Source organism: Staphylococcus sp. FSL W8-0056, assembly GCF_037963075.1.
Lineage (GTDB): Bacteria > Bacillota > Bacilli > Staphylococcales > Staphylococcaceae > Staphylococcus > Staphylococcus aureus.
In genome coordinates, this window is the sequence record NZ_CP150142.1 from 1,499,455 (window position 1) to 1,614,797 (window position 115,343).

General features: G+C 31.5%; 107 protein-coding genes, 8 tRNA genes, 8 pseudogenes and 2 riboswitches (1 of these 125 running past the window's edge). Of the genes and pseudogenes, 37 read left to right on the top strand and 86 right to left on the bottom strand.

The features are described from left to right. Positions 1 to 134 carry the 5' end (the start) of a M42 family metallopeptidase gene (locus NSS86_RS07380; RefSeq protein WP_001024576.1) on the bottom strand. Its footprint begins 943 nt before the window's first position, so only the first 134 of its 1,077 coding nucleotides appear in the window; its start codon is at positions 132 to 134; the stop codon falls past the left edge of the window. Between the two features lie 86 nt (positions 135 to 220). On the opposite strand from NSS86_RS07380, the gene NSS86_RS07385 reads away from it, so the two are divergent. Beyond that, a complete protein-coding gene (locus tag NSS86_RS07385; RefSeq protein ID WP_000163826.1) occupies positions 221 to 532 on the top strand; it encodes a PepSY domain-containing protein in 312 nt (103 codons plus the stop codon). Between the two features lie 124 nt (positions 533 to 656). Here the strand turns inward: NSS86_RS07385 and NSS86_RS07390 are convergent, their stop codons facing one another. From NSS86_RS07390 to NSS86_RS07425, 8 genes are all read right to left on the bottom strand, one after another. Continuing rightward, complete coding sequence (locus tag NSS86_RS07390) at positions 657 to 1,499, bottom strand: MBL fold metallo-hydrolase (protein WP_000689582.1); 843 nt, start codon at positions 1,497 to 1,499, stop codon at positions 657 to 659. 470 nt (positions 1,500 to 1,969) lie between these two features. After that, complete coding sequence (trmB, locus tag NSS86_RS07395) at positions 1,970 to 2,614, bottom strand: tRNA (guanosine(46)-N7)-methyltransferase TrmB (protein ID WP_001266162.1); 645 nt, start codon at positions 2,612 to 2,614, stop codon at positions 1,970 to 1,972. Positions 2,615 to 2,628: 14 nt separating this feature from the next. Then, positions 2,629 to 3,420 carry a phosphotransferase family protein gene (locus tag NSS86_RS07400; RefSeq protein WP_000434765.1) on the bottom strand — a complete coding sequence of 264 codons (792 nt, stop codon included), beginning with the start codon at positions 3,418 to 3,420 and terminating at the stop codon, positions 2,629 to 2,631. Between the two features lie 449 nt (positions 3,421 to 3,869). Further along, the gene (gene dat / locus NSS86_RS07405; protein ID WP_000411084.1) at positions 3,870 to 4,718 is read right to left on the bottom strand and encodes a D-amino-acid transaminase; all 849 of its coding nucleotides are present in this window, start codon (positions 4,716 to 4,718) and stop codon (positions 3,870 to 3,872) included. A gap of 3 nt (positions 4,719 to 4,721) precedes the next feature. Beyond that, positions 4,722 to 6,131 carry an Mn(2+)-dependent dipeptidase Sapep gene (gene sapep, locus NSS86_RS07410; RefSeq protein WP_000265417.1) on the bottom strand — a complete coding sequence of 470 codons (1,410 nt, stop codon included), beginning with the start codon at positions 6,129 to 6,131 and terminating at the stop codon, positions 4,722 to 4,724. A 557-nt stretch (positions 6,132 to 6,688) separates the two neighbouring features. Then, positions 6,689 to 7,111 (bottom strand): YtxH domain-containing protein, encoded by a 423-nt coding sequence (locus tag NSS86_RS07415; RefSeq protein ID WP_001051856.1) that lies wholly within the window; start codon positions 7,109 to 7,111, stop codon positions 6,689 to 6,691. Between the two features lie 16 nt (positions 7,112 to 7,127). Continuing rightward, a complete protein-coding gene (locus tag NSS86_RS07420; RefSeq protein ID WP_001217125.1) occupies positions 7,128 to 7,823 on the bottom strand; it encodes a pseudouridine synthase in 696 nt (231 codons plus the stop codon). Further along, a complete protein-coding gene (locus tag NSS86_RS07425; RefSeq protein WP_000004336.1) occupies positions 7,820 to 9,481 on the bottom strand; it encodes a polysaccharide biosynthesis protein in 1,662 nt (553 codons plus the stop codon). Before NSS86_RS07425 ends, NSS86_RS07420 begins: the two co-directional genes overlap by 4 nt. Before the next feature lie 406 nt (positions 9,482 to 9,887). Here NSS86_RS07425 and NSS86_RS07430 point away from each other — a divergent pair, with 406 nt between their 5' ends. Next, complete coding sequence (locus tag NSS86_RS07430) at positions 9,888 to 11,156, top strand: NAD(P)/FAD-dependent oxidoreductase (protein ID WP_000285020.1); 1,269 nt, start codon at positions 9,888 to 9,890, stop codon at positions 11,154 to 11,156. Between the two features lie 116 nt (positions 11,157 to 11,272). Here the strand turns inward: NSS86_RS07430 and sasC are convergent. From sasC to NSS86_RS07450, 4 genes and pseudogenes are all read right to left on the bottom strand, one after another. Continuing rightward, positions 11,273 to 17,834 (bottom strand): annotated as a pseudogene (gene sasC / locus NSS86_RS07435) (LPXTG-anchored aggregation protein SasC). A gap of 325 nt (positions 17,835 to 18,159) precedes the next feature. Then, positions 18,160 to 18,471: a rhodanese-like domain-containing protein gene (locus tag NSS86_RS07440; protein ID WP_000836461.1), complete on the bottom strand. Its 312-nt coding sequence runs from the start codon at positions 18,469 to 18,471 to the stop codon at positions 18,160 to 18,162. A 21-nt stretch (positions 18,472 to 18,492) separates the two neighbouring features. After that, entirely contained in the window at positions 18,493 to 20,910 is a 2,418-nt protein-coding gene (leuS, locus tag NSS86_RS07445; RefSeq protein ID WP_001557386.1) for a leucine--tRNA ligase, read from the bottom strand. 287 nt (positions 20,911 to 21,197) lie between these two features. After that, the gene (locus NSS86_RS07450) at positions 21,198 to 22,379 is read right to left on the bottom strand and encodes an MFS transporter (protein WP_001025067.1); all 1,182 of its coding nucleotides are present in this window, start codon (positions 22,377 to 22,379) and stop codon (positions 21,198 to 21,200) included. A gap of 109 nt (positions 22,380 to 22,488) precedes the next feature. On the opposite strand from NSS86_RS07450, the gene NSS86_RS07455 reads away from it, so the two are divergent. Together NSS86_RS07455 and NSS86_RS07460 are read left to right on the top strand one after the other, a co-directional pair. Beyond that, positions 22,489 to 23,442 (top strand): TIGR01212 family radical SAM protein, encoded by a 954-nt coding sequence (locus tag NSS86_RS07455; protein WP_000526539.1) that lies wholly within the window; start codon positions 22,489 to 22,491, stop codon positions 23,440 to 23,442. After that, complete coding sequence (locus tag NSS86_RS07460) at positions 23,439 to 24,002, top strand: class I SAM-dependent methyltransferase (RefSeq protein ID WP_000764419.1); 564 nt, start codon at positions 23,439 to 23,441, stop codon at positions 24,000 to 24,002. Before NSS86_RS07455 ends, NSS86_RS07460 begins: the two co-directional genes overlap by 4 nt. A gap of 122 nt (positions 24,003 to 24,124) precedes the next feature. On the opposite strand, the gene NSS86_RS07465 is transcribed toward NSS86_RS07460, so the two are convergent. The 3 genes from NSS86_RS07465 to NSS86_RS07475 all read right to left on the bottom strand — a co-directional run bounded on the left by NSS86_RS07465 (position 24,125) and on the right by NSS86_RS07475 (position 26,047). Next, positions 24,125 to 24,526: a MarR family transcriptional regulator gene (locus NSS86_RS07465; protein WP_000757543.1), complete on the bottom strand. Its 402-nt coding sequence runs from the start codon at positions 24,524 to 24,526 to the stop codon at positions 24,125 to 24,127. A gap of 571 nt (positions 24,527 to 25,097) precedes the next feature. Continuing rightward, positions 25,098 to 25,925, bottom strand: a complete 828-nt coding sequence (locus tag NSS86_RS07470; RefSeq protein ID WP_000266096.1) for an alpha/beta hydrolase — start codon at positions 25,923 to 25,925, stop codon at positions 25,098 to 25,100. A gap of 2 nt (positions 25,926 to 25,927) precedes the next feature. Beyond that, positions 25,928 to 26,047 carry a hypothetical protein gene (locus NSS86_RS07475; RefSeq protein ID WP_001790712.1) on the bottom strand — a complete coding sequence of 40 codons (120 nt, stop codon included), beginning with the start codon at positions 26,045 to 26,047 and terminating at the stop codon, positions 25,928 to 25,930. Positions 26,048 to 26,158: 111 nt separating this feature from the next. Here NSS86_RS07475 and NSS86_RS07480 point away from each other — a divergent pair, with 111 nt between their 5' ends. Next, positions 26,159 to 27,160: a proline dehydrogenase gene (locus NSS86_RS07480; RefSeq protein WP_001196362.1), complete on the top strand. Its 1,002-nt coding sequence runs from the start codon at positions 26,159 to 26,161 to the stop codon at positions 27,158 to 27,160. Positions 27,161 to 27,281: 121 nt separating this feature from the next. On the opposite strand, the gene ribE is transcribed toward NSS86_RS07480, so the two are convergent. The 5 genes from ribE to NSS86_RS07505 form a co-directional block, all read right to left on the bottom strand. After that, positions 27,282 to 27,746 carry a 6,7-dimethyl-8-ribityllumazine synthase gene (gene ribE / locus NSS86_RS07485; protein ID WP_001008549.1) on the bottom strand — a complete coding sequence of 155 codons (465 nt, stop codon included), beginning with the start codon at positions 27,744 to 27,746 and terminating at the stop codon, positions 27,282 to 27,284. Between the two features lie 12 nt (positions 27,747 to 27,758). Next, a complete protein-coding gene (gene ribB, locus NSS86_RS07490) occupies positions 27,759 to 28,940 on the bottom strand; it encodes a 3,4-dihydroxy-2-butanone-4-phosphate synthase (protein ID WP_001159037.1) in 1,182 nt (393 codons plus the stop codon). Between the two features lie 10 nt (positions 28,941 to 28,950). Beyond that, the gene (locus NSS86_RS07495) at positions 28,951 to 29,583 is read right to left on the bottom strand and encodes a riboflavin synthase (RefSeq protein WP_000493887.1); all 633 of its coding nucleotides are present in this window, start codon (positions 29,581 to 29,583) and stop codon (positions 28,951 to 28,953) included. 6 nt (positions 29,584 to 29,589) lie between these two features. After that, on the bottom strand, positions 29,590 to 30,633 hold the full coding sequence (ribD, locus tag NSS86_RS07500; RefSeq protein WP_000077358.1) for a bifunctional diaminohydroxyphosphoribosylaminopyrimidine deaminase/5-amino-6-(5-phosphoribosylamino)uracil reductase RibD: 1,044 nt from the start codon (positions 30,631 to 30,633) through the stop codon (positions 29,590 to 29,592). A gap of 126 nt (positions 30,634 to 30,759) precedes the next feature. Next, positions 30,760 to 30,895, bottom strand: a riboswitch (FMN riboswitch). Positions 30,896 to 31,113: 218 nt separating this feature from the next. Further along, complete coding sequence (locus tag NSS86_RS07505; protein ID WP_001261668.1) at positions 31,114 to 32,616, bottom strand: FAD/NAD(P)-binding protein; 1,503 nt, start codon at positions 32,614 to 32,616, stop codon at positions 31,114 to 31,116. A gap of 522 nt (positions 32,617 to 33,138) precedes the next feature. Between NSS86_RS07505 and NSS86_RS07510 the strand changes: the two genes are divergently transcribed. Continuing rightward, entirely contained in the window at positions 33,139 to 33,453 is a 315-nt protein-coding gene (locus NSS86_RS07510; protein ID WP_000221177.1) for a metalloregulator ArsR/SmtB family transcription factor, read from the top strand. Further along, positions 33,453 to 34,745, top strand: a complete 1,293-nt coding sequence (gene arsB, locus NSS86_RS07515; protein WP_000989121.1) for an arsenite efflux transporter membrane subunit ArsB — start codon at positions 33,453 to 33,455, stop codon at positions 34,743 to 34,745. Before NSS86_RS07510 ends, arsB begins: the two co-directional genes overlap by 1 nt. Before the next feature lie 86 nt (positions 34,746 to 34,831). Here arsB and NSS86_RS07520 read toward each other — a convergent pair whose 3' ends face one another. Further along, positions 34,832 to 35,686: an N-acetylglucosaminidase gene (locus NSS86_RS07520; RefSeq protein WP_001032833.1), complete on the bottom strand. Its 855-nt coding sequence runs from the start codon at positions 35,684 to 35,686 to the stop codon at positions 34,832 to 34,834. A 275-nt stretch (positions 35,687 to 35,961) separates the two neighbouring features. Then, entirely contained in the window at positions 35,962 to 36,186 is a 225-nt protein-coding gene (locus NSS86_RS07525; RefSeq protein ID WP_000384171.1) for a hypothetical protein, read from the bottom strand. A 198-nt stretch (positions 36,187 to 36,384) separates the two neighbouring features. On the opposite strand from NSS86_RS07525, the gene sigS reads away from it, so the two are divergent. Then, entirely contained in the window at positions 36,385 to 36,855 is a 471-nt protein-coding gene (gene sigS, locus NSS86_RS07530; protein WP_000671057.1) for an RNA polymerase sigma factor SigS, read from the top strand. Positions 36,856 to 36,967: 112 nt separating this feature from the next. Further along, positions 36,968 to 37,411 carry a competence protein ComK gene (locus tag NSS86_RS07535; protein WP_001153742.1) on the top strand — a complete coding sequence of 148 codons (444 nt, stop codon included), beginning with the start codon at positions 36,968 to 36,970 and terminating at the stop codon, positions 37,409 to 37,411. Here NSS86_RS07535 and NSS86_RS07540 read toward each other — a convergent pair. Continuing rightward, positions 37,398 to 37,841: a hypothetical protein gene (locus NSS86_RS07540; protein ID WP_001030469.1), complete on the bottom strand. Its 444-nt coding sequence runs from the start codon at positions 37,839 to 37,841 to the stop codon at positions 37,398 to 37,400. The genes NSS86_RS07535 and NSS86_RS07540 overlap by 14 nt on opposite strands. 295 nt (positions 37,842 to 38,136) lie before the next feature. Here NSS86_RS07540 and sdpA point away from each other — a divergent pair, with 295 nt between their 5' ends. After that, positions 38,137 to 38,772, top strand: coding sequence for a CPBP family intramembrane glutamic endopeptidase SdpA (sdpA, locus tag NSS86_RS07545; protein WP_001168903.1), 636 nt, complete (start codon positions 38,137 to 38,139; stop codon positions 38,770 to 38,772). Positions 38,773 to 39,211: 439 nt separating this feature from the next. Here the strand turns inward: sdpA and NSS86_RS07550 are convergent, their stop codons facing one another. Next, positions 39,212 to 39,925, bottom strand: a complete 714-nt coding sequence (locus NSS86_RS07550) for a transaldolase (protein WP_001096494.1) — start codon at positions 39,923 to 39,925, stop codon at positions 39,212 to 39,214. Between the two features lie 259 nt (positions 39,926 to 40,184). On the opposite strand from NSS86_RS07550, the gene NSS86_RS07555 reads away from it, so the two are divergent. From NSS86_RS07555 to NSS86_RS07570, 4 genes and pseudogenes are all read left to right on the top strand, one after another. Beyond that, positions 40,185 to 40,487, top strand: coding sequence for a hypothetical protein (locus tag NSS86_RS07555; RefSeq protein ID WP_000091442.1), 303 nt, complete (start codon positions 40,185 to 40,187; stop codon positions 40,485 to 40,487). A 255-nt stretch (positions 40,488 to 40,742) separates the two neighbouring features. Further along, complete coding sequence (gene crcB, locus NSS86_RS07560; protein WP_001200542.1) at positions 40,743 to 41,108, top strand: fluoride efflux transporter CrcB; 366 nt, start codon at positions 40,743 to 40,745, stop codon at positions 41,106 to 41,108. Next, on the top strand, positions 41,105 to 41,458 hold the full coding sequence (locus NSS86_RS07565; RefSeq protein WP_000623470.1) for a CrcB family protein: 354 nt from the start codon (positions 41,105 to 41,107) through the stop codon (positions 41,456 to 41,458). Before crcB ends, NSS86_RS07565 begins: the two co-directional genes overlap by 4 nt. Before the next feature lie 398 nt (positions 41,459 to 41,856). After that, positions 41,857 to 43,392: pseudogene (locus tag NSS86_RS07570) on the top strand (IS1182 family transposase). A 62-nt stretch (positions 43,393 to 43,454) separates the two neighbouring features. Here the strand turns inward: NSS86_RS07570 and NSS86_RS07575 are convergent. The 3 genes from NSS86_RS07575 to metK all read right to left on the bottom strand — a co-directional run bounded on the left by NSS86_RS07575 (position 43,455) and on the right by metK (position 46,726). After that, positions 43,455 to 44,288: an aldo/keto reductase gene (locus tag NSS86_RS07575; protein WP_000453306.1), complete on the bottom strand. Its 834-nt coding sequence runs from the start codon at positions 44,286 to 44,288 to the stop codon at positions 43,455 to 43,457. Positions 44,289 to 44,499: 211 nt separating this feature from the next. Then, entirely contained in the window at positions 44,500 to 45,408 is a 909-nt protein-coding gene (locus NSS86_RS07580; protein ID WP_000366163.1) for a nuclease-related domain-containing protein, read from the bottom strand. Between the two features lie 121 nt (positions 45,409 to 45,529). Then, positions 45,530 to 46,726, bottom strand: a complete 1,197-nt coding sequence (gene metK, locus NSS86_RS07585) for a methionine adenosyltransferase (protein WP_000933820.1) — start codon at positions 46,724 to 46,726, stop codon at positions 45,530 to 45,532. Between the two features lie 105 nt (positions 46,727 to 46,831). After that, positions 46,832 to 46,943, bottom strand: a riboswitch (SAM riboswitch). A gap of 154 nt (positions 46,944 to 47,097) precedes the next feature. On the opposite strand from metK, the gene pckA reads away from it, so the two are divergent. Then, a complete protein-coding gene (gene pckA / locus NSS86_RS07590; protein ID WP_000109906.1) occupies positions 47,098 to 48,690 on the top strand; it encodes a phosphoenolpyruvate carboxykinase (ATP) in 1,593 nt (530 codons plus the stop codon). 377 nt (positions 48,691 to 49,067) lie between these two features. Here the strand turns inward: pckA and NSS86_RS07595 are convergent, their stop codons facing one another. Together NSS86_RS07595 and ytkD are read right to left on the bottom strand one after the other, a co-directional pair. After that, positions 49,068 to 49,814 carry a prolyl oligopeptidase family serine peptidase gene (locus NSS86_RS07595; protein WP_001822900.1) on the bottom strand — a complete coding sequence of 249 codons (747 nt, stop codon included), beginning with the start codon at positions 49,812 to 49,814 and terminating at the stop codon, positions 49,068 to 49,070. Between the two features lie 4 nt (positions 49,815 to 49,818). After that, the gene (gene ytkD, locus NSS86_RS07600; RefSeq protein WP_000672013.1) at positions 49,819 to 50,292 is read right to left on the bottom strand and encodes an RNA deprotection pyrophosphohydrolase; all 474 of its coding nucleotides are present in this window, start codon (positions 50,290 to 50,292) and stop codon (positions 49,819 to 49,821) included. Between the two features lie 65 nt (positions 50,293 to 50,357). Between ytkD and yidD the strand changes: the two genes are divergently transcribed. Continuing rightward, positions 50,358 to 50,615, top strand: a complete 258-nt coding sequence (gene yidD / locus NSS86_RS07605) for a membrane protein insertion efficiency factor YidD (protein ID WP_000718107.1) — start codon at positions 50,358 to 50,360, stop codon at positions 50,613 to 50,615. On the opposite strand, the gene menC is transcribed toward yidD, so the two are convergent. The 3 genes from menC to NSS86_RS07620 form a co-directional block, all read right to left on the bottom strand. Further along, positions 50,612 to 51,613 carry an o-succinylbenzoate synthase gene (menC, locus tag NSS86_RS07610; protein WP_000778528.1) on the bottom strand — a complete coding sequence of 334 codons (1,002 nt, stop codon included), beginning with the start codon at positions 51,611 to 51,613 and terminating at the stop codon, positions 50,612 to 50,614. The two genes, yidD and menC, sit on opposite strands and share 4 nt — an antisense overlap. Before the next feature lie 4 nt (positions 51,614 to 51,617). Next, entirely contained in the window at positions 51,618 to 53,096 is a 1,479-nt protein-coding gene (gene menE / locus NSS86_RS07615) for an o-succinylbenzoate--CoA ligase (protein WP_000348364.1), read from the bottom strand. A 158-nt stretch (positions 53,097 to 53,254) separates the two neighbouring features. Further along, positions 53,255 to 53,710 carry a DUF4909 domain-containing protein gene (locus NSS86_RS07620; RefSeq protein WP_012840523.1) on the bottom strand — a complete coding sequence of 152 codons (456 nt, stop codon included), beginning with the start codon at positions 53,708 to 53,710 and terminating at the stop codon, positions 53,255 to 53,257. A 302-nt stretch (positions 53,711 to 54,012) separates the two neighbouring features. Here NSS86_RS07620 and NSS86_RS07625 point away from each other — a divergent pair, with 302 nt between their 5' ends. The 5 genes and pseudogenes from NSS86_RS07625 (at position 54,013) to NSS86_RS07645 (ending at position 57,494) form a co-directional block, all read left to right on the top strand. Then, complete coding sequence (locus tag NSS86_RS07625; protein ID WP_001795210.1) at positions 54,013 to 54,663, top strand: excalibur calcium-binding domain-containing protein; 651 nt, start codon at positions 54,013 to 54,015, stop codon at positions 54,661 to 54,663. A gap of 80 nt (positions 54,664 to 54,743) precedes the next feature. Continuing rightward, positions 54,744 to 55,739, top strand: a complete 996-nt coding sequence (locus NSS86_RS07630; protein ID WP_000070642.1) for a DUF4352 domain-containing protein — start codon at positions 54,744 to 54,746, stop codon at positions 55,737 to 55,739. Between the two features lie 74 nt (positions 55,740 to 55,813). Beyond that, positions 55,814 to 56,440 (top strand): hypothetical protein, encoded by a 627-nt coding sequence (locus NSS86_RS07635; protein WP_000669024.1) that lies wholly within the window; start codon positions 55,814 to 55,816, stop codon positions 56,438 to 56,440. Between the two features lie 40 nt (positions 56,441 to 56,480). After that, positions 56,481 to 56,821, top strand: a pseudogene (locus tag NSS86_RS07640) (DUF3969 family protein). A 100-nt stretch (positions 56,822 to 56,921) separates the two neighbouring features. After that, positions 56,922 to 57,494: a hypothetical protein gene (locus NSS86_RS07645; RefSeq protein WP_000414216.1), complete on the top strand. Its 573-nt coding sequence runs from the start codon at positions 56,922 to 56,924 to the stop codon at positions 57,492 to 57,494. Positions 57,495 to 57,691: 197 nt separating this feature from the next. Here NSS86_RS07645 and NSS86_RS07650 read toward each other — a convergent pair. Beyond that, positions 57,692 to 58,704, bottom strand: a pseudogene (locus NSS86_RS07650) (IS3 family transposase). Between the two features lie 144 nt (positions 58,705 to 58,848). Between NSS86_RS07650 and pepA1 the strand changes: the two are divergent. Both pepA1 and NSS86_RS07660 read left to right on the top strand, forming a co-directional pair. Further along, positions 58,849 to 58,944 carry a type I toxin-antitoxin system Fst family toxin PepA1 gene (gene pepA1 / locus NSS86_RS07655; RefSeq protein ID WP_001801861.1) on the top strand — a complete coding sequence of 32 codons (96 nt, stop codon included), beginning with the start codon at positions 58,849 to 58,851 and terminating at the stop codon, positions 58,942 to 58,944. Between the two features lie 122 nt (positions 58,945 to 59,066). Then, entirely contained in the window at positions 59,067 to 59,168 is a 102-nt protein-coding gene (locus tag NSS86_RS07660; protein ID WP_001792025.1) for a hypothetical protein, read from the top strand. Here NSS86_RS07660 and NSS86_RS07665 read toward each other — a convergent pair. From NSS86_RS07665 to splA, 11 genes and pseudogenes are all read right to left on the bottom strand, one after another. Further along, positions 59,146 to 59,307: pseudogene (locus NSS86_RS07665) on the bottom strand (transposase); the annotation flags it as partial. The gene NSS86_RS07660 and the pseudogene NSS86_RS07665 sit on opposite strands and share 23 nt — an antisense overlap. Beyond that, a complete protein-coding gene (locus tag NSS86_RS07670) occupies positions 59,292 to 59,702 on the bottom strand; it encodes an IS21 family transposase (protein WP_001808705.1) in 411 nt (136 codons plus the stop codon). The pseudogene NSS86_RS07665 and the gene NSS86_RS07670, both read right to left, overlap by 16 nt. A 232-nt stretch (positions 59,703 to 59,934) precedes the next feature. Further along, a complete protein-coding gene (locus NSS86_RS07675; protein WP_305956627.1) occupies positions 59,935 to 60,024 on the bottom strand; it encodes a hypothetical protein in 90 nt (29 codons plus the stop codon). A gap of 219 nt (positions 60,025 to 60,243) precedes the next feature. After that, the gene (locus NSS86_RS07680; RefSeq protein ID WP_000072627.1) at positions 60,244 to 61,473 is read right to left on the bottom strand and encodes a restriction endonuclease subunit S; all 1,230 of its coding nucleotides are present in this window, start codon (positions 61,471 to 61,473) and stop codon (positions 60,244 to 60,246) included. After that, positions 61,466 to 63,022 (bottom strand): type I restriction-modification system subunit M, encoded by a 1,557-nt coding sequence (locus NSS86_RS07685; RefSeq protein ID WP_000028669.1) that lies wholly within the window; start codon positions 63,020 to 63,022, stop codon positions 61,466 to 61,468. The genes NSS86_RS07680 and NSS86_RS07685 overlap by 8 nt, the downstream gene beginning before the upstream one ends. A gap of 163 nt (positions 63,023 to 63,185) precedes the next feature. Beyond that, positions 63,186 to 63,320, bottom strand: coding sequence for a hypothetical protein (locus NSS86_RS07690; protein WP_001791797.1), 135 nt, complete (start codon positions 63,318 to 63,320; stop codon positions 63,186 to 63,188). 62 nt (positions 63,321 to 63,382) lie between these two features. Further along, a complete protein-coding gene (splF, locus tag NSS86_RS07695; protein WP_001038752.1) occupies positions 63,383 to 64,102 on the bottom strand; it encodes a serine protease SplF in 720 nt (239 codons plus the stop codon). Between the two features lie 157 nt (positions 64,103 to 64,259). After that, positions 64,260 to 64,979: a serine protease SplD gene (gene splD, locus NSS86_RS07700; protein ID WP_001038704.1), complete on the bottom strand. Its 720-nt coding sequence runs from the start codon at positions 64,977 to 64,979 to the stop codon at positions 64,260 to 64,262. A 120-nt stretch (positions 64,980 to 65,099) separates the two neighbouring features. Continuing rightward, a complete protein-coding gene (gene splC, locus NSS86_RS07705) occupies positions 65,100 to 65,819 on the bottom strand; it encodes a serine protease SplC (RefSeq protein WP_001038872.1) in 720 nt (239 codons plus the stop codon). A 57-nt stretch (positions 65,820 to 65,876) separates the two neighbouring features. Next, on the bottom strand, positions 65,877 to 66,599 hold the full coding sequence (gene splB / locus NSS86_RS07710) for a serine protease SplB (RefSeq protein WP_001039454.1): 723 nt from the start codon (positions 66,597 to 66,599) through the stop codon (positions 65,877 to 65,879). Positions 66,600 to 66,723: 124 nt separating this feature from the next. Beyond that, positions 66,724 to 67,431: a serine protease SplA gene (gene splA, locus NSS86_RS07715; protein ID WP_001039427.1), complete on the bottom strand. Its 708-nt coding sequence runs from the start codon at positions 67,429 to 67,431 to the stop codon at positions 66,724 to 66,726. A gap of 963 nt (positions 67,432 to 68,394) precedes the next feature. Between splA and NSS86_RS07720 the strand changes: the two genes are divergently transcribed. Then, positions 68,395 to 68,976 (top strand): DUF4888 domain-containing protein, encoded by a 582-nt coding sequence (locus NSS86_RS07720; RefSeq protein ID WP_001092781.1) that lies wholly within the window; start codon positions 68,395 to 68,397, stop codon positions 68,974 to 68,976. Between the two features lie 472 nt (positions 68,977 to 69,448). Here NSS86_RS07720 and NSS86_RS07725 read toward each other — a convergent pair. Beyond that, positions 69,449 to 69,737 (bottom strand): annotated as a pseudogene (locus NSS86_RS07725) (BsaG protein); the annotation flags it as partial. A 185-nt stretch (positions 69,738 to 69,922) separates the two neighbouring features. Between NSS86_RS07725 and NSS86_RS07730 the strand changes: the two are divergent. Beyond that, entirely contained in the window at positions 69,923 to 70,396 is a 474-nt protein-coding gene (locus NSS86_RS07730) for a hypothetical protein (RefSeq protein ID WP_000550252.1), read from the top strand. Positions 70,397 to 70,400: 4 nt separating this feature from the next. Next, complete coding sequence (locus tag NSS86_RS07735) at positions 70,401 to 71,213, top strand: DUF1828 domain-containing protein (RefSeq protein WP_339302205.1); 813 nt, start codon at positions 70,401 to 70,403, stop codon at positions 71,211 to 71,213. A 369-nt stretch (positions 71,214 to 71,582) separates the two neighbouring features. Here the strand turns inward: NSS86_RS07735 and lukD are convergent, their stop codons facing one another. Then, positions 71,583 to 72,566, bottom strand: coding sequence for a bi-component leukocidin LukED subunit D (gene lukD, locus NSS86_RS07740; RefSeq protein WP_000782463.1), 984 nt, complete (start codon positions 72,564 to 72,566; stop codon positions 71,583 to 71,585). A gap of 1 nt (position 72,567) precedes the next feature. After that, positions 72,568 to 73,503, bottom strand: a complete 936-nt coding sequence (gene lukE, locus NSS86_RS07745; RefSeq protein WP_000473596.1) for a bi-component leukocidin LukED subunit E — start codon at positions 73,501 to 73,503, stop codon at positions 72,568 to 72,570. A gap of 799 nt (positions 73,504 to 74,302) precedes the next feature. Here lukE and NSS86_RS07750 point away from each other — a divergent pair. From NSS86_RS07750 to NSS86_RS07770, 5 genes and pseudogenes are all read left to right on the top strand, one after another. Beyond that, positions 74,303 to 74,830: pseudogene (locus tag NSS86_RS07750) on the top strand (hypothetical protein). A 36-nt stretch (positions 74,831 to 74,866) separates the two neighbouring features. Continuing rightward, positions 74,867 to 75,655 carry a DUF1829 domain-containing protein gene (locus NSS86_RS07755; protein ID WP_000206344.1) on the top strand — a complete coding sequence of 263 codons (789 nt, stop codon included), beginning with the start codon at positions 74,867 to 74,869 and terminating at the stop codon, positions 75,653 to 75,655. An 833-nt stretch (positions 75,656 to 76,488) separates the two neighbouring features. Next, on the top strand, positions 76,489 to 76,983 hold the full coding sequence (locus tag NSS86_RS07760) for a hypothetical protein (protein ID WP_001253432.1): 495 nt from the start codon (positions 76,489 to 76,491) through the stop codon (positions 76,981 to 76,983). A 77-nt stretch (positions 76,984 to 77,060) separates the two neighbouring features. After that, on the top strand, positions 77,061 to 77,297 hold the full coding sequence (locus NSS86_RS07765) for a hypothetical protein (protein ID WP_000617704.1): 237 nt from the start codon (positions 77,061 to 77,063) through the stop codon (positions 77,295 to 77,297). A gap of 20 nt (positions 77,298 to 77,317) precedes the next feature. Further along, entirely contained in the window at positions 77,318 to 78,094 is a 777-nt protein-coding gene (locus tag NSS86_RS07770; protein ID WP_000848318.1) for a DUF1828 domain-containing protein, read from the top strand. Positions 78,095 to 78,645: 551 nt separating this feature from the next. Here NSS86_RS07770 and seg read toward each other — a convergent pair. The 19 genes and pseudogenes from seg to NSS86_RS07865 form a co-directional block, all read right to left on the bottom strand. Further along, positions 78,646 to 79,422 (bottom strand): staphylococcal enterotoxin type G, encoded by a 777-nt coding sequence (gene seg, locus NSS86_RS07775; RefSeq protein WP_000736712.1) that lies wholly within the window; start codon positions 79,420 to 79,422, stop codon positions 78,646 to 78,648. 282 nt (positions 79,423 to 79,704) lie between these two features. Continuing rightward, on the bottom strand, positions 79,705 to 80,460 hold the full coding sequence (gene sen, locus NSS86_RS07780; protein WP_001236362.1) for a staphylococcal enterotoxin type N: 756 nt from the start codon (positions 80,458 to 80,460) through the stop codon (positions 79,705 to 79,707). Positions 80,461 to 80,498: 38 nt separating this feature from the next. Further along, positions 80,499 to 81,270: pseudogene (seu, locus tag NSS86_RS07785) on the bottom strand (staphylococcal enterotoxin type U). 153 nt (positions 81,271 to 81,423) lie between these two features. Beyond that, positions 81,424 to 82,152 (bottom strand): staphylococcal enterotoxin type I, encoded by a 729-nt coding sequence (sei, locus tag NSS86_RS07790; RefSeq protein ID WP_000713847.1) that lies wholly within the window; start codon positions 82,150 to 82,152, stop codon positions 81,424 to 81,426. Between the two features lie 34 nt (positions 82,153 to 82,186). Then, positions 82,187 to 82,906, bottom strand: coding sequence for a staphylococcal enterotoxin type M (gene sem / locus NSS86_RS07795; RefSeq protein WP_000821660.1), 720 nt, complete (start codon positions 82,904 to 82,906; stop codon positions 82,187 to 82,189). Between the two features lie 280 nt (positions 82,907 to 83,186). Beyond that, positions 83,187 to 83,969 carry a staphylococcal enterotoxin type O gene (seo, locus tag NSS86_RS07800; RefSeq protein ID WP_010922839.1) on the bottom strand — a complete coding sequence of 261 codons (783 nt, stop codon included), beginning with the start codon at positions 83,967 to 83,969 and terminating at the stop codon, positions 83,187 to 83,189. Between the two features lie 213 nt (positions 83,970 to 84,182). Continuing rightward, a tRNA-Ser gene (locus NSS86_RS07805) sits at positions 84,183 to 84,271 on the bottom strand. Positions 84,272 to 84,325: 54 nt separating this feature from the next. Next, a tRNA-Glu gene (locus tag NSS86_RS07810) sits at positions 84,326 to 84,397 on the bottom strand. Position 84,398: 1 nt separating this feature from the next. Then, positions 84,399 to 84,473: transfer RNA gene (locus NSS86_RS07815), tRNA-Asn, on the bottom strand. A gap of 17 nt (positions 84,474 to 84,490) precedes the next feature. After that, a tRNA-Gly gene (locus NSS86_RS07820) sits at positions 84,491 to 84,564 on the bottom strand. A gap of 15 nt (positions 84,565 to 84,579) precedes the next feature. Continuing rightward, a tRNA-His gene (locus tag NSS86_RS07825) sits at positions 84,580 to 84,655 on the bottom strand. A 13-nt stretch (positions 84,656 to 84,668) separates the two neighbouring features. Next, positions 84,669 to 84,741 (bottom strand) — tRNA-Phe (locus NSS86_RS07830). A gap of 16 nt (positions 84,742 to 84,757) precedes the next feature. Further along, positions 84,758 to 84,833, bottom strand: a tRNA-Asp gene (locus NSS86_RS07835). A gap of 21 nt (positions 84,834 to 84,854) precedes the next feature. Beyond that, a tRNA-Met gene (locus tag NSS86_RS07840) sits at positions 84,855 to 84,928 on the bottom strand. A 400-nt stretch (positions 84,929 to 85,328) separates the two neighbouring features. Beyond that, positions 85,329 to 85,883 (bottom strand): alpha/beta hydrolase, encoded by a 555-nt coding sequence (locus NSS86_RS07845; protein ID WP_000132890.1) that lies wholly within the window; start codon positions 85,881 to 85,883, stop codon positions 85,329 to 85,331. Positions 85,884 to 86,205: 322 nt separating this feature from the next. Next, positions 86,206 to 87,606, bottom strand: coding sequence for a protoporphyrinogen oxidase (gene hemY / locus NSS86_RS07850; RefSeq protein WP_000167542.1), 1,401 nt, complete (start codon positions 87,604 to 87,606; stop codon positions 86,206 to 86,208). A gap of 23 nt (positions 87,607 to 87,629) precedes the next feature. Further along, positions 87,630 to 88,553 carry a ferrochelatase gene (gene hemH / locus NSS86_RS07855; protein WP_000162881.1) on the bottom strand — a complete coding sequence of 308 codons (924 nt, stop codon included), beginning with the start codon at positions 88,551 to 88,553 and terminating at the stop codon, positions 87,630 to 87,632. Between the two features lie 57 nt (positions 88,554 to 88,610). After that, the gene (gene hemE, locus NSS86_RS07860) at positions 88,611 to 89,648 is read right to left on the bottom strand and encodes a uroporphyrinogen decarboxylase (protein WP_000233526.1); all 1,038 of its coding nucleotides are present in this window, start codon (positions 89,646 to 89,648) and stop codon (positions 88,611 to 88,613) included. Continuing rightward, positions 89,638 to 89,748, bottom strand: coding sequence for a hypothetical protein (locus NSS86_RS07865; protein ID WP_001790154.1), 111 nt, complete (start codon positions 89,746 to 89,748; stop codon positions 89,638 to 89,640). Before NSS86_RS07865 ends, hemE begins: the two co-directional genes overlap by 11 nt. A gap of 162 nt (positions 89,749 to 89,910) precedes the next feature. Here NSS86_RS07865 and traP point away from each other — a divergent pair, with 162 nt between their 5' ends. After that, a complete protein-coding gene (traP, locus tag NSS86_RS07870) occupies positions 89,911 to 90,414 on the top strand; it encodes a signal transduction protein TRAP (protein WP_000737976.1) in 504 nt (167 codons plus the stop codon). A 123-nt stretch (positions 90,415 to 90,537) separates the two neighbouring features. Here the strand turns inward: traP and NSS86_RS07875 are convergent, their stop codons facing one another. Next, entirely contained in the window at positions 90,538 to 91,761 is a 1,224-nt protein-coding gene (locus NSS86_RS07875; protein ID WP_000551836.1) for an ABC transporter permease, read from the bottom strand. Next, entirely contained in the window at positions 91,754 to 92,494 is a 741-nt protein-coding gene (locus NSS86_RS07880) for an ABC transporter ATP-binding protein (protein ID WP_000216874.1), read from the bottom strand. The genes NSS86_RS07875 and NSS86_RS07880 overlap by 8 nt, the downstream gene beginning before the upstream one ends. Positions 92,495 to 92,627: 133 nt before the next feature. On the opposite strand from NSS86_RS07880, the gene NSS86_RS07885 reads away from it, so the two are divergent. The 4 genes from NSS86_RS07885 (at position 92,628) to NSS86_RS07900 (ending at position 96,016) form a co-directional block, all read left to right on the top strand. Continuing rightward, entirely contained in the window at positions 92,628 to 93,050 is a 423-nt protein-coding gene (locus NSS86_RS07885) for an HIT family protein (RefSeq protein ID WP_000004981.1), read from the top strand. Between the two features lie 141 nt (positions 93,051 to 93,191). Next, complete coding sequence (locus NSS86_RS07890) at positions 93,192 to 93,557, top strand: YtxH domain-containing protein (protein ID WP_000648118.1); 366 nt, start codon at positions 93,192 to 93,194, stop codon at positions 93,555 to 93,557. A 734-nt stretch (positions 93,558 to 94,291) separates the two neighbouring features. Beyond that, positions 94,292 to 94,849, top strand: coding sequence for a DUF3267 domain-containing protein (locus NSS86_RS07895; RefSeq protein WP_000477959.1), 558 nt, complete (start codon positions 94,292 to 94,294; stop codon positions 94,847 to 94,849). Positions 94,850 to 95,053: 204 nt separating this feature from the next. Further along, positions 95,054 to 96,016 carry a foldase protein PrsA gene (locus tag NSS86_RS07900; protein ID WP_000782121.1) on the top strand — a complete coding sequence of 321 codons (963 nt, stop codon included), beginning with the start codon at positions 95,054 to 95,056 and terminating at the stop codon, positions 96,014 to 96,016. 120 nt (positions 96,017 to 96,136) lie between these two features. Here the strand turns inward: NSS86_RS07900 and yhaM are convergent, their stop codons facing one another. The 9 genes from yhaM to NSS86_RS07945 form a co-directional block, all read right to left on the bottom strand. Next, the gene (gene yhaM, locus NSS86_RS07905) at positions 96,137 to 97,078 is read right to left on the bottom strand and encodes a 3'-5' exoribonuclease YhaM (protein WP_001244175.1); all 942 of its coding nucleotides are present in this window, start codon (positions 97,076 to 97,078) and stop codon (positions 96,137 to 96,139) included. After that, positions 97,075 to 100,011, bottom strand: coding sequence for an ATP-binding protein (locus tag NSS86_RS07910; protein ID WP_000584633.1), 2,937 nt, complete (start codon positions 100,009 to 100,011; stop codon positions 97,075 to 97,077). Before NSS86_RS07910 ends, yhaM begins: the two co-directional genes overlap by 4 nt. Further along, entirely contained in the window at positions 100,001 to 101,197 is a 1,197-nt protein-coding gene (locus NSS86_RS07915) for an exonuclease SbcCD subunit D (RefSeq protein ID WP_000238227.1), read from the bottom strand. The genes NSS86_RS07910 and NSS86_RS07915 overlap by 11 nt, the downstream gene beginning before the upstream one ends. A 290-nt stretch (positions 101,198 to 101,487) precedes the next feature. Then, complete coding sequence (locus NSS86_RS07920) at positions 101,488 to 101,586, bottom strand: hypothetical protein (protein ID WP_001802255.1); 99 nt, start codon at positions 101,584 to 101,586, stop codon at positions 101,488 to 101,490. A 538-nt stretch (positions 101,587 to 102,124) separates the two neighbouring features. Beyond that, positions 102,125 to 102,469, bottom strand: coding sequence for a YlbF/YmcA family competence regulator (locus tag NSS86_RS07925; RefSeq protein WP_000290301.1), 345 nt, complete (start codon positions 102,467 to 102,469; stop codon positions 102,125 to 102,127). A gap of 68 nt (positions 102,470 to 102,537) precedes the next feature. Next, positions 102,538 to 103,662, bottom strand: coding sequence for a DUF445 domain-containing protein (locus NSS86_RS07930; protein WP_000992518.1), 1,125 nt, complete (start codon positions 103,660 to 103,662; stop codon positions 102,538 to 102,540). Positions 103,663 to 103,840: 178 nt separating this feature from the next. Further along, positions 103,841 to 104,305: a helix-turn-helix transcriptional regulator gene (locus tag NSS86_RS07935; RefSeq protein ID WP_000375864.1), complete on the bottom strand. Its 465-nt coding sequence runs from the start codon at positions 104,303 to 104,305 to the stop codon at positions 103,841 to 103,843. A gap of 355 nt (positions 104,306 to 104,660) precedes the next feature. Beyond that, positions 104,661 to 105,284 (bottom strand): response regulator transcription factor, encoded by a 624-nt coding sequence (locus NSS86_RS07940; protein WP_001045135.1) that lies wholly within the window; start codon positions 105,282 to 105,284, stop codon positions 104,661 to 104,663. A gap of 21 nt (positions 105,285 to 105,305) precedes the next feature. Then, positions 105,306 to 106,418 carry a GAF domain-containing sensor histidine kinase gene (locus NSS86_RS07945; protein WP_000437969.1) on the bottom strand — a complete coding sequence of 371 codons (1,113 nt, stop codon included), beginning with the start codon at positions 106,416 to 106,418 and terminating at the stop codon, positions 105,306 to 105,308. Between the two features lie 162 nt (positions 106,419 to 106,580). Between NSS86_RS07945 and NSS86_RS07950 the strand changes: the two genes are divergently transcribed. Beyond that, on the top strand, positions 106,581 to 107,402 hold the full coding sequence (locus NSS86_RS07950) for an RluA family pseudouridine synthase (protein ID WP_000669376.1): 822 nt from the start codon (positions 106,581 to 106,583) through the stop codon (positions 107,400 to 107,402). A 452-nt stretch (positions 107,403 to 107,854) separates the two neighbouring features. Here the strand turns inward: NSS86_RS07950 and fumC are convergent, their stop codons facing one another. From fumC to NSS86_RS07990, 8 genes are all read right to left on the bottom strand, one after another. After that, positions 107,855 to 109,240: a class II fumarate hydratase gene (gene fumC, locus NSS86_RS07955; RefSeq protein WP_000116228.1), complete on the bottom strand. Its 1,386-nt coding sequence runs from the start codon at positions 109,238 to 109,240 to the stop codon at positions 107,855 to 107,857. A gap of 195 nt (positions 109,241 to 109,435) precedes the next feature. Further along, the gene (locus tag NSS86_RS07960) at positions 109,436 to 109,831 is read right to left on the bottom strand and encodes a hypothetical protein (protein WP_000901023.1); all 396 of its coding nucleotides are present in this window, start codon (positions 109,829 to 109,831) and stop codon (positions 109,436 to 109,438) included. A 547-nt stretch (positions 109,832 to 110,378) separates the two neighbouring features. Continuing rightward, positions 110,379 to 110,531 carry an SAS053 family protein gene (locus NSS86_RS07965; protein WP_000031106.1) on the bottom strand — a complete coding sequence of 51 codons (153 nt, stop codon included), beginning with the start codon at positions 110,529 to 110,531 and terminating at the stop codon, positions 110,379 to 110,381. A gap of 24 nt (positions 110,532 to 110,555) precedes the next feature. Beyond that, positions 110,556 to 111,155: a glucosamine-6-phosphate isomerase gene (locus tag NSS86_RS07970; RefSeq protein ID WP_001251224.1), complete on the bottom strand. Its 600-nt coding sequence runs from the start codon at positions 111,153 to 111,155 to the stop codon at positions 110,556 to 110,558. A gap of 158 nt (positions 111,156 to 111,313) precedes the next feature. Next, complete coding sequence (trmL, locus tag NSS86_RS07975) at positions 111,314 to 111,784, bottom strand: tRNA (uridine(34)/cytosine(34)/5-carboxymethylaminomethyluridine(34)-2'-O)-methyltransferase TrmL (RefSeq protein ID WP_000181394.1); 471 nt, start codon at positions 111,782 to 111,784, stop codon at positions 111,314 to 111,316. Between the two features lie 4 nt (positions 111,785 to 111,788). Beyond that, complete coding sequence (gene queG, locus NSS86_RS07980) at positions 111,789 to 112,916, bottom strand: tRNA epoxyqueuosine(34) reductase QueG (protein ID WP_000379980.1); 1,128 nt, start codon at positions 112,914 to 112,916, stop codon at positions 111,789 to 111,791. Positions 112,917 to 113,066: 150 nt separating this feature from the next. Beyond that, the gene (locus NSS86_RS07985) at positions 113,067 to 113,789 is read right to left on the bottom strand and encodes an amino acid ABC transporter ATP-binding protein (RefSeq protein WP_000590809.1); all 723 of its coding nucleotides are present in this window, start codon (positions 113,787 to 113,789) and stop codon (positions 113,067 to 113,069) included. After that, positions 113,782 to 115,239, bottom strand: a complete 1,458-nt coding sequence (locus NSS86_RS07990) for an ABC transporter permease subunit (RefSeq protein WP_000649908.1) — start codon at positions 115,237 to 115,239, stop codon at positions 113,782 to 113,784. Before NSS86_RS07990 ends, NSS86_RS07985 begins: the two co-directional genes overlap by 8 nt. Positions 115,240 to 115,343 lie beyond the last annotated feature (104 nt).

A 115,343-nucleotide genomic window follows, 5' to 3' on the forward strand; every position in this document is an offset into this window, starting at 1 on the left:
TCAATAAATTCATCTACATACGGCGCCATTTGCTGAGTCATATAATTTTTTACTTCTTCTTCAAAACCTGGTGCCCCATGAAGCTCAGTTAAAGTTTGAATTCGTTGTAATGTTACTTTTTTATTTATGTTCATAAAAGTTCTCACTCCTTATAAGTTATTATATCATCTTCAATATGGTAAACTAATGATATGAATTTGAAATCAAGGGAGCATAAATGATGACTAAACTGAAATATATAATTCCAACAATAATTGCAGTAGCCATTGTAATTATTTCTACCATTTCAATCATCCAATTTATTAATCGTAAACGCTATAATCCCGTTAAAGTACTTAATGAAGTAAAATCATATTTTATGAATGTCAAAGGCTCATATATCGTTTATGAACCATTCGTTCATCCTGAAACTGATAAATACCGTTTAGTTTATCAAGGTGGAATTACAACTATTAAAAATGGTCAAAATATTCATTATGATTTTTATGCAGATGCATATACTGGTGAAGTCATTAACATTGTAGAGCGTTAATACGAATTTTATCCATATTTGATTTGGATCGTAAAACTTAAAAATGAGCCACACCCTAATTAGTAAGATTGGATGTGGCTCATTTTTTTATTTTTGAAAATTTGTTTAGTAATACATCTTTATTTTAGTTATTATCAACTAATGTTTCACGTAAAATATATGCATCTATGTTTTCACCATCATCGCTGTATTTTACAGCAAAGTAGTTTTCATCATGATAAAACAAGAACCAATATTGTTGCTGAATAAAATATGGTATCATGCGTTCTTTTTCACGAATCGATTGCATAGGATAATCATCATATGCCGTTACCCATAGAGGATTTTTATGTGCAGTAGTTGGGAATATATCACCCATATGAACTGCTTTATCTCCTTGACTTTCAATCGTAATAATCGTGTGGCCAAAGCTATGACCTCCACTATGTTGCATCTTGATACCCGGAACCGGTTCAAAATGTTTTTCGAATAAAATCAACTTGTTACTATAATCGCCTTTATTCTTATCCCAGTAAGTTGATTTACTTCTTATATTAGGTGCAATAAACTCATGCCACTCATCTTGTTGCACAACATGAATCGCATTTTCAAAAATTGCATGTCCCGCTTGATCAGTCAAACCGGCAGCATGATCAAAATGCATATGTGTCATTAGCACATAATCAATATCCTTTGGCGTTAAATTATAATTTGCCAAATCAGCAATTATATGACTTTCTTCATCTACTCCAAAATTACGTAATTGCTTTTCAGATAATTTACCATTACCAATACCCGCATCTATAATCAAATTATATTGAGCCGTTTGAATCAAAATTGGATGTGTCGGTAAATTGATTTGATTTCGTTCATTTGCATTGTATTGCTTTGACCACAACGGCTTCGGAACAACACCAAACATTGCACCGCCATCCATTTTTGTATTGCCACCATTTAGATAATGAATAGATATATCCCCGATCTTCATAACATCACCTATTCTTTCTGTATTCGTTATTACAATTAGCATGTATTTATTACATCATATCACTATTCATAAATGCGAACAAAAACGAAACGCCCCACACTAATACACTTCTAACTACTTATAAAGATTAATGCAATCATATTATATGTAAATGCATCATAACCATCGGCCTGTAATTTTAAATTAATAATTAAAATTTACAAGTAAAATGCAAGCTTTATTCTTTTAAATCAAAGGTATTTAGTATAACATTGTTTATAGGCGCATTATCTCCTTTAGTTATTTGTTTAGTCACTTTTAATTATAGAGATAATTGCGCTTTTTTTATATTCAAAATCAAAAAATCGGACAGATGAAAAGTAAAATACTTTTTTCCATCAGTCCGATTTATTATAGAACCTTTATCTATAGAACCATTATAGTACGAAAAAACACTTATGATTGTATGTGTACATACCCTCATAAGTGTTTTATTTTTGTGAATGGAATTTCGCTTCCATACGATAAATACGTGACCCTTTATCCGAAAATTTCTTTTCATATTCTGTTAAAATATTACTGCCATCGTCTTCTTGATGTAAATTTAGATTTATTTTTGTAAAATACATTCCAAATTGAGACATACTTTCTAAACTGTAGGCAAATAGTCCTCTGTTATCAGTTTTAAAATGTAAATCTCCTTCATCATTTAAGATTTGTTGATACAACGCTAAAAACGTATGATACGTTAAACGTCGTTTTGCATGACGATTTTTTGGCCATGGATCTGAAAAGTTCAAATAAATACGCGAAACTTCGCCGTCTTTAAAATATTCATTTAATTCAATGGCGTCATTACAAATAATCTTTAAATTTGTTAAACCCATCTCTTTAACTTTATCCAATACTTTATAAACGATACTTTTCTCACGTTCCATTGAAATATAGTTAATATGAGGATTTTGAGCAGCTAATGTTGTAATAAACTGCCCCATACCCGAACCAATTTCAATGTGTATCGGTTGCGTTTTATCAAACCATTCAGTCATTTTCCCTGCATGTTGACCTTCCATGTCAACCAATTCAGGATGATCTTTTAAATAATCTTCAGCCCATGGTTTGTATCGAACTCTCATATTTTATTCTCCTCTTAAATAAACATGTTACTATTCATAACTTCATTTAGGAATTTAAGCCAAGTGTTCATATCCTTATATCTTTTTTGCTCTTCATACCATTGAACAAGACCTATAGATTGAATTACCGTATACCATTTCATACGTTTATTTAAATTCAAGCTCTCTTGAACACCATATGTTTCAAGCCATTCAGACCATTGTTGTTGTGGAACATAGTTGTAAAGCAGCATTCCGATATCAATTGCCGGGTCTGCAATCATTGCACCTTCCCAATCAACTAAAAATAGTTCATCTCGATCGGATAATAACCAATTATTATGATTCACATCACCATGTACAACAGTGAAAAAACGCGAATCTAAACTCGGTATATGCTCTTCTAAATAGGTTAATGATTTTCTCACAATATGATGTGTTAAAACTTCTCTTGATAAAGAGGCATTAATTTTATTAAGCATAATCTCAGGAGTAATAGGTTCCATTTCCATACGCTTTAACATACTTAATAAAGGTCTAGAATTGTGTATCTTCTTTAATAAATGTGCAACTCTTGTTTGCTTCATTTCGTTTGAAGATAGTTCACGCCCATTTTTCCAATGTTGTGCTGTAACAACCTCGCCTGTTTCTATGCGTTTCGTCCATACTAATTTGGGCACAATACCTTCTGCTGATAATGCCGCAATAAATGGATTTGAATTTCGTTTTAAAAACAACTTTTGTCCATCTTGTTCAGCCATATATGCTTCACCAGATGCACCACCTGCTGAATCAAGTGTCCACCCTAATTGATAAAACTGCTCCAACTCGTCCACCTCACTTTCAATTAGAAAATGGCTCTAGAAATAGGTTTTTCAAGAGCCATATATTCTAATTTATAACACCATACATTCTATAGTCACTTACTTGACATATAATGTTACCGTGCCTAAAACTACATGTTTTTGAATCTCTGTAGGCGATAAACTCTAGTTTTCAAAATAATTGCTATCCCATTTTCATGGTTAGCATAAATTTATGAACTGTAACATTTACGTACTTAGTAAAATATGATGCACATCATATTTGTAACTCATAGAAAATTTTATAATTTTTATCATTATATTTCAACTGAAAATGAGAAACAAAATGGCACTTTTTACTAATATGTGTTTTCTAAACAACACTTTTAAGCTTCGTTTTAAATTATAACATAATTCACTTACGAAAGTTGATAAATTTAAGTAATTTAATCTAAAAATATGATGAAAGAATTTTAAATACTGTGTGACTCTATATACTTTTCAAATCCTTCTTGTAGTTGACGTGTAATTGGGCCAACTTTACCATCATTAATTGGTTCACCATCTAATTTAATAACAGGTGTAACCTCAGCTGAAGTACTTGAAACAATAACTTCATCTGCGTTTTTCAAGAAATCTACAGTAAACGTTTCTTCTTTAAATGGGATGTTATAGTCTTCGGCAATTTTTTTAATTACAATTCGTGTAATACCATTAAGAATATAGTTGTTAATCGGATGTGTATAAATCACACCGTCTTTAATTGCATAAGCATTACTTGAAGATCCTTCAGTTACAGTTTCACCTCGATGTTGAATTGCTTCAACTGCATTATATTTCACAGCATATTCTTTTGCTAATACATTTCCTAATAAGTTCAAGCTTTTAATGTCGCAACGTAACCATCGGATATCTTCAACGGTAACACCATTCACACCATTTTCTAAATGATCATAAGGACGATCATAACTCTTTGTATAAGCAACAATTGCTGGTTCTACTTCAGGTGTCGGGAAGCTATGATTCCTTTCAGCTACACCACGCGTTGCTTGAATATAAATTGCCCCAGTTTCAATTTGATTCATATCAACTAATTTACGAGATAGTTCAATTAATTCTTCTACAGAATAATTTAAATCTAAACCAATCTCATTGGCACTACGTAAAAATCTTTCATAATGTTCTGTTACTGTAAATAACTTACCATTATATACTCGAATGTATTCATAAATACCATCGCCAAATACGTATCCTCTGTCGTTGTATGAAACCTTTGCTTCACTTGGACTTACAAACTCACCATTTAAAAAAATTTTTTCCATATATTATTCCTCCACGCATAATGAATAAATTGCTTCTAAGTAAATACTAGTTGCGTTAAATAACTGTTTTTTAGTGATATATTCATTTTTCTGATGCATTAAATCTTCAGAATCACTAAACATTGCGCCAAATGCTACACCCTTGTCTAAGTTTCTCGCATAAGTACCGCCACCTATAGTATAAGGTTCAGTCATATCATTTGTTTGATTTCTATATGCAGTAACTAACTTTTGTACAAAAGGATCATTTTTATCAACATAATGTGGTGGTTGGACTTTACCTAATTTCACTTCAAAGCCATATTGTTGAATCTCATTTGCAAAACGATCCATAGCTTTTTCAAATTCAAATCCTTCTGGGTAGCGTAAGTTGATACCGAAAAGACCTGCGTTTTCATTATCATATGTAATAACACCAATGTTAGTTGTCACGTCACCCATGACATCTGTATGGAATTTCATTCCCATCTTTTCACCAAAATCTGAATTAAATAAGTAGCGATTACTAAATGCTACAAACGCTTGTGCATTATTATCAAGATTTAATGATGCTAAGAATTTTAGTAAGTAAAGACCCGCATTCACACCGATAGATGGATCCATACCATGAACCGCTTTACCTTCAACTGTTAAAACTAGAATGCCACTATCAACAGTACTATCACCTTGTAAATGATTTTGTTCTAAAAAGTACTCAAAGTCTTGAATAACATCTGTCATATTTTCTTTAACAAGCACTCTTGCTTCTGCATGATCAGGTACCATGTTGTAACGTTCACCAGATTTAAAAGTTATTAATTCATAATCAGGTTCATCTTGATCTTCAGTAAGTTTATTTTGAACTAAATCAAATGTTGTAATGCCTTTTTCACCATGAATACATGGAAATTCTGCATCTGGTGCAAAACCTAATGTTGGCATTTCTTCTGTTTTAAAATAGCGATCCGTACATTTCCAATCAGATTCTTCATCCGTACCAATAATCATATGAATACGTTTCTTCCAATCCACATTCATATCTTCTAATATCTTAATTGCATAATAAGCAGCAATTGTTGGACCTTTGTCATCAAGTGTACCTCTAGCTATGATAGCATCTTCTGTTACAACCGGCTCGAACGGATTACTATCCCATCCATCACCAGCAGGAACAACGTCAACATGACATAAGATACCTAATACGTCATTTCCTTTACCTGCCTCAATTCTTCCTGCAATATGATCCACATCATGTGTTGTAAATCCATCTCTATGTGCAATTTCATACATGTAGTCTAATGCCTTACGAGGACCTGGACCAACTGGTGCGTCTTCTGATGCTTTTGCATCATCTCTCACACTTTCAATTGCTAATAATCCTTTTAAGTCATTAATGATTTGATCTTCGTATTGTTGAACTTTTTCTTTCCACATTCGAAATCGACTTCCTTTTTTCTATAAGTTAAATTCTATTTTACATGAAAAGATATAAAAACTACAATAAGATGTCAGAAAATAATAAAAAGGAACAAAACGATGCTATTGATATGACACAAATCATAAATAGCTGCTTTGTTCCTTTTTTAATTTATATATTTAAAATACACATATTCAAGAGCTCGAGATATAAGTCAATGTACTAGGCACACAATTTAATATTGACAGTAATTAACCGAACGAAAATGCGCCCCGGGGCCCCAACACAGAGAATTTCGAAAAGAAATTCTACAGACAATGCAAGTTGGCGGGGCCCCAACACAGAAGCTGGCCAATAGTCAGCTTTCAATAATGTGCAGGTTGGGGTAAGGGCCCCAACACAGAGAATTTCGAAAAGATAAAGAAATACGTTTTCTTTAGATATTAGTATTTCTTATGAATGAGTTTCACGCATGTATTCTTCTTTCTATATGCATATTAGCTATGACTAACGATAAAGAACCACTATATAATAAATCATAGTGGTTCTTTATCATTTCTGTCCTACTCACATCTTATTCTTTATCAGATAATGCATTTTTATTCTTTTTTAAATCTTCTTCAGTGACGATACGTAAATTATTATTTGGTGCTGCGCCACCTTCATCATCAAATTTACCTTTTTCAATACTTTCGTCAGTCTTATTGTCATATTCGGTAAATTTTGATTTTTCTTCTTCGAAAAATGCTTTTGGATTATTTTTTAATCTATTAGCATATTCTTTCGGATTTGTTTTTACTTCTTTAATTGTTTCATTAGCAATTGTTCCTAATTGCGTCGCTTTATCCTTAGCATTATCTTTATAGCTTTGAGGATCTTGTTTATATTTATTATATTCTGCTTTCAGCTTGTCACGACTATCTTTACGTGTAACAAGTACAGCTGCTACAGCGCCACCTATACCTAAAATCGCTTTAAATAAATTACCTTTTGCCATATCAATCGTCTCCCTTTTATTTATAATTTAATTTGTCAAAATCATTTTCAGTTAATAAACGATATTCTCCTGAATCTAAATTGCTGTCCAATTCTAAATCAGCAATTTTGATACGTCTTAAATGTAATACCTCATTTTGAATGCTATGAAACATTCGTTTAACTTGATGATATTTTCCTTCATAAATTGTTACGTGTGACGTTTGATTATCAATATAAGTTAATATTGCAGGCTTAACCTTGCCATCAGTCAGTGTTACACCCTCTTTAAAAGCTTGAATGTCGTCTTCAGTGATAGGATTTGCTGAAATAACTTCATATTTTTTAGAAACATGTTTGTTTGGACTCATTAATTCATGATTAAAATCACCATCATTCGTTATCAATAAAAGCCCTTCTGTATCTTTATCAAGACGACCAACCGGAAAAATATTTAGATGTTGGTATTCAGGTATTAAATCAATAACGGTTTTTGAATGATGATCTTCAGTTGCTGATATATAACCTTTTGGCTTATTTAACATAATATAGACATTTTCAATGTATTCTATTAATTCTCCACGAACTGTTATCTTATCGTTTTCTGGTTCTATATGTGTTTTTGGTGATTTAATTACTTGTTCGTTGACATTTACAAGGCCTTTTTTAAGTAACTGTTTGACCTCATTGCGTGTACCGACGCCCATATTTGCTAAAAATTTATCTATTCTCATCGTAAAAACCTAACTCTACGTCTTAATTTTTCAGGAATTTCACCTAAGAATTCGTCCGCAAGACGCGTTTTAATTGTGATTGTACCGTAAATTAGAATACCTACTGTAACACCTAAAATAATAATGATTAAGTAACCAAGTTTAGTAGGTTCTAAGAATAGATTTGTAAGGAAAAATACTAATTCTACACCTAGCATCATAATAAATGAATACAAGAATATTTTTGCAAAATGAATCCAACTATAGCTGAATTTAAACTTCGCATATTTTTTAAGAATATAGAAATTACATCCAATTGCAAATAATAATGCGATACTAGTACTTAAAATTGCACCAGGTGTATGGAATAACATAATTAATGGATAGTTTAACGCTAACTTGATAACTACAGAAGCTAAAATAACATAAACTGTTAATTTCTGTTTATCTATACCTTGTAACATTGATGCCGTTACACTTAATAGTGAAATTAGTATTGCTACAGGCGCATAATAGAATAATAAGCGACTACCATCATGGTTAGGGTCATGACCTAAAACAATTGGATCGTAACCATAGAAAACTGTGAATAATGGTTGTGCCAAGGCCATAATTCCAATACTAGCTGGAACAGTTATAAACATTAATACACCAATAGATGTTCTAATTTGATGATGCATTTCATGTAAGCGACCTTCTGCAAATGTTTTTGTAATATAAGGAATTAAACTCACTGCAAAACCAGCACTTAATGATGTCGGAATCATTACAATTTTATTAGTTGACATATTTAGCATATTAAAGAATATATCTTGTAATTGTGAAGGTATACCAACTAAAGATAAAGCACCGTTATGTGTAAATTGATCTACTAAGTTAAATAATGGATAATTCAAACTTACAATAACGAACGGTATACTATAAGCAATAATTTCTTTATACATCTTGCCATATGACACATCTATATCTGTGTAATCAGATTCGACCATACGATCAATATTATGCTTACGCTTTCTCCAGTAATACCAGAGTGTGAATATACCAATAATCGCACCAACTGCTGCTGCAAAAGTAGCAATACCATTGGCTAATAAAATAGAGCCATCAAAGACATTTAGTACTAAATAACTTCCGATTAATATGAAAATCACGCGTGCAATTTGCTCAGTTACTTCTGACACTGCTGTTGGCCCCATAGATTTATAACCTTGGAATATCCCTCTCCATGTCGCTAATACAGGAATAAAGATAACAACCATACTAATGATTCTTATAATCCAAGTAATATCATCGACTGACCAACCGTTTTTATCATGAATGTTTCTAGCTAATGTTAATTCAGAAATATAAGGTGCTAAGAAATACAGTACCAAGAAACCTAAAACACCGGTAATACTCATTACAATAAAACTCGATTTATAAAATTTCTGACTTACTTTATATGCCCCAATAGCATTATATTTCGCAACATATTTCGAAGCTGCTAATGGTACACCTGCTGTCGCAACTGCAATTGCAATATTATATGGTGCATAAGCGTATGTGAACGGCGCCATATTTTCTTGTCCACCAATTAAATAGTTGAATGGAATGATAAAAAGTACGCCCAATACCTTGGTAATTAATATACTAATGGTAATTAAAAAGGTTCCACGCACCATTTCTTTACTTTCACTCATTACGAATCTCCCTATCTCATGTTTATTAAAGTTTTGTAAACTAAAAGCTATTTCTCTGTAAAATCATTTTTCATTATTATGAATATATCACAAAACTTTATTTCATTGTCGTATATTCAATGAATTATCATAACAAAATTATCAACGCATTGTCATTGAATACTCGATTTTGATTAGAATATTACGAAATTTCATATAAACATTATACTACTATTTGAGATGAACATCGCATAACAGTAGAAAAATCATTCTTATCATACACATACATCTTCATTTTTTATGAAGTTCACATTATAAATATATTCAACATAATTGTCATCTCATAACACAAGAGATATAGCAAAGTTTAAAAAAGTACTATAAAATAGCAATTGAATGTCCAGTAACAAATTTGGAGGAAGCGTATATGTATCAAACAATTATTATCGGAGGCGGACCTAGCGGCTTAATGGCGGCAGTAGCTGCAAGCGAACAAAGTAGCAGTGTGTTACTCATTGAAAAAAAGAAAGGTCTAGGTCGTAAACTCAAAATATCTGGTGGCGGTAGATGTAACGTAACTAATCGATTACCATATGCTGAAATTATTAAGAACATTCCTGGAAATGGGAAATTTTTATATAGTCCCTTTTCAATTTTTGATAATGAATCCATCATAGATTTTTTTGAGTCTAGGGGTGTTAAATTAAAAGAAGAAGATCACGGGCGTATGTTTCCAGTTTCCAACAAAGCACAAGACGTGGTTGATACATTAGTGACAACTATCGAACGCCAACATGTAACGATTAAAGAAGAAGAAGCTGTTAGTAGAATCGAAGTTAATACAGACCAAACTTTCACTGTACATACTCAAAATAATAGTTATGAAAGCCATTCGCTAGTGATTGCTACAGGTGGTACAAGTGTCCCTCAAACTGGTTCAACTGGTGATGGTTATAAGTTCGCACAAGATTTAGGTCATACCATTACTGAGTTATTCCCGACCGAAGTTCCAATTACATCAGCTGAACCTTTCATCAAATCCAATCGTCTAAAAGGTTTAAGTTTAAAAGATGTTGAATTGTCAGTACTTAAGAAAAATGGTAAAAAACGCATCAGTCATCAAATGGATATGTTATTTACTCATTTTGGTATCAGTGGTCCAGCTGCATTAAGATGTAGTCAGTTTGTTTATAAAGAACAAAAAAATCAAAAGACACAGCACATTTCTATGGCAATCGATGCATTTCCTGAATTAAACCATGAACAATTAAAACAACACATCACATCATTATTATCGGACACACCAGATAAAATCATTAAAAACAGTTTGCATGGTCTAATTGAAGAGCGCTACTTACTGTTCATGCTGGAACAAGCTGGAATCGATGAAAATACCACATCACATCACTTATCAAATCAACAATTGAACGACTTAGTAAATATGTTTAAAGGGTTTGTATTTAAGGTAAACGGGACATTACCTATAGATAAGGCATTTGTCACAGGTGGTGGTGTGTCACTTAAAGAAATTCAACCTAAAACAATGATGTCTAAATTAGTTCCGGGATTATTTTTATGTGGTGAAGTATTAGATATACATGGTTATACTGGTGGTTATAATATTACAAGTGCACTCGTAACAGGACATGTCGCTGGATTATATGCCGGTCATTACTCACATACATCAATGGAATAATAGTATAAAATTTGGTTCGATTCTCTTTAGTAGATCAACTTTTTCATTCAATTAAAAATGACCTTAATATAACTGAGTCACTAAAAAGTGTCGTTATATTAAGGTCATTTCGTTAATTATGATTCTTTTTCGTTTTTAGTACGTCTTCTAGCTAACAAAGCCGCACCTGTAATCAGTGCAAATTCTTTCAATGGTAAATCCATTCCTTCAGAACCTGTATTTGGAAGTTCTTTTTCAACTTTGCGCGATTCATGTGTCTCTTCTTTTTTAATAGGCGTACAAACTTTTGGAGCTGGCTGAATTTCTTTTGGTGATACTTTCGTCGCTTCAGCTGGTAATTTAATTGCTAAAATTTCATCAACAATGAATTGCGTGTGTTGTTTGATGTCATTTAATGTCGCATCTTCATCAATCATTCTATTGCCATCTGCAACATATTGATCAATTAATACTTTTACTTTAGCTAATTGTTCTGGTGTTGCGATCGCTTTGAATTTCGCATATGTTTGTTGAGCAATGTTATCAATTCGCAGTAAGCTATTTTCTTTTTCAGTAATTACTGCTTCTATATCGCTTAATGCAACATTAAATCGTTTTAAAACTGCATCAACATCAGCATTAGTGCGTGCTGTTTTTAATTCTTCATCCATTTGTAATTTTAAAGCAGTTATAGCTTTTAATGCATCAGCCTTATTACGATTACTTACTTTTCGATAATTTTGCACTAAAGCAGTGACGCGTGCAAGATCATCATTAATCGTTTTTTCAGCATCTGGCTTTTTAATAGGATGTACATCTAAATCATGTATTGTTTGTAGATTTAATGATGCTGTTTTATCAACTTGTGCATTGCTACGATCTTGATCAATTTGTCCAATAGCAGTGTCATAAATATTTTGTAACTGTGCTAATATACTATTTCTTTCTTCTACCGTTGCTTGAATATTCGCTTCAATTGCTTGTTTTTTTATCGTTGAATAATGTTGTCAATTGTTCTCGAGCAGACGCCTTTCTGTTAATAACAGGTTCGATTTCACGAATTTCGTTTTTCTCATCATGCAATAAATATGCCACATCAGCATTAGTCACTGCACTAGCAATTTGTTGTTTAGCTTTAATTAACTCTTTTTCAACTTGTGCTATTGCAATATTTTGTTCTTCATCTGTCGCTTCGTTATTTGCTTTAATTAAATTAATTTTATTTGTAGCGATATTTTGAATTTGTTGTAATGCTGTTGCTTTAACTGTTGTCGCTGGTTTAATTTTTGAAATAATATTTTGAGCATCTATACTATCTTGATTAACTTGGGCAGTCTTATCTGCATGATTGATCTGATCAATAGCCTGATTAAGTGCTTGTTCTACTAAATGTTTAGCAGCTAGTCTTTCTTCTTCAGTTGATAAATCGCTTTGATCGATTAGTGCATTTTGAGCTTCGGCTTTTACACCAACAGATTGACGCGCTGCTGGTTTAACTTGAACTTTAGGTAAAATCACTTTGATGTTGTCGTTGCCATCAGTCTCAGTTCGATCCACTTCTGCATTCGTTTTGTTTTGTGCAATGTCATTTTTAATTGTATTTACAATTTTATTTAAAGTATCAATAGCAACATCTCTTTCATCTTGAGTAGTATCCAACGTATTTCGGATTGCATCGAGTTGATTTTTATTATTTTCTTCAATGCTATCAAGCGCAGCTCGTTTACGTCTTACTTTAGGTTTTATTTGCTCAATTGCCTTGATTGTTTGATTTCTAACATCAGTAACAGCAGCATCTTGATTTGTATTTTCTATTTCTTGTTGCGCTTGTTTGAGTGTGTCGCTAATTAATTGATTCGCTTCATCTAATTCATCAACTGTTGCATGTGGTGTATCTTTTATTGATTCTACTTGATTTTCTGCAGTTGCTTTTATTGCTTGTTGTGCTTCAGGCTTAATTACAATATGAGGTTGTACACCTTTTAGTGTAGCAATGCCATTTGTTTCAACACGTTTCACATCATTATTCGTTACTGCTTGATTGATGTTTTGTAATGCAAGTTTTTCATTATTCGCTAATTGATTTAAAGCAACTTGTTTTTCTTCATCAGTCGCATGTTCAGCTTGCTCTATTTCTTGCTTTTTAGCCTCATATTGTTGCTTTACTGCATCTCTAGCAGCTGCTCTAACAATATGTTCAGGCGCTACTAAAGCAATGCTATCAAGCGCTTGACTTGTTGTATCATCAACTTGTTGATTTGTTCTATTATTCGTAATATCTGTCATGGCTTGATTTACAAATTCATTGATTTTATCTAGTGCTACTTGTCTTTCTTCTGCTGTTGCTTCTTTATCCTGATTAATCTTAGCACGTAATTCATTCGCTTTTTGATTGATTTTTTCACGTGCAGCTGGTTTAACTTTTGTTTCAGGTTGAATAATTTTAATCGCTGATACACCATTTGTTGCTGCTTGATTCACCTGACTATTCGTTTGAGCTTGGTCAATAGCTGCAAGTGCTTTTTCTTTTTCTTTAGCTAATGCTTGTGAAGCAACTTCTTTCTCATTATCTGTTGAATCAAGACTATTATCAATTTGCTGTTGCTTTTCTTTAACAGCTTTTTCAATATCTGCAATTGCCTTTGGTTTAATTACTACTTCAGCTTCAACATTATCTATAGCATTTACCGCTTGATTTGTAGTTGTGTCTACCTGATCATTTGTTTGGTTTTGATTAATTTGATTAATTGCTTGATCTTTAAGTTGATTGATTTGATTAACAGCAGCCTGCTTTTCTTCGTCAGTTGCATTAGGTGTTTGTTTAACCGCTTCAATACGCTTCGCCACTTCAGCAGTGATTTTATCTCGCGCTGCTTGTTTTTTTACTACATCAACTTGAACAGCATCGATATTATTCTCTGCTACTGTCGCAGCTTGGTCTACTTCTGCATTTGTGTTAGCTTGTTTAATACTTTCAATAGCTTGTTGTCTGTCTTGATTTAAAGTATTGATCGCAGCATTTTTCTCATCATTCGTTGCATCTGGTGTAGCATTGATTTCAGCTAATTTAGCATTATAATGCTGATTGATTTGTGCTAATGCTGCAGGTTTTTTAACAATATTTGGCTGAATCGCATTAATTGCTTTTGTACCTAATTGTTGCGCTTGATCTACTTCCGCATTTGTATCAGCTTGATTTATATTATTAATTGCCGTTGCTAACTCTTGATCCACTTGATTTAAAGCCACTTGCTTTTCTTCAGTTGTTGCATTTGTGTTTTGATTAATTTCTTGCTTTTTAGCAGTTGCTAAATCATTTAATACACCTGTAGCAGTTTGTTTCTTCGTTACATGCGGTTGAACTGCGCCGATTTGATTGACTGCATCGTCTCTAATACTATTGACCATCGCAGTAGTAGACGTCACACCAATATCAGTTAATGCTCTATTTTTAAGTGTATTGACACGATTTATCGCTTCTTGTTTCTCTTCTCGAGTCGCGCCAGGTGTAGCATTGATATTTGTTATCGCCTCTCGAGCTTTATCATTTACAGCATTGCGAGCATCCGTTTTAACTTGTGTTGCCGGTTGAATCACAACTATATTTTGTGTGCCCTGATCTTTTGCTTGTGCAACTTCTTGATTCGTATCTGCTGCATTAATATTTTGCTTCGCTGTGGCTACAGCTTGATCAAGTAATTGTTGTGCTGCTTGTTGTTCTTCGAGCGTCGCATCATTATTATTAAATATCGTATTATGTTGCGTTTCCGCACTTTTATCGATGGCATTTTTTGCATCTGTTTTTACTTTTGTAGCTGGTGTAATTGCTTGTATTCCTTGAATCGCATTTGTCTTTACTTGTTCAACATCAGCATTGGTATTAGCGTTTAAAATGTTTGTGTTTGCTGCAGTTACAGCAGCATTCACTTTGTCAATTGCTGCTTGTCTTTCTTCTTGAGTCGCATCAGGATTAGCATTGATTTCTGCGATATGTTGTTGTGCATCATGTGATACAGCATCCCTTGCAGCTTGCTTAACAACAGTTACAGGAGCAATTGGATTAATGGCATTTAGACCATCTCCTTTGGCGTTATCAACATCAGCATTTGTTGTTGCTTGATTGATTTGTTCTAAAGCATGGTTGGTTGCTTGAGTTAATTCGTTCAATGCTGCATTTTTCTCTTCCTGAGTTGCTTCTCTATTACTATTTATTTGTTGTCTTTTCGTTGCTGTTGCTTGGTTAATTGCATCTCTTGCAGCTTGTTTATGTGTCACTTGAGGAACAACTGCTCCAATAGTATTGATGCCATTATTTTTAGCTATTTCAACGTCAGCATTTGTAGTAGCATTCGTAACATTATCAATAGCATCTGTTTCATCCGTAGCTAATTGATTTAGTGCATCTTGAATCTCGTCTTCAGTAGCATCTGGTGTTGCATTGATAATTTCCCTTTGTTTCGTTGCTTTATCACGTATTGCTTTTTTAGCATTTGGTTTAACAACCGGTGTTGCAGTATCCCCACTTAAGGTCTGTATACCTTGATCTTTGATTCTAGTAACGCCATCATCAGTCGTTTGGTCACCAATATTACCAATTATTTCATTTTTATGTTCCTCGATAACTTGTATTGCTGCTTGTTTTTCTTCATCTGTCAATTCATCATTTTGATTAACTAAATCTTCCATTTGGTCAACTTTTTTATTAACTGCATTTTCAGCATCAACACTTCGAATTAACGTATGTTGCATTTGATTAGTTAATGAATCAATATCTGCTTGAGAAACTCTTTTATTTAATGGTACATTGTTACGATTTTCATCTAAAATCGTTTGTGCACGTCTTTTAAGATCATTAAAGATATCTAATGATGCAAATGTATAATCAGCTTGTTGAATGCGTCTATCAACCTCGGCTTGTAATGCATCTTTATTCATGATGATATCGATTGTATATGGATTTGTACTTACAGTATGACTTTCAGCAGGTGAATTAATAAAATCTTGTGTATATGTTTTATATGTTAATGTATCATTAAATGTTACTGTTCTTGGTGTCGGTACATTATTAACACGCAACTTATACTTTAAATCCAATATTTTATCAGGCATTAATCGTGCCGGCGAGTTACCTGAACCTCCACCAGTACTTTTAATTGTTATCACTCGATTCGCCGCATCATACGTCACATTAAAATCATTCATATCAACACCTGAATTACTGCTTGGAAAATCTTTAGTCAATGAGTTATTAACATATTCTACCCCTTCAGGTAATTGAACTTTATATACAAAATCATCTGTATTAAATGAAGCACCGAAGTTACCATTATTCTTTAATGAAGTTGTGACTGTAAATTCTTTATTATTAGTAGCTGTGGGTTCCATTGTTCGTCTTTCAACATAGACATGCGAACCAGAATGTAGACCAATTGAGTCAACAAAGTCATAGTATTTATAACCGTCTCTTAGTTGATAAATGCCACGCGCATCTGTTATTGCATCATTTTTAGGTACAAATTGAATTTTTAAGTGACTAACATTTTCAGGCACTTTAAACAAACGCCAAATCGGACCATAAGCTACTGATTTTTCTGCAATAACAGTATCATTATCAGCATTTTTAATTATTAAATTTGTCACACCTTGATAGTTTTTTGTAGTCATCGTATTAAATTCGAAAATTAATTCAGAATTTGGATTTACTGTTAAAGATTTTTCAATTCCATTAAAATCACCATGATCATTTGTATCATTTCCCTTAATACGACCTAATGCAATTACATTTCCTTGTGCTTGATAGTTCTTAGCATCTCCTGAATCAAACATACTTGTTCTAACCATCGCATGACTAAACACACCTACTTTACCACCATTGATAAGTGTAAAGCCTGGTAAATTATCAACAACTGTTACTGATGGTACAGAACGGTTGGTACTTGGTCTAATACCATTGTCATCAAAAGACAGCACTTCGTTAGGTGCATTTTGTCCTGCATTATTGGCATTAGGATCAGTTGTCGGCGTGTATGGCGCTGTAATTGCTACTGGTGCACCACCGTTTCCTGCCGCTGCAGCCGCTGGATCTGCTGGAGTTGCATTAGGATCTGCCGGTGCCGCACGTCTACTTCTCTTTTTCGGTCTATTAGATGCTTGTTCAGCAATTGCAACTAGCTCTGGTTTATCTGAAGAATGACGAACATCTTCTTGAATTTCCTTTAAAGTTAGATGTCCTCCTGAACCATTTTCATTTGTTTTATTAGGTACATTTAATGTGGTATTATTCGACACTACATCCTTATTATTAGCGTTTGACACTGTCTCAGTTGCTGTTGTATTGCCATCTGTATGATTATTGTTTTGTGCTGAAGGCGTACTTGATTGCACTGATGTTGGCGTAGCTTGATTTGCTATACTACCATTATTATGATTAACCAATGCTTGATTCGTTGATTGATTAGTTGTTGCAGATTGATTAGGTGTATTCTGAGCACTATTTGCTAAACCTCTATTATTAGCAACATTTGTATCTTGTGAATTTACAGGTGTGGCTTGATTAGTATCGCTTTGTACATTATTATCCGTAGTTAAGGCTTGTGCACCATTTGGGTTTGAAAGTAATAAAACTGTTCCGATTAAAGTAGAGAATATGCCTACTTTATACTTCCTAATACTATATTTATTTTTCTTTAACAAATTCATTTCATTTTCCTCCTGGTTGTCTGTTCTCTGCTGTGTTGTTTAGAATTATGCTAAAAATATACGCTCTCTCATATTATGTTTATAGCTATATTATTTTGTACAATATTTTAAGTTCACTCAATTTTATCATCATCATTTTATAAAATAAAGTTTTATTTTATTACAATTTAGTTTCCGTTTTGTAATTAAAATCTTAATAAAACATAACAAGAACGCTTTAGATTGTTTTGTAACAGAAAGTAATTCATACCAAAAAACACCAAGCAACCGAAACGTTACTTGGTGTCATTACAAATGTAATATTATTTTAAATTATGTCACTACTTTAAATACTTTTTATTTCCAAACCTTCATCGCCCCATGCGTGCATGCCGCCTTCGACATTTACGGCATCAATGCCATTTGCCTCTAAATATTCTACAACTTTAGCGCTTCGAACTCCACCAGCACATACAATATAATATATTTCATTTTTATTAAATGAATTTAAATTATCCGGAATGGTATCCATTGGAATCAACTTTGCATTAGGAATATATCCCATTGCTGTTTCTTCGTCAGTACGAACATCAACAATTTGAACTGGTTTAGATTCAAAAAGTTTGTTTTTTAATTCATCTGTAGTAATTGACTTCATTTCAAAGTCCTCCTTAAAACATTATTTAGCTACAATATTGACTAATTTTTGAGGAACAGCGATGACTTTCATGATGTCTTTACCTTCAATACTCGCTTTAACATTGTCATTAGATAAGGCAATTTCTTGCATTTCTTCTTTTGATGTATCTTTAGCAATTTTAATTTTAGCTCTCAATTTACCATTTACTTGAACAACGATTTCTACTTCATCATCTACAAGTAGTGCTTCGTCATAAGTTGGCCAAGGTTGGTACGTAATAGACTCTTCATGTCCTAATTTTGACCATAATTCTTCACCGATATGTGGTGCAATAGGTGCTAACATTTTAACGAAGCCTTCAATGTAAGGTTTATAAACTTCATCAACTTTATAACACTCATTAATAAATACCATTAATTGACTAATAGCAGTATTAAATCCTAATGTTTCAAAGTCTTCTGTTACCTTTTTAACAGTTTGGTTATAAACTTTATCTAAAGATTTATTATTTGTAGTTACAATTTTTGAACTCAATGTTCCATCTTCATTTACCATTAAACGCCATACGCGATCTAAGAATCGACGAGACCCATCTAATCCTTTTTCACTCCATGCAATTGCAGCATCTAAAGGTCCCATAAACATTTCGTAAAGACGTAAAGTATCTGCACCATGAGACTGTACTATATCATCAGGATTGATTACATTTCCTTTAGATTTACTCATCTTCTCATTACCTTCTCCTAAAATCATACCTTGGTTAAATAATTTTTGGAAAGGTTCTTTAGTAGGTACGATACCCAAATCATAAAGGACTTTATGCCAAAATCTTGCATATAATAAGTGAAGAACCGCATGTTCTACTCCACCGATATATAAATCAACAGGTAACCAATGTTTTAATTTTTCAGGATCTGCTAACATATTTTCATTTTTAGGATCGATGTAACGTAAATAATACCAACAACTACCTGCCCATTGTGGCATTGTATTTGTTTCACGACGTCCTTTCATACCTGTTTTTTCATCTACAACATTTACAAATGAATCAATATTAGCTAGTGGAGACTCACCAGTCCCTGATGGCTTGATTTCATCTGTTTCAGGTAACAACAATGGTAGCTCTTCTTCAGGAACAGTTGTCATTGTTCCATCTTCCCAATGAATGACAGGAATTGGTTCGCCCCAATAACGCTGACGACTGAATAACCAATCTCTTAATTTGTAATTAACTTTCTTTTCGCCAGCACCTTTTTGCTCTAATAATTGAATAGCTTTAGTAATTGCCGCTTCATTTTCTAAACCATCAAGTTCACCAGAATTAATATGTTTACCTTCACCAGTGTATGCTGCTTCTTCAACATTTCCACCTTCGATGACTTCAATGATTGGCAAATCAAACTTTTTAGCAAATTCATAATCTCTGTCATCATGCGCTGGTACTGCCATAATTGCTCCAGTACCATATGTTGATAATACATAATCAGCAATCCAAATTTGTACTTTTTCACCAGATAAAGGATTAATTGCATATGCACCAGTAAACACACCTGATTTATCTTTTGCTAAATCTGTACGTTCTAAATCTGACTTTTTAGAAGCTTCTGTTTGATAAGCTTTTACTTTTTCTTTATATTCATCAGTTGTAATTGAATTAACTAATGCATGTTCAGGACTTAAGACTAAGAATGATGCACCATAGATAGTGTCTGGTCTAGTCGTAAATACTTCTACTTTTCCTTCCGTATTATCTACATCAAATGAAACTTTGGCCCCTTCAGAACGTCCAATCCAATTGCGCTGCATATCTTTTAAAGACTCAGGCCAATCTAAATCATCTAAATCTGCTAATAATTGATCTGCATATTCTGTGATTTTAAGTACCCATTGTTTCATCGGCTTACGATAAACTGGATGTCCACCACGTTCAGAGACACCATCAATCACTTCTTCGTTAGATAAAACAGTGCCTAATGCTGGACACCAGTTAACTGCAACTTCATCAACGTATGCTAAACCTTTGTTATATAACTGTATGAAAATCCACTGTGTCCATTTATAGTATTCTGGATCTGTTGTATTAACTTCACGATCCCAATCATAACTGAACCCTAATTCTTTAATTTGTCGTTTAAAAGTTTGGATATTTTTCTTTGTAAATTCACGTGGGTCGTTGCCAGTGTCTAAAGCATATTGCTCTGCTGGTAATCCGAATGCATCCCACCCCATCGGATGTAATACATTATAACCTTGCATCCTTTTATATCTTGAAATGATATCTGTTGCTGTATAGCCCTCAGGATGTCCAACATGTAAACCAGCACCTGATGGATATGGAAACATGTCTAAAGCATAAAATTTCTTTTGACCTAAGTTATCATTTGTTTTAAATGTTTTATTTTCGTCCCAATAGTCTTGCCATTTCTTTTCAATTTGATTGTGGTTGTAATTCAACACATTTCCTCCTATTCAATAAAAAAGACACCTCTAACTATTCTATTTACATAGGGACGACATTTGCCGCGTTACCACCCTATTTCACAAAAATTGTGCACTCATTTTAATAGTAAGAGATGTCATTCATTCAATTTAAAATTAATACGATTTACATTTAGTCCTTAACACTAGCTCTCAGCATCACTAGCTTTCTGTAGAAAAGCTCCAAACGAAATTAAATTATACAAATTAATATTATGTTATAACGACATTTATTTCAAGTCTATAACGTTAATTCTATTTACTCATTATGCATCTATTTTTTTAGGTTGCGTATTATTCTCCTTGAAAACCATTAATAATATTAATGCAAATACAAGTAGTAGCATCATACCGATAAACATCATGCGCATATTAAACGCATCAACTAATACACCACCAAGAAATGGACCAAATGCTTTTCCTACTGTAGCAGCTGAATTCACAAAACCTTGGTACTGTCCTTGCTTACCATCTGGCGCTAACTGATTGGCTATAGTTGGAACTGCTGGCCATACAAACATTTCTCCAAAAGTTAAAATAATCATACCGACAACAAATATTGTAAAGTTTTCGGCAAAACTCGTGACAAAGAACGACAACATAAAAATGATGATGCCGACAAACATTTGCTTCTTTAAGTTTCCTTTTAACAGATAGAGAACCGGTTTAATTAATGGTTGTGCTACTAAAATCATTATTCCGTTAATTGTCCATAAAACACTATATTGTGCCATTGAAATATTAATAGATTGTGTAAATGATGCGATTGTAGACTCCCATTGAATATACGCAACCCAACAAATTGCAAACATTGCACAAATTAGTACTAATGAAATAAATCTTGCTTTATTCTTTTTACCAGTAATATCTAAATGAGTTGGATATTTAACTTTCGCATTAATTTCAATATTAAATTGCGTTACCGCGACAAGCGCAAACACAACATACATAATAAGATTGGCTAAAAAGATATAGTTAAAGCTAAATTCTGCGACAAAGCCGCCCATTGCAGCACCGACAGCCACACCAATATTTTGCGCTAAGTATATCGCATTAAACGTTTGTCTTCCGCCATTCGGCCACACTGCTCCAGCCATAGCGTATATCGCAGGAATAATCATTCCGCCACCAAAGCCTAACATTACAAGCCATACAGCATACCAAGGCCACCCGTGAAAGAAATTAAGTAGCGTTGTACTACAAAGACAAGTGAAAGTTCCAATTAAAATCGTCTTGTATCCACCTAATTTATCAAATAGTGAACCACCTAATAAGTTTCCAATAACCATGCCAAATGAATTTATCATTAGCACTAAACCAGCAACAGTTAAACTTTTTCCAAGTTCTTGTTTCATATAAATTGTATTTAAAGGCCACAAAAAACTGGAACCAGTAATATTTAACGCCATGCCAATTACTAGCCACCAGACTGATTTAGGTATATTCATATTTCATAGTTCCTCTCTCTTTTTTGTCAAACTATAATAAACACTATAACATTAAAATATGTTAAAATCTGTACTTAGAACTCTTTTTTTATAGAAAGGAAAATGACATATGGGCAATCATTTCCAATACGCTTTTGAAAACAAACGTTATCACACATGGAATTACCATTTAAAAAATAAATTTGGACAAAAAATATTTAAAGTTGCATTGGATGGCGGGTTTGACTGTCCTAACCGCGATGGCACTGTAGCACATGGTGGATGTACATTTTGTTCTGCTGCAGGTAGCGGGGACTTTGCAGGTAATCGTGCAGATTCAATCGCAGTACAATTTAAAGAAATTAAGGAAAAGATGCATGAGAAATGGCACGAAGGAAAATATATTGCTTATTTTCAGGCATTTACAAATACACATGCACCAGTTGAAGTATTAAAAGAAAAATTCGAACCTGTACTTAAAGAACCGGGTGTTGTAGGATTATCTATTGGTACGCGTCCTGACTGTCTACCAGACGATGTTGTCGAATATTTAGCAGATTTGAATCAACGAACATACTTATGGGTTGAATTAGGACTACAAACAATCCATCAGTCAACATCTGATTTAATCAATCGTGCCCATGATATGAAAACTTATTATGATGGTGTGGCAAAATTACGTAAGCATAATATCAATGTATGTACACACATCATTAATGGCTTACCTGGCGAAGACTATGACATGATGATGGCTACTGCCAAAGAAGTTGCACAAATGGATGTACAAGGTATTAAAATTCATTTACTTCATTTGTTAAAAGGTACACCGATGGTAAAACAATACGATAAAGGTTTATTAACTTTTATGACTCAAGAAGAGTACACAAACCTAGTTGTGGACCAATTAGAAGTGATTCCCCCTGAAATGATCGTTCACCGAATTACCGGTGATGGTCCAATAGATATCATGGTAGGTCCAATGTGGAGTGTTAATAAATGGGAAGTATTAAATGGCATCGATGCTGAATTAGCACGTAGAAATTCTTATCAAGGCTTGCGTTACAAGTCTAAGGTGAAGCAATGAAATTAGAACGTATACTCCCTTTTTCAAAAACACTTATTAAACAACATATAACACCAGAAAGTATTGTTGTGGACGCAACTTGCGGTAACGGCAATGACACTTTATTTTTAGCCGAACAAGTACCAGAAGGACATGTTTATGGTTTCGACATTCAAGATTTAGCTTTGGAAAATACACGTGATAAAGTTAAGGATTTCAATCATGTTTCTTTAATAAAAGATGGACATGAAAATATTGAACATCATATAAATGATGCACATAAAGGTCATATTGATGCAGCCATCTTTAACCTAGGTTATTTGCCTAAAGGTGATAAATCTATCGTGACAAAGCCTGACACGACAATCCAAGCTATTAATTCATTGCTATCATTAATGTCAATTGAAGGTATTATTGTACTTGTTATATATCATGGTCATAGCGAAGGACAAATTGAGAAGCATGCATTGCTTGATTACTTGAGTACTTTGGATCAAAAGCATGCGCAAGTTTTGCAATATCAATTTTTAAACCAACGTAATCATGCTCCATTCATTTGTGCCATAGAAAAAATTTCTTAAGCATTTGCTGCGCTATACTATTTATAATTTAGGATTGAGTAGTCAACATTTGAAAAATTAATACCAACAACAACAAAAAGAGGTTTTCAACTTAATGAAAACCTCTTTTTATGCTATTAAACTTACACAGCAATAATTGCGTTTAAACTATTTTGCATTGCTGTTGCTCTACTTGCAATGGCATCACTGATGAAATTCAACAACTCTACTTTCTCTTGTTGTAACTTTTCATTGAAATGAATAATAACTGTTCTTTCATCGTCAACAGGACGCTCTTTGTAAATCCATTCTAATTCAACTAAATTATTATACGTTCTCGTACGCTTATACGGTTTAACTTCAACAAATCTGTCCATTTCTTTAAGCGTCATAGAACCTTTTTGCCATAAAGTTAGTAAAATTAAAATTTCTTCTCTAGACATTTTGTATTCGCTTTCAATCTCGCTGAAAATTGAGTTAATGTCACCCAAAAGTGTTTCTAATTGCAAAATCCCAAATACAGTGTCGTTATTTACTTTTTTCATGCTAAACATCTCCCAATTAATAATCACATATTTAGCTACCATACAAGTATTAACAAACATCCCAACAATCCCAAAACTTGTATGTGCTAACTTATGCATAAAACTACAAGTGTAAATAAACTTGCTTTCTATTCAATTGTCAAAGTTGAATAAAATTAAATAAGTATAAAAACCAATAATCAATAGAGTTAATATTTAGAAATAAGATAATAGTACATAAAACAAATCACTCTATTACATATTAATTTTATAATTTATATACAAAGAAAATATATCAATATTACCATTAAATTGCAACAATTCTACATATATTTCTTCAAAAAAGATACGCATTGAATTTTTATTACATATAACTCTCATGAAAATTGATTAAACTAAATTAATTAGTTAGCCTTAAATTTAACAAATTAAATCAAACCGAATGAGGCTAAATTGGTTATTTTTCAAGATATGATTTGTATAAATCAAAACATTTCTTACAAATCAAATGTGTATAAAATGTGATATACATTCTCAACCTTAAAAAAGTAAAAAAAAAGATGAGCATCTACTGTCTCATCTTTTTAGAATATTAAATTTCTACAATTTCGTCATCTTCAACAATAAAGCCCATTGTATTGACGCTGTTATTTAAGAAAGTCAGAATATAACGCATTACTTCATCACGTTCTGGCTCATTGTGAACCTCGTGGTAAAAACCTTGCCAAGCTTTAAAATATAATTCAGGTGTTTGATATTTTTCTTTAAACTCATCAATTGCCCTAGTATCAACAATTAAATCCTTCGTTCCATACATTAATAGCGTTGGCATTGGTTGAATGTCATGAATATGAGCCATCGTATCTTTCATCGTCTCATTAATTGTATTATACCAATGATACGTTGCTTTTTTTAACATTAAACCATCGTTAACTGTTTCTTCAACAATTTCTAAATTACGTGTTAAATCTTTTGGTTCTACACCAACATTAAAACGTGTGTCTTTTGAAATTTTACCTATATTTGAAACAAGTTTATCTTTACGATTTTTTCCATTCTTTTGAAGTTCTAGCATAGGAGAAATTAACATCATCCCCTCGATTGGCAATTCTACTTTTTCAAGTAAATTTAATAAAATCAAACCGCCAAGTCCTACCCCTAATACATAAGTAGGAATTTTATATTCATTAGCTATCTTTAACCAATCTAGCAAACTTTCGTGATACGTTTGAAAGTTTTCAATTTGTCCTTTATTAGCTCTTGAAGTTTGACCTTGACCAGGCAAATCTCCCATAATCACATGATAGCCATTTCTTCTTAACATCGTAATAACATATGCATATCTTCCCGTATGTTCTAATATATTATGAGCAATAACAACGACGCCTTTCGCATCATTTTCAGCTTCCCACTTCCACATTATTATACTGCCCCTTTTTCATTAATCTTCAATAACATAATTATAGCAAATTCACTATGTAGATTTCTATTTATAGTATTATTGTTGTCCATATTATTATATATAAATGAAATCAACATCAATAATAGTGTAATTATACATAATTATTTTTGATTGTTTTTTATGAAAACGCTTTCTCGAATATTTTTTTCATGCTAAACTTATTGTAAACACAAGGGTTTGGAGGAGTAGCAATGGCACTATTAAAGAATTTTTTTATCGGATTATCTAATAATAGTTTTTTAAACAACGCAGCAAAAAAAGTGGGCCCACGTTTGGGCGCCAATAAAGTCGTTGCCGGAAATACAATTCCAGAGTTAATTAATACAATCGAATACTTAAATGACAAGAATATCGCTGTTACGGTAGACAATTTAGGGGAATTTGTCGGTACAGTTGAAGAAAGTAATCATGCTAAAGAACAAATTTTAACAATTATGGACGCGCTTCATCAACATGGCGTAAAGGCACATATGTCTGTTAAATTGAGTCAGTTAGGTGCAGAATTCGACTTAGAATTAGCTTACCAAAATTTAAGAGAAATTTTACTTAAAGCAAATACTTACAACAATATGCATATAAATATTGATACTGAAAAATATGCTAGCCTGCAACAAATTGTTCAAGTTTTAGATCGCTTAAAAGGCGAATTTAGAAATGTTGGTACTGTAATTCAAGCATATTTATACGATAGCCACAAATTAGTTGATAAGTACCAAGATTTACGATTACGTTTGGTTAAAGGTGCATATAAAGAAAACGAATCAATTGCATTTCAATCTAAGGAAGACGTAGATGCAAATTACATCAAAATAATTGAACAACGTTTGTTAAACGCACGCAATTTCACTTCAATTGCAACACATGACCATCGCATCATTAATCATGTAAAACAATTTATGAAAGAAAATCACATTGAAAAAGATCGTATGGAATTCCAAATGCTCTATGGTTTTAGATCAGAGTTAGCAGAAGAAATCGCAAATGAAGGCTATAATTTCACTATTTATGTACCTTATGGCGATGATTGGTTTGCGTATTTTATGAGAAGATTAGCAGAACGCCCACAAAACCTATCTCTTGCTGTAAAAGAATTTGTGAAACCTGCTGGCTTAAAACGTGTTGGCATAATTGCAGCTTTAGGAGCTACAGTTATGTTAGGTTTAAGTACAATTAAAAAATTATGCCGTAAATAGAGCATGGCATAAACAATAATTTAGGAGTCTGGAACAATAATCAATGTTCTAGGCTCCTAAATGTTATATTGGCAGTTCTGAAACATTTATAAATCTTTGATTATGAACTCACAACAGCGCTCTATGCTTTTATAGATTTTAATAAATTAGCCATTTCAATTGCACTTACTGCTGCTTCGGCACCTTTATTACCAGCTTTCGTACCTGCTCTTTCCACAGCTTGTTCAATACTTTCAGTCGTTAAAATACCAAATATGACTGGTACATTAGTTTGATCATTTACTTTAGAAACACCTTTCGCGACTTCATTACAAACATAATCATAATGAGACGTAGCACCGCGAATTACGCATCCTAATGTAATTATTGCATCATAATTTCCTGATGAGGCTAATTTTTTAGCTACTAAAGGAATTTCAAACGCACCAGGAACAAATGCTACATCAATATTGTCTTCATTAACATCATGTCGAATCAAAGTATCTTTTGCACCTTCAAGTAATCTTCCAGTGATAAAATCATTAAATCGACTAACTACGATTGCAACTTTCAAATCTTTTCCAATTAATTTACCTTCAAAATTCATGTTAAAGTCCTCCTATATTAAATGACCCATTTTTATTTTTTTCGTTACCATATAATCATGATTATGTACCGTTTCTGGTACGATAACTTCAATTCTTTCTGCAATATCAATGCCATATTGTTTTAATCCCTCAAATTTACTTGGATTATTACTTAATAAATTGATATGTTCGATGTTAAAATATTTTAAAATCTGTGCAGCAATATGATAATCTCGTAAATCTTCATCAAAACCTAATGCTAAATTTGCAGTTACTGTATCATATCCTTGCTCAATTAATTCATATGCGCGTAATTTGTTTAACAATCCTATGCCACGACCTTCTTGAGGTAGATAAATAATCATGCCACCATGTTCATTGATATACTTCATAGACGATTCAAGTTGAGCACCACAATCACAACGTTGACTATGGAAAATATCGCCTGTAAGGCACGCAGAATGTAAGCGTACATTTTCATGTTGTCGAATTGCACCTTTTGTCAGTACAACTATCTCTTCATCTGTGTATGTCGCTTTAAAACCATACATATCAAATGTTCCGAAATCTGTAGGCATTTTCACTTTTGCCTTAAATTCAATTTCTGGTTCTAATTTTTTACGATATTCAATTAAATCATCAATCGTAATCATCTTTAATTGATGTTTTTCTTTAAAATTTTGTAAATCTTGTCCTTTCGCCATCGTGCCGTCATCATTCATAATCTCACAAATGACACCAGCGGGCTTGGCACCAGTAAGTTTAGCTAAATCAACAGCCGCTTCTGTGTGTCCATTTCTAGCTAATACGCCTTTATCTTGTGCTACTAATGGAAATAAATGACCAGGACGATTAAAATCTTTAGCTTCACTACTAGGATCAATGAGCTTTTTGGCAGTCAATGTACGTTCATAAGCACTAATTCCTGTTGTTGTATCTACATGATCAATACTCACTGTAAATTGCGTACCAAAGATGTCGGAGTTATCATCAACCATTTGTACCAAATCCAAACGTTGTGCAATATCTTTAGACACTGGTGCGCATATTAATCCCCTTGCTTCTTTCGCCATAAAATTAATGGTATTATCGTTCATCCATTCAGTAACCGCTACTAAATCACCTTCATTTTCACGATTCTCATCATCTACTACAATAATTGTTTCTCCATTTTTTAAAGCCATTAAAGCACTGTCAATATTATCGAATTGCATGCTACCCCTCCTAAAAACCAAATGCTCTTAATTTATCTACAGATAATTGGTCTTTATCTTTATTTAAAATATTTTCAACATATTTAAACAAAACGTCTGTTTCTAAATGTACTTTATCTCCTAATTTTTTGGATGATAAAATCGTTGAACGCCTCGTTTCTGGAATAAGATGAATGTCAAAACTGTTATCATGCTTATCAAATACCGTTAGACTTACACCATCCACAGTAATAGACCCTTGCTTAACTAACTGATTATTAATATGTTGGCTACATTGAATCGTAATAATTTTGGCATTGGCTGTTTCATTTATTTTTGAAACTGTTCCTAGTTCATCTACATGACCGAGGACAAAATGTCCACCAAACCTACCGTTACCACTCATGGCACGCTCTAAATTTACTTCTGATTGTCGCTTAACATCTGCTAAATAGGTTTTATTTTCAGTGCTTTTAATTACTTGAACAGTAAAAGATGTCTGATCAAAATCAATCACTGTTAAACATGCACCATTAACACTGATGGAATCACCAATATGCATATCTGCCGTAATCTTATGTGCTTCGATTTCAATCGTCCTGACTGATTGACGAATTTGAACACTTTTAACGACACCTATTTCTTCAACGATGCCAGTAAACATGCATCATCACTTCTTTCGTAAAGTTAATTTAACATTTTGATTTAATAACTCGGAATGAACAATTTCAAATTGGTTCGCATCTGGTATCTCAATCACATCATTTGTTTGATAAAATTGATAATTTCCAGATCCGCCAATTAATTTCGGGGCATAATAGAGAATAAATTCATCTATATAATTAGATTGGAGAAATTCTGAAGTAGTGGTTGGACCTGCCTCGACTAGCAAAGTTCCAACTCCTCTTTTATATAAATTGTGAAGAATTGTTGTTAAATCACAAGACTTCAAGTAAATAATTTCAATATGTGTTTGATTGCTTGTTAAATTTGGATTTTCAGTATATATCCAAATTGGTGTTGATTCATCTTGATAAATTTGCTGATTAAAATGAATATTCCCAGACTTAGACAATATTACTTTTATAGGGTTTTTTCCATCTTGAATACGTGTAGTATATTGTGGATCATCTAATTCAACTGTACGTCTTCCAGTTAACACTGCGTCGTGTCGATGTCTTAACTTATAGACATCTTGTTTAACCTCTTTGTTAGTAATCCATTGACTTTGTCCATTATCATTCGCTTGTTTACCATCTAAACTTGCAGATACTTTCACTGTAATTTGTGGCAGTTGCTTTGCTTTTGCTTTAAAAAAGTCTTGGTATAATTGTGATGCCCGTTCATCATCAACGCATTCAACCTCAATACCGTGAGCCCGTAACGTCTCATCACCATGTGTGTCTAACGAATTGTCTTTTGTTGCGTATACTACTTTTGCTATCTTACAATCAATAATTTTGTTAACACAGGGTGGTGTTGAACCAAAATGACTACATGGCTCTAACGTAATATAAATCGTCGCACCTTCAGCATTTTGTTGTGCCATATCAAGTGCTTGAACCTCCGCATGCTTGTCACCTTTTCTCAAGTGTGCACCAATACCAACAATCCTACCTTCATTAACTACAACAGCGCCAACGGGTGGATTAACACCTGTTTGACCTTGTACCATATTTGCAAGTTGAATCGCATAATCCATAAATTGACTCAAATGATCACCTCTATAAACAAAAATCCTCACATCATGAATTAAGATGCAAGGAGAAAAATTTATCGTTAAATAAGCCTATTTGTACACATTTTTACAAATACGCTACATTATCTTTGTCGATAATTAACATTCTTTCTCCCATCCAGACTTTAACTGTCGGCTCTAGAATCTCACTAGATCAGCCACTAATATGAAACATATTAGCAGGTCGCAGGCTTTATTTACTGCCGGTTGGGAATTTCACCCTGCCCCGAAAGAATTATATATGAAATTGTTATAGATTATTTGAGTACGTAGTATGTCAACTACATTTAAAATGATACTATATGTTTTCTGAAAAAACAATTAATGACGGTTTTAATTTAATATAATCTGAGTACTATAGGCATCTCATTGATATGATTCTTACTAACAGACATTAAAATCAAACCTTCAATTCGTCTCTATAGAGCGTTCTCTTTATTATCTTCTAGTTACAAATTATTGATTGTAACTGCGCTGTTGTTGCTCATTCGATTCTAAAGCATCATATAATTGAGATACTGTATGCGCAACTTGTTCTACTATCATTTTCACACCATTTCGTAGTTTATTAACACCGTTTGTCATTTGACCTATCGCAATCATATTTGTTAATGTTCCAAACCTTGGACTAATAACTTGATTGGTTTCCGGTATGATTTGTATGCCTCCCATTGGATGTGCTTGTACAATTTGTCTATTTTCAAGATTTTTAATTAATTGATCATCTTGATCCAATTCATTTAAATGACTTTTTGCACCTGTCGCGTTAATGACAACATTATACATGTCTACTGATTCTTGGTTTTTGTATGAAAAATAATACAACTTGCCATCATGTTTCACATCTTCTAAATCTTTTTTCAAAATTAAAGACTTATTTTCTATTAATTCAATAATTAGTTCAGCAGTTCTTGGAGGCATTGGATTTGAATTTAATTGAATCATCTTTGAGTATTTTTGATTAAATTGATGTTGATCTTCAATACTTAAGCTATTCCATATCCAATTTAAATTCTCTTTCAAATGTTCAATCATACTTTGGAAAATGCCCATTTCTGTTGGACGCGCTAAATCATACTTCAAATCTGCAATATGATTTCCTGTACGTCTATGTACTAATTTTTTAAAATCAATGTCATATTCAGCACATTCTTTTAAAAATAAAGAAACTATAGTATCAAGCGGTGCATTGCCGAAATGATGTTTTTTAATGTCATTTAATTTGTCTTTAGTTAAGTACTTGAATGTCACGTCTATCATTGTACCTCTTACACTTGGTAAATGAGCAGAACGACTCGTCATAGTAATTGGTAATTTCGGATGATGAGCAGCAACATAACGGACAACATCTAAACTGGCAAGGCCTGTACCAATAATCGCAATATCGTCCAGTTCATTTACTTCGTCTAACGTATTATATGTTGGATAAGGCGTAGCGATATATCCTTTTTTACCCTTTAAGTTATATGGATCATGGTAGGCAAATGTACCACATGTTAAAAATACATAATCGTACGCTTGCCATGATTGTTCTGAATTTGTAGTACATATGTAATAAGTTAAATTCGTTTCATCGATATTAGAATTTGTATAAATCTCTTGAACTTTATTATAATTAGTTGATATATTTGGATATTTTTTCGTGAACATAGATAAATAAGATTTCATATAATGTCCGAATACAAATCTCGGTAAATATGCAGGTTCATCAAAATTAAAATCAGTTTGTTGTTTATACCACTTCCAAAATTCAGTCTCATCATCTAAATTTAAACTCATCTTTTTCGAAGGCATATTAATTAGCAGCTCAGAACTATCATTTTGAAATGGTACGCCCTGTCCCATATTTACTTTATCATCGTATAAATCTATATCTAATTGATTAAACTTCGGGTGCTTAACTAACTCTCTCAATACACTTACACCAGCAGTTCCCATGCCTATTATTGCTACACGCATATATCATCCATCCTTTTGTAATTCAAAATATTATATTTAAACTATTACCTATAATTATAGCAATTTGGTATTTCCAATAAAATTTATTAAGGTAAGCTATTATTTCACTTTCACAACCATTAAACCATTTAAAACTTTTCATTTAATATCAACCTTAGTGTTTGTGTTAAAATATTTTTAACGAGGTGAATTAAATTGAAATTTATAGCAAAGATATTAATCTCATTAGTAATTCTATTTATGATTTTTAGTCGTAAAAACAAAGCTTCTTAATCAATACCCTTGATTACAAAATAAATTCAACTAAGGTGATTGGCCATACACTCAAGATATGGCTAATCACCTTTTTCAATGCAAAACAAAGAGTATATTTTGCAAAATCAATATCTATAATTTATCTTTAATACCCTTTTAATACTAAAACCAAATTCAAATTACATAGTCATATCGTGTAATATACCAAAGGAACATAGACATTCATCTATATAGATGATAATCTATTTAACGTCTAGGAGGTATGTTATGACGTATAAAGAACTAGCAACATTTTTAAAAGTTTTATCAGATTCAAGCAGATTAGAAATACTAGATTTACTTTCTTGTGGAGAGTTATGCGCTTGTGATTTGTTAGCACATTTTCAATTCTCTCAACCCACACTTAGCTATCATTTGAAAGCATTAGTAAAAACCAACTTAGTTACGACACGAAAAATCGGAAATAAACATTTATACCAGCTTAATCATAATATTTTTGAGTCCGTAATTAATAACTTGTCTAAGGTTCATACCTCTAACCAACGATGTTTTTGTCATAACCTTAAGACTGGTGAATGCTAATGATGACAACTTTAGCGACACTCATTTTTCTAGTAACTTTATTATTTGTATTATGGCAACCTAAAGGCCTAGATATTGGCATTACCGCATTAACTGGTGCCTTTATTGCTGTTATTACTGGTGTTGTAAGTTTTTCCGATGTTTTCGAAGTAACAGGTATTGTTTGGAATGCTACTTTGACTTTTGTCTCAGTCATTCTTATTTCATTAATATTAGATAAAGTTGGATTATTCGAATGGTCAGCTATTCACATGCTTCATGCTTCAAAAGGAAATGGTTTAAAAATGTTCGTTTATATCATATTATTGGGTGCCATTGTTGCTGCATTTTTCGCAAATGATGGCGCAGCGTTAATCTTAACGCCTATTGTATTAGCGATGGTTAAAAATATAGGTTTTAGTAAGCGGGCCATATTCCCTTTTATTATTGCGAGTGGTTTTATAGCTGACACAACTTCTTTACCTTTGATCGTGAGCAATCTAGTGAATATTATATCTGCTGATTATTTTCATGTAGGATTCGTTCGATATTTTAGTAGAATGATTATACCTAATTTATTCTCGCTTTTAGCAAGTATTATAGTATTGTGGTTATATTTTAGAAAGGCGATACCTAAAACGTTTGATGATAATAATATAAAGCATCCTAAAGATGCCATTAATGATTTAAAGCTATTTAAAATTTCATGGATTGTTCTAGTTATATTACTTTTCGGCTATCTAATCAGTGAATTTACTAAAATTCCGGTATCAATTTTCACTGGAATCATTGCTTTTATTTTTCTAATGTTGGCTCGTAAATCAAATGCTGTAAATATTAAGCAAGTCATTAAGGGCGCACCTTGGAATATAGTATTATTTTCAATTGGTATGTATATCGTCGTATTCGGCTTAAGAAATGCTGGCATTACTTTAATATTGGCTAAAATATTAGAATATATTTCCAATTACGGTCTATTTAGCACCATTTTGGGAATGGGCTTCATTTCAGCGTTTTTATCATCAATAATGAATAATATGCCTACAGTTTTAATAGATGCGATTGCTATTGGTCAATCAAATGTCCATGGCATGTTAAAAGAAGGCCTAATTTATGCGAATGTTATCGGTTCTGATTTAGGTCCAAAAATTACACCGATAGGCTCTTTAGCTACATTACTGTGGTTACACGTCTTAACACAAAAAGATGTTAAGATTTCTTGGGGCACATACTTTAAAACTGGTATCATCATTACAATTCCAGTACTATTTATAACCCTCATAGGGTTGTATCTAACACTTATCATATTTTAAGAAATAAAAAGACGCTTTCTATTTATTGCGATAGAAAGCGTCTTTTTATACTTGAGCAAGTTATATCATAACTTAACTCTATCAAATTACTTATTCAAATGTTTACTGTCATCTTTATACACAAAGTATTTGAAGTATTTTCCTTCAGTCTTCATATTCTTATAAAAGTCAGCGATAATTGTTGCATTACTTTCTGCCCACTTAATATCAGTAGCATATTGATGTTCTCCTGGATTTTTTGGATTCCATCTCATACTATACAATGTATTTTGATCTGTGCTTGATAAGAAGTGCTTATGAATGAAATCAGCACCGCCTGAAATAGCTTTTTCAGGTGTATCCCAACCATGCTTTTTAGCATATTCTGCACCTGTTTTAATTGGGTCTTTATCAAGGGCTCCTACTCCATAGAAATTGTAGTATTTTTTGCCATCAATTTCGACTCCATTAGCTAATTCACTTTTAACTGCGCCAGTTTCTAATAATGCATGTGAAATTAAATAAACTTCGTTAACGTGCTTATCTTTAGCAGCTTTTAAGAAATCATCCGTATGTTTCAATAACGTTGGTCTATCTACTAACATACGTTTAATTCTATTTTTATCAATCCCTTGATACTTTGATAAATCTAAAAATTGATATTTTTGCTTTTCATTATCGATAAAAGTACCGCTATCCATTGCACTTTTAATTTCAGTTGCAGATGCATCTCTCCATGCATCATTCTTTTTATTTGATACCTGTTGACTCGTATAATTATTTATTTGTTTCTTTGCTGCATCGTTTAATGTAACATTTAACTTTTCAATCTTAATGTCGGATTTAACATGTTTGAAAAATATCTGATCGGATATCATTGAGAAAAATAAAAATGAGACAACAGCAAATATGACAACAAGTCCTATTATTCCAAAAATAGAACCTTTCTTGTGTTTATTCATATCCACACCTCTTAGGTCATTGTTGTTATACATTCAGTTTGACTACGATAATAAAGTTTAACATTATTAAAACCGTTTAACAATTTTATCTATGCATTGTTACATATTCATAAATAAACAGTAATGTAAATGAAACGTTTTAAACCATTTATCAACATTACTTTACGTTGATCTACGAATCATAAATGTTTTATCTTTTTGTATAACCTTTGAAAACCTTTATATCAATAATCTTATTATTCACGTATTAAAAAACAAAAAATTCTTTTGTTCGTTTACTTAGTTTCTTTTTTATAATCCATCATAATAAAACTTGCTGCATTTGATCTATTTTTATAATAGTACTGATTTAAATCAATCGTGCCTTCAATTTGACCATCACGATACATCATTTCATTAGTGAAGTTATTTATCATCACGAAATCAGCGCGATCTCTTATAACATCTAAATCGTCGTTTCGTGCAAAAAAATGTTCTAAATTTAAATGTGCGTAATCCATTGTTACCTCCCGATTACAAATTTTGTTCTATCTACTATTTAGCAAAGTAATAATACATCATATCACATTAAATTAATTACTTATGTCTTATATTTAACACTTAATTTAGCGATTACGCAAATGAATGATTTTTCTAAATATTTTATTCTAACTTTATCCGGAAATATTTGTTATACGTATAACTTGGAGAATGACTACTTGAAATTTAATGACGTATACAACAAACACCACAAAATCATACACCATCTTTTAAAAAAATATAATATTAGCTATAATTATGATGAGTATTATCAACTACTCTTGATAAAAATGTGGCAATTGAGTCAGATATATAAACCCTCAAGCAAGCAATCTTTATCCTCTTTTTTATTCACTCGATTAAATTATTACCTTATCGATTTATTCAGACAACAAAATCAATTAAAAGATGTCATTTTATGTGAGAATAATTCACCAACATTAACTGAACAACCAACATACTTTAATGAACATGACCTTCGTTTACAAGATATCTTCAAGCTTTTAAATCATAGAGAAAGACTATGGCTCAAACTATACCTTGAAGGATACAAGCAATTTGAAATTGCTGAAATCATGTCATTATCGCTTTCAACGATTAAATTAATTAAGATGTCCGTTAAGCGTAAATGCCAACATAATTTTAATTAGTTTATTGTGAAATTTCGGTCGATGTGTTAGTGATGTTGAAACACCCTAACATCTTCATATAAATTTATTTTAACCATTAAATTAACAACTTATTATACGAGGAGTACTATATTTGCAAGACAATTCTACTAAATATCTACTTTATATCCAAACTGCTACTTCAAACCATCTCGAAACAAATTGTGTCTTTTTACATTGCGATTACATTCTTAAAGTTCCAATTAACAAACTCGTTTCATATTATGCGAAATTGCATTTATCATCACAAAGTGTGCTAATTGAGACTGCAAAAAACATACTAAATATTAATAAACTGGTTCCTATTTACATCAACCCAAAAACTATACTTTTTCCGTTAAAACATAAACGTGCACCGATACAAATTTATATCAATGCACATTATATTGTTGGTATGACTGCCATAGAGAATTCAACATTAATACATTTTCAAGAAGGCATTCAGCTAGAAGTTGATGAGCCATTTTCTCTAGTTTCAAAAAAATGTCATGAAAGTTTAGCTTTGAAGCACTTCATTGAAAATACTATTTCGAATTAAATTTAATTTCTAAAAGTTTCTTAGTAAAGTATGATGTCACAATTTTTATAAAATATATGCTAACAATCATTAATAAAATCGCTCCAATAATTGTTAAAATAACAACAGTTGTTGATAAATCTACCTTAGGACTAACGAAAAATTGTACGCCAGATAGACTTGTAATTAGCCCAAATAAAAACAAGCCTAATAAAGCAACATAAGCAAACATCATCACTACTAATGTAACAAACATACTATAACTTTTTGTTTCTTTATTTCGAAATACATTTTGTCTTAAGTAAGCATTAGCAAAGGTAACAGGCTTATTTAAGTTAACGCTGTCATCATCAGATATAGAAGATAATCGTTGATCTAATGCTTGTTTCTCCTTCTTGTTCAAAAACCATAATTGCTTTTTAACTTTTTTATCAAATGATGCTTTATTCATAATTAAGGATTTCTCTCCTTTATAATATTGACGTAATTTTAAACATTAGCGTCAATTGAAAGTGTATTTTATATATTTTACAGAAATATATGTATCAAATCTACAAAAATCCATATTACAATTTCATTTATGGTGATTTGACGCTAAAATACAGTCTGCTAATTTTTCAAACTAATGCTTTTTAGGTAGGTACAATGATAAATTTTAATCGTATATATGTTTCATATATAATGAATCTAGCCTTAACCATATTGCATTCAAAATAATTTTAAAAAATGAAAAGAAAGGATTTAGCATGCAAAAATTCAAAGACTTTTTTTACGATGATTTATCGGTTACACGAGGAAATTATTTTTTAACTTTAATGGCAGCATTTTTTATTACTATCATTTTATTTATCGGCATAGTTGTCAGTGAAGTACATTTACTTTATAGCATGCTAATTGTATTAGTAGGTTTAATTCTATTGAGGCTATTCAAAATCAATTTATTCTCTTTTAAAAAATTAACATTGTCTCAAGTTATTTATATTATAGGCGGTGCACTATTAATTTATGGGTTAGATAATCTTTATTTATATTTTCATGACGTACCGGCAAATGAACTACAATTAGAGCAAGAAATACGAAATACACCATTCTATATTTCTATTTTCACTGTTACCATCATCCCCGCTATTGTGGAAGAAATTGTTTTTCGCGGTATGATAATAAGGGTTATATTCAGAAAACACTTATTTTTAGGGTTACTTGTGTCTAGTTTAGTTTTTGCATCATTACACGAATCTGACACTTGGATTGGTTATTTACCTTACTTATATTCTGGTTTGATTTTTGGTCTAATTTATATAAAAACAAAACGATTAGAAGTGGTAATATTCATGCACTTCTTAAATAACTTGTTAGCTCTGCTCTTTATAATATGGGGATAATTTTGAGATAACCTTTCATATTATTTTCAAATTATCTATCTGATATTTATTTTATTGAACTTGAGTCACCACTTAAACTCAAAAATACGTGTCATCAAGTGCAAAATAATTTAGAACTAATACAAACATAAAAACTTTTGCTTTACGCTTAAAATCAAAAGTCACATACCTAGATATAAGTACAACTTGTATATTTTGTACTCTAATAAGTATGTGGCTTAAATAATATTTAATTCTTGAGTTGCATATAGTAATTGTTTTTATTCATTTTCTAAAATATGCGAGACTAATTTCCTTTTCTACTCCTGTTGAATCAATTTAGACTTTTTTATAACTCGGGCTTTTACTTAGCTGAATTTTGACTTCTTCTTCATTAATAACTATGATGGAAAAACCCCCATAAGCACAATGCCTATGAGGGTTTAAATATGTTTATAAATTATAGAATAGAAAGACCTGAAGATTGAATATCTTTCGCAAAGCCTTTAACTGTATCTACTGATAATTCGTTAATATCGCGACCTAAGTTTGTATTCACTTTTTTCACAACATCTGCAGGGCATGTAATAATATCTGCACCAATTTCATCAGCTTGAATCACATTGAATAATTCGCGGCAACTTGCCCATAATAATTTAACGCCGTCTTTACTATGCGTAACTTTTACAGCCTCTTTCATTAATGGTAATGGATCTACGCCTGTATCTGCAATACGTCCTGCAAATACTGAAACATATGTTGGCACACCTTCAGTTACTGCTTCAGTTATTTCTTTAACTTGTTCAATTGTGTAAACAGCCGTAACGTTTAATCTCACATTGTCAGCTGAAAGTTTTTTAATTAAAGGAATCGTTGATTCACCTTTTGTATTTACAATAGGAATTTTAACAAATACATTTTCGCCATATTGTTTTAAAATTGCTGCTTCTTTTTCCATAGTTTCTAAATCGTCTGCAAATACTTCAAATGAAATTGAAGCATCTGGAATTTCTTTCACAGCTTCTTCAGCAAAAGCTTTGTAATCTGTTACGCCCGCTTTCGCCATTAAACTAGGATTTGTTGTAAAACCATCCACTTGTTTGTTTTTATAAGCTGCTTTCATTTCTTCAATATCTGCACCGTCCGCAAATACTTCTACATTTAGTTTAGCCATATAATATAGCCTCCTTGATTCTTATTAAAATTTTAACAACATCTGCATGTCTTTTTCTTACAACCATTTGTAAAAAATGATTTTTATTTCTTTGTTATATAAAACATTTATATCACGCTTTTATAATATATAGCTAATTTTTTGCCTATATTTTTTAAAAATGACTTTAGCAAACATTGTGTCTACAAGTTAATAAAACTATTGTTTTATGATTGTTTATGATACGATATGTAAATGATAATCATCCAGGAGGTCTAGCATGTCTCGTTCAAAAAAATACTTTTACTTATCTAGCTTAATGATTATTTTAAGCTTTTTCTTTAATACAAATAACGTTTTCCTAAGTGGATTTTTTAATTCTTTTATTAAATTAATACTTTTCTGCAGTGTTATTAACTCAATTGTACTAATTTTGTCTATAATTTTTGCAGATCGTTCAATTAAATCACTAAAGCCTGATGCAGATTGGATTAGAATTGCGAGTAAAAGTTTGCCTTGGATTATTCTAATTGTTATTTTAGTACATATCTTTTCAATTGTTCGTACATTCGGTTTTATTTAAAAAAGATAAAATGTCAATGTAGCGTTAATACAAAACAATACAATGTATCATGCTATAATGAGTAAAACAATTTGATGACGTTGTTGCGTATAAAAAATATTAGATTTTCGAAATCATAACTATGCATCTAATCGCTATAGTTATACAACAAGATATAACATATAATGAGGTTTGATAATGCATCGACAATTTTTGTCGTCGTGTTGCCAAAACCTCTTTTTTAAATTCAAACTACTTCTTTTCGAGGTGAACCAAATGCAATATGTATATATTTTTATCGGTGGTGCTTTAGGCGCTTTATTACGTTACCTCATTTCTTTTCTGAATACTGACGGAGGTTTTCCAATCGGAACACTGATAGCCAATTTGACTGGTGCCTTTGTAATGGGATTGCTAACAGCCTTAACAATTGCATTTTTTTCAAACCATCCGACCCTAAAAAAAGCTATTACGACTGGTTTTCTTGGTGCTTTAACGACTTTTTCAACATTTCAATTAGAATTAATACATATGTTTGATCATCAACAATTTATAACTTTACTACTATATGCTGTAACAAGTTATGTCTTTGGTATTTTGTTATGTTACGTCGGTATAAAACTAGGTGGTGGTTTATCATGATATCAATCATTTTAGTCATGATTGGCGGCGGTTTTGGCGCAATTGCTAGAAGTGCCATTACTGATTATTTTAATCATAAATTTACTTCAAAGTTACCTATCGCAACATTGATAGTAAATCTAGTTGGTAGTTTTTTAATTGGATTAACTATAGGCCTATCAATTTCAATCTCATGGTTCCCTGCGTTCTTTGTCACCGGTTTTTTAGGTGGCTTAACAACTTTCTCAACGTTAGCCAAGGAACTTACATTAATGATGACACCAAAATTTGATATTAACCTTTTTCTCAATTATTCACTTTTACAATTCATCATTGGATTTATAGCTTGTTATATTGGCTATCATATTTAAAAATAAAATGCTTCATTCAGCAAATAGGTAAATTACGACACCTTCCTGAACGAAGCATTTTTTAATTTTCATGCAAATTTTTTAACACCATATAATGCCTATCAAAATAAAACAATCTTTGTTGCCGTTTAAATAATGTGAATGTCAATAAATTCTCCAAACTAGTCGAAAATAAAACAGGCTGGGACATAAATCCCTAAAAAAACAGCAGTAAGATAATTTTCAATTAGAAAATATCTTACTGCTGTTCTCTATTTATACAATACTTCGTATTGAATGGCTTCGCTTTCCTAGGGTGCCGTCTCAGCCTCGGTCTTCGACTGGCACTGCTCCCTCAGGAGTCTCGCCATTAATACTACGTATTAACATGTAATTTTACTTTTACATACTTTAAAAAAATAAGACACTTTGCCCAACTTACACTACCAATAGAAACTTCTGTTAGAATTCCTTAAAATGATATTTCGCGATATGTAAATGAAATTGTTGAAACGATACCTGATAGCGAATTCGATGAATTCAGACATCATCGTGGCGCAACATCCTATCATCCAAAAATGATGTTAAAAATCATCTTATATGCATATACTCAATCTGTATTTTCTGGTCGTAGAATAGAGAAATTACTTCATGACAGTATTCGAATGATGTGGTTAGCTCAAGATCAAACACCTTCTTATAAAACTATTAATCGTTTTAGAGTGAATCCTAATACTGATGCGTTAATTGAATCTTTATTTATTCAGTTCCATAGTCAATGTTTAAAGCAAAATCTTATTGATAATAATTCAATTTTTATTGATGGTACATAAGTAGAAGCTAATGCCAATAGATATACATTTGTGTGGAAGAAAAGTATTCAAAATCACGAGAAGAAATAGATTTAATTGGTAGTCATTTAGATAAAGAAATCGAAGATTTAAATCATTCTATTTAGAACGAAGATTGTGCTCAAATTAGAAAACAGACCCGTAAAAAAGAACTGAGATTAAGAAGTTCAAAAAGAAATTTGATGATTATTCCGAAAGAAAAAATAAATATGAAGAACAAAAATCGATTCTTAAAGATAGAAATAGCTTTTCTAAAACTGATCATGATGCAACTTTTATGAGAATGAAGGAAGACCATATGAAAAATGGCCAACTTAAGCCAGGATACAATTTACAAATAGCGACAAATTCTCAATTTTTTTATCCTATGACCTATTTCAAACCCCAACAGATACTAGAACTTTAATTCCATTTTTAACAATGATTCAAAATACCTTCGGTTATTTACCAGAGTATATTGTAGCTGATGCAGGTTATGATAGTGAGCAAAACTATATGGCTATTATAGATGATTTTAATAAAACGCCACTTATTACGTATGGCATGTTTATTAAAGATAAAACTAGAAAGTTTAAAAGTGACATTTTTAACACTCAAAATTGGAAATATGACGAACTTAATGATGAATTTATATGTCCTAATAACAAAAGAATAGGTTTTAAAAGATATGCATACCGTAATGATAGATATGGTTTTAAACGTGACTTCAAGCTATATGAATGCGATGACTGTTCAGCATGTTCTTTGAGGCAACAATGCATGAAACCAAATTCGAAATCCAATAAGAAAATCATGAAGAATTATAATTGGGAATACTTTAAAGCCCAAATTAATCAAAAGCTTTCTGAACCAGAAACGAAAAAAATCTATAGTCAAAGAAAAATTGATGTAGAGCTTGTTTTTGGATTTATGAAGGCTATTTTGGGTTTCACTCGAATGTCAGTTCGAGGAATAAATAATGTTAAACGAGAGCTAGGTTTTGTATTAATGGCACTTAATATAAGGAAAATAGCAGCTCAACGAGCTGTACATTATAAAATACATATCAAAAAAGCTGATTTCTATCAAATAATTAATAGAAATCAACTTTTTTACATTGCCTAAGAACTTAATGTCCCAAGCCCTGACAATTCATCTAACCTTTTCATCAGTTGAGTGATTTTAATCTATCCTTCAAAAGTTTTTGGATCAGGTCCAATTCTCTTATCTTGATTTAAACCATCAATTCGCGTCATTTGTTCATCTGATAATTCGAAATCAAATATTTGGAAGTTTTCAGAGATTCTGTTTGGTGTTACCGATTTAGGGATTATAACCACACCATGCTGCACATTCCATCTTAAAACAACTTGGGCAGGTGACTTTCCTAATTCTTGAGCAATGTCTTTAATTGTCTCATCATTTAAAATTTGTGCATTCATCAATGGTGACCAAGATTCCATCACGATATGTTGTGCTGCCAAATATAATTTCAATTTATGTTGCGTTAAATATGGATGATATTCAACTTGATTAATTACAGGTTTAATTGACACTTGTGCCAACAAAGCTTCCAAATGTTCAGGTTCAAAATTGCTGACACCTATATTTTTAGCTTTATTATTTTTATATAAATCTTCCATACCTTTCCATGTATCAACCATTACGGCTTCGTTCGTGCCTGGCCAATGTACTAGATACAAATCTAAGTATTTTAAACCTAATCTAGATAAACTAGCTTCGTAAGCAGCTGCTACATTTTCACGACCGAAATCCTCAAAATATAATTTTGAAGTAATAAATAAGTCTTCTCTAGCAATACCAGTTGACTCCAATCCGGCACGAATGCCAGCACCTACTTGTTCTTCATTCCCATAAACTTTTGCGGTATCAATACTACGATATCCTTGTTCAATGGCATACTTAACACTTTCCATGCAATTTTCATCATTTTCCACACGAAATGTCCCTAAACCAATTTGTGGCATCGTGTTTCCATTATAAAATGTTTTAACCTCCATAAATATCGCCTCACCTTTTTGATGTATTATACCCTGTTATCATAACAAATCTGAGTTGAATACATGAGAAAAAACACTTAGAGCAATCAACCACTAAAATTCTAGTAATATCTCTCAAACATTAATCAAATTGTAAAAGCAATTATGTTTAATTTATGACAAACTAAAAAAGCCGAAGTCACAACATATAGTCATCACTTCAGCCTAACATTTAATTGAATGATTCAATTTTATCCATCATTTGTTGTAAGTCTTCCACGTTGTATTGAATACGACCATGGAATACAAATTTGTTAAAGAACTCGTCTAATTGTTCAGCACCGACAAGCACTTTGACAGCACTATTTTGATTATAATTTGAAATCGTTACATCGCCTTCATTTTTAGGATTAAAGTATAAAATTGAAGTTGGCGTATATTTGGCACCTAATTCTTTTTGTAAGTCTTCAGCCAATTGTTTAATCGCCTCAATTTGATCTGAATAATTTACAAAAGATAATGAACGTTTGTCATCATTTTGATCCATCACAATAGTTTGTGGTCTAGATTTATCTAAATCCAATGTATCAAATACTTGTTCCATTGGTGGTAAATCTTTAAATTGACCGCCACTAATACCATTATAAACATGACCTTTTAACAATTGAGAATCAATAATATAAAGACCAGTTCTTGTTAATACTAAATGACTAATTCGTTCAATATTATTAAAGCCATCCTTTGGTAAAAAGATATTTGCCATAATGTGCATATCTTCTGGTCGAATTCGTTTTTCTTTAACTAATCTTTCACGAATACCAATTAATCTCATGTCCGTTACATATTCACTATGATTTTTCGAGAACAATTTTAATGCGTCAATCTCACGATCTTTTGTACTAACCATGTGATTATAATCTTCTTGTTGTTTTGTAATTGTCTTTTTATTTTGAATACGCTCTTTCTCTAAAGCTTCTTCATGAGACTTTTTAATGTTTTGTTCTTGTTGTTCATACTTTTCTTCTGTTTGTCGCTTAACTTTTTTCTTACTACCTAAGGCAACTAAGAAAAGGACAAAAAAGATTAATGCAATGACTACTGCAATAATGAGTCCAATGACTACCGGTGAAGATAAATCCATCACAACAACGCTCCTTTTTAATATATGAATAACTTTAATTATAATAGAAAAGCTAAAGATTTTCGATACATATTATCATTTATATACCGAAAATCTTTTATTTAGCTATATTAAATTCATCTTAATATTTTACTGCGTCTTTTAATTCTTCCACTTTGTCTAATTTTTCCCATGGGAATAATACATCTGTACGTCCAAAATGACCATAAGCAGCAGTTTGTTTGTAAATCGGTTGTTTCAAATCAAGCATTTTAATAATGCCTGCAGGTCTTAGGTCAAAGTGTTTTCTAACTGCTTCGACAAGTTGTCCTTCAGAAACTTTACCTGTTCCAAATGTATCAATTGCAATTGACACTGGTTCTGCAACACCAATCGCATATGCCAATTGTACTTCACATTGATCTGCTAAACCTGCTGCAACAATATTTTTAGCCACATAACGTGCAGCATATGCAGCTGAGCGGTCTACTTTTGTAGGATCCTTACCACTGAAGCATCCGCCACCATGACGTGCATAGCCACCATACGTATCAACAATGATTTTACGTCCTGTTAATCCTGCATCACCTTGAGGTCCACCGATTACAAAGCGTCCTGTAGGATTGATGTAGAATTTAGTTTGTTCATTAATCAAGTTTTCTGGAACAGTTGGATAAATGACATGCGCTTTGATGTCTTCTTGAATTTGTTCAAGTGTCACATCATCAGCATGTTGTGTTGATACGACAATCGTATCAATACGTACTGGGTTATCATTTTCATCATATTCAACAGTGACCTGAACTTTACCGTCTGGTCGTAAATAATTTAACGTACCATCTTTACGCACATCAGATAAACGTTTTGCCAATTGATGTGATAAATAAATTGCTAGAGGCATGTACGTTTCTGTTTCATTCGTTGCGTAACCAAACATTAAACCTTGGTCACCTGCACCTGTTGCTTCAATTTCTTCTTCGCTATCTTTATCACGATACTCTAATGCTTTATCCACGCCTTGTGCAATGTCAGGTGATTGTTCATCAATCGCAGTTAAAATTGCCATTGTTTCATAATCATAACCATATTTTGCTCTTGTGTATCCAATTTCTTTAATTGTTTCTCTAACAACTTTCGGAATATCAACATATGTTGTTGTAGAAATTTCGCCGGCGATCAATGCCATACCTGTTGTAACAGTTGTTTCACAAGCTACACGTGCATTTGGGTCGTCTTTTAAAATAGCATCTAATATTGCATCTGACACTTGGTCAGCGATTTTATCTGGGTGTCCTTCTGTAACAGACTCTGAAGTAAATAATCGTTTGTTATTTAACATAGTTTGCTCCTTTAAATTTATATTACGAAAATTCTCTCTCTGTGAGCTAAATAAAAAAGACCTTCTAACTATTAATATAGAGAGAAGGCCTAATACGTCCATTCGCTCTTATCGTTCAGACCTATTTGTCTGCAAACGGTTTGGCACCTTTCTTTTATAAAAAAAGAGGTTGCTGGGTTTCATTGGGTCCATGTCCCTCCACCACTCAGGATAAGAGAATCCGTTAAAAATAATAGTACCTAATTAATGAATTAATGTCAATTTTTCACAAATAAATTTACAGTAAAATATTGTAGATTAATTATGTTAATGTGTTATACTAATTAAATGTAAAGGCTTACATTTAAATTATCGCTTTGGAGGGATTTAGGATGTCAGTAGACACATACACTGAAACAACTAAAATTGACAAATTACTGAAAAAACCAACGTCACATTTTCAACTTTCGACGACACAACTTTATAATAAAATCTTAGACAATAACGAAGGGGTATTAACAGAACTTGGTGCTGTTAATGCAAGTACTGGAAAATATACTGGTCGTTCGCCTAAAGACAAATTTTTTGTCTCTGAACCTTCATATAGAGATAACATTGATTGGGGAGAAATTAATCAACCTATCGATGAAGAAACTTTCTTGAAGTTATACCATAAAGTACTAGACTATTTAGATAAAAAAGATGAACTATACGTATTTAAAGGCTACGCTGGTAGCGATAAAGATACAATGTTAAAACTTACAGTCATCAATGAATTAGCATGGCATAATTTATTTGCTAAAAATATGTTTATTAGACCTGAATCAAAAGAAGAAGCTACAAAGATTAAACCTAACTTCACTATCGTTTCTGCACCACATTTTAAAGCAGATCCAGAAGTTGATGGTACTAAATCTGAAACCTTTGTCATTATTTCATTTAAACACAAAGTCATTTTAATCGGCGGTACTGAATACGCTGGTGAAATGAAAAAAGGTATCTTCTCTGTAATGAATTATCTCTTACCGATGCAAGATATTATGAGCATGCATTGCTCAGCAAACGTTGGTGAAAAAGGCGATGTTGCATTATTCTTTGGTCTATCTGGCACTGGTAAAACAACCTTATCGGCTGACCCACACCGTAAACTAATCGGTGATGATGAACACGGATGGAATAAAAACGGGGTCTTTAATATCGAAGGTGGCTGCTATGCAAAAGCAATTAATCTTTCCAAAGAAAAAGAACCACAGATTTTTGACGCAATCAAATATGGTGCAATTTTAGAGAACACTGTAGTTGCAGAAGATGGTTCAGTGGACTTTGAAGACAATCGTTATACAGAAAACACGCGTGCCGCTTATCCAATTAATCACATTGACAATATTGTAGTACCATCAAAAGCAGCACATCCAAATACAATTATTTTCTTAACTGCGGATGCATTTGGTGTTATTCCACCGATTTCAAAGTTAAATAAAGACCAAGCAATGTATCATTTCTTGAGTGGTTTCACTTCTAAATTAGCTGGTACAGAGCGTGGTGTGACAGAACCTGAACCATCATTCTCAACATGTTTCGGAGCACCGTTCTTCCCGTTACACCCTACTGTTTACGCTGATTTATTAGGTGAACTTATCGATTTACATGATGTTGATGTTTATCTTGTTAATACTGGATGGACTGGCGGAAAATATGGTGTAGGACGTAGAATCAGCTTACATTACACACGTCAAATGGTAAACCAAGCGATTTCTGGCAAATTGAAAAATGCAGAATATACAAAAGATAGTACGTTTGGTTTAAGCATTCCTGTAGAAATTGAAGATGTACCGAAAACAATTTTAAATCCAATTAATGCTTGGAGCGACAAAGAGAAATATAAAGCACAAGCAGAAGATTTAATTCAACGTTTTGAAAAGAACTTCGAAAAATTTGGTGAAAAAGTTGAACATATTGCTGAAAAAGGTAGCTTCAACAAATAAATTTGAATACTAATTAAAGAGCCAACCGTTGTTATAGTCTAACAATGGTTGGCTCCTCTTATTTTATGTGCTAAAAATTTATAGGCAATTTTATTACAACAATGCACATTTAAGGTGACCTTCATGCCAAACTCGCATCACTCATTTAATGGAAGCAGCACGTCTTCACATAAAGTACCGGTTCCTTACGCTATGCATGTTGCCCCACTTTGCATAAAGTACTTATCGTTAACTCAACGCAAGTTGTTCCTATTCACAAAAAGCACATACAGTTATCTGCATGGAGCACATTTTCATTGAAAGCGCATACCCCTCATTCAACGTATATCACACATCTTCAAAGCTTGATAGTTCCCATGCGCACACCACGTTTCATACTAGCTATGCAACTCAACTTGTTTCATAAACTCTTTAATATAAGTCAATGTTTCAACCATCGCTGGTGGTCTTGGCACATGTCCTTCTGCCATTTGATAAAATGTTTCATGCGTGGCACCTTTTAACTCTAGTTGGTCCGCTAAATAATACGCATGATGAATACCAACTTGCTGGTCTTTCCCTCCATGTACAATTAATATTGGCGGACTGTTTTCATTAATGTTTGGAATCGCTTGGCGTGCCTCATATGCCGCTCGATCTTTTTTCGGATGACCAATCATTCTTCGTAGCATGCCTCTTAAATCGACACGTTCTTCATACATTAAATCAATATCTGAGACACCACCCCAGATTGTATAACTTGTTACTGGTAAGTCTTGAAATGTCAACAATCCTTGTAAACCACCTCGCGAAAAACCAACCATGTGGATAAATGCATGTGGATATTTATCATGTAGCAACCTTAATAATTGCGTCACATCATTTAAATCGCCACGGTAAAATTCGTCTTTACCTTCACTCCCATTGTTACCTCGGTAGTATGGCCCAATCACTAAAGTTTGACTATCTGAAAATTGCATTAATCTACCTGCGCGCACACGTCCTACTTGACCTTTGCCACCTCGCAAATAAACTACAATGCGATTTACTTCATGATGTGGTGTCATCATTAAAGCTTTTACTTGTAAGTCATCTGACAAATATGTAATTTCTTCGAATTGATGCGTAAAAGATTCAATTGGCATTCGTTTACGTTTGATAAAATCCAAGTGATTGCACCCTCTCTACGCATTTTAAAATGGTACTATCTTGCAGTAAGAAACTCCGTTGTGCGAGTTCAATATCATTGATACAGTTAAACAACACTGGCCCTGCTGTTTCTAAATAATCGTTCTTGCTTACCAATGATTCAACTTCGATAAAATATACATCTTTTACAAAATCAGTTTGATCATGTGTTTCAATGGTATATTGTGCTATGTAATGAATATTTTTAACTTTGGCGCCTGTTTCTTCATATAATTCACGGGTAACTGCTTCAGCACTACTTTCCCCGCGTTCCCTTTTACCACCAGGAAATTCAATCCCCCGTAAATTATGTTTGGTAAAAAGCAATTGATTTTTAAACGTTGGAATAGCTAGCACATGATTGCCATCTGCTATCTCATTATCCTTTTTAAATGTCAAATTAACTTGACGATTATCTTTATCCCTAAACTTCACGCGCATCACATCCCTACATTGTATGTTAATATAATAGTTAATTACTATCGTTGGAGGCATTAATTATGAAAAAGATATTCTTGGCGATGATTCATTTTTATCAACGTTTCATTTCGCCACTCACTCCACCAACTTGTCGTTTTTATCCAACATGTTCAGAGTACACTAGAGAAGCGATTCAATACCACGGTGCTTTCAAAGGCCTTTATTTAGGCATCCGTCGTATTTTAAAATGTCATCCGCTTCATAAAGGTGGCTTTGACCCTGTTCCGTTAAAAAAAGACAAGTCAGCAAGCAAGCATTCACATAAACATAACCATTAATATGGTTGTAATTGAGTTATATCCACTAAAGGGGGGCGAAATTCGAGTCGCCCCTCTTTTAATATGCCTGATTTAGTAACCACATCTTGATCAAAATAATAACCTGCTGGTGTAACATCTCCTGGATAATCACCTTTACGAGCAAGCATCGCTGTAAAATAACGGCTTAAACCATATTCGTACATGCCGCCAATAACCACTTTTACACCATGACTTTTCAAAGTATCAATTGCCGTTTGCACTTTATCAATGCCACCTAGACGAAATGGTTTTAATACAACAACTTTCACATTGTATAATTCTATCAAATTAATTATGTCCAACAACGATGTTGCCTTTTCATCAAGGGCTATTGGAGGTATTGTTCCATCCACTACTTCATCAAGCATGGAGATATCTTTAAATGGCTCTTCGATATAAAGAACCTGTTCACGCGCTAATAGCTGTAACTGTGTGAAATCTTGACGATCCAATGACTCATTTGCATCTATAACCAATTGAAAGTGAAAGTCTAATTCCCGTAACACTCTAATTTGATGCATGATTTGAGGCGTCCATTTTAATTTAATTCTGGTCGGCTTTGTTGCTTTCAATGACTCTAGTTGTTTATTTGATAAGCCGCTCGCTGTCGCTCCATATGCTACTGAAAATGAAGGCAGTACATGAAACATTTGATACAATGCCATGACAATAGTTGCCCTTGCAGCAGGCGTATTTTCCAATGAATCTACTAATTTTAGTGCTGCTTCATACGTTTCAAATGATTTATTTCTATTATCTTCGAACCATTGCTCAATTACATGTTTCACTGAAGCAATTGTTTCATGATCATACCAATCTGTTTGAAAAGCGTTACATTCCCCGAAATATGCATTTCCTTTGTCATCAATCAATTCGATAAACAAACAATCACGATGCGTTAAAGTGACTTTCGGTGTTACAATTTGTGACTTAAATGGCTCACTATATTTATAAAAATGCAAAGCTGTCAACTTCATCAAATCATCCTCTATACAACTTATTTCTCTGTAATTTACCCGTTGATGTATAAGGTAAAGTATCAACCTTTTCAAAGTGTTTCGGTACTTTATATTTCGCTAAATGTTTTGATAAATATGCAATCAATTGTGCCTTTGAAATGTCACTTTCACTGACAAAATATAATTTAGGCACTTGGCCCCAAGTATCATCAGGATGCCCTACACATACTGCGTCACTGATACCTGGAAATTGCTTCGCTACCGTTTCAATTTGATATGGATAAATATTTTCACCGCCACTAATAATTAAATCTTTACGTCGGTCATAAATCATAACATAACCTTCATGATCTATTTCAGCAATGTCACCTGTATTAAAATAACCATTTTCAAACGTACCCGTTAAATCTGTTGGATACAAATATCCATTCATCACATTGGCACCTTTAATCATTAATTCTCCATGACCTTCTTTATTAGGATTTTTAATTTTAACGTCAACATTGGCACTTGGCATCCCTACAGTGTCAGGACGTGCATGCAACATTTCCGGTGTTGCTGTTAAAAATTGCGAACATGTCTCAGTCATACCAAATGAATTATAAATTGGCAGGTTATATTGTAATGCCGTCTCTATCATAGTGGCAGATAATTTAGCACCGCCGAGTAATATTTTTTGTAAATTATAAGGTTCATGTAAACCTTGTTGCATAAGCCAATTTAAAGTTTGTGGCACAAGCGAAATGTGCGTGATTCGTTCATTTTTAATCATCGTTAAAATTTGTTCGGCATTGAATTTATCAACAATGCGCACAGTAAAACCTTCAATAACAGCTCTTAAAAGTACACTGAGACCCGAAATATGATAAATCGGCAAGACAGATAGCCAATTAGTGTCACGATCAAATCCCAAGCTCTCTTTACATCCGATTGCACTGGCATAATGATTACGAAACGTTTGTGGCACCGCTTTTTGAGGGCCCGTTGTCCCTGATGTAAACATAATTGATGCAATGTCATCTAAATTAAATGATGTATTTAATATGTTGGACGGCGACTCTTTCGGCACCACAGTTTCATTCGATGTATCATATTGGATACCCATTGTGTTGTCCAACAAACCGTTCGTTGTAATATCCCTTCCAGCGAATTCAATATCATCCAGCGATACAATTTGAAACCCTCGCAATTCCAGTGGCAAGGTACAAAAAATCAATTGTACATCGATTGACCTCATCTGATTCGTCATCTCATTAGGTGTCAACCTTGTATTAATCATCGCAATTTCAATATTTGCCAACCAACATGCATGTATTAAAATGATCGATTGAATCGAATTATCTATGTATAGCCCGACACGAGATTGTTGATAAGCCTTGAGTCTTTTAGCCAATAGACTCGCTTCACAGTATAAATTTTGATAAGTATAAGATTCTTGACCGTCTGTTATCGCAATATGATGTCCATTTTGTTGTGCTTGTTTATATAACCAAAAGTCCATGCGTTATTCCTCCAAAATCATTTACATTATAATTATAACGATTTTATGACATTCTAGCAGTGGTTATGTTTAAAAATATAAAAAAGTAGACGAATTGATTCATTGATATGATTGTTATAATGCTCAATACATATCGTTATATCATTCGTCTACTATTATCAGTTATTTTTATTTAATTTTAGTGTCATTCTGTCATTTTGATGTGGTGATTTACCCATTGTTGCCACATCATCTGCAATGTCAATTGGTATACGATTCATGTCTTGTAATGCACTTAAATGGAATACTTCATCATCTAAATTTTCAATGAGATATACATAATATGTTACCTTGTCCTTTTTATATTTTAACGTTTTCCAAAAGTCCGGCTTGCAATTCAATACATTATCCGGAATATATTCAATAAATAAGTAACGTTTGCTGCCTACTTTGTCTATGAAATATTTTGCAGTGCCTTTTTCTATACCTCTTATATGTGCATAGTCTGCTGAAAAGTAAATACTACCTATTGTTTCATTATGTTGTTGTATTTCAAATCGTTGGCCTACTATTTTATTATTTGTGCCACAACTACTTAAAAAAATCAGTAGATATAGCATTAAACATATTTTCATCCCCTTGAATTTTAAAAACTTTTTCAAAAGCAACACCTCTAAAAATAAATACAATATATTATAGCAAATAGAAATTATTATTTTGTTAAATTATGTTGTCATGTTCGTGTCATTTTGAGTCGTAATACAACTTTACAATTATTAAATTAACACTTCTACAATCCAAAAATATTTTTAAAGTTTTGAAAAAAATTAAAGTATTTCCACTACTAATTTGGTAAAATATGATTATGTGATATAGTGAAAGCGTTTTACACTTAATAACTCCCTCTTAAATGCATCCAGGTTTTATGTAGTAAATCATGAAAATAACATATAAATATAGAGGAGATTTACCTTTGAATACAGAGAACAACAAGAATCAAAACCAATCTGTTAAAAATTCTGAAAGACGCGGCATGTTAAAAGGATGCGGCGGTTGCCTTATTTCTTTTATTTTATTAATAATCTTATTATCAGCCTGTTCAATGATGTTTAGTAATAATGACAATTCCACTAGTAATCAATCATCAAAAACGCAATTAACTCAAAAAGATGAAAATAAAAATGAAGATAAGCCTGAGGAAAAATCAGAAACAGCTACAGATGAGGATTTACAATCAACCGAAGAAGTACCCGCAAATGAAAATACTGAAAATAATCAACATGAAATTGATGAAATAACAACAAAAGATCAATCAGATGATGAAATTAACACACCAAACGTTGCAGAAGATAAATCACAAGACGACTTGAAAGATGATTTAAAAGAAAAGCAACAATCAAGTAACCATCATCAATCCACGCAACCTAAGACCTCACCATCAACTGAAACAAACAGGCAACAATCATTTGCTAATTGTAAGCAACTTAGACAAGTTTATCCGAATGGTGTCACTGCCGATCATCCAGCATATCGTCCACATTTAGATAGAGATAAAGATAATCGTGCATGTGAACCTGATAAAAATTAAACAACAAGCGAATTGAATTCAAATTGTATTTAGCTTTATGCACTAATCACATAGTAAATAATGAGGGAGATTTTTTAGGCATGAGCAATCAATTCAAAAGTGAAGAAGAACGAAGACAATGGGAACAATTCCAAGCTTTCCAAAATCAACAAAACCAACAGCACCAGCAATACGGACAAAAGAAATCTAAAAAAGGATGGTTCTGGGGTTGTGGTGGTTGTCTAGTATTATTTATTTTAATTATCATCGGTATTTCAGCTTGTACAGCTGGTGTCACTGGTAACCTTGGTGGAAATAGTTCTAAAGAAGCGAACAAAACCCATAAAATCGGTGAAACTGTTAAAAATGGCGACCTTGAAGTCACTGTAAATTCAGTGGAAACTATGAAATCTGTAGGACCGTCTCTTGCACCAACAAACGCTAAAGGTATATTTGTCGTTGCTGATGTGACGATTAAAAACAAAGGTAAAGAAGCGTTAACAATTGATAGTTCAATGTTTAAGTTAAAATCCGGTGATAAAACATTTGAAGCAGATAATACAGGTTCAATGTCTGCTAATCAAAGTGACAATGGTAGTATAGAAAATTCATTTTTCTTACAGCGTATAAATCCTGATAGCACTGCACAAGGTAAAATTGTTTTCGATGTGTCAGAAAACATAGCCAACGCAAAAGATAAAAAATTAGAAGTTATTTCTAGTTTATTTAGCGTCAAGAAGATTACATTTGATTTATCCGATGCTAAAAAAACATCAAAAGCTAAAAAAGACAAGCAAGATACAGAAGTAGCTGTTGCGAGTTCAAATAGCGATAATGTAAATTATGAAGCTTCGGCTACTACACCTGCTACAACTTCTAGTGCGGATACTGATTCTGAAGATAGCGAAAAGTCTAGTAAAGATGAGGATAAACAGAATGCGTCTAAAAGTGATAAATCTAGTGTAGAAAAAAGTGAATCTAATGAGGAAACTGCTACTGTAGAGCCCATGCCCCAGAGCAAACCTACCACTAGTGAAGCACCACCTAGTCAAAATAATCACAACGAAAATAACATGTATGATGCTTCAACAGAATAAATTTTCAGGGTAGCTCAGCTACCCTTCTTTTTCGGTAAAAATAAATATACATAGCAATATAAGGAGATTAAAAAATGAAATTCAAAGCTATCGTTGCAATCACATTATCATTTTCACTATTAACTGCCTGCGGTGCTAATCAACATAAAGAAAATAATAGTAAATCAAATGACACTACTAAAAAGACGCAAGAAACTGACAACACTACACAGTCAAATACAGAAAAGCAAATGACACCACAAGAAGCCGAAGATATCGTTCGAAACGATTACAAAGCAAGAGGTGCTAACGAAAATCAAACTTTAAATTATAAAACAAATCTTGAACGGAGTAATGAACATGAATATTATGTTGAACATCTAGTCCGCGATGCAGTTGGCACACCTTTAAAACGTTGCGCTATTGTTAATCGACACAATGGTACGATTATTAATATTTTTGATGATATGTCAGAAAAAGATAAAGAAGAATTTGAAGCATTTAAAAAGAGAAGCCCTAAATACAACCCAGGTATGAGTGATCATGATAAAACAGATGGTGAGTCAGAAGACATTCAACATCATGACAATGATAATAACAAAGCCATTCAAAATGATACACCAGATCAAAAAGCCGTTGATAAAAACGATAAAAATGCTGTTAATAAAGAAGAAAAACATGATAACCATGCAAAAAATTCAGCAGAAACTAAAGTTAAATAAGGGTATACTTTGATTAATTGTAATTTTTAGGAGAAAAACTATGATAACATTTGAGAATATACAACAACTTGAAAATACACCTTAATGACTATGCATGGTCTTTTTAATCAACTTAAACTCGGTATTATTTCAATCGACAATGCAGAGCATACCCTCTTTACACCTTATATGATGGAATCACTCTCTTCCCTAGGTGTGAAACCAGACATTATCGATTTAATTCACAAAGGGACAGAGTTAGAAGACTTTGCAGCATTTAATTTATCAATTGAAGATACAGTTACAGTCTGTTTACAAAGAACTGAAGAACTATTAAATCAATACAAAAATGTGGAATTCAATGACAAAATATTAATCAATTGGCGTATTATACAAGAGTAATAGACATATAAAAGTCGAATGTAACTACGTGAGTACTGATTTTATTCTTTGTAAATTACAAGCATTTCATATCATAAAGTTTGAAAAGAGGTATATTGAAGTGGAGAAAAACGAATATACAGCTAAATATAATGAATATAGTCAATTATTAGACGCTACTTACTCGCAAGCTGTAGCATACCTTTTAAATAAATATGGCGCTGTAACCGATGATTATTATAAGGAAAAATCATACACGCGATTTTTAAATGGAGAAATCAAAAGTATTTCAAAAGGAAAATACACTAGAGCTAGCGAAGGATTATATTGTCATCACATAAGCGAAGACAAATTCCAAAACTTATCTGACCTAAGATTCATTTCCGAATTTAAGTACTCATACAACGTTCAAAAGAAAGAAAACTTAGTGTACTGTGATCTAATCGAGCATTTAATTTTACATGCAATTATTACAAAAGAATCCAATGGCCAATTTGGTGTGGCTGGATTATGTCAAATGATCAAACCAACAGTCATTGATTGGTACATTAGCGAATATACTCCAAAACCAGCATGGATGCAAGCCACCAAAGCACGTGCCTATTTGCCTAGAATATTAGTAGAGAAACTACTCATTAAAATTGACGATATGTTAGAAGGAATAGAAATATATGATTTCCTTGAGTCTAGATAAATGATTAATGGAGATTTATTTTTTGCTGTTGAGATTTTGTTATAGATGTTTAAACCTGTAATTAAATATATTTTATAAAATAGACCACGCATACCTATCTATAAACGGACAATGTTTATAAATGAGTTTGCATGGTCTTGAATTGTATTAAATTTCTTTTGGTTTTAATAGTTCACTTAGTGGTATGTCAACATTTTTTAGACAGTTTTCATGTGTATATTTTTAAATGCCACTGGCGTCAAATACTGTAATGAAGAATGTGGTCTAAAATTGTTGTACCAATTTACATAATCAAATAATTCTGTTTCTAACTGTTCTAAGTTTTCAAATTGCATTTGTTTTACAAATTCTGTTTTCATTGCTTTCATCGTTGCTTCCGCAACTGCGTTATCATAAGGACAACCTTTGGTACTTAATGAACGTTTTATTTTAAATGTTTCTAGGACTTCATCTATCAAATGATTATCAAATTCTTTGTCTCTATCAGTGTGGAATAGTTTGATTTGTTCAAGATTATGATTTATTCTGCTGATTGCTTTTGATACTAAATTGGCGTCCTTATTTTTACCTGCACTGTAACCAACAATTTCTCTATTAAATAGATCTATAAATAAACATATGTAATGCCATGTTCCTCCGACTTTTACATATGTCAAATCACTTACTAATGTCTCCATTGGTTGTTCTCTATTAAAAGCGCGATTCAAATGATTTTTAATTCGTTTTTCATTAGTTTCTATTTGATGATTTTTGTATTTAGCTTTCATATAAACAGAAACTAGATTTTTTCATAATCGACCTATCTTTTGTCCAGATACAGTGAGACCCTTGTCATTTAAATGATTTTTAATTCGTCTTGTACTAAAGACTTTTCTATTAGAATTAAAAATATTTATGGCGGCACGTTCTACGTTTGAATCATCTTTAGTGATTTTATTATCTTTTCTTTTTATAGAATCATAATAGGTACTTCTTGGTATTTTTAGGACTTTACACATTGCTGGTACTGAATATTGATGTGCATTCTTTTGAATGACTTCTATTTTTGCCCCATAATCAGCTCTTTTTCTTCATCTGTTAAGTTATCTTGGTGATTGAATGTACCCTTGTTTTGATGTTACTTTATCCATTTTCCTAACGTCAAAGGTGTTAAATCATACTCGCGTATAATTTCATTTCTTGGCTTACCATTTTCATATAATCTAACCATTTATAACTTAAACTCTGAACTAAATGTTCTTCTTTCTTAAATTAACAAAATCTACTCTCATAGAATTTGTCCAATTAGATGATATAATAGTAGAGTCGCCTATCTCTCAGGCGTCAATTTAGACGCAGAGAGGAGGTGTATAAGGTGATGCTTATTTTCGTTCACATCATAGCACCAGTCATCAGTGGCTGTGCCATTGCGTTTTTTTCTTATTGGCTAAGTAGACGCAATACAAAATAGGTGACATATAGCCGCACCAATAAAAATCCCCTCACTACCGCAAATAGTGAGGGGATTGGTGTATAAGTAAATACTTATTTTCGTTATCTCAATTATACTGCTAATCTTTCTCTTTGTAAAATATGCAAGGTTTTAAAGAGAAACATCAAGAACTAAAAAAGGCTCTATGCCAAATTGGCCTGATGAGTTCAATATCGGAAGTTAGGCAACTAAACATTGCTTAGCTTCCTTTTTACTTTTTGGAGCGTAAAGTTTTGAACATAATAATATTCGATTTCGCAAATGATTATAACTTCCTTAACCAAAAGATGTACGTTTAATTAATTTTATTTTGTTGTTTATCCCTTCTAAAGGACCATTTGATTATCCTTCGTTTTAAAGTTAATGCCTTCTTTCCAGTCAAACTGTGCTTGATGACTGGCTTTTGTCTCGAATCTCGTTTTGCCTTTAGGCGACAACCGTTGATAACCTTTCATAAAATAACGATTAAATTCATCATGTTTAAGGATATAAGCTCTAAATGTAGAATATGCACAGGTTAATCCATGTTTATCTTTCAAATATTGCCAAAGAATAAGCTTATAGTAGAACTTTTGTTCACTAGAGTCTGAAAGTAATTTTTCGATGATAGGATAATACTTGTCAATAATAGACTGACGATTTCTCTTTTTGGTTGGCTCAAAGCCATTTAAATATTTATCAACTGTTCTTCTATAAACACCCATGTGTCTCGCTATTTCACTTTTGTTTATTTTCATGTTTAAGTTCTCCATGACAATTTTTAATTTTGGTAAATCTGTAAGAGTAGTAACTTCAAAATCAGTATTTATGTCTAAAGATAATTTCATTGTTGTTCATCTCAATAAAATTATCTATAGGTTTTTAAAAATTGTACATGTTTAAACAATCAAAAGTGCACATTATTAAATTATCATTTCCAGTTAAACTGTCTTGATGATTGAATGACTCAGTATTTTGGTTTTGTTTTGTCTAATTTGAGAGAGTTAATGATGTTAGATTATATTCTCGTATAATTTCGTTTCTAGGCTTACCATTTTCATAAAGTTTAATTATTTTAATTTAAATTATTTACTAAAAGCTCTTCAGTCTCTTGTCACAATAAAATCGCCTAACCTCTTAGTTTAACAATATCTATTCCCATAGAATTTGTCCAACTAAGTGTAGACGATTCACTAAACTCCAAAAAAATAAATCCCAAATTATAATAGTTTCAATATTAATATATTACAATTTATTCATAGAATTTTTATCATTTTAATTAATAGGCTGTTATCTGGATTAAACAAACATTTTTTGTAATAGTTCTTTTTTACGTACTTTTAATCGTCCGACTTTTGAAGATTGTTTTTCAACCAATCTATCTATTTCACTGAAAAAATCACCGATTTTTTGTTGTTCTTCATAAGATGGCAATTTAGTCTTTATGTTTTGCAAGTCTTTTTGTGAGAGTACCAATTGTGATGTACCAGTTGCATATTTAATATATTCTTTTTTCAGTTGATAGTTTAAGTGTAATGTTAAATAATATTGATTTGCATCTATCCCTTTAAAGACAGGGTAATATTTACTAATAATACCTACATCAATCATTAGATTTAAATTAAACTTAAAAATTCCATCGTCGCTTCTTGAACGGTATGTTATATGATTTTTAGGGAGTATGAAATACCCAATATTACTCTCTGCAAAAGTTTTCCTATCTTTATAGTAGTCTGACTGAAGTATTAAACCTTGTCTTGACGATGTTAAAACAGGATATTCATTTTCATTAATAGTTCTTTTATTACTAAATTCTAATACATCTTTTAATTGCTTTTTGTTCCATCCTTTATAGTAATTACCTTCTTCATCTTTGAATCGTAATTCTTGTGAGAAGATTTTCTGTATATAGCATTTTTTCTGTTGTTGAAGTAATTCAAGTTTTTGTTCTTCTAATTCAATTTGTTGGTCAAGTTTGCTGAAGAATTGTCCTATTTTTTGTTGTTCTTCAAATATAGTTGGGGTGAAGATTTTTAAATTAGCAATTTCTTTGAAGTTTAGTCCTTCTCGACTACCTCCACTTTGTGCAAGGAAAATTTTTCTTTTACCTTTTCTTGATAATAGATACTGTCCAAAAAAATTATAATAATACTCTTTTTTTAATCTAATAATACATACATGTTGATTTAAATTAGCATGCGTTTCAACTATCGAATTAATGGCTGTTCTACCTATTGATGCTCCTGTAATATTTAAAAGAACATCACCATAGTACGTTCTACTATTTTTCATCTCATCATCTATATCTTTACTAATATAAACTAAGTCATTAAGATTTAATTTACCATTTCTAATATTTTGACTCCTTAAAAATGGTATGCCTTTGTTTGTATAGTTTTCACTTCCACCTTTGGGAGTCTTTCCACTACCTATTTTGGTAGTAAGATTCCCTAACTTCTTCTCTTCCCATTCGCCCTCAAATCCTGGGAATCTCAACTCTGGCACATTTTTCGTTTGTGTATTACTCATCTTTCAACACCCCAAGTTCTTTCAGGTATGCATTGATTTCTTGTTCAATTTCTGCGATTTCTTTGTCGATATTTTTCAAATCTTGTTGGACTTGATCTAAATCAATTGGTGCTTCTTCTTCGAATGTATCAACATATCGCGGTATGTTTAAGTTGTAATCGTTATCGGCGATCTCTTGTAATGTCGCGCTGTAGCTATATTTATCAATCGTTGCTTTACGCTTATATGTGTCTATAATACGTTCGACTTGGGCATCGCTTAAATGGTTTTGATTTTTTCCTTTTTCAAAATCATTGGATGCATCGATAAATAGTACGTTGTCGTCTTGTTGGCGACATTTTTTAAATACTAAAATACATGTTGGAATACTTGTCCCATAGAAAATATTGGCTGGTAACCCAATCACGGCTTCTAAGTAGTTCTTTTCTTCTATTAAATAGCGACGAATCACACCTTCTGCGGCACCACGGAATAATACACCATGTGGGAGTACGACTGCCATGGTACCTTCATCGTCTAGGTAATGTACCATGTGTTGAATAAAGGCAAAGTCTGCTTTGGATTTTGGCGCAAGCTTGCCGTAACCACTGAATCGTTCATCATTTTCAAATTTTGAATCTGCTGTCCATTTCGCACTGTATGGTGGGTTCGCAATAACCGCATCAAATGTATTGCCTAAAAAGGCTGGATTTTCCAATGTGTCATCATTACGGATCTCGAAGTTCTCATAACGCACATCATGTAATAACATATTCATGCGTGCTAAGTTGTATGTAGTATTGTTACGTTCTTGTCCGAAATAACGATACACTTGCGTTTCTTTACCAACACGTAACAACAATGAACCGGAACCACATGTTGGGTCGTACACGTGACGTAATTTATCTTTACCGTCTGTGACAATCTTCGCCAGTATCTTAGATACTTGTTGTGGTGTATAGAACTCGCCTGCTTTTTTACCCGCTGTCGCCGCAAAGCGCCCGATTAGGAATTCATATGCATCACCTAACATATCAATTTCCATGTCACTGTGAACGAATGGTAAGTCGTCAAGATTAACCATGACTTTAGAGATTAAAGCAGTACGTTCTTTGACATTGTTACCTAGTCGCGTTGAACTCAAATCCATATCGCTGAACAGCCCGATAAAGTCATTTTCACTTTCTTCACCTAATGTAGATGTTTCAACTTTGCGAATCGCCGTCGCTAGATGTTCTATATCGAAATCTTGCGTTTCAATTTCACGAATCATCGCACTGAATAAATCTTGTGGCTCAATGAAGTAACCGACTTGATCAATTAATTCTGCTTTTAAGTCTTCACGATATTCTTCATCTGCCCATGCTTCTTGATACGTGATGTCTTCACCTGACAAGGCATCTGCATATTCTTGTTCGGCTTTTTCAGATAAGAAGCGATAGAAAATCAAGCCTAAAATGTAATTACGGAATTCACTCGCATCCATGTTCCCTCTTAAATCATTCGCAATCGACCATAATTTTTTATGTAATTCAGCTTGTTGCTGACGTTGTTTTTCAGTAATAGACATGTGATTCCTCCGCCTTTGCATAAGTAATTTATCTCTTTGTGTAATAGATTTATTATAACATTTGGTTATGTTGCGATGTTGATAATTTGGATGTTGGTGGTGGAAATTTTGAGTTTTAGTGGCGCAATTGTTATTGAAAAATTTTATAGAAATGTTGTAGCTTTCAAATGCTTTCAAAATCATTTATATTCTTAATGATGTCAAAAAGTTGTTCATTCATACATAAATAAAACCAATCAACAATTGAGTTGGTGAAAATCAATCGTTGATTGGCTTTGATGCATATTAAATAATGCAATATATTAATAAATGTTAGTTATAGTATATTTTGTCAGGATTGGGTGAATGTCTAAGTTTTAATTATTTATCTAAATTATCTGCAATGAATTTCTTAATTTCAGGAGAGAAATAAACAGCAAATCCTCTTGTGCTTTCACCTGATGGCTTATTACCGGCATAGATTACACCAATAGCTTCGTGTTTACTATTTAATATAGGTGAACCAGAGCTACCAGGCTGAATAATTGCATCCGATGACACTATATTCCCATTCACTGATAATACTTTACCAGTTGATTCATACATTTGTAGTTTATTTCCATTAGGATTTGGATAACCAATGACTGATATAGGTTCATTTTCTTTAGCTTCTGATGCTATATTAAATTTACTAGTGAAATCTTTGAATTTTCTACCTTTTGGTTGTGTTGATTTTTCTTCAACTTGTACAACCGCAATATCTTCTTTACCAGGATAATCTACAATCTTAGTAACTTTATAAAGTCCACCACCGTTATTATAAAAACCATTAGGATGTGCTTTGATTTCATCACCGACTTTCATGTGATAGGTAACATGTTTATTGGTAATGATTGTATGATTTCCAACTACAAATCCTGTTCCAGCGCCCATCCATGTAACACCACTGTATGGTGCAACATTTGTATTTGTAATTTGTTTAACAGTATTTTCGGCTTTGGCTGTTTGTTGAATACCTTCAACCATTGTTGTGCCGACGCCAGTCACTGATGTTAAAATCGTCAATGCTGCAATACTTTTGATGATTATATTTTTATTCATTTTTGTGCTCCTCTAAGTATTCGTATAAATATAAGGTTAGGTTTTTGAAGTTTTATTTTTTAAATCATTTCGAATAAATAGAATCACAGAGATGTTTAAAATTGTTGATTTTGTTGTTAATTTCTAAAAATCATTTATCAATGTATGGATGGATGATTTATTTATCTAAATTATCTGCAATAAATTTCTTAATTTCAGGAGAGAAATAAACAGCAAATGACCTTGTACTTTCACCTGTTGGTTTATCACTAGCATACATAACACCAATTGCTTCTCGCTTACTATTTAATATAGGTGAACCAGAGCTGCCAGGTTGGACAACCGCATCAGATGTCACTATATTTCCATTCACTGATAGTACTTTACCAGTTGATTCATACATTTGTAGTTTATTTCCATTAGGATTTGGATAACCAATGACTGATATAGGTTCATTTTCTTTAGCTTCTGATGCTATATTAAATTTGCTAGTGAAATCTTTGAATTTTCTACCTTTTGGTTGCGTTGATTTTTCTTCAACTTGTACAACCGCAATATCTTCTTTACCAGGATAATCTACAATCTTAGTAACTTTATAAAGTCCACCACCGTTATTATAAAAACCATTAGGATGTGCTTTGATTTCATCACCGACTTTCATGTGATAAGTAACATGTTTATTGGTAATGATTGTATGATTCCCAACTACAAATCCTGTTCCAGCGCCCATCCATGTAACACCACTGTATGGTGCAACATTCGTGTTGGTAATTAATTTCACACTATTTTCTGCTTTGGCTGTTTGTTGAATACCATCAACCACTGTTGTGCCGACACCAGTTATTGATGTTAAAATCGTCAATGCCGCAATACTTTTGATGATTATATTTTTATTCATTTTTGTGCTCCTCTGTTTATTCATGATGCTTTTGATATAGACGTTTTTTTATGTTATATTCGACCGATGTTTTTCATTAAAATTATTGAACACATGCTCATGGTGTATATTTAAATTTGTTTATTGTTCAATGTGCTTTTGAATAAAATCTTTGATTTGAGGCGTAAAGTATACGGCACCATTATATTCAGAACCAATTTTTCCAATACCGCCATACACCACACCTATGACCTCATTGTTAGAATTTAGAACTGGTGATCCTGAATTCCCGGGTTCAATGTATGCATCAAAATTTAAAATATTGTCTTTGATTCTTTTTATAGTTCCTGTAGATTCAAACTGTTTAAAACTATTTTGAGCAGGTAATGGGTAACCAATAACTTTAATTTTGTCATCAACTTTAGCATCTTTCGCAAAATTGAATGCTTGGACATTTTCATTAAAATTAAAGCCTTTTGGTCCACGTTCAACTGCTTGTTCTTCAATATTCATGACAGAGATGTCTTCATCACCCGGATAATCAGAAATGCTTTTAATTTTATATATACCACCATTTCCTTTGTCACCGTTTGGATGGGCAGTAATTCTATCGCCAACTTTATAATCTTTTGATACATGTTTATTGGTGATAATTGTATTTTTTCCAATTACAAAACCTGTCGCATCCTTAAATGAAACGACGCCATTATATGGAAAATTATTTGTATCTTTAACTTGCGTAACATTCTTCTCTGCATTTGCTATTTGTTGTGTCTCTTCAACGACTGCAGCATTTATTCCAGTTACTGAGGTTAGAATGGCTAATGCTGCCATGCTTTTAATGACTATATTTTTATTCATTTTCAAGCTCCTTTACAATTCGAGATATGTTGCAACGCTCGTTTAAAGTCAATTTGTTTATTTATCTATGTTTTCTGCAATGAATTTTTTAATTTCTGGTGTAAAGTAGACGCCATATGCATTTCTGTTATCATCATTTTTTACATCAGAAGCAAAATGAATACCAACTAATTCGTTGTTGCTGTTTAATACAGGTGATCCAGAGTTTCCGCTTTCAGTATGCGCTGAATATACAATACTGCTACCTTCTACTGACATCACAGGGCCAGTTGACTCATATAAAACATATTTATTTTTGTATGGGTGTGGATAACCAATCACTTTAATTCGCTCACCAGCTTTAGCCCCTGCCGCATATTTGAATGGCGTTACATTATCATTAAAATTAAAGCCTTTTGGTCCACGTTCTATTGCACGCTCTTCAACTTGAATGACTGATACATCTTCTTTACCTGGATAATTAATAATCTTTTTAATCGAATAAATACCACCATTACCTTTATCACTATTTGGATGTGCAGTAATACGATCGCCCACTTTGTAATTTTTCGACACATGTTTATTTGTTAAAATAGTATTCTTTCCAACTACAAATCCAGTTGCACTTTTAAAAGCAACTACACCAGTATATGGAAAAATATTAGTATCTTGAATTTTTGTGACATTATTTTCTGCTTTGGCAGTTTGTTGAACTTCCTCAACCAATGTTGTTCCAATACCTGTTACAGATGTTAAAATTGTTAAAGTTGCTAAACTCTTGATGACTACGTTTTTGTTCATTTTAAGTTCTTCTTTTTTAATTATTTTGATATCTAGATACATAATTCAGTATATTTAGTTGGTTATGTAACCGTTTTCTTAATCACTCTTTAAAAAATCAACTTCACGAATGAATTGATGATACTTATTTTTCAATATTATTTTGAATAAATTCTTTTAATTGTGGTGTGAAATAAACACCGAAATTCTTTTCAGATTCATCTTTTCCACTACCTGCATATAAAATACCAATCAGTTCATGTTTAGAATTCAATACAGGAGATCCTGAATTACCTGGTTGTGCATACGCATCAAATTCTATAAACGTTCCACTGATATGGTTAATCGTTCCTGTCGATTCAAACATTTTATATTTTGTTTGTGCACCCTTTGGATAACCAATAACAGAAATTCTATCTTTCGCTTTTGCTCCTTCTGCAAATTTTGTATAACTAACGTTCTTATTAAAATTCAAACCTTCTGTACTTGTTTCATGAACATGAACTATCGCAAGGTCTTCTTTTCCAGGATATTCTACAATGTCTTTAACGTCGTAGTTTCCTCCGCCTTTACCTTTACTCGAATAATGTGCTGCTACTCTATTTTTAAAAATATCATTACTTTTAGCGATATGTTTGTTAGTTACGATTGTATTTTTACCAACAACTACACCAGTACCACCCGCAAATGCTACCACTGAATTGTATGGTGCCTTAGTTGCATCGGTAATTTCTTTGACATTCTTTTCTGCTTTGGCAATTGAATGAGGCTGATTAGAAATATTTTCAGCGAAACCAAGAGATGTTAAAATAGTTAAAGCAGTTAAACCTTTAACCATTACATTTTTATTCATATTTTACCTCCTTCCAAATTTATTTTTATAGTTAATGTATCTAGATACACATTTACTATATACATTTTAAATAAAAATATTAATTAAATATTAATTAACCACTTATTAACATTTTATTAAATAATTATACATGAATTGACTCATTTATTTAAATATGCTTAAAACTCAATATCACGCAATTAAAATTGACTTTTTAGGATTATTTTGGTCTTAAATATTAATTATTGAATTAAAATTGTAATATTTATTCGGAAATTAGGTAATTGAAAATATATGGCGGAATGGTGAACAATTCATGTATTTAAAATCTTTCACTTTATTATGTATTGTGTTTAACAATATTATTAGCGATTAGTTCCCCTATTATTTATGACAATATGCAGTCAATCAATGAAACATGTATGTATGAGTATATTTGGAACTAGTAATGTATTGTTAATTATTGAAGATGATTGAATTATGGAATTTTTTTCGAGATATGTTATTTCGGGGATCAGATTTTGCGATTTCGCCTTGGATAGAGTAGTTGCGATTTGTAAATACGTTTTTCAGGTTCGATTCAATTTCGTTGTTAAGATAATATGGATTAGTTTCACTGACATGTTGATGCATGTCTTTTTTGTTCTGATAAAGTATAAAATGTTTACTTAACATTACTTAGTATGACACCTGCTAATTCAAACATTATTTGAGACATTCTTTTCAAATTAATTATAAATTTTTACCTATAGACTAGTTTGATATTTATCTACATCTCAAAATTCTCATCAACAATCTTTCACATCCAACATTTTTACTTTAGTTTTTATAATTCAAAACAACAAAACGATGTTAAAAAATTATTATATTTTTTAGTTAATAGATAGTTAATACATTTTTGATATTTAGTTAATTGTTCTTTTAAAAAAATATTATTATATTTTCATTGTAAACGTTTACAATATAAAAAAAGGAGCAATTAAAATGAATACAAAATTTTTAGGTAAAACATTAGTAGCAAGTGCTTTAGTATTAACAACATTAGGAACAGGTTTACATTCTTCATACTTAGGATTAAATACAAATAAAGTTGTTAAAACAGCAAAAGCAGAAGAAAAAATGACAAATGGTCAATTGTGGAAAAAAGTTAAAGATTCATTAATTGATTCAAATATTATTAGTGGTAACGAAAATGAAGAGATTACAGTAACATATGTTAATAAAACCGGATATTCTTCAAGTGTTTCTGCCTATGGTAATAATAATGACGATTTTTCAAGTACTCCAAGTAATTTTTCTAAACTTAAGGAAATTGACTTGAAAAAAGATAATGTACCGTCAGATGATTTTAATACTACTGTTAGTGGTGAAGATAGTTGGAAAACACTTACATCTAAATTAAGGGAAAAAGGTTTGGTTACAGATGGACAAACAGTAACTATTCATTGTAATGATAAGTCTGACAATACAAAATCATCTGTTTCAGGTAAAGTAGGAGCAGATCTGACAAGTGGCAATGGAACTACATTCAAAAAACGCTTTATTGATAAAATCACAATTGATTAAACCTTAAACTCAAATTTCCTTAATTCATAAAACCTTAATAACTAACCCTTTCTTACAAACCACCTAGCCCATAATATATTAAAACGTCATTTTTATTTCAATTAGCGGAAAATAAAAAAACCATTCCGCATTAACTTTGGCAAGTTGGAATGGTTAAAAAATATTTTAGAAGCCAGCGTTTGGCTTGCTTTGACGACATGTTCGCGCATGTCGTCTTATTTTTACATTTATATAATAACACGCAATTCAATAAAATGTCTAATCAATAAACCTCAATTACATTCAAATTCAAAAACTTTGCACCTAATATTCATCGCTTAAATAAACATTACGTTTAATTAACCAGACATTGTCAATCGCGTCTAATACCCCTGCTGTCCGAATACAAAATTATTTTGTATTCATATTTATCTGTTCTCTTTCCTCCCTTTTAAACGCAACTAAATTTCTTTTACCATTAGCGCCCCAATCTTTAATCTTTAATTGTTCTACCGCTCCATTTATTAAATCCTTTAAAGAGTAAAACTGCTAATAGCAACGTGATAATAATATAGATCGCCAATGTTAATGTAACTGGTATACTCCCTTCGATAAACATATAAACGTAACACGTAGCATATGTGATTGGTAAATAGAACCACGAATGATCTCCAAGCACTTCTAATCCAAAATAAACGTTAAAAATAAACATTAAAACTCCGACAACAATAGCCATTACATCTTTAATGAAAAATATATCTAACATTATCACAAATTATTAATAATGTTAAAAATGACGGTACTAAATAAATTAATAAATATTCCATTGTCATGTATTGCTAAACGATTATGACGCTAAAAAGGAATAATTATTAAGTTTATAGAAAACATCTGTATAACTTACTACAAATACTGAAAATAATATAAGGATTTAAGATCGTAAAATCTAAACTAAGGAGATGTTTAAATGCATTTGAAACTGAACGATGAAGATTTAAATTATTTAGTAAATCTAAGTAAAGAAATACTTGAACAATACAACATTAAATTAGACGAAACTTGTAAGGGAGATATTAACATAACATCATGTAATTCTGAATACTTTTTCACTTTAAGCTATTTTTTAAAGCCTGGAAAAGCAACTATAAATTTCAGAGAATGCCGTTACAACTATAGCTTGTTACGTTTAAATCTTAATGACGGTTTTCATAAAAACTCTAATAATGAGAAAATAAGGGGAAATAGAATTAATATATTTTCTGAAAAAGAATTTATACAAAAAGCTGACGGCGCAACCCATATGAAAGCATATCCTTTACCTTATAATATATTTGACGATAGCTCTGATTTTGTAAAACAATTATTTACTTTGCTTGAATATACAAAAACTAATCATAATGATAATATTAAAATTGAAACTAATCTATTCATGAGTTGGTGATACTATGCATGACAACACAATTAAATCTATTAGCAAAGACTATTTTGATTACTTACAAACAGAATCAAAGTTTATCCCATTAGAAAATGAAACTATAGAATTTTATTCACCTATCGTCGATTATTTTGGTGATTCTATTTCTGTAAATATATCTTTTTCAGGGGATCGATATAAACTAACTGATCATGGTGAAACTTTATGGAACATGGAACAATTAGGTATAGATTTAACTAGTAATAAAAAACAAAAAAAGTATCAACTTCTCAATAATATTGTACAAAACTACAGTCTAGTCATCGAAAATAAGCACATAAACTTTTATACAAATAGAATAAACTTATATACAAATAGAATAAACTTATCTCAAGCTATTCATGATTATGTTTTGGCTATTTCCGAGATCAGTTATTTGGGAATATTAAAGAAAGAAAATATTAAGTCCTTATTTAAAGACGAAGTGATGCAATATTTTCTATCAAACAGAAAGATTTATCCTAATATATTTCCCGAATTTAAGGTAGAGGGGAAATCTAAGTTAATCCATAGTTTCGAAGCAGTATTTCCAGGAGAAGCTACAGAGTATGTTAAAACAATTAAACGAATCGATAAAAACAATGCAAAAAATGTCCTTTTCGATTGGAATGATGTTGAAATACATAGAAATAAAAATTTTGATTCTAATGCTAGACTTAATATCATTACAGAACAACAAGATGATATTAGCGAAGCAGTATCAACAATGTTGTCTCAATATAATGTAGAGGTATTTTCATTTGAAAACAAAAAACAACTTGAAGAAAAGTTTAGTAACGTATAATTATCGTGTTATATAATGTTTCTTCGATAATAGTTTCTATTTCAATTAAATCACCGATACTTAAAATGATAAATTTACCAATACCAAGTTTGTAATGAACTTTCACCGTCATACAATCATAGATGCTATATCTACAAAACGAACCACGCCGATTAAGACGTGGTTCCATTTTTTTAATAATTTTTTATATGTTGGAAGTTTCTAAATAATTCTACTTTCGTAAATTTAGCACCCTGCTATTTAGCAAAGTAATCTACATTTCCCTAACTAAAAATTATCATGTGTGTAAATAAAAATTATGTTAGTTCTTTAATTCCGTTTGATAATTGAAATAATTGCACTTTGTTGATTATTTAATCATATACAATTCTATACTCCAGGATTAGTTTCTTTAGAATCCGTACCGATTAATTTAACAGTATGGTTTTGCCAGTCAACTTCATAAGTAGATGTAAACGTTACTGTATTTTGATTTTTGTAGTTATTACCAATCCAGTGTAGTCGATTCCATTGATTAGTATATCTATCCATTTCTCTTTGGTAAGTTACTTTGATTTTAGATTTTTTTGTATCATTTTGTTTATGAGAAAGTACGCTTATAAATTCTGGGTTAAAGTTACCACGCGCCAATAAAGGCATTTGATGTGTTGGCAAGAAATTTTGTCCAGCATTTGAACTACTTTGTCTACCACCTAAAAACAGTTCATTACCATATGTTGGGTCATAACTATCTCTACCATATGGTCCCCAACCATTATTCATAATTTTGTGCGCCTCAACACCCCAGCCAATTGATTTATGATTTGTTTTTCTATCAATCGTAGTTCTGTAACTTTCTTGTTTATAATTTATTGTTTCTGAAAATGATTTTGATCCATTCAATCCACCTGATAAGCCATTAGATATATTAATATCTCCGCCATAAGAATAACCTAATGTTTGTTGAACTTGGAATTCTTCATTTTGATTTTTAGGTGCATAGTCAACAACATTTACAGCATCATTTGATTCTGAACTAACCGAAACATTATACTTACCGCCCCAATAAAACTGTGAGTAATTGTAATCTTTTGGATTAGGCTTTTTATAACCTGAATTAATGTTTCCGGCTGCCTTAAGTACTAATGTATCTTTGTCATAACTTTTATCCTTAATGAAATTAAACGTTAAAATTTGAGAAATATTCAATTTATCATTATCAGATGTTGCTGTTGTTTTGTATAAAGTGATTTTGTCATCTACTTTTTTCTCGCTTACAGGTGTGATATGTTGAGCTGCATCAACTGTATTCGATAGCAAAAGCAGTGCAATTGATGAAGCAACTGATGATTTGACTAATTTTTTCATTTTCATATTAATTATGTCCTTTCACTTTAATTTCGTGTGTTTTCCAATTAACTTCATATCTAACTACAAAGTTTCTATTTACAAATGCATTATGCTTTCTTTCTGCGTAAATACCAGTTCTAGGGAATAAAGTCGCATATGTAATATCTAAGTTTCTACCATATGAAATTTCAAATTCACTCGTATCACTTGAACCTTTTTCATGTGATAGTGTAGTGATAAATGATGGATTAAAGCCACTTTGAACTAAAGGTGGCAATTGATTATCAGGAGCAAAATATTCTCTTGCTGAACCTGTTGGACCATTTGGACTTTGTACGAATAAATATCTATCATGCGCAGATTTTTTACCATCAGGCGTAACAAATTCGTTTGCTTTAACACCCCATTTAACTGATTTTGAGTTTTGCTTGTCTACTTCACTGACATAACTCTTTTGGGTATAACTAATTGTTTTAGAATAATTAAATGAGCCATTGCCACCTATAGATGGTGCTGACTGGAAATTACCTCCAATGTTATATCCTAATGTTTGACCAACATCAGTAGTTTCTATTTTGTTTTTAGGAAGGTAATTGATTAAGCTAACATTTGGATCTTTAGTCGTCAGTCCTATATTATATTGGAATGGCCAAATCATTCGTTTAGTCAATTCATATCCACTACCCTTCACATCTGAAAATGAAGTTCTGGAATTAATAAAACCTTGCATTTTAACAATTAAAGCATCTTTGTTATATTTTTTATCTTTTACAAAGTCGAATTGAACATTTTGAGTAACGCCCCATTTCTTACTACTTACATCCTCCGTACGTTTGATTACTTCAGCACCATCACCAATATTCTCTATATTAGTATTAGCTCTAGATTCTTGAATCGGAGATGCTAAAGGCGCAATCAGTCCTACTGACAAAGTTGCAGCTAACATTTTTTTCTTAAACATAAGTTTCACTTTCTTTCTATATAAATTTTTAATACAAATTTATTCTAGATTATTTCACTTATTTATAAAATTAACTGTTCATTAAAAAAATAAAATGCTATAAAATATTAAAAATGATACAATTTATTCATTTATGATGCTGAAAACCGGTCATTTTGGCGCAACCTTCATTACATTTAAATAGTTCCCTTTATACTCGAACAATATGATAAAATTGCCGATGCTCAACTTTTTCGCTATAAAAATCAAAACGAACTTTAATCAAATCTTAAAAAATAATGTTTGTATTATCAAAAATAATCTATAATTGAATTTAAAATTAACTGATTATTAACTATTGTCCGTTAAACGGAGAGGATTACTTCGTATACTGTTATAACTGAAATCTTCTATATATCATTTCGTAATATCGCTAGCTTCATCTAAAAAATTTAATGCTATGATTTAGCCGAATTAAAAACATATATATATTTACTATGAACTAAAATTTCACTTTAAAAATAAAAAACCATGATTTCGAAGTCTTCATAAACTGAAGCTTCTACTCTCATGGCAATTTATACTATGATATTCAATTATAATGCCTAGTCTCATAGTAAACGGCTACTACATTCGCATGTACTTCGTTTTACTGTCCACGCATGGTCGTTGACTTATTTATATTATAATATAAATATTTTATTTTTCAATACTTAATTTTAAAAATCCCCTATGAAAATGTTGATGAACTACATCTTTAAATCTTATTATACATTGTATAAAATTATATTGCGAGGTACTAAATTGATGATATACACTTTTGGTTGTGTATGCATCTCACCTATCTTTTTTTGCTTTTTTCAAATAAGAAAGTATTAAAAATTAATGCCTATACAACGTTAAAGGAGGAACAGACATGGCTAAACTTGATTTAAATAGTCTTGACGATGAGCACGTAAAATTATTAATAAATGAATTAAAATATCCAGAAACTCATATCGATGTAAATGAATAAAAAACAATAGTTGCTAGTCGAATAAATGAAAGGCAAGAAATAATAAGTTTTAAGTTAGGAATAAAGTACTTCTTAACAATAAAAAGGGATAACATAGAAAAAGATAGGTTTTCAATTTCAATCATTTTCAAAGATACCTATCACACCCTAGTTAGAATAGATATTAACGGTGGTACTCACGATAATCCAGATGGAACAATCGCTCCGAAAAGTCATATTCACATATATAATGATAAGTGTGATAAAAAGGATAGGTTTGCTTATGAAATTAACTTGAAAGATTTCCCCGACATCTATAACTTGTATAATGTGTATATGTCGTTTTTAGAGTAAAAAAATATAAAAGACCTTGAATAAAGGAGGGATAATATGACTACGTTTGATGCTAAAAAATTAAAAAAAGAATATCTTGATTGGTATAATCAGATTTTAGAGTTTTCTAATTTATCAAACAATTCAGTAAAAATAGATACCCCTTTTAAAGATAATTCTTTAGATAATTTAAAAATATACGCTTTATACGATCAGTCCAGAGACATGATTACACTGACTGATGACGGCTATACTATATTTGGTTTAGAAAATAACGGTGTTTCTATAAATAAATTTAAAAAACGTAAAAAGATTTTTGAAGAGCACCTTTCAGCTTACGGTATTAAATATAACGATAAAACTCACGAAATTTTTGTTCAAACTAACTTTAAAAATTTTAATAAATCGAAACATAATTTATTACAGTGCCTTATATTTGTTAATGATATGTACTTACTTTCTAATCCTAAGTCACAGAACATATTTACAGAAGATGTTGCAAACAAATTGGATGAACATAACATTTATTACGGAAGAGATATACCTATTATAGGAAGCAGTGGTGTTGTTCATAATTTCGACTTTTTTATTAGCGCTAAGAAAAATCAAAAAGAAAAATTTATCAATGTTATTTCTAACCCTAATAATTCTATGATTATTAAGTCGAAAATAACGGATGCTATGCAAGCAAAAAAAATAAAAAGACACAGGCAAAATGAGTTTATTTTTATTTTAAATGACTCAAAAAAAGAAATAAATGAACATAATAAAAATCTTCTTCATGAAAACTATATTAGTACAATAGATTATAGCGAATTAGATGAAAAGATAGGTTTATTGATTTAATATTTATAGACGTGATAATATCAATGTTTATATTAAATGAAACGAATTTGAAAATTTCGAAACAGCTTAAGATAGCAAATTGAATAGTCTTATAGATAATGCAGAATCGTCTACACATAGTTAAACAAATTATTTGAGAATAATTATTGTTAAACTATGTGGATAGGCGATTTTATTTTGACAAGAGTCAGAAGAACATATATTAAGGATTTCAAATTACAAATGGCTAAACTTTATGAAAATGGTATGACTAGAATCGAAATTATACGCGAATACGATTTAACACTCTCAATCTTCTCGAACTGAATAAATACTGGGTCATTCAATCATTAAGACAACTTAATAAGTGATGATATATGTTCATACCATTTTGCAAATATAACCAGATACTCTCAACAAAATGTAGAGTTCAAAATTAAAAATGTCAACATTATAGTAAACTAACATAGTCCCCTGTTCATATTCTTCAATCTTTAAATCTTATCGAACAAATAAAAGCAGATAATTTTTTAATTTGAACGTTTTATTTTAGAACAAAAAAGAGCAAGGTTAACGAGTCAGAAAATCTTTTTCTTGATACGTATATGACACTTGCTCTTTTAAGAATCTGAATATTTCACGCTATTTCCATTAAATTAGCGGAGAATGAATGATATCTTTATACTAATAAATTTAACTTTTTAACGTATAAAATTAATGCATTGTACTAAAGTTTCAATTATTTTATAATTGTATGAATGAATCGTATACACTTAGGTAGTCAAATCTAAGAATTTAGATATTGTTTAATTTTAAAACTATCGATTCACATATAAATAAAAGGAGATAACAGCATGAGGAGATTACTCAGTCTATTACTAGCTAGTACAATGATTTTAGTCGCATGTGGGAATGCTAACAATGAAAATAAGAAAAAGGAAGACGAAAAAAAATCAGAAGTAAAAAAAGAAGCTACGAAAAATAATGATAAACCAAAGAACGAAAAGAAGAATCAAGATATAAATAAAAACAATAATGAGCAAGTTCAAAATGTCAATAATAAACAACCAGTCTTAAATAATAATAGTAATCATAACAATCAACAACAAAGCAATAAAAATAATTACACAGTTATAGAAAACGGGAATACAGTTACAGAAATTTATAATGGACAATCACACACAACTACAAATAACCCTATTAGAGAAGAATATGTAGAGGGAGAAACAGACCCGATATATAAAAGAGAGTATAAGCATTTTTATACACCTGAAGAAGCTCAAAGAGCACAAGAAAATAGCGACCAAATTTTAAGAGAAATGGGTCTCGAACCAGAAAGATATGAATAAAATCAAACTAAATAATTTCGGGTAGCCCCCCTACCCTTATTATTTTTTTGCTAAGAAGTAATAATTATATTTCTAATATGATTAGGTTCGATGTTAATGGTAGTGATCATGCAAATCCACCAAATAATGAAAGAATACCTACGCCACATATACACATATATACTGAAGAATATAATAATGGTGGTATTGCGATCCCATTAAAAGATATTGAAGATTTAGAATTAACAGATGAAATTATAGAATCATTAGACTTCTTTATGAAGTATACTAATATAAAACACGATAATGTTATAAAAGAACCAAGATTACTGTAAAAGAAATGGAGGGATACTTAGTGAAGACTATCGAAGAAAGAATGAACGAATATTTCAACTGGTTAAAGCAAAATTATATCTTCAAAGAATTAGATAGTTCTACAGAAATTACTACTCCCTTTAAGAACCATTTGAATGATTTTATTAGAATATATGCTGATACACTACCTAATAATGAAATTTGTCTATCAGATGACGGATTGACGATTAATGAATTAGAAATGTTGGGTATTGATATAAACACAAAAACGAGAACTAAACTTATACAGAATATTTTAAATCAATTTAATTTAAAATTAGTTGATAAAGAAATTACAGCGGATGTTAAAAATGAGAGTTTTGCTCAGTCTAAACATAATTTAATTCAAGGCATATTGAAAATTTATGACCTTACTTTAACTACTAAATCTAACGTTACAAACATATTCTATGAAGAAGTATTTGAATTCTTATATGACCAAAAAATAAGAGGTTTAGCACAAGTTTCTGTTTCTGGAGAATCAGGTTTAAAATATTCTATTGATTATATTGTTTCTGAAACAAAATCACAACCAGAAAAACTAGTTAACTTTACAAACAACTTAGATTTCAACAAAATAACTAATGAAGCTTATATTTACCGTGATATCAAACCAAACAGACCATCCAGAAACAAATTAGAACCTATCATGTTGATAATTGTAAATGATGTAGATCATCCGATAAATGAAAGAGCACAAACTGTAGCAGAACATGAAAACCTTGAGATATTAAAATGGTCTAATAAATCAAAAATCATTGAAACTTTAACCTCATAAATTAGCAGTAGTCCCTTATTTATATTCTTTAATTTCCAAACCATATCGTGCAAATAGAAAAGCAGATAACTTTTTTATTTGCACGTTTTATTTTAGAACAAGAAAGAACAAGGTCAACGAGTCAGAAAAACTTTTTCTTGATACGTATTTGACACTTGCTCTTTTAAGAAAACTAACAATTCATTGTATTTCCGTTAAATTAACGGAGAATTCGGATTACCTAGATAGATTTACCTCTAGAGTGTTAAAAAATTGTACATTCTTAAACAATCATAAATGTACGTTATTAAATTATCATTTCCACTGGAGAATCATGTCGACTAAAAGATTATAAAAGTAAAAATACATTTAAAAGCACGTCATTTTCAAACCGCCATAAAACAGCATTTTTAAACCGCTATTGACATAAAATATATTTAGAATAAATCATTTAGAAAAAATAAATAATTTAACCGGCAATAAACTAACTATTTACATGAATCTATAAAACACTTAGAACAAAAGTTCGAAAAACGCACTTTATGATTGTATAGTGATATCAAATATACTTATCAGTGAGTATTAAGAAATACTTCCATTTTAATACTCTTAGAATCAACAACTTTATTATCTCCGTAAATATTTAAAAACTTATATGGAACAAAAGGTACTAGTTCTTTTTTAGGAAATAAGTCAAACCAAAAACTTGTATTGTTCTTTTCAGTAAATTTTATATATCCAGATTCAAATGCAGAACCATCAAACTCGTATAGCTTTTTTTCTTTAGTGAGCCAGTGTCTTGCTTTGTAATCTAGTTCCTGAATAGTAACCATATTCTTATTTGTAGTTATTGTAAATCCAAGTGATTGTCTATTGTCGATTGTTACCTGTACAGTAATTAATTTATCTCTTTCATTTTCTGAACTATTAAATGTAAGACCACCATACATACAACAACCTCCAAAATTTTGGTTTATATCCGGTTCAGATTTAGGTATTATACATGTATAAAAATATGGAACGCCAAAAATGTCTACTTTTTTATCTTTATAATTGTTAGCTAATTCTGTATTTTCTAATTCAGTTTTAACCTCATTATAACTCTTATACTCAATTGGAAAAATTAAATCATGAGATAAAAACTGTCTAGAATTAATAACTCCTCTTCCTTCAACAGGTGGAGACGTATAAAGATTCATTACATTACCCATAGTTCCCTTATTATTTTTATAATCACTTACTTTATTTAGTTCGTCTAATTTAGGATCGGGTTGAGCATTCACATAATTCATATTATGAAAAACTATTTCTAGAATCAAAATAATAATTACAGTAGATAATTTCTTCATAAAACCTCCTCTAACTTATTCAGTCTATTTGACAATGAACCTTATTATAAATTCACGCTTATAGATAGTTCAGGTTGTAGTGTGTCGATAGCATTGTTTTAAAACTAAAAATTCACTAGCAGAATAAATTAAAATTCTATTTATCATTATTACTAATTACAACAAATAATTTTGAATCCGTATTCAAGATAATATATAAATTTCAAATTTTACTACAATTCAAATCATTTTCCTCTCATAAAATGGTTTAATTTCATGATTCAGTTGATAATCATCAATCACTTAATCTTTATATAAAAATACATCAATATGATAATTAGATGAGCTAACTGTTCTATTATCACTATAAAATTGAAAAAACTCTGCTCCCACTGAACCTTTTACGTTATATAAATCATAATAAAATGATTGATCTTGATGATTATGAGAATGAAAGAAAATGCATCCTTTTTGTATGTTACCGGTATCTTTATTGTATATTTTATATAAATTTTCTAATTTAAATCGAACTTTAGTGTCTAATTCTTGTACTGTTACTTTAGCCTTTTTGGTTTTTATAACAAAACCTTCTTGTTGGACACCATCTTTAAATACATTAACGCCTATAACTTTCTCTTCATCTAATTGATTTCCATCATGTATCGTAACTCCTCCGTATAAGCATGATGTTTTTTCTTCAGTTAAGCCTACACATTTATTTCCAAAATACAGTCCATAAATATCTATATTTTTTCCTTTAAATTGATTTGCTAAATCTGATGAGTTAAACTCAACTTTCAAACTAGAAGTTTTAAGTACGGATATATCAATATTTTTTAATATTATAGTATTATTCAGTAGTTGATCTGTACTAATTTTATTTGACTCGTCTAATTGCCACGTTATATCAGTATAATAGCTTGTTAAATTAAATAACTTACTACTATCTAGATCAGATTTTTTCTTTAAATCTTTTTTGTCTACTTCAGCATTAACATAATTATTATTAATAAGACATAATAAAGTTATTATAATTGCAGCTATGTAGAACAATCTCATAAGCTTTTTAATATTTTTTATAATATTCTCTCCCTCAATTATTTTTTGGTTAAATGAACTTCTACATTAATAGATTTACTCTCAACTGTTTTATTATCATTATAAATTAGTAAATATTTAGTCGGATAAAATTTTTTACCAGATTCAGGCATCAAATCATACCAAAAAGAATGACCACTTCCTTCGATAAACTTTATATAGCCAGTCTCATAAGGCGAACTGTTAAATTCATATAAATTTTTATGCTTAAGTAAATAGTTTCTAACTTTATAATCTATTTCTTGTGCTGTTATGTTTTTCTTATTAGTAGGTATATCAAAAGATAATGAATTTCTCTCGTTTTCATAAACTTTAATTAAGATATTATGAGAGTTATCAGTTGAATTATTTTTATCTATTTGATTTCCATCATGCTCGGTCACACCGCCATACATACACGTTTTTTTCAATTAATCTACCATCATTTAATTCCATATTATCCAATGAAAAATAGCATTGATTATAATAGTTTGTCCCAAACAAATCTACGTTTTTATTTTTATATTTATCCGAAAGGCTTTTATTATTAAATTCTGTTTTTAAAATTTTAGAACCATTTATTTTAAATAATAAATCATGTTGTAAAAACTTTTCTTGGGATTTAATGTTTGTTTCTGATACGTGTTTATCATCATACAAATACCTCATATTATCCATTAGACCAGTGAATTCACTCGCTTTATTCAATTGTTCTGGTTTAGGATTGCCATTTAACATAAATAGTAAGCTGCAAGACTTAACACATATGAAGATAAAGGCAAATAACTTCATTACAACAACTCCATATTTTAATTTTTTATAAATTTGATGTATTACAGGGAATATTTAACGTACACATTAGCCCTAGAGACTTTAAAATTTAAATAGTTAATACATATATTAATTTCGTATAAATTCGCATTTTAGTGTTAAAACTAATTATCATTAGTTACTATCTACATATGATATTTCGACATCAAGATGAAATTTTTCAGATTCTATTATTTTATTATCTTCATAAATTTTCAAAAAACTTACAGGCAGTCCATCTCCTGTATAAAACAAATCATATGAAAATGATTTTTCATTATTTAAATGAAATAAAACTTTCCCATTATTAAAACCTGAATAAAATTTAGATTTATATCCATATTCTTTGCCTTTACCAGTGTTATTATGACCATATATATTGTATTCTTCTTGAAGATATCTTCTTAATTTAACATCAATTTCTTGAGCTGTTACTAGTTTTTTATTAGTTGCTATTTTGTCAGTAGAAATTGTTTTATGTTTGCCATTAACCCAAAGATTAATAGGGATTTTTCTAGCAGAATTTAAGTATTGTCCTGATAAAGTGGCCCCTCCATACATGTATTTAGATTTACAAGGACCATTATAATCAATGCCAAAAATATCCAGTTTCTTTCCTTTAAATTTACTTATTTCGTCCCAATTATTAGATTCTGAGATCAAATCATTGGTACCTGTTGAAAATTCGAGTTGATTTGCAATAGGTAGGTTTTTATCTGTGACGCCTTTTAAATCTATATAATCATGTTTTGTATAGAAATTTCTTAAGTTACCTACACCAATATCACCTTGAGCATACGTAAGATCTTTAATGTTAAAAAGTAATATAAAAACTAATATAAAACTATATTTAAATTTTTTCATGGCATTTCCTTTACTAAGTTATGATTGAAATACTTCAACTTTCGTCCTTATAAGATATTTCTACATCTAAATGGAATTTTTCAGTTTCGACAGTTTTGTTGTCATTATATATTTTTAAGAAACTTTCAGCTTGTCCTGTTCCAGTATCAAATAAGTCATAAGAAAATGATGAACCATCATTCAAATGAAATAATATTTTTCCTGCATTAAATCCAGAACTAAATTTTGACTTATTACCATAATTTCTTACTTTATTTGTATCATTAAAGCCATAAATATTATATTCTTCTTGTAGATATCTTCTTAATTTAGTATCAATTTCTTGAGCTGTTACTAACTTTTTATTAGTTGATACTTTGTCAGTAGATATAGTTTGATGTTCTCCATTAACCCAAAGATTAATAGGAATACGTCTAGATTTCTCTAAATAATCACCTGCTAATGTAACTCCACCGTATATATATTTGTTTTTCAAACAATATCCACTATAACTTAGACCATATACATCTACAGCATGATTTTTGAATTTCTTTACATCATCAACGTTCTTAAATTCAGCTGTTACTGTCGAATTATCCATAGAAAAAACTAATTGATGCGAAAGATGATTATTTTCAGGATTAATACTTTGGTGGTCTTCAATTGGATAGCTACCATAATAGTTCCTAAGATTCAAAACTCCGACATCAGCGGTTGCGATATGATTTTGCGAATAGCAAAACAATAAAACAACAATGATAAGTATTCTTTTCATATTTTATTTCTCCTATATTTAAACTTCTCTATCTTTATTATCTTTTATTGTAAAAATAACCAATTCTTCTTAAATCATCATGATTCTATCCCACTTATATATTATTACTCGTTAATCTGGTTTTGTTATCTATACTAAAATAGAAAGCTTTTTATAGTAATAAAGTTAGATTTGAATCACTATTCGTTCTTCATCATTTACTAAGCTACTTTGTAAAAATATGTTAATATCTATAGTTCTTTATAGGATTGTAAGTTGATATCCATCAACTTTCAGATTGTTATGTAAATAAATAAACATCAATATGATAGTCTGATGAATCTATTGTTTTATTATCATTATAAATTTGCAAATATTGATCTGGTAAATTTCCTTTAATATAAAATAAATCATAATAAAATGATTCTTTATGCTCCGAATGAGAATGAAATTTAATATAACCTTTTTGTACATCACTAGTCATTCTGTCATACAATTTATATGCATTATTTAATTTTGTTCTTACTTTAATATCAAGTTCTTGTGCAGTAACTTTCTTTTTATCTGTAGTAACGATAAATGTATTAACATTTACATTATCCTTATACACAGCTACTCCTATATTTTTAGGCTCGCTTAATTTATTATTTTCATGAGGTGTTACCCCACCATATGTACAGGCAGTATCCACTTGATGCTCACCATGACAATGTGCTTTATAGTAAACACCATAAATATCAACAGTCTTTCCTAGAAATTCTTTAGAAATCGCTGATGAGCTAAATTCCACTTTTAAATCTTTAAATTCAGCAGATATTCCATCTAACCAATTAATACTTTTAAATAATAAATCGAAGTCTAAGAATTTTTCTGTAGTTGATACAATTGATTTTACTGTCGTAAATCGATTATTTATATAATCATCATTAATATTATGTAAAGCAATAGGGTCTACACTTGACTTCTTACACAAACTCTCTATTTTAGGATCTTCTTCATTTGCATATGCATTGTTTACACTACATATTGCAATTAAATTTAAAATTAATAATAATACATTTAACATTACTTTACTATTTTTAATAATATCCCTCCTTCACAAAATTTTTTTCTTAATAAACTGAAAAATTCTGTTTTTAATCTTTAAATATTCACTAATATTATTAGATTACGATTTTAAACTTAACAATCCTACTTACTATTGAACAAACAAATTTTAAATTAAGTGACTCAGATAATAGACAAAAAACCTTAAAAATAGCGCTTAAAATGGGTAAAACCATTTTAAGCGCTATAACGGAGAGTGAGGGATTCGAACCCTCGAGACGCTTGTGGCGCCTACACACTTTCCAGGCGTGCTCCTTCGGCCAACTCGGACAACTCTCCTCAATAATAAATATGTAATAAAAAAACAGAAGCGATATTTCACTTCTGTTTGTATGACTCCTACGGGACTCGAACCCGTGTTACCGCCGTGAAAGGGCGGTGTCTTAACCGCTTGACCAAGGAGCCATGGCTCCACAGGTAGGACTCGAACCTACGACCGATCGGTTAACAGCCGATAGCTCTACCACTGAGCTACTGTGGAATAATAATAGAAAATAATGGAGCGGGTGATGGGAATCGAACCCACAACATCAGCTTGGAAGGCTGAGGTTTTGCCATTAAACTACACCCGCTAATGTAAACGATTATGGGGCGGCTGAAGGGGATCGAACCCTCGAATGTCGGAACCACAATCCGATGTGTTAACCACTTCACCACAACCGCCATGAATTAAGAATGGTTCAGGACAGAGTCGAACTGCCGACACATGGAGCTTCAATCCATTGCTCTACCAACTGAGCTACTGAACCGTAATGGTAATAATAATGGCGGTCTCGACGGGAATCGAACCCGCGATCTCCTGCGTGACAGGCAGGCGTGTTAACCGCTACACTACGAGACCTATTAAATTAAAAACTATGTATTGCGGGAGGCGGATTTGAACCACCGACCTTCGGGTTATGAGCCCGACGAGCTACCGAACTGCTCCATCCCGCGCTAATATTATTTTGAATTACCTAATTAATATACCATATTTAAAAACCTAAAGTCAAGAACTTTTTTAATTTAATTTAAATATTATTTCTTAAATAATTACTTAAATATCGTAGCAACATGTTCTCTGTTGAACACAAATATTAGTATATTCATTTTTGTAGTGTACGTCAACGACATTTTGAAAGTTTTTTGTGTAAAAAAACGCTTCTTCTTCCCTTTTATAATATAAGTGTCTAATAGTTGTCATAATTACTCATGAACTATTGAAAAAGATGTAGGAATCATAAATTTTATAATGCCTACACCTCTAAACTATTAAAATATAATTATAATCTTTTTCACTAAAGTGCTATGCTTCGTACTGACACACATAACACAATACATAGCAACCAAACATTACCTATCGTGTCATGTAATCTTGCATCCGATCTTGCAACGCTGTAAATGTTTCGAAGCCATCCTCTTCTAAGAAGTGCCCTCCATCTTCCACGATTCGCAAGTTCCCCTCTAATGCATTCATTAAACGCTGGGTTTCTTTATATGAAACGTATTTGTCATTTTTAGAACTCAATCCGTAAAAATTGTCAACTTTCTTTTTAATATTATCGTAATCAATGGTTACATTACTTAAATCAATATCTAAATCTATATTTTCTGCATCTTCTTTAAAGCCCGCTATACTAAAAAAGCCTTCAATCGGCTGATCAATCATTTCAATATATTTTAAAGCTGTGATTGAACCTAAACCATGTGTTACAAAATATGTATCCTTTTTGCGTACATTAATTTGTTTCGTCATAGCTTCAATCCACTGATCCACTGTCTTCGCTTCAGGGGATTCAAAATTAAATAATGTTACGTCATATCCTTCTAAAGTTAAGTTATGCTCCAACCACTGATACCAATGATTTCTACTATTTCCATGCATAGAATGTACAATAATTACATCTGTCATCTCATTCTCTCCTTTCAACTTACTACTTCTTTTCTATTTTTAAAAAAATGACTGATTACCTATAATTGTAAAATAAAAACACCTTAATTAGAAATGTTATATCGCAAAGTGACATTTCTAATTAAAGTGTATTGTCATCATTTCAATATCATTCAAAAACAGCTAAACCTTTGTCTCTGCTTCAATTTCACAAAAATAATTCCCGCTGAAAGTATCTATATTTACACATTACTTCCACCATTATATAACTTAAAAATGACTATATTTCATCAAACATTATCTAAAGGCGTCGCACCTACACCAACACCATCCAACAATTAACTTACAACTCTGCGATTACTTCTTCAGCAGCAACTTTACCTTGTGTAATACAATCAGGTAGTCCAACCGCTTCAAAAGATGCACCAGTTACTCTAAGTCGTGGATATGTTTGTTTAATATGTGCTTGAATCTGTCTAATTTGTTGAATATGACCGACATGGTACTGTGGCATACTTTTCGGCAAACGATTGACAATTGTAAATTCAGGATCACCTTTAAATGTCATCATTTGACTTAAATCTCTACGTACAATCGATACTAATTCATTATCTGTATGATCATCAACCACAGTATCACCTGGTTTACCTACATACGCACGAATCAAAACCTTACCTTCTGGTGTAGTAAATGGCCATTTTTTCGATGTCCAAGTACATGCGGTAATGTCTGTATCACTCGTTCTCGCAATCACGAAGCCAGTACCATCATAAGTATTTTCAATGTCTTTTTCATCAAATGCCAATACAACAGTTGCAACAGTCGTACTATCCATCGTTTTAAAGTAATCAAATGCTGGATCTTGTCCGAACCAATTCAAAAAGACTTGATGCGGTGTTGTCACTAATACCCCATCGAATACATCTTCTTGTTGATTACTGTAAACAATTTTATATTGCTTTTGAGATGTAATAATATCATCCACTGACGTATTGTAGCGTATTGTCACACCTTTATTTTTCACATCTTGTTCTAATGCTTCAATAAATGAGCTTAAACCATGCTTAAATTGTTTGAATTGTCCTTTTGGTGCGCCAGGATATAATTGTCTTTGTTTCAGACGCTTATTTTTCTCATCCTTCATACCTTTTATCAGACTTCCGAATGCCTCTTCTTTTTCTTTAAAATTAGGAAACGTACTCATCAAACTTAATTTATCAATATCGGTACCATAAATACCACCCATTAAAGGCTCAATTAAGTTCTCAAGTACCTCATTACCTAATCTTGCTCTGAAAAATGCACCAACAGAAATGTCACCATCTTGCATTTGTATAGGCTTTTTGATTAAATCTAATCCTGCTCTTAATTTACCAAGTGGCGATATTAATTTTGTAGTAACAAATGGTTTAATATCTGTTGGAATACCCATAATTGAACCACCTGGAATCGGATATAATTTATTTTTCGCAAAAATATATGATTGTCCAGTCGTATTTGTAACAATATCTTGTTCTAATCCAATATCTTTCGCTAATTCTGTCATAATCGTTTTTCTACCTAAATAAGATTCAGGCCCTAGTTCAATCATATAACCATCTTTACGATACGATTGAATCTTTCCCCCCGGACGATTCGATGCTTCAAAGATGGTTACATCAATATTAGGATCTTGCTGTTTTAAAAAATATGCACTTGATAAACCTGTTATCCCCGCTCCTATAATAGCCACTGATTTAGTCACAACGTTTCACGCTTCTTTCGTCATTAAAATATAGACTTGATTTCATCAACAATTGCACCGATAAATAATGGATGTGTATTCGGCATTTTTGGACGATAATAATTCGCACCAATATCATCGCAAACAACTTTACATTCATAATCATTGTCATAAAGCACCTCTAAATGCTCACATACAAAACCTACTGGCGTATATATAAAGTTTTTATACTGATGTTTTTCATATAAATCACGTGTTAAATCTTGTACATCTGGCCCTAACCAAGGTGTACCTGTATTACCTTCAGATTGCCAACCAATCGCGATATGTTCAATATTAGATTGTTCTTTAATTAAAAGCGCAGTATGTTCTAGTTCTTGTGGATATGGATCATTATTCTTTTCGATTAAACCTTTTGGCAAACTATGTGCCGAAACAACTAATACCGTGTCTTTATGTTCCTCTTCCGGTATTTGAGCTAATGTTTCGTTGACTTTATTCGTCCAATATTCAATAAATTTAGGTTGTTCATAATAATGTTTCACATGTGTAAGTTGAATACCATATTTTGCAGCTTCTTCATCAGCACGTTTGTCATATGATCCTACTGAAAATGAAGAATAATGTGGTGCTAGTACTACCGTGATTGCTTCAGTAATACCATCATTGTGCATTTGTTCAACCGCATCTTCGATAAATGGTGAAATGTGTTTTAATCCTAAGTATAGTTTAAATTCAACATCTGCATATGCTTTATTTAATGCTGAAACTAGTGCATCAGCTTGGTCATCTGTTGTACCTGCTAATGGTGATAAACCACCTATAAATTCATATCTATCTTTCAAATCTTGAAGTTCTTCTTCAGATGGACGTTTACCATGTCTAATATCTGTATAATATGGCTCTATGTCACTTTCTTTATAAGGTGTGCCATAAGCCATAACTAATAACCCCATTTTTTTAGTCATTGATAATACCTTCCTTTAAATGAATTATCTTTCATGTGCTTCAATGTAATACTATGATTATCTTTGTGTATATGTGTGTACGAATTCGCTTACTTTACGTAACGTCTCTGGTTGCACTTCTGGGAAAACACCGTGTCCTAAATTAAAGATGTGTTTACCGTTCTCCATACCTTGATCTAATATTGGTTTCAATCTCTCTTCAATGACATTCCATGGTGCTAATAAAATTGATGGATCTAAATTCCCTTGTAATGTTTTAGTAACGCCTAATTGTTGAGCCTGATTAATAGACGTTCTCCAATCTAGGCCTAATACATCAATCGGTAAATCATTCCATTCATTGATTAAATGACTGGCACCTACACCGAATAAAATTACCGGCACATCATGTTTTTCTTTAACCTCACTGATTAATCGAATCATATGTGGTTTAATGTAACGTCTGTAATCCTCGACATTTAATGCACCTACCCATGAATCGAAAATTTGAATCAATTCGGCACCTGCTTCGACTTGAGCTGTTACATATTTAACAGATACATCAACTAAATGATTCATTAAAGCAAACCATGTTGCTTCATCTCTATACATCATCGCTTTTGTAAAATTGTAATTTTTCGATGGTCCGCCTTCAATCATATATGACGCTAATGTAAATGGTGCCCCAGTAAATCCTATTAGCGGCACATTTAACTTTTCTTCTGTTAAAAGTTTAATTGTATCTAATACATATGGTACATCTCGTTCGGGGTCTATTTGAGAAAGTTTCTCAACATCTTGAATTGTTTTGATAGGATTATGAATCACTGGACCAATACCCGATTTAATTTCTACATCGACACCAATTGGCTTTAATGGTGTCATAATATCTTTGTATAAAATTGCTGCATCTGTATGATAATTATCAACTGGTAAATGTGTTACATAAGCGCACAACTCCGGCTGATGTGTAATATCGAATAGTGAATATTTTTCTTTCAATTTTCGATATTCTGGTTGCGAACGGCCAGCTTGTCGCATAAACCAAACAGGTGTATGTGATGTTTCTTCACCTTTGATCATTTTTAAAATTGTATTGTTTTTATTATGCACCATAAAGGCCTCCTAAATTAAAATCATTCTTATCTATATTATCATATCGCTCATTCGTTCGTATTTTCAATAAATAAATGTCATAAAACTGACATTTAATCATAGAACTATTTATTGTAAATTTAAATTCTAAAGTCCATTATTTTGTATCATTACTTCTAAATATCTCGCAAGATTCATTATAGTAATTTTAATCAATTATTAATAGTGGTAATGACTAGTTTATCATCGTATAATAAATAAAAACATAAGGGGGACCTTTCATATGAAGAAACTATATACATCTTATGGCACTTATGGATTTTTACATCAAATAAAAATCAATAACCCGACCCATCAACTATTCCAATTTTCAGCATCAGATACTTCAGTTATTTTTGAAGAAACTGATGGTGAGACTGTTTTAAAATCACCTTCAATATATGAAGTTATTAAAGAAATTGGTGAATTCAGTGAACATCATTTCTATTGTGCAATCTTCATTCCTTCAACAGAAGATCATGCATATCAACTTGAAAAGAAACTGATTAGTGTAGACGATAATTTCAGAAACTTTGGTGGCTTTAAAAGCTATCGTTTGTTAAGACCTGCTAAAGGTACAACATATAAAATTTATTTCGGATTTGCTGATCGACATGCATACGAAGACTTTAAGCAATCTGATGCCTTTAATGACCATTTTTCAAAAGACGCATTAAGTCATTACTTTGGTTCAAGCGGACAACATTCAAGTTATTTTGAAAGATATCTATACCCAATAAAAGAATAGACTCGAAGAAAACTTCCATTGGTTATGCTGTTAACGTATAGATGCTAATGTAATCTGAACGCCGTATCATTTGGCGTTCAACATTACATGCACCTTTACAACATACATGCCAATGGAAGTTTTTTAGTCTCGTAATAATGTTTCCTGATATTTCAACTTTTTAATAATACTTCTAATCGTTAATAAACCTACAATATAGAAAATGAGTACAACATAGAATAACGTCATATGTTTTATAATAAATGTCACTGCAAACACAGTACAAATAACAAACATTAATCTATATAAAAACTGTTCATACCCTTTGATTACCTTCTCTTCAGGTACAGGCCACACTTGAGGCCATAAGCCATATGCTTGTTGTGAATAAAATTGTGCCATTTGCAACAATATAATATACACAAAAAGACTTCCAATAACCCCTGTCACTAATGGATATGATAACCAAACCATAAGTAAAACTGCAATAATTACTAACCTAAAGATAATATTAAATGCGTCTCTCCCTCTTATAAAGCTTCTAATAAATAAGAATAAATACATCGCATTAGAGTTAAATTTACTACCCTTTGGAACTGGTAAAAGTATATCTAGATAACTTCTTCTGACTGCAGATTCTTTCAAATGTTTTACATCGGTGAACATATTAACAAATTTATAATAATTCATATGATGTCGATGTTCGATAGCAATCATTTTCTCCCAAGGATACAAAAAGCCTGGTTTATATTTTTTAACTAAAAATTCTATTAACACAGGCAAAGCAACCATCACAAATACGATGTACCATTTTGGAGCTAATAGTAAGTAATATGTTAGAGCAAAGATGATAAATGATATTAAATTAACTTGCCATGTTTTAAGTCCCGATTGATACCATTGCCATCTTAAGCGTAAACCAACATATGGAAAAATTAATGCACTGAATCCAAAACAAATATAAAATGCCACATTATGTTGATTAATATTGTAAAACAACGGGAACATTACAATAACAATAATGAGTTGGATTAATATGCGCGCAAAGTAACTATATAAAATCGCATGGCGCATAAATTGAGACATGTGTTTTTCAAATGGTAATAAAAAGATTTTATCCGCTTCTTTTAGGAGTGGTCGCATTGGAAAAATGGATGTCAACGCAACAATCACTGCTGCTATTAATGCAAAATTGATATTCGTTGGAATATGTTTTAACCATTCACCATATCCAAAAATAAATGCACCCAGCAAAATAAGTAAAAAGACCATGAAATGACCATTAAATATAAACTTATTATAATAATTTTTCTCTTTACGAAGGGCATGTAATCTTTTATTAAATAATGTGGTCGCTTGGTTATGCATGTACATCTCCACCTTGCGTCACATGAATATATATATCGTCTAATGTTTGATTATGTAAGCCAGTTTGTTGTCTCAATGCTTCTAAATCTCCAAATGCAACGACTTCACCTTCGTCTAGTATGATAAAACGATCACAATAACGTTCAGCTGTTGCTAAAATATGTGTACTCATTAGAACGGTTCTACCTTCGTTTTTCTTTTCAACCATTAAATCTAACATGGATTGAATTCCTAATGGATCTAGTCCAAGGAATGGTTCGTCTATAATATACAATTCGGGATTAACGATAAACGCACAAATAATCATGACTTTTTGTTTCATCCCCTTAGAAAAATGACTCGGAAAAACTTTCAATTCATTTTCTAAACGGAATGTCTTTAATAATGGCATTGCTCGATTCATCGCTTCATCACGATCAATATCATATGCCATTGCTGTCATCTCTATATGTTCCTCTAATGTGAGTTCTTCATAAATAACCGGTGATTCCGGAATATAAGATAACTTTCTTCTATATGCCTCTATGTCATCATTAATGTTGATATCTGAAATTGATAGAGATCCTTCCATAGGTGTAAGCAATCCTAGCATATGTTTAATCGTTGTACTCTTACCAGCGCCATTAAGGCCAATAAGTCCAACGATTTCGCCTTTGTTTAATTCAAAATTTATATCTTTAATTACAGGGCGTTTTCCATATCCACCTGTAAGCTGTTCTACTTTAACTGTCATAAGGCACCTCCATGACTTATATTGTACCAAAAATTATAAAATGCTCATATTAAATACACATGTCCTAATATCGAATTTTTAGCGACAATGTTATAATGAATGGTAATACTAGTTGAAAAGGAGTGTAGTCATCATGTCAGAAACAATTTTCGGCAAAATTTTAACTGGAGAAATTCCTAGCTTTAAAGTATATGAAGACGATTATGTCTATGCCTTTTTAGATATATCACAAGTTACTAAAGGACATACGTTATTAATTCCTAAAAAAGCTTCTGCTAATATCTTTGAAACTGATGAAGAAACAATGAAACATATCGGTGCAGCATTACCTAAAGTAGCAAATGCTATTAAGCGTGCATTTAATCCTGATGGTTTAAACATTATTCAAAATAATGGTGAGTTTGCAGATCAATCTGTATTTCATATTCATTTCCACTTAATTCCTCGATACGAAAATGATATTGATGGATTTGGTTATAAGTGGGAAACACATGAAGACATTTTAGATAACGATGCAAAACAACAAATTGCTGAACAAATTCAAGCACAATTTTAAATGTATGCTTAATCTAAGCTCGAACGGGTATAATATGATTAATATTATAACAATTGCGTTTGAAGTGATAACATCAAGGTTAGCAATTTTAAACAAAATGAGTTATCAAGATAACAGATGTTAAAAGTGAGGAGAATATAAATGAAAGCATCACGCATTCTATTCGGTATCGGTGTTGGCGTAGCAGCTGGTTTTGTAGTTGCACTTCAAGGACGAGACGACAAAAGTGTCAAGAACAACACGATCGATCGTACTGCCCCTACTGGTTCAAAATCAGAACTACAACGTGAATTTGAAACGATTAAACAAAGTTTTAATGACATTTTAAACTATGGTGTTCAAATTAAAAACGAAAGTGCGGAATTTGGTAGTTCAATTGGTGGTGAAATTAAGTCATTACTTGGAAACTTCAAATCTGACATTAATCCTAATATTGAACGTTTACAGTCACACATCGAAAATTTACAAAATCGTGGCGAGGATATTGGAAACGAAATTTCTAAGTAGCACGTTACGTTCTCGATCACAACTATTTTTATTAGTAACAGCATATTTATTTTTTTAAATTAAATGCCAAATAAACGAGATGACATTAGAAATTAGATATTTCTTGTCATCTCTTTTTTATAAATCAAATGAACTTATGTTTACAAATTACAGGAATACATCGTTTGTAGTGATTTTCGCTTAAATCATATTTATGAATTGATTGAAAACATTGCTTAGGATTCATTGTGTTATCCTTGCACTTTGATTACGCTTTACTTATATCATTATCGACAAACAACATACTTATATTTTCATTGAGCCGAACCTTATATACACATTACATATACCTTACTTGCACAAATTATTAATCTGGTATTTATTATAATTACATATCACTATATTTTTAGCATTTGTATAACTTAGTTGGTCAAAAGATGCTTTTGCATATGCCCTGCCATATCCATTTTTTATATTATTCAAGTTTTCAAATACTCATGTCACACGCGCCTTTTTCATAAGTGATGCTTTATTAGCAAGAAGATGTGTTCGCAGAAATTTGTTCTGCATTCTACTTCTACGCTAGTCAATCAGCCAATTTTACCAATCTCCACTTTCGCGTTTCAAATCAAACAATACGTGTCTCCCCTTTCTTCTTATATAACAATTCTTCTAACATGATATGTTACTATTGAATTACTGAACCTGAGTTAGTTATAATCTAACTTATATTGAAAAGAGATGAGGCGTAAGATATGTTTTTATGTAAAAGACAAATTGATATCAATGCACGATTTGGTTTGCCTAGAATTGCATTTATGAGTGCAGTTGCAACCATCATTATGTTTTTAGTTAGTTATGAAGTAATGTATTTTTTATCTAATACGCCATTATCAGATAGACATTTTCTCATCTTTTTATTACTTGTATTTATGACGTATCCATTACATAAAAGTATACATTTATTATTTTTCTTACCATATAGAAAATCGTTTAAAGTTCATAAGTTAACTAAAAGAAAATGGCTTATATTCTATAATACCTACGTCAATCAACCTGTACACAAATTTTATTTTTGCATTAACTTAATATTGCCGTTAATTATCTTATCTGCAATGTTCGTTTATCTAACAATTTCATTCCCGCAATATGGACATTATTTTATGTTCTTATTGGCATTGAATTTCGGTATTTCCATTACAGATTTATTATATTTAAAAATAATTATATTTTCTAATTATGGACAATATATAGAAGAACATAGTACAGGTATTAATATTTTGAAAAAAATTAAAAATCCATATCATTTATAACAAAATAATTATAGCAAGGTGTTATTATTTGTTTTTAGGCTATGTAATAGCTTACAATCAAATGTATATAGACCTTGTTTTTTTATTTTCATCAATTTCTACCCCTAAACCTAATGCTCTAGTCTGATGTCATGGGTTATTGATTGGTGATAATATAAAACTATGTTATATTCACGATGATTAACTTACAAAGGAGTTTCAACTATGAAGATGATAAACAAATTAATCGTTCCGGTAACAGCTAGTGCTTTATTATTAGGCGCTTGTGGCGCTAGTGCCACAGACTCTAAAGAAAATACATTAATTTCTTCTAAAGCTGGAGATGTAACAGTTGCAGATACAATGAAAAAAATCGGTAAAGATCAAATTGCAAATGCATCATTTACTGAAATGTTAAATAAAATTTTAGCTGATAAATATAAAAATAAAGTTAATGATAAGAAGATTGACGAACAAATTGAAAAAATGCAAAAGCAATACGGCGGTAAAGATAAATTTGAAAAGGCCCTTCAACAGCAAGGTTTAACAGCCGATAAATATAAAGAAAATTTACGTACTGCTGCTTATCATAAAGAATTACTATCAGATAAAATTAAAATCTCTGATTCTGAAATTAAAGAAGACAGCAAGAAAGCTTCACACATTTTAATTAAAGTTAAATCTAAGAAAAGCGACAAAGAAGGCTTAGACGATAAAGAAGCGAAACAAAAAGCTGAAGAAATTCAAAAAGAAGTTTCAAAAGATCCAAGTAAATTTGGTGAAATCGCTAAAAAAGAATCAATGGATACTGGTTCAGCTAAAAAAGATGGCGAATTAGGTTATGTTCTTAAAGGACAAACTGATAAAGATTTTGAAAAAGCACTATTTAAGCTTAAAGATGGTGAAGTATCAGAGGTTGTTAAATCAAGCTTTGGATATCATATTATTAAAGCTGATAAACCAACAGACTTTAACAGTGAAAAACAAAGCCTGAAAGAAAAATTAGTCGATCAGAAAGTACAAAAAAATCCAAAATTATTAACTGATGCATACAAAGATCTATTAAAAGAATACGATGTTGACTTTAAAGATCGTGATATTAAATCAGTTGTCGAAGATAAAATCTTAAACCCTGAAAAACTTAAACAAGGTGGCGCACAAGGCGGACAATCCGGCATGAGCCAATAACACAAAACCGAGCGACCGTGGTTCAAAAATCATACCACGGCCGCTCGGTTTTTTCGCATTAAAAATCGGACAGAGGAGCTCATGTTTCAGTATACTCATCTGTCCGATATCTTTTAATTCTTAATCGAGTGATTCAGGATTGTAGAATCTACGATTTTCAAGACCAAATATTTTATCTGTAAACTGACCCTTGTCAGTTTTTTTATAAGCCTTTTCAAACATATTCATTCTAGCATCGATGTTATCGATATAGCATAAAATTTCTGCTTCTTTTAAGTATGGCAGTTTTGGCGAACCATACTCTAACTTACCATGATGAGATAAAATCATATGTCTTAACAACATGATTTCTTCTCCTTCAATGTTCAATTCACGAGCTGCTTCAACTACTTCATCACTCGCAATCGAGATGTGTCCTAATAAGTTACCTTCGACTGTATACGACGTCGCAACAGGACCACTCAATTCTCTAACTTTACCAATATCATGCAAAATAATACCACTATATAACAAACTTTTGTTTAACAATGGATAAATGTCACAAATTGATTTTGCAATACGTAACATCGTCAATACATGATAGCTTAAGCCACTCGCAAAGTTATGATGATGAGAACTAGCAGCTGGATATGTGTAAAATCGTTCTTGATATTTTTTCAATAAATGACGTGTGATACGTTGTAAATTAGCATTTTCAATATCTAGCAAATAATGAGAAATCTCTTCTTGTATTTCTGCCGGTGATAAAGGTGCACCATCTACAAATTGTTCTGTTTTTAATTGATCTTCAGTTGTCGCTAGTCTAATTTGGTTGACTTTCATCTGTTTATTTCCGCGATAGTTTATGATGTCACCTTTAACATGTACAATTTCTTCAGGCTTGATTGTTGCCATATCATTTTTTGTAGCCGTCCAAAATTTCGCTTCAATTTCACCACTTTTATCTTGCAAATGTAATGTCATATAATCTTTACCTTGTGCTGTTACACCCTGTGTAGCTTTATGCACTAAGAAAAAGTGATCAACTGAATCTCCGGGATTTAGATTCTCTATATTTCTCATCGTTTCCCGCCTTCCTCTATTTTGTTTAATGTAATCACTTCTTTTGATGGAACAATATTATCTTTTACACATGTAAAGTATAGTACTTGATAGTGTTCTGATAATGATCGTAAATAATTCAACATTTTTTCAGTACGCTTTTTATCAAAATGAACAAATGCATCATCAACAATTAATGGGAACGGATAATATGGTCTTAGTACCTTAATTAAACTGATACGTAAAGCTACATAAAGTAATTCTTTTGTAGATTGACTTAGTTCAACAGGATCATATAATTGACCATTAACATGTTTAACCGTAATTGAATCTTCATTATAGTTAATCATCGTATATCTGCCATCTGTTAAATGCTTCAATATTTCTACCGCTTCATTAATAACTTGAGGCAAACGTTTATCTTTAATTTGTTTAATGTGTTCATCAACTAAACTTTGTAAATAACTTAAACTTGCCCAATCTTTTGCGATATCATTAAGTTGATTTTTAAGACTGTGATATTCATGTCTTAAATTAGCAAGCGTTGTATCAGTTTCCATGTGATTGATTTGTGCACTTAAATCACTGACTTGTGCTTGCATTTCAAGATATTGCTCATTATATTCGTCAACTTGAGTAGCCAATAAATGATCTTCTTCTTCAAGTTGTGCAGTTGTTTTTTCACTTAAACTAGAACTTAATTCATAAGAATAGTTTTGGTTCTCAAGATATTTAGTTAAATCATTAAAACGACTCAAATTACTAGTATAAGTTTGGTAATCTTCATGATGTTGGTAAAAATCTTCTTCAGTACCAACATTGATAAAATCGAATAGTGCTGTAATTTCTTTATTATTTTCTTCTAATTGAGCATTTAAATGATTTAATTCATTTGTAACAAGTTTGGTATTTTCAGCATTAATACGCCATTTTTCATTCGTGTCTTCAGCTGATTTCAACCATTGTTGCACATTGTGGAATAAAGATAATTTGTTGAAATAAACAAATTGTGATTTTGTAACAGCTTCAGCATGATTGTAGAATGTATCTAATTCTTGAACCAATTGCTGGCGTTGTTGATTTAAATCACTGATATGTTGATCTAATGCTTTAATATTCGCCATTGTAGAAATACTATCAACAATTAAATCATTTGAAATTTTAGATGATAAGTATAATTCATCCTTAACGTTCTCAACTGTCGATTGTAATTCATCATGACGCCCTTTCGCATCATTTAAACGACCTTCAATATACTGACGTTTCTCTTCTAAAATATCTTTATTTTTCAAAGCTTGTTGCCAGTGATCACGAATGCGATATTGCTCATCAAGATCAAAATCTAAGTCATAATTTTCATCTAAAATGGCTAGTTGTGCTTTAATTTCTTCGATTTCATCTGTGATGGCCTCGCTATAATCTACTTCTTTTGATTTAGACATGATGATACCGATAACAAATACTAAAGTTAATACTGCGAAAATAATACCAAACAACATGTTGTTTGAAATAAATGAGAAGGCAGTTAAACCAATACCTACTAATGTTAAAAGAATAAACGTTGTTCGTAACAATTTTTGACGTTTTTGTTTTTCTTGTTGCTCAATTTCGAAACGTTCTTTCAATTTGCTATACAAGTTCTCTTTTTCGTTTAATTCAATGACTTGTTGTGAGTATTCTTTTTTCTTTTCAAAAGTCTCTTCAGGAACTATTTTTTCTTCAACAGAATCTAGTTCGCTATGAACCGCATTATCTTCGATTTTATTTTCTTCTAAACTACGTTCTAATTGTTTAATGTATGCAGCTTGTTCTTGTTTATTCTTGATTTGCTCACTGACATAACTTTTCATTGCCTCTGAACTATCTACGTCATGATGCGTTTCAGACCAACCAATATTTGCTTGCAATTCATCTTTATCACGTTGTTTATTCGCAATATCCTTTTCGATTGCAGTAAGTTCAAATTCTTTATTTTTAATTTCATTTTCTTGTTGATTCAAACTAATGAAGGCGTCAATATCAGATTGTTTAACTGGCTCTAATTGAGTCGCTTCTTCTTTAAGTTGAGCTAAACGCTCATTTCTTAAACCAATATCTCTTTCTAACGATTGCTTATGCGCTCGCGCTTTTTCGTAACGATCCACACCTTTTTCTGGGAATGTGATTGGCTCAATATTTAACTGTTGTTCTAGAGACTTCCATTCTTGTGAATGATCATGTAAAGCAACCTCTTTTTGTTTTTCTTCATGCATTTTTGATAATTGATTTAAATTATGCTTTAAATTCTCTAATCGACGTGATGATTTATCTCGATCATCTACTAAGCGATGATATGTTTCTAGCTTTGCTTCTTCTTCACGAATTTGACTTTCTAGTTGTTTTAATTGCTCAATTTGTTGATTAATGATCGGATTTTTACCTGATTTTTTATATAATTCATCTTTTTTACGATTAATCACTTCGCGCATTGACGTGAATTCAGTTGATCCTAAAGCCCCTGCTTGTAATAAATAATCTTGCAATTGTTTTTCATTTAGATTTCTATGAATGTCTTGAAGCCCTAGTACATCAAATGAAAAGATACCTTGATATGTCTTTTTAGAAATATAATTAAGTTTCTTTTGTAACCAAGCATCATCACGCACAGCACCATTAGGTAAATATACTTTCACATCACCTTGAGCACTGCCTTTAATTCGTTCAACTTCAATCTCTAAGCCATCATCAAGAATAAGTACTAATTTACCACCGTATTGGTTACCTAGACGTGGTTCTAGTCTTGGCTCTTTAGACTTTTTAGTTGGAAAACCAAATAATATCGAATGGATGAATGCTTGAATCGTCGATTTACCCGCTTCATTTTCACCAAAAATTTCAGTGAAGTTTTTATTAAATTCAATTTTACGTTGAACAAATTGACCGTAACCATAAATTTCAAGTGATTTAATTATCATTTTGTTCACCTCTCATTTCAGCTTTTAATATTTCTTCAGCACGATTAACTAATGCTGTATGGTCGAATGTTCCATAATCGTCTAGGAACTTAGATGCCCTTGGATTTAAATATAAATCTGACATCGCTTTATCAAAAACAGTTTGATCGACTAATAATTCCGCTGAAAATTCATTAACTAAAGGTGACTCATCATTTTGTGCATATTGTATTTTTAACTCATCAATATATACAAATTGATTTTCGTTTTCTTCATAATCTGTAATCATTTCTTCAACTTGTAATAAATCTTGAGGTGAAATTAATGTCTCACTATTAATAACAAGCGTTAAACGATAAAAGGCTTTTCCTTCTTCTCTCACTTGTTCTTTAAAGTTTTGAATGACCTCGTATAAACCTTGCTTAGATGTCTTATCCGTTTCAATAGTTGCTTCTTCAAATCTAATATACTGTGTAGGATAAAATTTAGTCTTTAATTTTAAGTGGTCACCCTCGATTAATAAGCAACCTTTTTCACCTTGCTCATTAAAATGTCTACCTTGAATATTACCTGAATAGTTAATTACAGGCATATCACTTAATTGTTGACGTTCATGTATATGACCTAAAGCCCAATAATGATACAATTTACTGTTTAAATCTTCTAAAATGAACTCGGTATATCTTTCGTTAACTGAAGATTTACTATACGTACCATGCAAGACACCAATATGTATGCCTTTTTGGCCTTGACTTGATGGATATTCATCAATCTTGTTCTCATAACTTGCTCTATTTTCATAACTAAATCCGTGAATATAAATTGTTTCACCAGATTTAGTAATTGCTTCATACGTCTCAACTTTATTTGAAAATACAGAAACATTATCTGGCCAGTTTGATGAAATCTTTGATGATAAAGGATCGTGATTACCATGACAAACATAAACAAAGATTTGTTCATTTTGTAAACGTTCAAATTGCTGTTTTAAGAAAATTTCAGCACGTAATGTTCTGTTTTCACTATCAAATAAATCACCCGCGATAATTACAAAATCAACATCTTGTTGTAATGCAATATCTACAATATTTTTAAAACTTTCATAAGCACTTTTTTGAACATCCTCAAAAATTTTAGGGCTTATATGACTCTTAGATTTGAAAGGACTATCTAAATGTAAATCCGAACAATGAATAAATTTAACCATACATCCATATCTCCTTAATTAAAGGTTCTAACATCAATTTTGCAAAATCCAACTATACAAAGCATTCTAATCACTATATTCATACTTATAGGTGTAGTGATTCATTAGCTGATTTATTAAAACCAGTCGCCATTTTTATTTCGTTAAAAAATTATTATCTACACAATAATAAAGTGCTTTAGTCAAATCGTGATGTTTTATTTATTAACAAGTTTATTATTTCTTCATTTTACCATAATACGCTTCATATCGTCGATGAACATATGAAATTGAGACACATTTATAACAGTTTAAAATTTTATTTGTAGCGTGCGTTGATTTTTTTCAAAAATTTCAGTCGGAAATGCAATTTCCGTAATTGTTAACACCGCTAGTGAACCAACTGACACATTAAAGATTTACATGATTACTCTACTAGATTTGCTCGGCAGTAATGACCAATTAGAAACTAAATGTCAAAACTATCATTGCACTTAATACGCCAAACATTTTCAGGCCGTTCTTAATGAGTCATTAAAAGTGAAACGCTTTTCCATCAGTCCGATACATGACCGAACTAATAGTATTATGTTGAAAACTTTACACTTCAAAATGCAAAAAGGAAGTTAGGACACGTTTACTAGCCTAACTTCCGTTACTGAATGCATCTGCCCAATTTGACATAGAACCTCTAACTTCCGTTATCAAGCTCATCTGCCCGTTTTGGCATAGAGCTAGCCATGTTTGATTGCCCAGCTTCCGTCGTCCATTCTGAGCTAAAGCTAGGACATGTTTAGTAGCCTAAATTCCGATAGTGAACGCATCTGCCCAATTTGACAGAGAGCCTCTAACTTCCGTTATCAAAACTAAAAAAACTACCCACAAAGTCTCGGACTCTGTCGGCAGTCTATTCCTCTATTTAAAGGATTGAAAAATATTATTTTAATATTAGTCAGCGTAAATTTCGTCTAATGGTTTAACGATAATTTGGTTGATTTCTTGGAATACTTGACTCATTTTTTGTTCAGCATTCATTAATGCAGAGATGTTTTCATCTTTTTCAATTGCTTGCGCTTGTTCTTGCGCTTTTTGTAAATCTTCTTCAGCAATTTCTTCACCTTGCATTTGTTTTTGTTGGAAGTTAATTTGAGTTTCACGGAACTCATCGAATAACTTTTTAGATTCTTCGTTAGCTTTTACATTAGCGAATGCTTCTTTGATTGCTTTGTATTCTTCGCTTTCTCTTAAAGCTTGTTCTAATTGATTTGCATAATCATATAAATTTACTGCCATGGTTATAGCACTCCTTTGTTGTGATGTTTATTAAAACGTTCGATATTACTTTACCACATCTCGCTTTTTTAGACAAAGATTGCAACCAAACCTTGGAAAAATCCAATAATACCACCTAAAATGAAACCTAATGACATAATCAACTTTAGTTCTTTGTTAGCAATTTCTATAATTAATTTTTCAATATAATCTAAGTCAAACGTATTAATTTGTTCTTCAATTAATCCTCGTAAATCCACTTTTTTCATAATTGTAGATAAGTGAATCGATAATTTTTCAATGATTAAATTTGCTAATTTGCTAGAGAGTTGACCTTCTAAATAATCAACGAATTGAGGCATTAACGTAACCACTGGCTTATTCGCTTGATTGCTTGCATATGTTGTTACATACACTGATAGATTTTCAGCGATTTCATTAAACTGCGATGCATCTAACAGTTCATTCAATGGTTTATCTTTAAAAGTTTGATATTCATTGGTAATTAACGATGTCACAATTGTTCTTGCTTTAGGATGAGATGTTAAACGTATAAGTTCTTGTTGAATGCGATCTGCAATGCTCTCTTTTGTCATAAACATTTGCAACATACCAATTAACTTACCTTTCTCATGGAAAAAAGTATCCAACATATCATTAATATCTTGTGTGCCTTTTGCAGATGATAAATAATTCCTTGCACGATCACATAATAAGTCTGTTGCGTTATCTACATGCTGATCTAAAAATGTTACAAGTTGATTTGGCAATAAAGATGCTATTGTTTGGTTTTGATGCTTTGTATAATAATTATTCAATTGTGATTCAATATATTGATTTCCATTAGTTTGTAATACTTGTTCTAAATCAATATCGATTTGAGAAGTAATTTGTTTTATTGACAATTGATCTTTCGTCAACTTTTGTAACTGCTGTTGAATCATAGATTCTATTGCTTGCTGTGATTGCTCGCTTTTTAATTTTTCATTAATTAAAGTTTCTGTAAGCAAATGCTCTTCAATCACTTGGCCAATTTTAGTTGCAATTTCTTCGCGTCTTTTCGGTATTAAACCTGGTGTAAATGGGACTCTAAATTTAAATATATAGTATGGTTTAAAGGGGTGAAACAGCATTCTAATTGCAATTACATTAGTAATGCCCCCAATTATCGCCCCTACTACAATCATAAATATGATAATAAATAGTGCATTCATAATTTTGACTCCTTTGTGACAACATAGTTATTCATTATACCACTATTTTTATTTTTTAATTCATTAATCATTTCACTTTCTGCTCAATTTATTATTAGTTTACATACAAAAAGCGATGCCTCACCTCTCGAAACAGGTGTGTTACATCGCTTTTATTATTTATTAAAAGTATATAGGCCTAGATATGTACTAATTCTTCTTTAGCATTTCTGTTAAAGTATGTTTCAGCTTCTCTCATTTTAGAAGTACCGAAAATTGGTTGGTTATCTGGATTTAATACACGATAAATATTGCTTACTTTGTTACTTTGTAAAATGTACCCATTACGAGTCTCAATGTTATTCCAATAAATATCACTTGTTGGTGCATGGTTTGGATATGCACAGTGATTTCTTGAAATTGTTTGAACGATTTCTAATGGATCACAGCCAAATGTACTGTTTAATACTTCAGAGTCTCTGAATAATGCACAAATTGAAATACAAGTTGTCCAGTTTGGTAATACTCTCTCTTTTTCGATTTGTACTAAAGTCTTTTTAGAAAGTCCAATTGTTTGCGCCATAGTATCTTGCGTATAACCAGCCTCTATACGAACCATTTTAAATTTTGTTTGAATTAAATCTGTAAAACTCTGTCTATCCATTCTGTTATCTACCTTTCTGTTTGGGGAATTTTATCCGGACACAAGAAATTGCAATAATACACATTTCTTGAAACACAGATTACATCTTAATATATTTTTAATAAAATGAAAAGAGTCAATTTCACATTTGTATTAAATTTTGATCAAGTCAACAAGAGTTAAGTTTACTTTATAATGAAGCGAAAGTAAATGAAGTAAAATTTTATGCACAATCACTAGATTTGATAAAACTTACACTTTTATAATGATATCAAATTTACAAAGAAAACTGTATAATAAACCCTATCGCTATAAAAAATTCATCAAAATCAGATTAAAAATTGTCTATTTTTCGACAAATATTTAAAAGCTCATTCTAAATCAACTTATTTTCCATTGCATAAATTGCTGCTTGTGTACGATCGCTAACTTGTAATTTACTAAATATATGACTGACATGTGTTTTAATTGTTTTTTCAGATACAAATAAAGTTTCTGCAATCTCTTTATTTGTTTTACCTTTAACCATTTCACGTAACACTTCAATTTCTCTCTTTGACAACTTATTCGTGTAGTGTGGTTTTTGGCTAACTGTTTCGAATACATCTTGTGCCTTAGGATGTATCATTTTTTCACCGTTCATAACTCGTCTAATAGTTTCAATTAATTGCTGAGGCTCAACGTCTTTCATTTCATAACCATCAGCACCTTTATTGATTGCTGAAATTACATGTTCATCATCAACATAACTTGTTAATACCAAAACTTTAATTTCCGGATAATGTGCCTTAATATATTCCGTAATTTCAATACCATTCATGCCAGGCATCACTAAATCTAATAGCACAATATCAGGGTGCTCATGCTCTTTTAAATATTCTAAAAATGTTTCTCCATCTGCAAAGTCTTGTAAAACTTCTATGTTTTCAATCGTGGATAATAAAAATCGCAATCCTTGTCGCACAATATAATGGTCATCTACTAATATTACTTTGTTCATGGGTTATCTCCTTAAATCAAGCTATTTTATAGGAATTGTGAATTGTATTTGTGTACCCTTTGTTGGCTGAGAATGAAAGGTCACTTTACCTCTTAATAATTTAACTCTTTGTTTTATGTTATTAATACCGTGTGATGAAGCTATCTGAACATTATCGATCTCAAATCCTTGACCATAATCAATCACGTCAATATATAGTATATCGTTCATTTGTTTTAATGTAAGATCCATTTTATTCGTATCAGCATGTTTCTTAACATTATTAATACACTCTTGTAATGCTCTATATATGTTTTCTTCGATTTCATTAGATAAATCGATTAAACCTTCTACATTTACATTTAATTGTATATGCATTAATTTACTATATGCTGTCAAAGCATGAATTAAACCTTGCTCAAGTCCAACTGGCTTAAGTTGCCAAATCAATGCACGCATTTCATTAACGGCATTTTGACTCGTTTTCTCAATCGTCTTGAATGCTTGTTTAGCGATGGATTCGTTTGACATGCCATACGCAGCATGTGCTGTTAGTTTTACAGAAAATAACATTTGATTTACTGAATCATGTAAATCTCTAGCTAAACGATTACGTTCATTAATTTTTGCTGCTTCTTTTTCACGGTCTGTTAAATAAATACGTTTGATGGCTGACCCTAATTGAAATGCGACAGACTCTAGCAACTCTAAATCTTCATCACTATATATTTCAGTATTTGGGGACGCTACATTTAAAATGCCGAATTGTTCTTGACCCGATTTAAGTGGTACCGTTGCATGATGTGTAATATTGTCATTTTGGCTAGGAAATGCTTTAGAGGCTAAGTTAATACGAGAACAATTGACGATATTCGACGCTTTCATTAGCCTACGTTGATTAAATGCTTTCACACACCAACAAGACCCATCTTTAATATAGTGACAGTGGTCTGCTGTCAAAGATTGTGGTAGAGCCACATGTGATACAAGTTCATGTTCACCTACGCTATTGATGAAAAATATCCAGCCTGTCGTGAAATTACTGCCCTCAATTAAATATTTTAACGCACCTTGGGTCATGCTATACATTTCAGTTTCTTCGTTTAAAAATTCGGCAATCTCTTTTAATAAAGCTAGTCGCGTCCTTTGTTCCATCAAATCGCTCCAATTCATTTTTACGTGTATTAACTATTATACATTGAGTTATTATATTTTTAAATCTTAGACGTGAACATGATAAAATGGCCTTGATTACTCAATAGTTATATTTAGGAGAACTGATTTGTGATATGATATTAAAGACTATAGGAGGATTTTATGAAATTTAAAATACCAGAAAACTTTAATGACTTAAGTTTACGAGATATTTTCCAACAACTTAAGGTACCTAAAAAAGATTTACATCATTTAAATATGTCTAAAGATATTACTATTAATGATAAACCTGCGCGATTAATGGATAAAGTGCATACTGGCGACGATGTATTTGTTCCAACCATCGATGAAAAAAGTAATTATGTTCCAAGTTATCGTTATGCACAAATTAAATACGAAGACGATGATATGGCAATCGTAATGAAACCTAAAGGTGTTAAGACTCACCCTAATGATTTAAAAGAAAGCAATACTTTAATGAATCATGTGATTTACACTATTGATAGTGACTATGTCGAACCAATTCATCGACTGGACCAGGAAACAGTAGGATTATTAATTGTTGCTAAAAATCCTTTAATGAAAAAAATTCTTGATCGCATGTTAGAAGACAATGATATTACGCGGATATACAAAGCAAATGTTAAGGCACTTTTACCTTTAAAACCACAAACGATTGATATGCCAATTGGTAAAGATAAATTCCATTCGAATAAACGACGTGTGTCTCCTACTGGACAGCGTGCAATTACACACATTTTAACTTCAAAAATGATAAAAGAAGCTGTGTGCCAACTTGAAATCAAGTTGGATACTGGACGTACTCATCAAATTCGTGTGCATTTAGCTGAAATTGGTCACCCTGTTATTGGTGATCCTTTATATGGTGATTCAACGTTAAGACAATTAGAACTTGAAAGTTACAAAATAGAGTTTGTGCATCCCTTGACTAAGGAAGTCATTTCCGTTTCTTTGGATGACTAATTTGATTAGTTTTGCATGATATTTAAACATGCAATACCGCATTGTAACTAAATCAAGTATCAACTTAAATCGGATAGATGGAAAATTATTAATTTTTTCAGATGTTCGGTTTTTTTGTTTTTTACGATGCTTAGGATTTTATATTTTGATATTTTAGCAATTATTCATTTTATAACATCCTTGGATAATGACTTGTAGTCTTTTTCAACTGCGTTACGTGTATCTATGGACAATACATGACATCATAAGATTTTTATCACAGGTTGTTTGGCCAATACATGTACAACAATTCATCATATAAAAAATAGGTTCTATAATAAAACGGACTCCATGAAAAGTTTTCCCTTTTCATGGCTCTATATCAAATCGGACTTATAAGTTCAATTTGACATAGACAAAAAATAAAGCTTGAACACTATAATGCCCAAACTTTATTTTATATTAATATTTAATTAATGAGGATCTACCATATCTTCTGGTTTAATCCATGCTTCAAATTGTTCTTCTGTAACATATCCAGTTTGAATTGCAGATTCTTTTAAAGTTAAACCTTCTTTATGGGCTTTCTTAGCAATTTGAGCTGCTTTTTCATAACCAATATGTGGATTTAATGCAGTAACTAACATTAATGATTGATTTAAATAATTATCAATATTCTCTTCGATTGGCTCAATGCCCACTGCACAATTGTTATTAAATGTTTCCATACCATCAGCTAAAAGGTAAATTGATTGTAGTGTATTATGCATAATAACTGGTTTATAAACATTCAATTCAAAGTTACCTTGTGAACTTGCGAAGCCAACAACTGTATCATTACCCATTACTTGGACTGCAACCATTGTTAACATTTCACATTGTGTAGGATTAACTTTACCAGGCATAATTGATGAACCTGGTTCATTTTCAGGGATGGAAATTTCTGCCAAACCAGCTCGTGGACCTGAAGCCAACCATCTCACATCATTAGCAATTTTCATTAAATCTCCAGCTAATGCCTTCAATGTTCCGTGCAATTGAACAACTTCATCATGCGCTGTAAGTGCGTGGAATTTATTTTCAGAAGATACAAATGGATAACCCGTATTTTCTGAAATATAATGTGCCACCTTATCACCAAATTCAGGATGCGCATTAATACCAGTACCAACAGCCGTACCACCGATGGCAAGATTTAAAATGTGCTTCTTAGATTCAGATAACATTATTTCGCAACGGTCAAGCATATAACGCCAGCCACTAATCTCTTGTCCTAGTTTGATCGGCGTTGCATCTTGTAAATGTGTACGACCAATTTTAATAATTGATTCAAATTTGTCTTCTTTTTCTTTCAAAGTATTTCTTAAAAGTTTTAATGCAGGTTCTAATTTTGTTTCAACCTCTTGATATAATGCAACGTGCATAGCAGTTGGGAATGTATCATTCGAACTTTGTGATTCATTTACATCATCATTTGGGTGGATACTTTCATCAATTTGATGATCTTTTAAATACATATTAGCAACATAACTTACTACTTCGTTCACATTCATATTACTTTGTGTACCGCTTCCTGTTTGCCATACAACTAGTGGGAAGTGTTCATCTAATTCACCTGATAAAATTTGATCACATGCGTATACAATGGCATCTTTCTTTGCCTCGCTTAATTTTCCTAAATCAAAATTAGCTAATGCTGCTGCACGCTTTAGTTGTGCAAAACCATAAACTACTTCGATTGGCATACGCTCTTTACCAACTGGGAAATTGCGTTTACTTCTTTCTGTTTGAGCACCCCAATATTTATCTGCAGGTACTTCTATTTCTCCAAAAGTATCATGTTCAATTCTTACTGACATTCAATTTCTCCCCTTATCACTGTTTATTTAACTGTAGTATATCATTAAATAATTTAATTGAGCAATTTATGATTAAAACGTTTTCATAATTTGAAATAAAAATACACTAATCGCACGTACTCACCCTTTATTACAGTGATACGGTCATACGATTAGTGTGTTATCTATCATTATTTAGTTATTGTTGAACTAAGTTTAATTACGATACTTTGTTTTAGTAGCTTCAACCGTAGCAATAGCTGTAAGTATATATAATACAGCACTAACAATTGTCGTATATGGATTTAGAGCAACAAGCGTACCTAAAACTCCTGTTAAACTCGCATAAAACCCATCAAGTGTATAATACAATATTCCTGTTATTAATAAACAACAAATTACACTTATTACAATACCTGATTGATTACTTTTAATGAATGTTTGCGCATTAACATCATCGATTAATCCTTTTGATAAATTGAGTTGTAATTTTATTACTTTGAAAATAACAGGTAAATATAATGCCCCAATTGCCAATGGAAAAGCTTTAATTGATATTAAACTTATAATAACTGTTGCTATCAATAATTGAATCCAGTATTTTCCTAACATAAATATATAAATCTCCTCTAATTTCATTCTTCAATAGCATATCATAATCTTGGCATATTAAGAAACGCGGTTTAATGATTTCATTAAAAATATTACTGATAGATGACTTCTTTCAATTATGTCTGGAGTAATTAATTATCAATTCCGTTTAAATGGTGTTTTAATATTTAAAATTGAACTTTTGATATATTACTATGTCTGGTACACAAATCAATGTTTTATGCTTTACAAAGTTATATTGGCAGTAGTTAACTGCAGTCCACAAACATAGAAGCTGGTGGAAAGTCAGCTTACTATTTCATGCAAGTTGGCGAGGCCCCAACATAGTGAAATCGGATTTCTAATTTCTACAAACAGTGCAAGTTGGGGAAACGGGCCACAAACTCAGAAGCTGGCAGAAAGTCAGCTTCTATGAATATAATAAAAAAGCTAGGTAACAAAATGCTACCTAACTTCATATTCAAGATAATCAATCCTATTTGATATATGTTCTATACTATACATTATTTACATGATAAATAACTGAATATTACACAATTATAATACTTTACTGACTGTCTTCTTCAAAATTTTTTTCTTGATCATTTTGATCAGAGATTTGTTCCATTTCTTTACCTAATTCTTTTAAATCTTCAAAATCCGTTACCATACTGTTTTCTTCTTCATGATAATTTAATTTTGGATCTTTGTCTTTAGACATAATCAATACCTCACAGATTTTTAATTAAGCAAAGCGTGACGTAAAGTAAGCTTTAACATCTTCAGGTAAACCTGCAGCCGCTTCTTTATCAAGAATAACATTTACCATTCTATGTGCTTTTAAATCGGCTGGTTCGAAGCTTGTTTTACCATTTTCTTGATATAATTTTTCAACTACATCTCGTTTATTAGCACCTGTCACTACTAAGAAAATTTCTCTTGCTTCCATTAGTCCTTGACGAATACTAACATTTAACTTACCTTGCTCATCGATAGAAACAACTTGTAATGTTAATTTCCCTTTATTTTCTTTAGTTTTAATCTTATCAGCGATTAATTCGATTGCATCTTTTTCATAAGCAATTGGATAAACTTGACCTGCTGGTACACCTAACGCTTCGAAATATGATTTTTTATCGTCATAATCTAAAATATTTATTTGGCTAAAATCAACAGCATGTTTTTCAACATTTTTCTTTAATTCATCTAGAACTGGCGCTTGATCTGTATCTAAATGAAAACCTGCAATTGTAGTAGGATTATTGTTAAATTGCTTTCTAATAATATCAGCAGCATATTCTGCTACAAGTTGACTATTGTCAAAGACTTTAAAGTTCATTGCCATGATTTCTACACTCCTCTTAGTTTGCATTTTACATAAAAACGGCGATATTAATAATTATTATACCCTAACTTTCAATATATCAAACCATTTAACTTTAACATGGTTATACTCTAAATATAGCACTTAAGTATCATTTTTATAATGAAAATAGACGAATTTTAATTCAATCCTGGAAAATCTTGTTGACGTAACGCTTCATAAATTAACAACGCAGCAGTATTTGATAAATTTAATGAACGAATATGTTCACTCATAGGAATTCTTAACGCTGTGTCTTGATATTTCTCTTTCACCCAGTCTGGTAATCCTGTCGTCTCTTTTCCAAAAATGAAGTAAAAATCTTTGTCATGATTTGAAAAATCAAAATCACTATAAGTCTTTTTACCAAATTTTGTTAATAAGTAATACTCGCCATTTGTGGCTTCAAAAAATGCTTCAATACTATCATGATACGTAATATTCACAAATTCCCAATAATCTAAACCGGCTCTTTTTAACATTTTATCATCAGTTCTAAATCCAAGAGGTTTAATTAAATGTAAATGTGTGTTTGTACCTGCACACGTACGTGCAATGTTACCAGTATTAGCTGGGATTTCTGGTTGATATAAAACGATATGATTTGTCATATTACTATTCTCTCCTTGTGTCTAATCCTTTTATCATTTCATTCTGAACTTCTGCATCCTCTTGATCATAATTAGCATTGATAAAATCTCTTGCTTCTTCCCCAAGAATTTGACCAATGGCCCAATAAGCAGTTGCTCGAATCATCGGTCTTTCATCTGTTGTTGCAACTTTTTTCAATTCTGGAATTGCATCCACTTCATTAAAATGCGCTAATGCTAAAATAGCATTTCGTTGTATCGGCTTTTTACCACGCCAAGCACCTGCAAGGTGACCATATGTTTGTTTGAATTCTTTATTAGACATACGTAGTAAAGGTACTAATCTTGGCTTTAAAATTTCTGGTTCCAAAATGATGTCATCTTGTTCGGTATTAATACCTCTATTTTTCGGACAAACTTGTTGACACGTATCGCAACCATATAATCTATTCCCAATTTTATAACGATATTGGTCAGGCATATAGCCTTTTGTTTGCGTTAAAAAACTAATGCATTTCTGACTATTTAATTGGCCATTTCCAACTAATGCACTTGTTGGACAACGATCAACACAAATTGTACAATCACCACAGCTATCTAATAATGGATCATCAGGTTCAAAAGGTATACTGACTAACATTTCACCGAGGTATGTCCATGTTCCTAGTTTAGGATTGATGACAAAGCCATTACGACCAACAAATCCTAAACCTGCACGTTCTGCTACTGCCCTATCTGATAATACACCCGTATCTACCATAGATTTGATTTCAACATCTGGAACTTTAGATTCAATAAATGCAGCTAACATGTCTAATCGTTTACGCATAATTGTATGATAATCTTGACCCCACGATGCTCTAGCAAATAAGCCTCTGCGATCACCTCTAACACTCTTAGGTGCACCTTTCAGTTTGTTAGGATAACCAACTGCAATTGCTATGATTGACCTTGCTGTTGGTAAGGATAATTTAGGCTCCGTTCGTAAAGCAATATCAGATTCTTCAAATCCTGAGGCATAACCATTTGCATGATATGCTTCTAGCTTTTGCTTCAATTCATCAAAGGGATCGGCAGTTGTAAATCCAATACTGTCGATACCAATTGTATATGCATAGTCAATGATATCTTGCTTTAACTGCTTTGTATCCAATCGTATGCCCCCCATAAAATAATACTATGTTATTTTAACACAACCATTATTCATATTGAGGTTTCATTTCACATAATTTTAATAATAAAAAGCTTGAATATATGATATAACTTTGTGGTGCGCATCATATATTCAAGCTTCGTTAGGTTGTTATAATACTCTTGCTAAGAAATTTTGTGTTCTTTCATGTTGCGGTTGTTCAAATATTTCGACTGGTGTGCCTGACTCTACGACAACGCCATCTGCCATAAATATGACTTTGTCACTTACATCTTTGGCAAATCCCATTTCATGTGTCACAACCACCATGGTCATACCTTCTTTGGCTAGGTCTTTCATTACTTTTAATACATCACCAACTACCTCAGGATCTAATGCTGAAGTTGGTTCATCGAATAAAATAACATCTGGATGCATTGCTAAAGCTCTTGCAATTGCAACCCTTTGCTTTTGACCACCTGATAATTGATTCGGATATACATCTGCTTTTTCTTTTAATCCCACTTTATCTAATAACGACAATGCTTCCTTATGTAATTCATCGTTATTATCTTTCTTTAATAATTTAGGAGCTAAAATAATATTATCGACAACTTTTTTATGTGGAAATAGGTTGAAGTTTTGAAATACCATACCCATTTTTTGACGTAGTTTATCTACTTGTGTCCCTTTTTCCGTTAAGTCATTGCCTTCAAAAATCACTTGACCTTTAGTGGGTACTTCTAATAAATTCATACATCTTAACAATGTACTTTTACCACTACCAGATGGACCTATTATTGCTACTACTTCCCCTTGATTGATTTCAAGATTGATATCTTTTAAAACTTCATTATCTCCAAAAACTTTATTAAGATTGTTTATTTTAATCACTGGCATTCAATCTCCCTTCAATCATGTTCATAATGCGTGTAAGTACAAATGTTAAGACAAAGTATAATGCTGCTGCCACTAGTAATGGTGTGAATGGGTCAAATGAAATACCTTGAACCACTTGTGCATTAAACATAATTTCGCCAACTCCAATTGTTGACACAATAGATGATTCTTTAATTAAAGTGACAAATTCATTACCTAAAGCTGGTAAAATATTTTTAATTGCTTGTGGCATAATTACACTTTTCATCGTTTGTCTATAATTCAAACCTAGACTACGTGCGGCTTCCATTTGTCCTTTATCAACAGCATTTATACCTGCACGAATAATTTCAGCAATGTAAGCTGAGGAATTAATAACTAATGCAATTGTTCCACAAACAAGAGCTGAAATGTCTAGTCCTAATGCAGCAGTTATACCAAAGAATACGATAAATACTTGAACTAACATTGGTGTTCCTCTTAATATTTCGATATAGATAGAAGCAATCCATGAAATAATTTTTATTTTACTTAATTTCATTAACGCAACGAATGCACCTAAAATAGAACCTAATGCAACACCGATAAGTGAAATTAATATTGTAATCTTAATTCCTTTCAAGAAAAAACTACCATACTTAGAAATAAAACCACTGTCATCATTCATCGCATTTGCAGCATTAGTCATATATTTATCGATTAATCCTTTATCTTTAACCTCTTTAATCGTTTTATTAATTTGTGACAATAATTTTGGTGAATCTTTTGGCACAGCTATCACTGTATCTTTTTCTTCTTCATTAAATTTCACATTGGAAATTCCTAATTTAGGATTTTGTTTTAAATATGCTTCTGCTACAGGTTTTTCAACTACAGCACCTTCAACCTTTCCACTTTTCAATGCTAATATAACGTCTGGTAAACGGCTTAATGAAGTAATAGATGCATTTTCAATTTCGGTTTGAGCGATTTTTTCTTGTTCAGTTCCCTTTTGTGCCCCTACTTTTTTATTATTAAAGTCTTTGATATCTTTATATTCATTAACTTTATCTTTCTTTACAAGCATGATATTTTTAGTCATCATATATGAATCTGAAAAATCAACTTGCTTCTTACGTTCAGGCGTTGAAGTCATTCCGGAAATAATAATATCAATTTTTCCAGTTTTAAGAGCTCCTAACAAACTATCAAATGACATATTGACGATTTTTAATTTTAAATTATTATCTTTCGCAATTTTTTTAGCTAAATCAATATCTACACCTGCATACTCAGTCTTACCATTAACTGTATGCTCAAATTCCATTGGTGCATAATCTGCAGAAAGACCCACTCTAAGTTCACCGCGTTCTTTAATCTTCTCCCATGTTTGATCTTGTTCAGCATGTGCTGTGGGATTGATATACACCATAGCACTGCTAATTAACAACCCTAATACTAATATAAACCTAATTAAACACTTCATTTATACAGCCCTCCCTAATTAATATTCATAATTATACATATTAATACATTTTGATGCAATAGTGTTTTATAAATGTATTTTTATCAATATAAAGAAAAGCTTCT

Bases quoted from the DNA above. Each gene is read 5' to 3' on its own strand.
- splC (WP_001038872.1), bottom strand. From the start codon at position 65,819: ATGAATAAAAATATAGTCATTAAAAGCATGGCAGCATTAGCCATTCTA.
- traP (WP_000737976.1), top strand. From the start codon at position 89,911: ATGAAGAAACTATATACATCTTATGGCACTTATGGATTTTTACATCAA.
- NSS86_RS07440 (WP_000836461.1), bottom strand. From the start codon at position 18,471: ATGAAGTCAATTACTACAGATGAATTAAAAAACAAACTTTTTGAATCT.
- yidD (WP_000718107.1), top strand. From the start codon at position 50,358: ATGAAAAAGATATTCTTGGCGATGATTCATTTTTATCAACGTTTCATT.
- NSS86_RS07970 (WP_001251224.1), bottom strand. From the start codon at position 111,155: ATGGCAATGAACTTTAAAGTCTTTGACAATAGTCAACTTGTAGCAGAA.
- NSS86_RS07415 (WP_001051856.1), bottom strand. From the start codon at position 7,111: ATGGCAAAAGGTAATTTATTTAAAGCGATTTTAGGTATAGGTGGCGCT.
- NSS86_RS07510 (WP_000221177.1), top strand. From the start codon at position 33,139: ATGACGTATAAAGAACTAGCAACATTTTTAAAAGTTTTATCAGATTCA.
- NSS86_RS07885 (WP_000004981.1), top strand. From the start codon at position 92,628: ATGTCAGAAACAATTTTCGGCAAAATTTTAACTGGAGAAATTCCTAGC.
- NSS86_RS07680 (WP_000072627.1), bottom strand. From the start codon at position 61,473: ATGAGTAATACACAAACGAAAAATGTGCCAGAGTTGAGATTCCCAGGA.
- sen (WP_001236362.1), bottom strand. From the start codon at position 80,460: ATGAGATTGTTCTACATAGCTGCAATTATAATAACTTTATTATGTCTT.
- metK (WP_000933820.1), bottom strand. From the start codon at position 46,726: ATGTTAAATAACAAACGATTATTTACTTCAGAGTCTGTTACAGAAGGA.
- NSS86_RS07385 (WP_000163826.1), top strand. From the start codon at position 221: ATGACTAAACTGAAATATATAATTCCAACAATAATTGCAGTAGCCATT.
- NSS86_RS07495 (WP_000493887.1), bottom strand. From the start codon at position 29,583: ATGTTTACTGGCATCGTTGAAGAAATAGGTGTCGTTAAAAGTGTTCAA.
- NSS86_RS07940 (WP_001045135.1), bottom strand. From the start codon at position 105,284: ATGAACAAAGTAATATTAGTAGATGACCATTATATTGTGCGACAAGGA.
- splB (WP_001039454.1), bottom strand. From the start codon at position 66,599: ATGAACAAAAACGTAGTCATCAAGAGTTTAGCAACTTTAACAATTTTA.
- pckA (WP_000109906.1), top strand. From the start codon at position 47,098: ATGTCAGTAGACACATACACTGAAACAACTAAAATTGACAAATTACTG.
- yhaM (WP_001244175.1), bottom strand. From the start codon at position 97,078: ATGAGAAATATAGAGAATCTAAATCCCGGAGATTCAGTTGATCACTTT.
- NSS86_RS07430 (WP_000285020.1), top strand. From the start codon at position 9,888: ATGTATCAAACAATTATTATCGGAGGCGGACCTAGCGGCTTAATGGCG.
- NSS86_RS07720 (WP_001092781.1), top strand. From the start codon at position 68,395: ATGAATACAAAATTTTTAGGTAAAACATTAGTAGCAAGTGCTTTAGTA.
- NSS86_RS07555 (WP_000091442.1), top strand. From the start codon at position 40,185: ATGTCTCGTTCAAAAAAATACTTTTACTTATCTAGCTTAATGATTATT.
- NSS86_RS07960 (WP_000901023.1), bottom strand. From the start codon at position 109,831: ATGTTAGGAAAATACTGGATTCAATTATTGATAGCAACAGTTATTATA.
- NSS86_RS07935 (WP_000375864.1), bottom strand. From the start codon at position 104,305: ATGGATAGACAGAGTTTTACAGATTTAATTCAAACAAAATTTAAAATG.
- NSS86_RS07455 (WP_000526539.1), top strand. From the start codon at position 22,489: ATGGGCAATCATTTCCAATACGCTTTTGAAAACAAACGTTATCACACA.
- NSS86_RS07875 (WP_000551836.1), bottom strand. From the start codon at position 91,761: ATGCATAACCAAGCGACCACATTATTTAATAAAAGATTACATGCCCTT.
- NSS86_RS07845 (WP_000132890.1), bottom strand. From the start codon at position 85,883: ATGACAGATGTAATTATTGTACATTCTATGCATGGAAATAGTAGAAAT.
- NSS86_RS07930 (WP_000992518.1), bottom strand. From the start codon at position 103,662: ATGAATGCACTATTTATTATCATATTTATGATTGTAGTAGGGGCGATA.
- NSS86_RS07730 (WP_000550252.1), top strand. From the start codon at position 69,923: ATGCATTTGAAACTGAACGATGAAGATTTAAATTATTTAGTAAATCTA.
- NSS86_RS07520 (WP_001032833.1), bottom strand. From the start codon at position 35,686: ATGAATAAACACAAGAAAGGTTCTATTTTTGGAATAATAGGACTTGTT.
- NSS86_RS07450 (WP_001025067.1), bottom strand. From the start codon at position 22,379: ATGAATATACCTAAATCAGTCTGGTGGCTAGTAATTGGCATGGCGTTA.
- NSS86_RS07865 (WP_001790154.1), bottom strand. From the start codon at position 89,748: ATGATTAAATGTCAGTTTTATGACATTTATTTATTGAAAATACGAACG.
- NSS86_RS07925 (WP_000290301.1), bottom strand. From the start codon at position 102,469: ATGGCAGTAAATTTATATGATTATGCAAATCAATTAGAACAAGCTTTA.
- sem (WP_000821660.1), bottom strand. From the start codon at position 82,906: ATGAAAAGAATACTTATCATTGTTGTTTTATTGTTTTGCTATTCGCAA.
- sei (WP_000713847.1), bottom strand. From the start codon at position 82,152: ATGAAAAAATTTAAATATAGTTTTATATTAGTTTTTATATTACTTTTT.
- NSS86_RS07990 (WP_000649908.1), bottom strand. From the start codon at position 115,239: ATGAAGTGTTTAATTAGGTTTATATTAGTATTAGGGTTGTTAATTAGC.
- NSS86_RS07915 (WP_000238227.1), bottom strand. From the start codon at position 101,197: ATGGTTAAATTTATTCATTGTTCGGATTTACATTTAGATAGTCCTTTC.
- menC (WP_000778528.1), bottom strand. From the start codon at position 51,613: ATGAAGTTGACAGCTTTGCATTTTTATAAATATAGTGAGCCATTTAAG.
- NSS86_RS07420 (WP_001217125.1), bottom strand. From the start codon at position 7,823: ATGAGAATAGATAAATTTTTAGCAAATATGGGCGTCGGTACACGCAAT.
- crcB (WP_001200542.1), top strand. From the start codon at position 40,743: ATGCAATATGTATATATTTTTATCGGTGGTGCTTTAGGCGCTTTATTA.
- NSS86_RS07950 (WP_000669376.1), top strand. From the start codon at position 106,581: ATGAAATTTAAAATACCAGAAAACTTTAATGACTTAAGTTTACGAGAT.
- hemE (WP_000233526.1), bottom strand. From the start codon at position 89,648: ATGGTGCATAATAAAAACAATACAATTTTAAAAATGATCAAAGGTGAA.
- NSS86_RS07890 (WP_000648118.1), top strand. From the start codon at position 93,192: ATGAAAGCATCACGCATTCTATTCGGTATCGGTGTTGGCGTAGCAGCT.
- NSS86_RS07685 (WP_000028669.1), bottom strand. From the start codon at position 63,022: ATGTCTATTACTGAAAAACAACGTCAGCAACAAGCTGAATTACATAAA.
- hemH (WP_000162881.1), bottom strand. From the start codon at position 88,553: ATGACTAAAAAAATGGGGTTATTAGTTATGGCTTATGGCACACCTTAT.
- ribB (WP_001159037.1), bottom strand. From the start codon at position 28,940: ATGCAATTCGATAATATTGACAGTGCTTTAATGGCTTTAAAAAATGGA.
- seg (WP_000736712.1), bottom strand. From the start codon at position 79,422: ATGAAGAAATTATCTACTGTAATTATTATTTTGATTCTAGAAATAGTT.
- NSS86_RS07945 (WP_000437969.1), bottom strand. From the start codon at position 106,418: ATGGAACAAAGGACGCGACTAGCTTTATTAAAAGAGATTGCCGAATTT.
- NSS86_RS07630 (WP_000070642.1), top strand. From the start codon at position 54,744: ATGAGCAATCAATTCAAAAGTGAAGAAGAACGAAGACAATGGGAACAA.
- NSS86_RS07965 (WP_000031106.1), bottom strand. From the start codon at position 110,531: ATGTCTAAAGACAAAGATCCAAAATTAAATTATCATGAAGAAGAAAAC.
- NSS86_RS07760 (WP_001253432.1), top strand. From the start codon at position 76,489: ATGAGGAGATTACTCAGTCTATTACTAGCTAGTACAATGATTTTAGTC.
- lukD (WP_000782463.1), bottom strand. From the start codon at position 72,566: ATGAAAATGAAAAAATTAGTCAAATCATCAGTTGCTTCATCAATTGCA.
- trmB (WP_001266162.1), bottom strand. From the start codon at position 2,614: ATGAGAGTTCGATACAAACCATGGGCTGAAGATTATTTAAAAGATCAT.
- NSS86_RS07470 (WP_000266096.1), bottom strand. From the start codon at position 25,925: ATGTGGAAGTGGGAAGCTGAAAATGATGCGAAAGGCGTCGTTGTTATT.
- NSS86_RS07390 (WP_000689582.1), bottom strand. From the start codon at position 1,499: ATGAAGATCGGGGATATATCTATTCATTATCTAAATGGTGGCAATACA.
- sdpA (WP_001168903.1), top strand. From the start codon at position 38,137: ATGCAAAAATTCAAAGACTTTTTTTACGATGATTTATCGGTTACACGA.
- NSS86_RS07505 (WP_001261668.1), bottom strand. From the start codon at position 32,616: ATGCGTGTAGCAATAATAGGCATGGGAACTGCTGGTGTAAGTGTATTG.
- NSS86_RS07565 (WP_000623470.1), top strand. From the start codon at position 41,105: ATGATATCAATCATTTTAGTCATGATTGGCGGCGGTTTTGGCGCAATT.
- NSS86_RS07755 (WP_000206344.1), top strand. From the start codon at position 74,867: ATGACTACGTTTGATGCTAAAAAATTAAAAAAAGAATATCTTGATTGG.
- NSS86_RS07765 (WP_000617704.1), top strand. From the start codon at position 77,061: ATGATTAGGTTCGATGTTAATGGTAGTGATCATGCAAATCCACCAAAT.
- NSS86_RS07465 (WP_000757543.1), bottom strand. From the start codon at position 24,526: ATGAAAAAAGTAAATAACGACACTGTATTTGGGATTTTGCAATTAGAA.
- NSS86_RS07480 (WP_001196362.1), top strand. From the start codon at position 26,159: ATGGCACTATTAAAGAATTTTTTTATCGGATTATCTAATAATAGTTTT.
- ribE (WP_001008549.1), bottom strand. From the start codon at position 27,746: ATGAATTTTGAAGGTAAATTAATTGGAAAAGATTTGAAAGTTGCAATC.
- NSS86_RS07735 (WP_339302205.1), top strand. From the start codon at position 70,401: ATGCATGACAACACAATTAAATCTATTAGCAAAGACTATTTTGATTAC.
- fumC (WP_000116228.1), bottom strand. From the start codon at position 109,240: ATGTCAGTAAGAATTGAACATGATACTTTTGGAGAAATAGAAGTACCT.
- splF (WP_001038752.1), bottom strand. From the start codon at position 64,102: ATGAATAAAAATATAATCATCAAAAGTATTGCAGCATTGACGATTTTA.
- splD (WP_001038704.1), bottom strand. From the start codon at position 64,979: ATGAATAAAAATATAATCATCAAAAGTATTGCGGCATTGACGATTTTA.
- NSS86_RS07660 (WP_001792025.1), top strand. From the start codon at position 59,067: ATGCAAGGTTTTAAAGAGAAACATCAAGAACTAAAAAAGGCTCTATGC.
- sapep (WP_000265417.1), bottom strand. From the start codon at position 6,131: ATGTGGAAAGAAAAAGTTCAACAATACGAAGATCAAATCATTAATGAC.
- NSS86_RS07670 (WP_001808705.1), bottom strand. From the start codon at position 59,702: ATGAAAATAAACAAAAGTGAAATAGCGAGACACATGGGTGTTTATAGA.
- NSS86_RS07625 (WP_001795210.1), top strand. From the start codon at position 54,013: ATGAAAATAACATATAAATATAGAGGAGATTTACCTTTGAATACAGAG.
- splA (WP_001039427.1), bottom strand. From the start codon at position 67,431: ATGAATAAAAATGTAATGGTTAAAGGTTTAACTGCTTTAACTATTTTA.
- NSS86_RS07550 (WP_001096494.1), bottom strand. From the start codon at position 39,925: ATGGCTAAACTAAATGTAGAAGTATTTGCGGACGGTGCAGATATTGAA.
- NSS86_RS07525 (WP_000384171.1), bottom strand. From the start codon at position 36,186: ATGGATTACGCACATTTAAATTTAGAACATTTTTTTGCACGAAACGAC.
- NSS86_RS07620 (WP_012840523.1), bottom strand. From the start codon at position 53,710: ATGAAAATATGTTTAATGCTATATCTACTGATTTTTTTAAGTAGTTGT.
- NSS86_RS07595 (WP_001822900.1), bottom strand. From the start codon at position 49,814: ATGCCAATTGAATCTTTTACGCATCAATTCGAAGAAATTACATATTTG.
- NSS86_RS07900 (WP_000782121.1), top strand. From the start codon at position 95,054: ATGAAGATGATAAACAAATTAATCGTTCCGGTAACAGCTAGTGCTTTA.
- NSS86_RS07460 (WP_000764419.1), top strand. From the start codon at position 23,439: ATGAAATTAGAACGTATACTCCCTTTTTCAAAAACACTTATTAAACAA.
- NSS86_RS07635 (WP_000669024.1), top strand. From the start codon at position 55,814: ATGAAATTCAAAGCTATCGTTGCAATCACATTATCATTTTCACTATTA.
- dat (WP_000411084.1), bottom strand. From the start codon at position 4,718: ATGGAAAAAATTTTTTTAAATGGTGAGTTTGTAAGTCCAAGTGAAGCA.
- NSS86_RS07580 (WP_000366163.1), bottom strand. From the start codon at position 45,408: ATGGATTTATCTTCACCGGTAGTCATTGGACTCATTATTGCAGTAGTC.
- NSS86_RS07540 (WP_001030469.1), bottom strand. From the start codon at position 37,841: ATGAATAAAGCATCATTTGATAAAAAAGTTAAAAAGCAATTATGGTTT.
- lukE (WP_000473596.1), bottom strand. From the start codon at position 73,503: ATGTTTAAGAAAAAAATGTTAGCTGCAACTTTGTCAGTAGGACTGATT.
- NSS86_RS07575 (WP_000453306.1), bottom strand. From the start codon at position 44,288: ATGGAGGTTAAAACATTTTATAATGGAAACACGATGCCACAAATTGGT.
- NSS86_RS07895 (WP_000477959.1), top strand. From the start codon at position 94,292: ATGTTTTTATGTAAAAGACAAATTGATATCAATGCACGATTTGGTTTG.
- NSS86_RS07425 (WP_000004336.1), bottom strand. From the start codon at position 9,481: ATGAGTGAAAGTAAAGAAATGGTGCGTGGAACCTTTTTAATTACCATT.
- NSS86_RS07880 (WP_000216874.1), bottom strand. From the start codon at position 92,494: ATGACAGTTAAAGTAGAACAGCTTACAGGTGGATATGGAAAACGCCCT.
- trmL (WP_000181394.1), bottom strand. From the start codon at position 111,784: ATGACAAATCATATCGTTTTATATCAACCAGAAATCCCAGCTAATACT.
- arsB (WP_000989121.1), top strand. From the start codon at position 33,453: ATGATGACAACTTTAGCGACACTCATTTTTCTAGTAACTTTATTATTT.
- NSS86_RS07910 (WP_000584633.1), bottom strand. From the start codon at position 100,011: ATGATAATTAAATCACTTGAAATTTATGGTTACGGTCAATTTGTTCAA.
- menE (WP_000348364.1), bottom strand. From the start codon at position 53,096: ATGGACTTTTGGTTATATAAACAAGCACAACAAAATGGACATCATATT.